85 protein-coding genes and 5 pseudogenes (2 of these 90 cut by a window edge) are annotated in these 115,343 nt (G+C 59.2%); 53 read left to right on the top strand and 37 right to left on the bottom strand.

The features are described 5' to 3' along the window. Positions 1 to 536, top strand: partial view of a cytochrome-c peroxidase gene (locus JJB99_RS31530; protein WP_200500381.1) — the 3' portion only. 472 nt of this gene lie to the left of the window's left edge; the window shows 536 of its 1,008 coding nt (coding positions 473-1,008); its start codon lies beyond the left edge, outside the window; its stop codon occupies positions 534 to 536. A gap of 177 nt (positions 537 to 713) precedes the next feature. On the opposite strand, the gene JJB99_RS31525 is transcribed toward JJB99_RS31530, so the two are convergent. Continuing rightward, positions 714 to 1,955 (bottom strand): cytochrome P450, encoded by a 1,242-nt coding sequence (locus JJB99_RS31525; RefSeq protein WP_200496064.1) that lies wholly within the window; start codon positions 1,953 to 1,955, stop codon positions 714 to 716. Positions 1,956 to 2,411: 456 nt separating this feature from the next. Between JJB99_RS31525 and JJB99_RS31520 the strand changes: the two are divergent. Further along, positions 2,412 to 2,582: pseudogene (locus tag JJB99_RS31520) on the top strand (IS110 family transposase); the annotation flags it as partial. Positions 2,583 to 2,719: 137 nt separating this feature from the next. Here the strand turns inward: JJB99_RS31520 and JJB99_RS31515 are convergent. The 8 genes from JJB99_RS31515 to JJB99_RS31480 all read right to left on the bottom strand — a co-directional run bounded on the left by JJB99_RS31515 (position 2,720) and on the right by JJB99_RS31480 (position 12,377). Then, the gene (locus JJB99_RS31515; protein WP_200496063.1) at positions 2,720 to 3,439 is read right to left on the bottom strand and encodes an HAD family hydrolase; all 720 of its coding nucleotides are present in this window, start codon (positions 3,437 to 3,439) and stop codon (positions 2,720 to 2,722) included. Positions 3,440 to 3,441: 2 nt separating this feature from the next. Next, entirely contained in the window at positions 3,442 to 4,215 is a 774-nt protein-coding gene (locus tag JJB99_RS31510; RefSeq protein ID WP_200496062.1) for a phosphoribosylaminoimidazolesuccinocarboxamide synthase, read from the bottom strand. Positions 4,216 to 4,648: 433 nt separating this feature from the next. Beyond that, positions 4,649 to 6,169 (bottom strand): class I adenylate-forming enzyme family protein, encoded by a 1,521-nt coding sequence (locus JJB99_RS31505; RefSeq protein WP_200500380.1) that lies wholly within the window; start codon positions 6,167 to 6,169, stop codon positions 4,649 to 4,651. Positions 6,170 to 6,222: 53 nt separating this feature from the next. After that, positions 6,223 to 6,369, bottom strand: coding sequence for a hypothetical protein (locus JJB99_RS31500; protein WP_200496061.1), 147 nt, complete (start codon positions 6,367 to 6,369; stop codon positions 6,223 to 6,225). Between the two features lie 170 nt (positions 6,370 to 6,539). After that, complete coding sequence (locus JJB99_RS31495) at positions 6,540 to 8,147, bottom strand: acyl-CoA carboxylase subunit beta (protein WP_200496060.1); 1,608 nt, start codon at positions 8,145 to 8,147, stop codon at positions 6,540 to 6,542. 1 nt (position 8,148) lies between these two features. Beyond that, complete coding sequence (locus tag JJB99_RS31490) at positions 8,149 to 8,652, bottom strand: acetyl-CoA carboxylase biotin carboxyl carrier protein subunit (RefSeq protein WP_200496059.1); 504 nt, start codon at positions 8,650 to 8,652, stop codon at positions 8,149 to 8,151. Position 8,653: 1 nt separating this feature from the next. Beyond that, positions 8,654 to 10,129 carry an acetyl-CoA carboxylase biotin carboxylase subunit gene (locus JJB99_RS31485; RefSeq protein WP_200496058.1) on the bottom strand — a complete coding sequence of 492 codons (1,476 nt, stop codon included), beginning with the start codon at positions 10,127 to 10,129 and terminating at the stop codon, positions 8,654 to 8,656. A 1,417-nt stretch (positions 10,130 to 11,546) separates the two neighbouring features. Then, complete coding sequence (locus JJB99_RS31480; RefSeq protein WP_433995798.1) at positions 11,547 to 12,377, bottom strand: class I SAM-dependent methyltransferase; 831 nt, start codon at positions 12,375 to 12,377, stop codon at positions 11,547 to 11,549. Positions 12,378 to 13,360: 983 nt separating this feature from the next. On the opposite strand from JJB99_RS31480, the gene JJB99_RS31475 reads away from it, so the two are divergent. The 6 genes from JJB99_RS31475 to JJB99_RS31450 all read left to right on the top strand — a co-directional run bounded on the left by JJB99_RS31475 (position 13,361) and on the right by JJB99_RS31450 (position 27,483). After that, complete coding sequence (locus JJB99_RS31475; RefSeq protein WP_200496056.1) at positions 13,361 to 14,182, top strand: YopT-type cysteine protease domain-containing protein; 822 nt, start codon at positions 13,361 to 13,363, stop codon at positions 14,180 to 14,182. An 801-nt stretch (positions 14,183 to 14,983) separates the two neighbouring features. Further along, entirely contained in the window at positions 14,984 to 15,346 is a 363-nt protein-coding gene (locus JJB99_RS31470) for a hypothetical protein (RefSeq protein ID WP_349628992.1), read from the top strand. 1,663 nt (positions 15,347 to 17,009) lie between these two features. Next, a complete protein-coding gene (locus tag JJB99_RS31465; RefSeq protein WP_200496054.1) occupies positions 17,010 to 18,467 on the top strand; it encodes a hypothetical protein in 1,458 nt (485 codons plus the stop codon). Then, entirely contained in the window at positions 18,454 to 25,137 is a 6,684-nt protein-coding gene (locus JJB99_RS31460; protein ID WP_246775057.1) for a shikimate kinase, read from the top strand. Before JJB99_RS31465 ends, JJB99_RS31460 begins: the two co-directional genes overlap by 14 nt. A 21-nt stretch (positions 25,138 to 25,158) precedes the next feature. Continuing rightward, complete coding sequence (locus JJB99_RS31455) at positions 25,159 to 25,398, top strand: hypothetical protein (RefSeq protein ID WP_200496053.1); 240 nt, start codon at positions 25,159 to 25,161, stop codon at positions 25,396 to 25,398. Positions 25,399 to 25,764: 366 nt separating this feature from the next. After that, complete coding sequence (locus JJB99_RS31450; protein WP_200496052.1) at positions 25,765 to 27,483, top strand: alpha,alpha-trehalose-phosphate synthase (UDP-forming); 1,719 nt, start codon at positions 25,765 to 25,767, stop codon at positions 27,481 to 27,483. Here JJB99_RS31450 and JJB99_RS37015 read toward each other — a convergent pair. Beyond that, positions 27,480 to 27,854 carry a hypothetical protein gene (locus JJB99_RS37015; protein ID WP_409362869.1) on the bottom strand — a complete coding sequence of 125 codons (375 nt, stop codon included), beginning with the start codon at positions 27,852 to 27,854 and terminating at the stop codon, positions 27,480 to 27,482. The genes JJB99_RS31450 and JJB99_RS37015 overlap by 4 nt on opposite strands. Position 27,855: 1 nt before the next feature. Beyond that, the gene (locus JJB99_RS37010; protein WP_200496051.1) at positions 27,856 to 28,077 is read right to left on the bottom strand and encodes a hypothetical protein; all 222 of its coding nucleotides are present in this window, start codon (positions 28,075 to 28,077) and stop codon (positions 27,856 to 27,858) included. A gap of 992 nt (positions 28,078 to 29,069) precedes the next feature. Here JJB99_RS37010 and JJB99_RS31440 point away from each other — a divergent pair. Further along, positions 29,070 to 29,609, top strand: coding sequence for a YopT-type cysteine protease domain-containing protein (locus JJB99_RS31440; protein ID WP_246775056.1), 540 nt, complete (start codon positions 29,070 to 29,072; stop codon positions 29,607 to 29,609). Between the two features lie 559 nt (positions 29,610 to 30,168). Here JJB99_RS31440 and JJB99_RS31435 read toward each other — a convergent pair. Further along, positions 30,169 to 32,043, bottom strand: coding sequence for an HrpF/NolX family T3SS translocon protein (locus JJB99_RS31435; RefSeq protein ID WP_433995738.1), 1,875 nt, complete (start codon positions 32,041 to 32,043; stop codon positions 30,169 to 30,171). A gap of 627 nt (positions 32,044 to 32,670) precedes the next feature. Between JJB99_RS31435 and JJB99_RS31430 the strand changes: the two genes are divergently transcribed. From JJB99_RS31430 to JJB99_RS31390, 9 genes are all read left to right on the top strand, one after another. Further along, the gene (locus JJB99_RS31430) at positions 32,671 to 32,853 is read left to right on the top strand and encodes a hypothetical protein (RefSeq protein ID WP_200298444.1); all 183 of its coding nucleotides are present in this window, start codon (positions 32,671 to 32,673) and stop codon (positions 32,851 to 32,853) included. A 66-nt stretch (positions 32,854 to 32,919) separates the two neighbouring features. Then, entirely contained in the window at positions 32,920 to 33,234 is a 315-nt protein-coding gene (locus tag JJB99_RS36485; protein ID WP_246775055.1) for a hypothetical protein, read from the top strand. 127 nt (positions 33,235 to 33,361) lie between these two features. Continuing rightward, positions 33,362 to 34,252: a SctD/MshK family protein gene (locus JJB99_RS31420; protein ID WP_200496050.1), complete on the top strand. Its 891-nt coding sequence runs from the start codon at positions 33,362 to 33,364 to the stop codon at positions 34,250 to 34,252. Positions 34,253 to 34,289: 37 nt separating this feature from the next. Continuing rightward, positions 34,290 to 34,829 (top strand): hypothetical protein, encoded by a 540-nt coding sequence (locus JJB99_RS31415; protein WP_200496049.1) that lies wholly within the window; start codon positions 34,290 to 34,292, stop codon positions 34,827 to 34,829. A 2-nt stretch (positions 34,830 to 34,831) separates the two neighbouring features. Next, positions 34,832 to 35,275, top strand: coding sequence for a tetratricopeptide repeat protein (locus tag JJB99_RS31410; protein WP_200496048.1), 444 nt, complete (start codon positions 34,832 to 34,834; stop codon positions 35,273 to 35,275). Beyond that, complete coding sequence (gene sctV, locus JJB99_RS31405) at positions 35,256 to 37,319, top strand: type III secretion system export apparatus subunit SctV (protein ID WP_200496047.1); 2,064 nt, start codon at positions 35,256 to 35,258, stop codon at positions 37,317 to 37,319. Before JJB99_RS31410 ends, sctV begins: the two co-directional genes overlap by 20 nt. Positions 37,320 to 38,511: 1,192 nt before the next feature. After that, the gene (locus JJB99_RS31400; RefSeq protein WP_200500463.1) at positions 38,512 to 38,919 is read left to right on the top strand and encodes a hypothetical protein; all 408 of its coding nucleotides are present in this window, start codon (positions 38,512 to 38,514) and stop codon (positions 38,917 to 38,919) included. 218 nt (positions 38,920 to 39,137) lie between these two features. Next, on the top strand, positions 39,138 to 45,836 hold the full coding sequence (locus JJB99_RS31395) for a shikimate kinase (RefSeq protein ID WP_246775054.1): 6,699 nt from the start codon (positions 39,138 to 39,140) through the stop codon (positions 45,834 to 45,836). A gap of 15 nt (positions 45,837 to 45,851) precedes the next feature. Then, complete coding sequence (locus tag JJB99_RS31390) at positions 45,852 to 46,028, top strand: hypothetical protein (protein WP_200496045.1); 177 nt, start codon at positions 45,852 to 45,854, stop codon at positions 46,026 to 46,028. A 95-nt stretch (positions 46,029 to 46,123) separates the two neighbouring features. Here JJB99_RS31390 and JJB99_RS31385 read toward each other — a convergent pair. The 3 genes and pseudogenes from JJB99_RS31385 to JJB99_RS31375 form a co-directional block, all read right to left on the bottom strand. After that, positions 46,124 to 46,428: pseudogene (locus JJB99_RS31385) on the bottom strand (transposase); the annotation flags it as partial. Positions 46,429 to 46,522: 94 nt separating this feature from the next. Continuing rightward, a complete protein-coding gene (locus JJB99_RS31380; RefSeq protein WP_200496044.1) occupies positions 46,523 to 46,711 on the bottom strand; it encodes a hypothetical protein in 189 nt (62 codons plus the stop codon). 283 nt (positions 46,712 to 46,994) lie between these two features. After that, positions 46,995 to 47,689 (bottom strand): annotated as a pseudogene (locus JJB99_RS31375) (nodulation protein NolW). 236 nt (positions 47,690 to 47,925) lie between these two features. Between JJB99_RS31375 and JJB99_RS31370 the strand changes: the two are divergent. From JJB99_RS31370 to JJB99_RS31320, 11 genes are all read left to right on the top strand, one after another. Continuing rightward, positions 47,926 to 48,393 (top strand): nodulation protein NolB, encoded by a 468-nt coding sequence (locus JJB99_RS31370; RefSeq protein WP_246775053.1) that lies wholly within the window; start codon positions 47,926 to 47,928, stop codon positions 48,391 to 48,393. Between the two features lie 9 nt (positions 48,394 to 48,402). Then, a complete protein-coding gene (gene sctJ / locus JJB99_RS31365; protein ID WP_200496042.1) occupies positions 48,403 to 49,269 on the top strand; it encodes a type III secretion system inner membrane ring lipoprotein SctJ in 867 nt (288 codons plus the stop codon). 181 nt (positions 49,270 to 49,450) lie between these two features. After that, the gene (locus JJB99_RS31360; RefSeq protein ID WP_311980270.1) at positions 49,451 to 49,909 is read left to right on the top strand and encodes a nodulation protein NolU; all 459 of its coding nucleotides are present in this window, start codon (positions 49,451 to 49,453) and stop codon (positions 49,907 to 49,909) included. Next, positions 49,906 to 50,529 (top strand): type III secretion system stator protein SctL, encoded by a 624-nt coding sequence (gene sctL / locus JJB99_RS31355; RefSeq protein ID WP_200496040.1) that lies wholly within the window; start codon positions 49,906 to 49,908, stop codon positions 50,527 to 50,529. Before JJB99_RS31360 ends, sctL begins: the two co-directional genes overlap by 4 nt. 44 nt (positions 50,530 to 50,573) lie before the next feature. Beyond that, a complete protein-coding gene (gene sctN, locus JJB99_RS31350) occupies positions 50,574 to 51,884 on the top strand; it encodes a type III secretion system ATPase SctN (RefSeq protein WP_246775052.1) in 1,311 nt (436 codons plus the stop codon). Next, the gene (locus JJB99_RS31345; RefSeq protein ID WP_200496038.1) at positions 51,860 to 52,366 is read left to right on the top strand and encodes a hypothetical protein; all 507 of its coding nucleotides are present in this window, start codon (positions 51,860 to 51,862) and stop codon (positions 52,364 to 52,366) included. Before sctN ends, JJB99_RS31345 begins: the two co-directional genes overlap by 25 nt. Further along, entirely contained in the window at positions 52,363 to 53,499 is a 1,137-nt protein-coding gene (gene sctQ, locus JJB99_RS31340) for a type III secretion system cytoplasmic ring protein SctQ (RefSeq protein WP_246775051.1), read from the top strand. Before JJB99_RS31345 ends, sctQ begins: the two co-directional genes overlap by 4 nt. Beyond that, positions 53,492 to 54,157: a type III secretion system export apparatus subunit SctR gene (gene sctR, locus JJB99_RS31335; protein ID WP_200496037.1), complete on the top strand. Its 666-nt coding sequence runs from the start codon at positions 53,492 to 53,494 to the stop codon at positions 54,155 to 54,157. Before sctQ ends, sctR begins: the two co-directional genes overlap by 8 nt. Positions 54,158 to 54,159: 2 nt before the next feature. Then, positions 54,160 to 54,435 carry an EscS/YscS/HrcS family type III secretion system export apparatus protein gene (locus tag JJB99_RS31330; protein ID WP_200298458.1) on the top strand — a complete coding sequence of 92 codons (276 nt, stop codon included), beginning with the start codon at positions 54,160 to 54,162 and terminating at the stop codon, positions 54,433 to 54,435. 11 nt (positions 54,436 to 54,446) lie between these two features. Then, on the top strand, positions 54,447 to 55,268 hold the full coding sequence (gene sctT / locus JJB99_RS31325; protein WP_200496036.1) for a type III secretion system export apparatus subunit SctT: 822 nt from the start codon (positions 54,447 to 54,449) through the stop codon (positions 55,266 to 55,268). Continuing rightward, the gene (locus tag JJB99_RS31320) at positions 55,265 to 56,302 is read left to right on the top strand and encodes an EscU/YscU/HrcU family type III secretion system export apparatus switch protein (RefSeq protein WP_200496035.1); all 1,038 of its coding nucleotides are present in this window, start codon (positions 55,265 to 55,267) and stop codon (positions 56,300 to 56,302) included. The genes sctT and JJB99_RS31320 overlap by 4 nt, the downstream gene beginning before the upstream one ends. 42 nt (positions 56,303 to 56,344) lie before the next feature. Here JJB99_RS31320 and JJB99_RS31315 read toward each other — a convergent pair whose 3' ends face one another. From JJB99_RS31315 to JJB99_RS31300, 4 genes are all read right to left on the bottom strand, one after another. Beyond that, positions 56,345 to 57,010, bottom strand: coding sequence for a CpaD family pilus assembly lipoprotein (locus JJB99_RS31315; protein WP_200496034.1), 666 nt, complete (start codon positions 57,008 to 57,010; stop codon positions 56,345 to 56,347). Between the two features lie 10 nt (positions 57,011 to 57,020). Next, entirely contained in the window at positions 57,021 to 58,502 is a 1,482-nt protein-coding gene (locus tag JJB99_RS31310) for a type II and III secretion system protein family protein (protein ID WP_433995737.1), read from the bottom strand. Next, a complete protein-coding gene (locus JJB99_RS31305) occupies positions 58,499 to 59,197 on the bottom strand; it encodes a response regulator transcription factor (protein ID WP_200496033.1) in 699 nt (232 codons plus the stop codon). Before JJB99_RS31305 ends, JJB99_RS31310 begins: the two co-directional genes overlap by 4 nt. A gap of 1,784 nt (positions 59,198 to 60,981) precedes the next feature. Beyond that, positions 60,982 to 61,725, bottom strand: a complete 744-nt coding sequence (locus tag JJB99_RS31300; RefSeq protein WP_200496032.1) for an outer membrane protein — start codon at positions 61,723 to 61,725, stop codon at positions 60,982 to 60,984. 882 nt (positions 61,726 to 62,607) lie between these two features. Here JJB99_RS31300 and metC point away from each other — a divergent pair. Both metC and dctA read left to right on the top strand, forming a co-directional pair. After that, complete coding sequence (gene metC, locus JJB99_RS31295) at positions 62,608 to 63,855, top strand: cystathionine beta-lyase (RefSeq protein ID WP_200496031.1); 1,248 nt, start codon at positions 62,608 to 62,610, stop codon at positions 63,853 to 63,855. Positions 63,856 to 64,083: 228 nt separating this feature from the next. Continuing rightward, entirely contained in the window at positions 64,084 to 65,514 is a 1,431-nt protein-coding gene (gene dctA / locus JJB99_RS31290) for a C4-dicarboxylate transporter DctA (RefSeq protein WP_200496030.1), read from the top strand. 120 nt (positions 65,515 to 65,634) lie between these two features. Here dctA and JJB99_RS31285 read toward each other — a convergent pair whose 3' ends face one another. Together JJB99_RS31285 and hisC are read right to left on the bottom strand one after the other, a co-directional pair. Beyond that, positions 65,635 to 66,660 carry an LLM class flavin-dependent oxidoreductase gene (locus JJB99_RS31285; RefSeq protein WP_200496029.1) on the bottom strand — a complete coding sequence of 342 codons (1,026 nt, stop codon included), beginning with the start codon at positions 66,658 to 66,660 and terminating at the stop codon, positions 65,635 to 65,637. A 287-nt stretch (positions 66,661 to 66,947) separates the two neighbouring features. After that, a complete protein-coding gene (hisC, locus tag JJB99_RS31280; RefSeq protein WP_200496028.1) occupies positions 66,948 to 68,048 on the bottom strand; it encodes a histidinol-phosphate transaminase in 1,101 nt (366 codons plus the stop codon). A gap of 1,740 nt (positions 68,049 to 69,788) precedes the next feature. Between hisC and nifA the strand changes: the two genes are divergently transcribed. From nifA to JJB99_RS31260, 4 genes are all read left to right on the top strand, one after another. Next, positions 69,789 to 71,555: a nif-specific transcriptional activator NifA gene (nifA, locus tag JJB99_RS31275; RefSeq protein ID WP_433995736.1), complete on the top strand. Its 1,767-nt coding sequence runs from the start codon at positions 69,789 to 69,791 to the stop codon at positions 71,553 to 71,555. Positions 71,556 to 71,743: 188 nt separating this feature from the next. Further along, positions 71,744 to 72,586, top strand: a complete 843-nt coding sequence (locus JJB99_RS31270) for an electron transfer flavoprotein subunit beta/FixA family protein (RefSeq protein ID WP_200496027.1) — start codon at positions 71,744 to 71,746, stop codon at positions 72,584 to 72,586. A gap of 123 nt (positions 72,587 to 72,709) precedes the next feature. Beyond that, positions 72,710 to 72,958 (top strand): hypothetical protein, encoded by a 249-nt coding sequence (locus JJB99_RS31265; protein WP_200496026.1) that lies wholly within the window; start codon positions 72,710 to 72,712, stop codon positions 72,956 to 72,958. 193 nt (positions 72,959 to 73,151) lie between these two features. Beyond that, positions 73,152 to 73,616, top strand: coding sequence for a 6-pyruvoyl trahydropterin synthase family protein (locus tag JJB99_RS31260; RefSeq protein ID WP_200496025.1), 465 nt, complete (start codon positions 73,152 to 73,154; stop codon positions 73,614 to 73,616). A 701-nt stretch (positions 73,617 to 74,317) separates the two neighbouring features. Here JJB99_RS31260 and JJB99_RS36480 read toward each other — a convergent pair. The 3 genes from JJB99_RS36480 to JJB99_RS31245 all read right to left on the bottom strand — a co-directional run bounded on the left by JJB99_RS36480 (position 74,318) and on the right by JJB99_RS31245 (position 75,842). Next, positions 74,318 to 74,641 (bottom strand): hypothetical protein, encoded by a 324-nt coding sequence (locus JJB99_RS36480; protein ID WP_246775050.1) that lies wholly within the window; start codon positions 74,639 to 74,641, stop codon positions 74,318 to 74,320. 319 nt (positions 74,642 to 74,960) lie between these two features. After that, the gene (locus JJB99_RS31250; RefSeq protein WP_200496024.1) at positions 74,961 to 75,221 is read right to left on the bottom strand and encodes a hypothetical protein; all 261 of its coding nucleotides are present in this window, start codon (positions 75,219 to 75,221) and stop codon (positions 74,961 to 74,963) included. 93 nt (positions 75,222 to 75,314) lie between these two features. Beyond that, positions 75,315 to 75,842, bottom strand: a complete 528-nt coding sequence (locus tag JJB99_RS31245) for a transglutaminase-like cysteine peptidase (RefSeq protein ID WP_246775049.1) — start codon at positions 75,840 to 75,842, stop codon at positions 75,315 to 75,317. A gap of 3,454 nt (positions 75,843 to 79,296) precedes the next feature. Here JJB99_RS31245 and JJB99_RS37005 point away from each other — a divergent pair. Then, positions 79,297 to 79,515: a DUF7694 domain-containing protein gene (locus JJB99_RS37005; protein ID WP_433995797.1), complete on the top strand. Its 219-nt coding sequence runs from the start codon at positions 79,297 to 79,299 to the stop codon at positions 79,513 to 79,515. A 117-nt stretch (positions 79,516 to 79,632) separates the two neighbouring features. Here the strand turns inward: JJB99_RS37005 and JJB99_RS31240 are convergent, their stop codons facing one another. Beyond that, entirely contained in the window at positions 79,633 to 80,316 is a 684-nt protein-coding gene (locus tag JJB99_RS31240) for a hypothetical protein (protein WP_200300099.1), read from the bottom strand. A gap of 53 nt (positions 80,317 to 80,369) precedes the next feature. Further along, positions 80,370 to 81,119, bottom strand: a complete 750-nt coding sequence (locus JJB99_RS31235; RefSeq protein ID WP_200496023.1) for a hypothetical protein — start codon at positions 81,117 to 81,119, stop codon at positions 80,370 to 80,372. 2,717 nt (positions 81,120 to 83,836) lie between these two features. Between JJB99_RS31235 and JJB99_RS31230 the strand changes: the two genes are divergently transcribed. Continuing rightward, the gene (locus tag JJB99_RS31230; RefSeq protein WP_200298475.1) at positions 83,837 to 84,562 is read left to right on the top strand and encodes a helix-turn-helix transcriptional regulator; all 726 of its coding nucleotides are present in this window, start codon (positions 83,837 to 83,839) and stop codon (positions 84,560 to 84,562) included. Positions 84,563 to 84,817: 255 nt separating this feature from the next. Here JJB99_RS31230 and JJB99_RS31225 read toward each other — a convergent pair whose 3' ends face one another. From JJB99_RS31225 to JJB99_RS31210, 4 genes and pseudogenes are all read right to left on the bottom strand, one after another. After that, the gene (locus tag JJB99_RS31225; RefSeq protein ID WP_200298476.1) at positions 84,818 to 85,954 is read right to left on the bottom strand and encodes a hypothetical protein; all 1,137 of its coding nucleotides are present in this window, start codon (positions 85,952 to 85,954) and stop codon (positions 84,818 to 84,820) included. A gap of 237 nt (positions 85,955 to 86,191) precedes the next feature. Beyond that, positions 86,192 to 87,295, bottom strand: coding sequence for a branched-chain amino acid ABC transporter substrate-binding protein (locus tag JJB99_RS31220; protein WP_200298477.1), 1,104 nt, complete (start codon positions 87,293 to 87,295; stop codon positions 86,192 to 86,194). 585 nt (positions 87,296 to 87,880) lie between these two features. Next, positions 87,881 to 88,591 carry a MerR family transcriptional regulator gene (locus tag JJB99_RS31215; RefSeq protein WP_200300100.1) on the bottom strand — a complete coding sequence of 237 codons (711 nt, stop codon included), beginning with the start codon at positions 88,589 to 88,591 and terminating at the stop codon, positions 87,881 to 87,883. A 1,343-nt stretch (positions 88,592 to 89,934) separates the two neighbouring features. Continuing rightward, positions 89,935 to 90,889, bottom strand: a pseudogene (locus JJB99_RS31210) (LysR family transcriptional regulator). Between the two features lie 175 nt (positions 90,890 to 91,064). Here JJB99_RS31210 and JJB99_RS31205 point away from each other — a divergent pair. The 10 genes from JJB99_RS31205 (at position 91,065) to JJB99_RS31160 (ending at position 99,683) form a co-directional block, all read left to right on the top strand. After that, entirely contained in the window at positions 91,065 to 91,277 is a 213-nt protein-coding gene (locus tag JJB99_RS31205) for a hypothetical protein (RefSeq protein ID WP_200298478.1), read from the top strand. Between the two features lie 76 nt (positions 91,278 to 91,353). Continuing rightward, on the top strand, positions 91,354 to 91,989 hold the full coding sequence (locus JJB99_RS31200; protein WP_200298479.1) for a NodA family N-acyltransferase: 636 nt from the start codon (positions 91,354 to 91,356) through the stop codon (positions 91,987 to 91,989). Continuing rightward, positions 91,986 to 92,642, top strand: a complete 657-nt coding sequence (gene nodB / locus JJB99_RS31195) for a chitooligosaccharide deacetylase NodB (RefSeq protein ID WP_200298480.1) — start codon at positions 91,986 to 91,988, stop codon at positions 92,640 to 92,642. The genes JJB99_RS31200 and nodB overlap by 4 nt, the downstream gene beginning before the upstream one ends. 19 nt (positions 92,643 to 92,661) lie before the next feature. Beyond that, a complete protein-coding gene (gene nodC, locus JJB99_RS31190) occupies positions 92,662 to 93,996 on the top strand; it encodes a chitooligosaccharide synthase NodC (protein ID WP_200496022.1) in 1,335 nt (444 codons plus the stop codon). A gap of 50 nt (positions 93,997 to 94,046) precedes the next feature. Beyond that, positions 94,047 to 94,649: a nodulation methyltransferase NodS gene (gene nodS / locus JJB99_RS31185; protein WP_200298482.1), complete on the top strand. Its 603-nt coding sequence runs from the start codon at positions 94,047 to 94,049 to the stop codon at positions 94,647 to 94,649. A 178-nt stretch (positions 94,650 to 94,827) separates the two neighbouring features. Further along, positions 94,828 to 95,787, top strand: coding sequence for a nodulation factor ABC transporter ATP-binding protein NodI (gene nodI, locus JJB99_RS31180; protein WP_246752424.1), 960 nt, complete (start codon positions 94,828 to 94,830; stop codon positions 95,785 to 95,787). Between the two features lie 3 nt (positions 95,788 to 95,790). Beyond that, a complete protein-coding gene (locus JJB99_RS31175; RefSeq protein ID WP_200300101.1) occupies positions 95,791 to 96,579 on the top strand; it encodes an ABC transporter permease in 789 nt (262 codons plus the stop codon). Between the two features lie 167 nt (positions 96,580 to 96,746). Next, on the top strand, positions 96,747 to 97,493 hold the full coding sequence (locus JJB99_RS31170; protein ID WP_200496021.1) for a sulfotransferase: 747 nt from the start codon (positions 96,747 to 96,749) through the stop codon (positions 97,491 to 97,493). Between the two features lie 435 nt (positions 97,494 to 97,928). Further along, positions 97,929 to 98,762: an SDR family NAD(P)-dependent oxidoreductase gene (locus JJB99_RS31165; protein ID WP_433995735.1), complete on the top strand. Its 834-nt coding sequence runs from the start codon at positions 97,929 to 97,931 to the stop codon at positions 98,760 to 98,762. A 315-nt stretch (positions 98,763 to 99,077) separates the two neighbouring features. Further along, positions 99,078 to 99,683 (top strand): TIGR00730 family Rossman fold protein, encoded by a 606-nt coding sequence (locus JJB99_RS31160; protein WP_200298485.1) that lies wholly within the window; start codon positions 99,078 to 99,080, stop codon positions 99,681 to 99,683. Between the two features lie 4 nt (positions 99,684 to 99,687). Here JJB99_RS31160 and JJB99_RS31155 read toward each other — a convergent pair. Both JJB99_RS31155 and JJB99_RS31150 read right to left on the bottom strand, forming a co-directional pair. Further along, positions 99,688 to 99,881: pseudogene (locus JJB99_RS31155) on the bottom strand (VOC family protein); the annotation flags it as partial. Positions 99,882 to 100,768: 887 nt separating this feature from the next. Further along, complete coding sequence (locus tag JJB99_RS31150; RefSeq protein ID WP_200496020.1) at positions 100,769 to 101,887, bottom strand: IS630 family transposase; 1,119 nt, start codon at positions 101,885 to 101,887, stop codon at positions 100,769 to 100,771. Between the two features lie 1,737 nt (positions 101,888 to 103,624). Between JJB99_RS31150 and JJB99_RS31145 the strand changes: the two genes are divergently transcribed. The 5 genes from JJB99_RS31145 (at position 103,625) to JJB99_RS31130 (ending at position 108,861) form a co-directional block, all read left to right on the top strand. Further along, entirely contained in the window at positions 103,625 to 103,825 is a 201-nt protein-coding gene (locus JJB99_RS31145) for a hypothetical protein (RefSeq protein ID WP_200496019.1), read from the top strand. A gap of 656 nt (positions 103,826 to 104,481) precedes the next feature. Then, positions 104,482 to 104,775, top strand: a complete 294-nt coding sequence (locus JJB99_RS36820) for a hypothetical protein (protein WP_349628990.1) — start codon at positions 104,482 to 104,484, stop codon at positions 104,773 to 104,775. A gap of 82 nt (positions 104,776 to 104,857) precedes the next feature. After that, positions 104,858 to 106,078 (top strand): Fic family protein, encoded by a 1,221-nt coding sequence (locus JJB99_RS31140; RefSeq protein ID WP_349628989.1) that lies wholly within the window; start codon positions 104,858 to 104,860, stop codon positions 106,076 to 106,078. 934 nt (positions 106,079 to 107,012) lie between these two features. Continuing rightward, a complete protein-coding gene (locus JJB99_RS31135; RefSeq protein WP_200496018.1) occupies positions 107,013 to 107,315 on the top strand; it encodes an HU family DNA-binding protein in 303 nt (100 codons plus the stop codon). Between the two features lie 1,153 nt (positions 107,316 to 108,468). Beyond that, positions 108,469 to 108,861, top strand: coding sequence for a hypothetical protein (locus tag JJB99_RS31130; protein WP_200298487.1), 393 nt, complete (start codon positions 108,469 to 108,471; stop codon positions 108,859 to 108,861). A 1,080-nt stretch (positions 108,862 to 109,941) separates the two neighbouring features. Here the strand turns inward: JJB99_RS31130 and JJB99_RS31125 are convergent. The 3 genes from JJB99_RS31125 to JJB99_RS31115 all read right to left on the bottom strand — a co-directional run bounded on the left by JJB99_RS31125 (position 109,942) and on the right by JJB99_RS31115 (position 112,344). Next, on the bottom strand, positions 109,942 to 110,292 hold the full coding sequence (locus JJB99_RS31125; protein ID WP_200496017.1) for a hypothetical protein: 351 nt from the start codon (positions 110,290 to 110,292) through the stop codon (positions 109,942 to 109,944). Then, positions 110,289 to 110,507, bottom strand: a complete 219-nt coding sequence (locus JJB99_RS31120; RefSeq protein WP_200496016.1) for a hypothetical protein — start codon at positions 110,505 to 110,507, stop codon at positions 110,289 to 110,291. The genes JJB99_RS31125 and JJB99_RS31120 overlap by 4 nt, the downstream gene beginning before the upstream one ends. Before the next feature lie 580 nt (positions 110,508 to 111,087). Further along, positions 111,088 to 112,344 (bottom strand): right-handed parallel beta-helix repeat-containing protein, encoded by a 1,257-nt coding sequence (locus tag JJB99_RS31115; protein WP_200496015.1) that lies wholly within the window; start codon positions 112,342 to 112,344, stop codon positions 111,088 to 111,090. A 601-nt stretch (positions 112,345 to 112,945) separates the two neighbouring features. On the opposite strand from JJB99_RS31115, the gene JJB99_RS31110 reads away from it, so the two are divergent. Further along, on the top strand, positions 112,946 to 113,152 hold the full coding sequence (locus JJB99_RS31110; protein WP_200298491.1) for a cold-shock protein: 207 nt from the start codon (positions 112,946 to 112,948) through the stop codon (positions 113,150 to 113,152). A 399-nt stretch (positions 113,153 to 113,551) separates the two neighbouring features. Here JJB99_RS31110 and JJB99_RS31105 read toward each other — a convergent pair whose 3' ends face one another. Continuing rightward, the gene (locus tag JJB99_RS31105) at positions 113,552 to 114,922 is read right to left on the bottom strand and encodes a M16 family metallopeptidase (protein WP_200496014.1); all 1,371 of its coding nucleotides are present in this window, start codon (positions 114,920 to 114,922) and stop codon (positions 113,552 to 113,554) included. Then, a protein-coding gene (locus JJB99_RS31100; RefSeq protein ID WP_200496013.1) for a M16 family metallopeptidase crosses the window boundary here: on the bottom strand, positions 114,919 to 115,343 show its end. 991 nt of this gene lie beyond the right edge of the window; 425 of the gene's 1,416 nt are visible here — the last part of the coding sequence; its start codon lies off the right edge, out of view — the gene reads right to left on this strand; its stop codon occupies positions 114,919 to 114,921. Before JJB99_RS31100 ends, JJB99_RS31105 begins: the two co-directional genes overlap by 4 nt.

The following is a 115,343-nucleotide window of genomic DNA, read 5'->3' as shown; positions in this document are numbered from 1 at the left end:
CTTTTGACAATTTCGCGAAGTCGATCGAAGCCTTTGAAGCGACTCTCATTACGCCCGCAGCCCCTTTCGATCAGTACCTTGAAGGCGATGCAAATGCTCTCAATGATCAGCAGAAAGCCGGATTGAAGCTATTCATGGAAACAGGATGCTCCTCCTGCCACAATGGCATCAACGTTGGCGGACAGGATTATTATCCATTTGGCGCCGTCGAAAGACCAAGCACAAGCCTGCTTCCGACCGCCGACAAAGGCCGGTCCGCCGTCACAAACGCGGCCAGCGACGAATACGTCTTTCGTGCAGCACCGTTGCGCAACGTTGCGTTGCGACCGCCATACTTCCATTCGGGTCAGATTTGGAGCCTTAAGCAAGCTGTCGGCGTGATGGCCGAACTTCAGCTTGGCGCCAAGCTTAGCGATAAGGAAGAGAACGATATCGTCGCGTTTCTGAATTCGCTAACCGGGCAGCTGCCCAGGATCGAGTATCCGATACTGCCAACGCGGACCAACACGACGCCGCTGCCGTCTACAGGAAAGTAGCATGTTCTGTTTCTGTAGCGGCACGCGTTTGTTGGGTGAAGGGATAATGCAGCGAGCCCCATGGAGGCCAAAAATGCTTGCGACTGAGAGAACCCTCTCCCAGCAGGAACTGCTCCGACCGGCTCACGGTTGCAAGCGCCGGTTATCTTAGAGCGATTGCACGGAGGCGCCGATTCCCTAAGCGTTCACCTGGACTGGGAGGGCGGAATAACCGTGCACGAAGTTAGATGCGACGCGCTCCGGCTCGCCGACAACCTTGATGTCGAGACGCTTATTCAGCACTTCCTCCCAAAGGATCTTCAGCTGCAGTTCCGCAAGGTGTCTTCCGACACAGCGATGGATACCGAACCCGAACGAGAGATGTTGCCGTGGGTTCTTCCGGTCGATGATGAAGCTGTCGGCCTGGTCGATGACCTCATCGTCCCGGTTCCCGGACATGTACCACATGACGACCTTATCGCCTCGTCTGATATGCTTGTTGCCTATCACGATATCGACCGCGGCGGTGCGGCGCATGTGTGCGATCGGCGTCTGGTAGCGTATGATCTCGGAGATGGCGCTCGACAAGAGCCGAGGAGTCTCGCGTAGCTTCCGGAGCTCGGATGGATTCTGGTTCATGAACAACACGCTTCCAGTCATTGAATTGCGCGTGGTGTCGTTCCCGCCCACGATCAGCAGGATGAGGTTTCCCAGGAACTCGCGTGGCTCCATATTCCGGGTAGCCGTTGAGTGCGCCATCATCGAAATCAGGTCGGCGCGGGGCTCGGCATTCTTGCGCTCGTTCCAAAGTCTTGTGAAATAGTCCAAGCACCCGGACAAGACTGCCTCTCGCTTCTCCCAGGTGTCGATCTCGTGGCCAGTACGCGGAGTTGTGGCGGCAACGTCCGACCAATAGGTCAGCAGCCGCCGATCCTCAAATGGAAAATCGAACAGCGTCGCCAACATTTGCGTCGTTAACTCGACCGAGACCTTGTCGACCCAATCGAAGGGTTCATTGCGCGGCAAGCCATCCAGAACGGCCTTGACCCGCTGACGGATCAAGCCTTCGAGCTTGGCCAGGTTCTCCGGCGCCAGGATCGGACTGATCGTGTTGCGTTGCTCGCCATGTTTCGGAGGGCTCATCTTGATGAAACTCGGAGTCCAATACTCCTCCGGCACATCGACGATCGTGACGCCTTGCTCTGACGAGAACACTCCGTGAGTCATGTCGACTGCGACGATATCGTGGTATTTTGTTATGGACCAATAGGGACCGTAGGGACTATCGCGACAGTAGTGGATGGGATCTGCCTTTCGTAAGCGCTCCAAGTAGGGCCCAATGCTGTCATCCTGAAAGCGCTTGATGTCACTGACATCCAGATCGCTCAGAAGAACGTCATATGCCCCCTCGCGCGCGTGACCTGCCAATACTGTCTTCATGATCGCCCTCCGGCCTTAACCTCTCATCCTGCCTGCCCTCGCCTGGTGCGAATTCCCAAGGCGGCAATGAGAGCTTCCCACGATTTTTGAGTGACCGACGCCCACTTCCCGCCCGCCGTGGCGCTTTCAGTTGCGAGCGATTGATCGGTTCGAATGGTCGAACAATAACGCAGGCTGGAGCGCGGCTCCCCTACCATGATTGAGAGGAGCGTGAGCTCGCGTCGACTGCTATAATTGGTCCTCGCATATCAGCTCAGCTGGTTGCAGCGTCATTGCGAGCTATCGCTGAATTCTGGTGACGGGTTGGCCGGTCAGGAGGCGGCGGCTGTGGGTTGACTGACCTCGATCCCGTCGCTGAATGTCAGGCCGAGAACGAGTTTTGATAGGTGATTGTGGCCATCACGGCGACGTCAGCTTTTCTGCACAATAGATCGATTGCTGGCGTACTTAGCCCGCCTCGCTCCGTGCCTGATCAGTATCGAGGCGCGCGACTGCGGACAATTGGGTACGCCATTGATCGCGCTTGGCCACGAGGTCCGGCTAGTGCCGCCGAGCGGTGTCAAGGCTTGCCCCAAGCGCGGTAGGAACGACGCGACCGATGCAGAAGCAATCTGCGAGGCGGTGACTCTTTCTTCGCAGTGGACTTCCACCACCTACTCCTTGCCGGTTTCCCAGCGCACCAGCTGTAGGGGTCAATCTCAGCCTGGCGTATAGGCATCCGGAATCACCAACGCCTCCTCCAGAAATGAAATGACCGATACTGCTTATGCGCCCTTGCCCAAGAGCGTAATAGTGTCATCGAGCGTCGTCATGACAGCGACCGATTTGTCTTTTGGCAGCAAGGCATCACGGCAAAACCAGACTGCTCGGCATCCCGCGCCGCGCGCGCCCAGAACGTCGGAGCGAAAGCTGTCGCCTACCATCGTGACCTTGTCCGGCGCCTCCCGCAAAAAGTCTAAACAGGCATCAAAGGCGGCTTTGCTGGGTTTGCGATAGCCGCAATCGCCGCAGAACATGACAAGATCGCAGTTGCGGCTGACATTTGTGTGCCGAGCGACCTCGGCTCGCCACAACCTATGGCTCGTTCCCCAAGGCGTATTGGACAAGATTGCCGTCCGGTAGCCCATGCGGTGAACCGTGGTAATGACTCTCTCCGCTCCTGGCATGAGCTGGCCACCAGCAAAGATTCTGTTGCAGAGACGCAGCTCGAGTACCGTTGCATCCGCGTCATCCATGTCAGGTGCCAACGCGCATCTCAACCGGTCGGCGAAAGAAACCACACGACAATCCTCGCGCTCTCTGTTCAGCGCCTGCAATGTTGCGCTAGCGATGGATCTCGGCGCTGCGACAGTGGCCAAATCTGTAAAGCTGGACGGATCGGTGAGGAAATCATGCAAGAACCCAATCTGTTCGGCCTCGGTCCGTAACGGATAGTCGCAAAGGGTGTTACCCCAGTCAAAGATGATGGCTCCAGGATTGCTCATCTCTATGAAAGCGCTTTCAGCCGATCCAGAAACGCTCGCCACTGGCGGAGGATAATCTCTGGATCTTTTCCCTTACGCCAAAGGTCCTTATCTAGATCATTTGACGTGTGCTTGGCTCGCATGCAGTCTGGTGAAACCTCGCCAAATACCGCATCGCCTTCGGCGGTGATAAAAAAGCAAATATCGAGGAGTTCAATTTCGCACAATGCCAAGGCTCTCGCCAGCGCCTTGAAAGCGCGCAAAGCCAAACGCCTGGCAGCATCCGTATCGATGAAGCGGTCCGCGAGCCAATCCGGCATGCATTCGTCCCGATGTGGTAGTGGGTTGCGCCAGTCGAAGCGCACATAGGGCTCGTGTCGCTGATCGGGTCGGAGGTATCCGCCATGACGCGTTGAGAAAGTCTCCAACCCGAGGTATATATGTTTTGGTGTTCCCACATAAGCTGCCTTCACGATGACCTCGATAGGCGGAGCCGCAACTCGCCGACTGATGTAATAGTCGTCACCAACGTGAACGATCGTGGAAGGCACACCCTCAGTCTCTAGCATCCGCCAAAGCCGCTCGCTGATGCGTAGACGTAACCAGTCGGTGCCCTCAACTGTAGCAGCGCGATTTGCGGAGTACGAAAACAACGTGGGCTTTAAACGCACGATGACGCTTTGATCATCGATAACGCGGATCACCTTCGATTCGCCCTCTATCAGCAAAGGCAAATCTTCGAACATCGAGCGCCAGTGGTCCGGATCTGCAAACGCGGCTCGTTCGATAGGCTGCATTGGGATTTCCACCTATTCACTATGTTTCTGCGGAGGTACCTGTCCTGTCGTACGCACGGGGCTTCCTGTTCGTACAGCCCGAGGGGTCACGACGAAGGCTGTGACCGAGCGCGGCTACGCCGCAACCGTCCGGACGTACCGTTGCATACCGCCTCGTTCCGATTACAAACGGGGTGGCCCAACGTAGGGTATTGTCAGGCGCTGGATCCGCCCCAGCTTGGTGATGTCCGTCCCACACGCAAATGGCGTGCCGCACTGAAACTGGCGCTTCTGCAAGCCCTTGAACAAGTATCTTCAAGAGCCTTGAATCGTGCGTCGCCTCACGTTGCGCGAGATGTCTCAAAACCGACAATCGACGCTGAATGATATCCGACAAGATCAGTTGGACTGTAAGACGACGAGACGCAAAAGGCTTAACCCAACTCCTGTTCACCTAGGGGCGTGATCCCGCTTGAATTGCTTTCAGGATAAAATGCTCGATCTTACCCAACGCCGTTCGAGGCAAATCTTCCGTAAAGATAATCTCGTGAGGCACTTTGAAGCGGGCGAGTTGCGACTGCACGTGCGCCGTCAGCGCTTGTTGTTCAATCTGAGCCCCCGGACGCAGAATCACATAGGCCACCGGCACCTCGCCCCAACTCGGATCTGGCCGTCCGACGACCGCGCATTCCGAGACATCTGGGTGCTCCAGGAGTACACGCTCCACTTCCGCCGGATAAATGTTCTCTCCGCCGGAAATGATCAGATTTCGTTTTCGATCCTGGACCCAAAAATATCCGTCCGCATCGCAACAACCGATGTCGCCCGTGCGGTACCAACCGTTGCGCAGCGCCTCGCGCGTTGCTTGTCCATTGCCCCAGTATTCGCAGAACACATTGGGTCCTCGCACCGCGATCTCGCCTGGAGTCCCTGCCGGCAATCTGTCGCCAGTATCGTCGACGATCGCGGCGTCGCAGCACAGGCCGGGCAGGCCGGTCGATCCCTCACGGGCAAGATCGCCACCGAGCTTTGTGTAGATCGCAATGGGGCAGGTCTCCGTAGACCCATAAACCTGCAACGCCGAGATCCCGCGCGCCACGACACCTGCGATAACTTGCTGCGGGACCATGGTTGAACCGGTAGTGATTGCCTTCAGCGAGGACAGGTCGGTCGTCGGCCACTGAGGATGATCGATCAGCGCTTGAATCATGGTAGGTACCAGCGCCGTCAGCGTAGGTCGATCCCGGTCAAATGCAGCAATTGCTGCGTCCGGCGTAAACCGTGGGTGAATCGTTATTGTCGCGCCGTGATGCAATGCTGGTGTGGTCTGAACGTTGAGGCCGCCGACGTGGAACAGCGGCAACACGGTCAAGACGTGATCGGCTGAGGTGAGGCCGTGCATGTGCTGGCTCATCACCCCGTTCCACAGTAATGCTTCCTGGCGCAGGACGGCACCTTTCGGCCGGCCCGTCGTGCCTGATGTGTACACAATCAGAAGCGGGCAGCGCAGGCCAGCGCGGGCATTGCGACCATCGCCCCGACCTCCTTCAAGCAGCTCATCCCACCCGCTTCCGCAGCGCGGCGCGAAATCAAGACCGACGACGGCGGTCGAGGGCAGTCTCTCCGCTAAAATCGATAGAATCGGCTCAAAAGCGTGCTCGAGCACCAGTACTTTGGCGCCAGCGTCAGACAGGATGAAGAGCTGCTCGGTGACAGCCAACCGCCAGTTCAACGGCACGAGGATTGCCCCAAGCCGCGCGCAGGCATACAGCAGTACCAGATAGTCAGGCCGATTAAGGCTCAGGATCGCAACGCGATCACCTTTTTCGACGCCGAGCTGACTTTTGAGAGAGCGCGCCACCAGCTCGATGCGCCGATTGAATCCGTCGTAGCTCAAGATCGTGCCCTCGAAGCGGATCGCCGGCTTGTCCGGAGCGAACGCCACGTTGCGCTCAATCAGTGTAGGAAGATCCATCATCAGTCGTCCGCTTCTTTCACTTGCGCCAGCTGCCGCCGGTGCGTTCGAAGCTAGCGCCACTCAATCGTCGCGACGGCGATAGCAATCGCATCAAATTGGTGGTTGAACTTCACGCGCTCGTTGTCGCAGGTGTCCTTAGGCGTTTGATCTCGTGACGACTTCACTTGCGGCTTGCATGGTGCAGTATCGATCATCATCTCTTTTCGAGCTTACAACCTGACGTCGCGTGAGTTTCAAGTCGTCAACGATTTGGTATTCCCTTCAGGATCCGCAAGCGGGCTAGCGGTTTTTTGCGGCAGGGTTAATTTGCGATGACGGAGATCGGGCGCAGGGTATCTCGCGCCGTGCGCGGCCTCCGCTGCCACCGTCACATTCGGAATACGCCGTAATGCGGCGAGGTGATTGGGCTGTTCAGCGAGGCGCTCAGAACCATTGCAAGCGCGTTTCTGGTATCGACAGGATCAAGGATGCCATCATCCCACAACTCGGATGTCGCATAGTACGCGCTCGACCGCTCCCGATATTCTTCCAGGATCGGCTGGCGAATGGCTGCCAACTGCTCGGTGGAGAGGTGCCCATCGTGCCGGGCCAGCTGTCTTGCCTTGACGTGTGTCAGGACGCCCGCTGCCTGCTCGGCGCCCATCGCCGAAATCTGAGACTGCGGCCAAGTAAACACAAAACGCGGGTCGAAAGCCCGTCCCGCCATAGCGTAGGTTCCCGCTCCGTGGGAGGCGTTACAGACGATTGTGAATTTTGGCACAGATGCCCCGGAGACGGCCATGATCAGCTTGGCGCCGTCCTTGGTTATGCCGCGCCTTTCGTAGTCGCGGCCCACCATAAAGCCGGTCGTATTCTGCAAGAAGAGGAGAGGCGTTCGAGACTTGTCGCACAATTGGATGAACTGAGCGCCTTTTAGCGCGCTTTCGCTCAACAGCACACCGTTGTTGGCGAGAATGCCTATCTGATAGCCATGCAGTCGCGCGAAGCCGCACACAAGGGTCTCGCCATAACGTGCCTTATGTTCGTGGAATCGGCTGCCATCAACCAGACGGGCGATGATCTCCCGCATATCGAATTGCGTCCGGGGATCCCTCGGAAGAATGCCGTACAGTTCGGATGCACTATAGGCGGGAGGTTCCGGAGCAGCCCGGTTGATCTTGGCCTTCACAGGATCACTGAAGCGAGCGACGATGTCTCGGGCAATTGCAATCGCATGCAGCTCCGAGCTTGCAAGGTAGTCGCTCGTCCCCGATACGCTGGTATGCAAGTGAGCGCCGCCGAGTTCTTCGGCGGAAATCTCTGCGCCGGTGGCAGCTTTGACGACCGGAGGACCGCCCAGAAAGATCGCTCCTGTGCCCTCAACAATGATGTTGTAGTCGCTAAGCGCCGGGACGTAGGCCCCGCCGGCGCTGCAATGGCCCATGGCTATACCGACCTGCGGTACTCCCATCTTTGAGAGAATGGACTGATTGCGAAGGATTCGACCCGCGTGATAGCGATCTGCGAAGAACTCCGCCTGTAAGGGCAAGAAACCTCCGGCACAGTCGCACAAGTGAACGACTGGCAGGCAATTCTCGATCGCGATGTCCAAGGCCCTCACGATCTTCTTGACCGATAGTGGATACCAGGCCCCGCCCTTGACGCTGGCGTCATCTGCGTGAATGACGACCTCTCGACCCGCGACAATGCCGATCCCGACGACCTGAGCGGCGCCGGGCACTTCACCGTCATAGGCCTTGTTAGCCGCCAGCGTCGAAAGCTCGAGGAACGGCGTGTCTGGATCAAGCAAAGCCTCGATCCGATCACGCACAAACAGCTTGTTTTGCCGCTTGAGACGCTCAAGATCCCGCACCGGACGCTTGAAGCGGGCGGCATGCTGGCGCTCCTCCAGTTCTTTTGCAAGTCGCCTGTTATGAAGTTCGTTGAGCCGAAACTCTTCCGACCTGACATCCACCAGAGATGAGAGCTGCTGCATTTCAGGTCCGCTCCTCGAGGAGCGTAACCAGGACAGCATCCTGTTCAAAGCTCTCGCCTTGTTTGAAGTGAATACGCTCGACAATGCCGTCTTGTGGAGAACGTATGACGGTCTCCAACTTCATGCTCTCGATCGTCATCAGGGGCGTTCCAACAGAAACGGCCTGACCAGGCGAAACCCGGGTGACAATGACGACGCCCGGCATGGGCGCGCGAGCGACGGCTTGGGTTGTCTCCTGCTTCGACCTAGCAAGCGTTCGCAATGGGTCGCGGTAATGCAAACTGCGCGTTTCGCCATTCATGTGCACGTGAATGGTTTCGCCATCAATGGCAAACCTGACGGGTTGGCTTTCACCCGCAATCATAACAACACCGCAGCCGTCATCGCGATGGGAGAACGCGACCGGGGCAATCACCCTGTCATGCAAGCAGAGTCGGTAGTCCTCTCGGCATCGAGACAGCCATAGCTGGTATTCGACGCCATCGACCTCAAAACAGTGATTCACGCTAGTTTCTCCAACTGCCCAGCGCCGCGTGGAGCTCGGACACGGCATCTGCCGATTCGCGGACAGGTCCGGTCAGGAGGGCGCCCGCTGCCAGGAAGGTCGACAAGTCGGCCCGGGGATCGCCGGCGGCGATGTGCGGATGTTCCTCGAGATAACCCGTGTGAATGTGTCCATGCAGAAATCCGTCGTCAGCCAGGAGTCGGGCAAGAAAGCTTGCGTTGGTTGCGCAACCGAGCAGCACCAAGTCCCGCATCGCGCGATGCGCCTTTTGCGCAGTCTCGATACGCGAGGGCGAATGCACGATGATCTTGGCGAGCAAGGGATCGAATGCTGTCGTGATGTTCTGACCTCGCGAAAGGCCGCTGTCGATGCGTATACCCTCGCCGCCGGGGTAGTCGAGCACAAGGACCTTACCTGTTGTTGGAGCGTATCCGCGCTCCGGCGCTTCGGCACACAACCTGGCTTCGATCGCGTGTCCGCTCGGCACAATGTCGGACTGCGCCAATCTAAGTGGGCGGCCCGCAGCGATGTGGATCTGTTCGGCAACAAGATCAACGCCCGTAATCATCTCGGTCACGGGATGCTCTACTTGCAAACGTGTATTCATTTCCAGAAAGTGGAACTCTCCTCCGGCAAGGAGGAATTCGACAGTGCCGGCACTGTGATAGTTGGCTGCACGCGCGATGCCGACGGCAGTATCGCAGATCCTTTGGCGCAACTCCGACGACAGCCCCGACGCGGGCGCCTCTTCGATAACCTTCTGAAACCGACGTTGGATCGAGCACTCGCGCTCGAACAGATGAGCAACGTTTCCGAAGGCGTCGCCGAGCACCTGGACTTCGATATGGCGCGGGTTTTCGATATGTCGTTCGACGTAAAGCCGGCCATCTCCGAAGTAGCGCTGCGCCTCGCTGCGTGCCTGCGCGATTGCGTCCTCCAGCGCGCCGAGGTCGCGCACAATCTGCATGCCTTTGCCGCCGCCGCTCACGGAAGGTTTTACCAGCAAAGGGGATCCCATGGCCCGGGCTCTGCGCACGAAGGTCGTTGGATCATCTTCCTCGATGGCGCAAGGAACGACTGGAAAGCCGTGTTGCTGAACGAAGTTGCGAGCTCGGATTTTGTCGCCCATCAGTTCGATGTTTTCGGGGCTAGGTCCGATGAAGGTGATGCCGGCGCCCGTAACGGCCCTGGCGAACTTCGCGTTCTCCGACAGAAATCCATAACCTGGATGCAGTGCACCAGCGCTCGCCTGTCGGGCGGCGGCGATAATCTGCGGGATGTCGAGATAGGCAGCAATCGGCGTGGGTCCGTCGATCGCGATGGCTGCATCGGCCATAGAGACCGCAAGCGTGCGGGCATCAATGTCGTGGTGGACGATCGCAGAACGAAGCCCCAACTTGCGAACGGTCTTGATGATACGAACGGCGATCTCTCCCCTGTTGGCGATTAGAACGGTATCAAAAGGGAGTTCATGCATTCTCGTACCTTCAGTTACTTGGTGTGCCCGACTACAGACGTTGAGCTCGGGCGCGGACGATCGTCCGGTCAGCCAGCGTCACGTGTCACAACAGATAATCGGATCGGTCTAAGGCGGCGAAACGTTCACTTGCTGCGGCACGAATACGATCAAGCGAAACCAGCTGTCGCGCATACCTCATCTTGGGTTCCCATTTCCTGTGGCAGCATCCCGAACTGAGATGATCTGACGACATTGCACGCTCAGGCGCTGGATATTGGCTTTGAGGCAGGCCGCGACGGCGTCCTCATCAGGTATGTGGGCGCCGCAGAGGCGAAACGCATCCGGTGTGCACGCCTGTCGCGCCTCCACTGGGACCGGTCGATCTCGCGCACCTGCACTTCCGCAGCACAGAGCTGTCGTCATCCAAACGCCAAAAAGAGAAATTGTATAGCGATGCGCTCTGGGGCGCGACGAGCGGTTGGTGCGCTGCATGTGGTTCACGGCTGTCCTCTGTCGGGGTGATCTACGATACTGTTCATGCTGCACCGCGTGATGGTCGTGCGATGGGCGAGCTTGCCTTCAAGCCCGCCGCGATCCGAGAACGTCGTGCTCCGATCTCAGATGCCCGAATCACCCGAGCGGCCACCGGACCGGCGGCGCGCATCGCGACCGATTGGCCGTGTCGGGAGTGCCCGGGCATCAGCACACAGAAGTCTTGCGATGCAGGTTCGAAGGTCTGAAAGATTCACAATTCTCATCGCGCGTCAGGAAGTGACCGGAGGTCGGACGCGGTCCGCCACCTTACTTGTATGATACAAGCTCACGTTACGTCCGATTCAAGCCTCTTGAGAGCCACTTGTGAGAATAGATTGAGACCGATGCGCTGCCAGGGCGGGTTGGGCCGAACGGAGGCGCAAGCCCAATGCTCGATATGGGCCGCATTCGCCCGCTATTGCGAGCTCATGGGATATCCAGAGCGCGAGCGCTATTCGCAGGTGAGATGCGAATTAAGGCGTGCTGGGTCGCGTTACACCCCTTGAGCCGCGCGGCATTCGCTCTGAAGTCGTCGGCATCTTCCGGATCGGCAGCGCTGAGCGCCGTTTCGATACTGGCCACTCACACCATGGTATTGAGCGGGCAAATCCTGACACCTCGCTGACCGATCGGCGTCGGGGTGCCGCTCCGTTTCACTCCCGGAAAGGGCGAAGCCAATTCGCTTACCGTGCTATCAAGTCGAGCAAGAGAGATATCGGGCAGCGCGCTACTCGATGCGCGCCTCGCCCGGACCCGCATCGCCGCGCTCGGCGGATACGCTTGTCGCAGCCGCGCAGTCAAAGCCTGATCATGCTCCAACCTCGAGAGGATCGAAGCATGATCTGCTTCCGTCCGCCGTTCCGGCGGCGCACGCGCGGCTATCTTTGAAAACACGAACCTCTCACGGCTCCAGTGCGATCTGCAGACCCTCGAGACCTCCAACGTGAACGTAACGCGGCCCGATTGGCCGACCTCGACCGCTGGCGACGGTGACGATCTCGTCCAGAGGAGCGGCGCGTGCATCCGATTCAGGGCGTGACAAGATCAAATCGGCGTGGAACAGACCTTCCGATTCCAGTCCGGTCGCATCGACGCCAAGAGCTGCCAGAGTAGCCAAGGTCCTTTCAAATTCCTCTGCGTCGCGAAATCGACGCTGAATAAATGTTGCACCGGTAAGGCGTTCCGTCACAAGACCACGCTCCGCGAATGTCGCAGCCAAGGAATCATACGGGAACATCCGCAGCACGAAAGAGATGATCCATGGACGCGTCTCTGTCGCGTCGAGAATTTTACCGAACGTCTTCTCGGTCACATAGCCGATGCAGCCCGTCGACATGATGACATCAGTGGAACGGAGAATCCGCGCGCTTTCCGTCGAAAGCGATTCCGTTTCAAGGTCGGCGACAACGCCCTGCTCAAGCAGGCCAACGGCCGTTGCATAACGGATTGCCGGTGCCGATACATCGAGACCGATAAACCGCGCTAGACCAACATCAGGCCAAGCCGAATAAAACTTGCGATCGAGATCCACCAGTGTCTCGGAACTGATCGCCCTCATCTCGCGCCGGGCATAGCGGTGACGCAAGCCGCCGAAGGTCAGTGGAAACCGATGCACCGCCGCGTTGATGCCGTATGAACAGCCGACATCAAGCACGATCGGCTTAACGCTACTTGCCGAAGCTTTCGCTGCCAGAATCTGGCGCACGACCGGCTCAGCCACATCCGGGATCATATAATCCAAACCTCCCAGGACGGAGAAATACGCTCTTGGATCATCCAAAGCGTAAATGTCATCGAAGATTGCCTTATCCCGATTGATACGCGAAAAATCTGCTCGCAACCCAACGTCTCCACATTTCGATTTGCACGCAAGCCTAAGGCTCTTGCCTCGACCAGCACTCCTCTTGTGGCAGATGTTGGCCGATATATGAACCCCACGGTGGTTTTGCGCTCTGGCTAACCCCTATTCTTGAAAGAGGCGCCAGTCATTCTCCCTCCGTGAGGCCTGCAGCTAGTCGCGTTGATGCTGACGCTGGACATTGAGGCGGTGTGAAGATGTAGAGCGACGAATCTGCTGCGACATTCCAAGGTGTGGGGACCCGCCTCAAGGCGGACCGCGAGCATCTTCTCGACATCACGCCAGATTCAATCGTCCTTCCACCAAGCTTCGGGCTGCGCCTAGGTCTATCTGAATGTCGAGGAACCGGATGCACTAACAGCTCGAGCTCATGCTATGTCGTGAACCAGTCGCGACGATAGGGAGGATCTCTACAGGAGTGGTCGCGATTGTCCCCTCGCAACCGCTGGAAGAAAGGCCATTGCTTCTATCTTCGAAGCGCGTGGCCTCACTCGCATCCAGACCCCTCCGCACGACATCAGATGCCCCCTCGCGCACGTGACCTGCGAATACTGGATTCATGCGCGGCCTCCGGTCCTTACCTCTCATCGTGCTCCCCCGCGCCTGGCCAAGTCCCACGGTTGCTCTGAGAGCGTCTCCCCATATTTCAAATGTACCGACCCGTCATTCTCCGCCCGCTCTGGCGGTTTTGGTTGCGGGCGATTTAGGCGGCGAAATTCGCCGACTTCCCTCCGCTTTGTTCACCACATCCACGGGCACGAGCGTCAGCTCGTCGTCAGCTTGACTGCATATCGCCGCAGCAGGACCCGGGGCGCACGCGGTGCGGAAAAGTACGACGAAGCGATAGGCGAATCTCCATGGATATCCGAATCAGCACCTCATCCACAGGTGCTCATCAAGCCGACGAATCGAGCGAGTCGACGGACGATGGCAACTTTGCGGGAAGGCTTGCGGATCTAACACTTCAGGGCAATCTGTCACCTGGCGGTGCGTGCGAAAAAATGGGGCTCTGCTGCAGCAGACCACATACCTCTGATGCGCATATTCCGACCCCAATCTCCTTCGGCTTGACCCCACCCTCTGCGTCGCCCGGTTCCAGCCCATCGCCTTCGCAAAGACCGATCATTCCTCTTTTCGAATACCAGACTGCCGAATTGCGTGACGCGAATGTAGATGGCATATGCGTTGGTCTCGCGGCAGAGTGGCTCCTCAATCTTCCGAGCAGTCCGCTATCACGCATGAGCGCGCTGCGGCCCGGCTCGCAAACCCACGTCTCGGCGGCGATGCGGCAGCAGCGGTATGAAGAACTCAGGAATCGATTGCAAGATGATCAGGCGGAAGATTTTCAACCAAGAGACATAATGTTGCAGGAAGCAGGCTTGCAACCATCCAAACGACGGTGGGGATATCAGTTTGGTAAGTCCTCGGAGATCGCCGGGATCGTCAATGAAGTCACCGAAGACCCTTCTGCCTATTTGCTCAGCTTGCGCTTCGCAGAAGGCCTCGGACATCTGGTCGCAACGTCCACCTCCAATGGAATGACCACTCTTTTCGATCCGAGCGATGGAGAATTCGCTGTCCCATCAGACCAGATAGGTGACTTGCTCAGAAGTCTCGCCGAGGATTACAGGAACAGGGGCCATCATCTCGTGACGGTCGTCACACAAAGAATGAGCTGAATACAATGCGCTGACCGCAGGCCGAGAGCGCCTTGTCGGAAGGTGCGGCGAGCTGCTCGAGTTGCCATGTTGTCTTTTGCTAAAGGCGGCAACTGCGAACTGGAATCCCGCAACAACCTCGCGCGCCTGGAATGCAGAGTTCACTCTTCCGCGCGAGGTCGCAGCCTCGAGTTCAGTCTCTGGGAGACGCGTGTTCCACGTCGCGCCGGCCAAAGGCAGGTTGGCAGGGCGCAATTCGCGGTCCGCCCGACGGCGAGGCGCAAGCGCTCACAATCACCATAAGCTATCGCAAATTGAAGCCGGCTGCTGCTGTAGCCGATGCGACATGCGGTCCGCGCCGCGGCAGCACCATTGAGAGAATTGCCCTTCCATTCAGTGCCTCTTGGTTGGCATAGGCTCTCGAAGAGGTGGCACCGATGGTATCGCAAAGGAAGGGGTCGCGTTTTTGTGGCTGCGTGAATCTCAAGCCGGAGAGGATTTGTGGTGGTCGCCCGAGCGCGATCAGGCTGTCGCTGCAGCTAAACCTGGCGCGCGTCTCTCGGCTGCTCTGTAACGATAAAGAGCGAACTCAGCAACAGATCGAAGGCACTTGAACCTGACGTTGCGTCAGGTTGTACATCCTTTGCAAAGACATGTTCGCGAAAGCATCGGCAAATGAAGCAACCGGTTTTCACTATTGTTCTATGTTCCGCTTTCGGTTTGCTCGGGCTGACTGGGGGAGCGCTCGCGGACTCAATCCGACGCTACGACTGCACCATAGACGGAACCGATCGCGAGCCGATAGGTGATCGGAATGGGCACATGATCGTCAGCCTTCAATATACCTGCCACGTTTCAGATGGGCTGTTGAAGGACGCAGGCATCACAGCGATATCGGTCAGCGAATGGGACAGCGAGAAAGGCAGGTACTTGGCTTCTCTCGACGTTCACCGCGCGCTCGAAGGCTATGCGGTCGGTCAGCTCTTGGAGGGAGACGGCTCCTCGGTCATGGAGGACAACAGGGCTGCCGGTATCGCAGCTGCCGGGAAGACGGTGTTCAAATTCGCGTCCGGCTCGTTGGCGGCTCTCTCCGGAAAGACCGTCAAATTCACGACCAAACCCGTCGGCTCTCGTCGTTTCGAGTTGGAGTTCGCAGATTGGCCGGAAGCTTCCCAACCGAAGTGACTGGGCGGCGGCTCCCGTTATCACATTCATGTTCTGGCGGTTGACTCTCTCTCTCTCTCTCTTTCTCTCTCTTTCTCTCTTCCTCTCTCTTGAGCCGGCCAAGCCGCGCGGTCGATCTGGAAGCGCGGCTTGTGTGGCTGTGGTCGGCTGTTGGAACCTGGGCGAGCTTTGAATGACCCCGCGAAAGGCTGGCGCGTGTCAAAACAAGACCGAAGACATCAAACTGGACTTTTTCGCCGCGCCGCTTCTTGGGAATCTTGAGCGTGTTTTTCGAAAGCGTTTTTGGGTCGGAGATCGATGCGCTCTGTCGGTCTGTCGTTCCTAACGGGCATGCAATTGGAAGTTCTGCGTGCTCGCCAGTTGCTGATCCGGCGATGCCACTCAGTCTGCTCTGTCGGGTAAGGCCAGCACAAGCGGCCGAACCGGCGCGTGGCTATCGCGCTCGTGAGGACAGGCAGCACAGTTTTCGCGACATTGGAGATGGACTATGAGGCCTATTGACGAGCGGGGCAAATCGCTCATTTCGCAATTTGGTGCCAACGAAGGCCGAGGCGCTGACGGTTCTAGCGCTGGATCGGCTCATGGCCATGGTGAAGAGAGCCGATCATTCACTTCTGTTGTGGAGCGGATGCAATCTGAGCCTCAGGATTCAGACACTGGTTTCTCTCGCGTCGCGCCGCGCCCCAGCGGTGCGGGGCGCTTTGCCGGTCCTCCCGCCGGCCCACATCGACTCCTCGGGGCCGCGCTGCAGGGCGCAATGGGTGGGAGCCGCCGTCGTTTCCGCTCCTTGCCAGAATCCGGCTCGTCGCGATCTGATGGGGAACTGCGGCGTGACGATCCAGAGGCTGAAAGCTCAGCAGGACGCTCACTCCCCTCGCACTCGGCTAGCGGACCAGAAGGGGGACACGTCCATGATGTGCCCGCCCAGACGGTCCAAGCCCGAGGCCCGCAGCGACCATATAGACGTTACGCGAGGGAACCAAGTCGAGACGTCGGCCCCTTGCCGCCTCGTGGCGAGGAGTCCTGGCGTGGCGATCGAGAGGCCGGAAGTTCACACGCGGGCAGACGTCCGCCGGATACGCAATCCGTCTCTGAGGGGAGTAGCAGACCAGGAAGGTGGCGCACCCCCGATGCGCCGACGCAGCCGATCCAGCGTGAAGGTTCGGAACGAGCCGATCGTACTTATGATGGCGCGGCAAATCGGGAATCACGCCTGTCGCGTTCCGATGACGGTCCCTGGCGTGCCCACCGCACCACTGAAAGCTCGCAAAGAGCCGAGGTCTCAGCGAATACGCAATCCGTGTCTGAGCGGCGTGATGGGCCAGGAAACTGGCGCATCGACGGTGTTCACGCGCACCCGACCCAGGCTGAGGACTCGGGGCGAGCCCATCGAACTCATCATGGTGCGGCCAATCTGGAACTTGACCCGTCACGTTCGGATGGCCGCCGGCGGCGTACCGATCGAGCGGCCGAAGGCGCGCAAACAGGCGGCAGGGTGCCGCATAGCCAATCCCTCTCTGGCCTGAATGGCCGACCAGGAAGGCCGCACATCGACAATTCAGCCGTGCAGAACGTGCTAGGTGGAGTACCGCAAAGGCCCTCTAGACGTTCGGATGAACTAAATGCTGCGCTGAGAGAAATCGCCAGCGCTCGCGAGATCGGCATGTTCTCGCGTGCAGTGGTGCGTTACAGCAAGCAGCTGCGGGGGCAAGATCTTTCAGAGTTTCTGCAAACCGCGGCTGGCCGTTTCGATGCGCGATTTGTTGCGCAGTTTGAAGACGATCTCCGGTCCTCATGGGGGTACGCCACGACATGCAACGCGGTGAGCCGCGAAGCCGGAGGTGAGGCAGGCATAGAAGCTTGCCGCGCCTTGGCGGTTCGGGTGTCGCGTCTTGACAACACGCGTATGAAGGAAATCAGTCCCAGCGCCCTCTCTCTCTTCGCATCATCGTTCGGTCGGGATCCGTCGGCGGAATGCCAGGCGGCAATCATCAGCATTGCTGAATTGTGTTGCGATGAAAGCTTTGCGTTTGACGAACTGCAAAACCAAAGCCAGGCATTGCTGGTCAACGGCTTCAGTAAATGGCCAGACGAGGAGAGCTGTGGCGAAGCCACAGAAGCGATCGCCCGGGAGGTTTGTGGCGCCCGCCTGTCTGAATACATTCCGCAGAACCTGGCGAATCTGGTGAACGGCTTCAGCAAGTGGCCTGAACAGGCACACTGCTCCCAAGCTGCAGGCTTGCTTGCCGGTGAAATCTGCCGCCGCGCCGCTCGCAGAGACGGGCTATTCGATTTTAATCAACAGGGACTGGCCAACCTGGTGAATGGTTTCGGCAAGTGGCCGGAAGACCGCTGCGGCAAGGCTATTGTCGCGATCGCCAAGGAGATCGTGGCACGCGCCGACCAACTGCCTGATTTTACGTCACAGGGACTGGCTAACCTGGTGAATGGTTTCAGCAAATGGCCGGAAGAGGAGGAATCCCGTCGGGCCACAGCCGCGATCGGCAACGAGGTATCTCGCCGCGCCCAAAACAACGAGCTCCGTGGGTTTGTCTCGCAGGACCTTGCGAATCTGGTGAACGGATTCAGCAAGTGGTCAAACGAGGCGGGATGCCGCAAGGGTACCGTCGACATTGCAGCCGAACTCTGCCGCTACGCCGTGCTCGACGCTTCGCTCTCTGATTTCCATCCCCAACACTTGGCGAACCTGGTGAACGGCTTCAGCAAGTGGCCGGACGAGGCGATTCCTGCTCGAGCCGCAGGCTTCGTCGGCTCCGTACTCTGTCGCCGCGCCACCCGCGCCGACGGGCTCTCCGATTTCACCGCACAACACTTGGCGAACCTGGTGAACGGGTTCACCAAATGGCCGGAACAGACGGGCTGCACCGAAGCGGCCCTTGCGATCGCCGACGAGGTTGTTCACGCCGAGGCAAGCCGGCTCTCGAGCTTTTCCCCACAGCTCCTTGCGAACCTGGTAAGCGGTTTCAGTAGCAGGCCCGAAGAAAGCTGTCGCCGAGCTACCGTCAAAATGGCGGGTGAGGTCCTGTCGCGCGCGGACCGCGAAGGCCAGTTTCCTGCTTTTGGGTCCGCAAGGCCTGGCAAACCTGGTGAGTGGTTTTAGCAAATGGCCGGAACCATGTCGCGACGTCGCGGTCGCGATCGGTAACGAGATCCTCGCGCGCAAAGAAGAGCTTTCCGCTTTTGATCCGCAGGCACTATCGAATCTGGTGAGCGGCTTCAGCAAGTGGCCGAAAGAGACGATCTGCCGCGACATCACAGTCGTGATCACTCACGAGATCGCCGCGCGCAACGAAGGGCTCTCTGACTTTGATCCGCAGGGCCTAGCAGGCCTGGTCAATGGATTGGTCAAGTGGCCGGACCAGAGCGCTTCTGACCCGGCAAAAATCGCGGTCGCCAAGGAGGTCATTGCACGTGCCGACCTACTGCCTGATTTTACACCATCGGAAGTGACGAGCCTCTTCAATGCGTTCAGCAACTGGCCGGAGACCGAGAACTGCCTCAAAGCGGCAGGCTTGATCGCGGCCGAACTCCGCGGCCGCGCCGGCCTTGACGACAAGCTGCCTGGTTTTGCTCCACAGAATTTGGCAGTCCTGGCCAATGCTTTCGGCAAGTGGCCAAAGGGAGAGCTGAACTCCCGCCAAGCCATCGTCGCAATCGCCGATGCGATTCAAGGCCGCCCGGACGAAATTTCGGTACTTACTCACCGGCACTTGGCGGCGGTCGTGAATGGCTTTAGCAAATGGCCGGAAGAGGATGCCTGTCTGCAAGCCACAGGTTTGATTGCTGCTGAACTGCGCCGGCGCGCCGTCAGCGACGGCGGACTAGCTGATTTGACCCCGCGGCAATTGGCGAGCCTGGTCAACAGCTTCAGCAAGTGGCCCGAAGAGGACGACATAGGCCAAGCCATATTTGCCGCCGCAAGTGAACTCGTCCGTCGCGGCGCCGCAGGGCTCGCTCATTGCAATGACCGACAGTTGGCAATCCTGATGAACGGCTTGAGCAAATGGCCAACAGTAGAAGCCTGTCTGCCAGCTGCACGCCTGATCGCAACCGAACTCTGCAGCCGCGCCACGCGGCTCCCGGCCTTTACGGGCCAGGGTCTGGCTATGCTGGTGAATGGCTTCAGCAAGTGGCCGGAAGAAGAGCCCTCTCGCCTGGGCACAATTGCGATCGCGCGTGAGGTCCATCGTCGGGCTGACCGCCTCTCTGTTTTTTCCAGCCAAGCATTGGCCAACCTGGTCAACGGTTTCAGCAAGTGGCCGGGGGACGCCGATACGCAACATGCCGTACGCACGATCGCCGGTGAGGTCTATCGTCGCGCCAATCAACTCTCTGCTTTTACCCAACAAGAGCTGGCGAACCTGGTGAGCGGTTTCAGCAAGTGGCCGCAAGAGGATGCCGCGCTCCAGGGCACAATCGCGATCGCCAATGAAGTCCTTCGGCGCCAACCGTCCGATTTTACTCAACAGGAGCTGGCGAACCTGGTGAACGGTTTCAGCAAGTGGCCGGGAGCGGAGCCGGCTCGCCAGGGTGCAATTGCGATCGCCAGCGAAGTTCTTCGGCGCCAACCGTCTGCTTTTGGTCAACAGGAGCTGGCGAACCTGGTGAATGGTTTCAGCAAGTGGCCGGGAGAGGAATCCTCTCGCCAAGGCACAATCGCGATTGCCTGCGAGATCCATCGCGGCGCTGACCGTCTCTCTGCTTTTACCAGCCAGGGATTGGCAAACCTGACGAACGGCTTCAGCAAGTGGCTGGTGGAGGACACTCGCCAGGCCATACTCGCGATCGCCGCTGAGGTCTGCCGCCGTAGCGACCAACTCGCCGGTTTTGCGCGGCAGGAGCTATCGAATCTGGCGAACGGTTTCAGCAAGTGGACGGAAGATGCGTACACGGGCCAAGCCACAGTTGTGATCGCCGGCGAAATCTGTCGCCGTCGCGATCAACTCTCCGGGTTTACTCAGCAGGAGCTGGCAAATCTGGTGAACGGCTTCAGCAAGTGGCCGGAAGAGCAGGACGCGCGCCGGGCCACAGTGGCGATCGCCCGTGAGTTCCGTGAGGGCGACCGACTCTCTCATGCCGATTATCAAACTCTATCGACCCTGGTAAACGGCTTGAGCAAGTGGTCGGAGGATGAGGACACTTGCCAAACCGCAGTCGTGATTGCGCGTGAGATCTGTCGCCGCCCGATTTCCGATGTCACGCCGTTGCAATTGGCAAACCTGGTGAATGGCTTCAGCAAGTGGCCGGAAGAAGTGGCGTGTCACAAGGCGGTCGTGGACATAGCGCGTGGGCTTGGCCGGGGAGGCCAACGTTTCGGTGCCTTCACGATGCCTCAGTTCAACATGATCGCCAATGCCCTGGGCCGAGGCATCACGCGAGGCGAAGACGCGGGGGAGATCGTTGAAACCGCGCTGCTGACGGATCGCTTACATCAGCTGGCCCACCACCTGCACTATGCCAATGATCGGCTGGAGCACAGCGATGCATTGGCCATCGCAACCATTTTTAAGGCCTTGGCGAAGGCCCGGCTGATCGACGATCTTGGTTTGCTCGCACTGACCGGGTTGGATCGGCTCAACCAATTGCTTCGTGCCCCTGAATTCGCCGCTGAAAATGACATCGAAACAATGGGCAATCTCTGTGCCGCACTGATGCCGCTGGCGCGCAGCCCGCACCTGCGCTGGCACCGCAGACAGGCTCTCTACTTGCTGAACGACATCCAACCCGTCGTGGAGCAAAAGATCGAGGCACATTTCAACGCAAGCAAGGCCGAGCGTATCCGTGGGCCGCTCGCCAGTCGCGGTCCCGCCCTCTCGATTTATCAGGTGCTCAAGGCTCGCGCGGTCTTGGCGAACATGTTCAAGCGACCGGACGTCGAGGGCAAGAAGTCCGATTTGCGGATGAGGCAGCAAGAGCTGCATCGCGGAACCAGAAAGATCCTGGCCAGCACGCGCGACCTCATCCAAGGCGATCTTTCCAATATGAGCTGGAATCTGATCGCGCAGATCGAGGCGGATGATCCGGTCGATGCGCTGGATACATTCGTCGAGCAGAACGCGGCAATGATCCGGGAGAAATATCCGGCGGCCGTATTCGATGTCCACAAGGTCTTGCGAGCCATGGACCACGATCCTAGGCCCCCACAGGGCGAAGCGGGTCTGATGCGGTTGCCCGTGGTGGACATGCAGGGGCGGCCACTGCCCACGGAGACCGAGACACGATATTCGATTTTTCATCGGCTGACCTCGGGAACGATCGAGGTGGTCGCGGTGCAGCTGCCAGCAAAGCCGAGCGCCTTCATGCTGGCACGTACATTCACGTACAAGGGCGTGCCATACCGCATGGACCTGTTCGGCGGCAGCAAGTTAAAGGCGCCAAAACGAACCGAGTTGGAAATCGGCGCCCATGCTCCAGGCAAGCCCGCAGCGGCGCCTTCGGGAGGAAAGCTGCTCGCTGTTCCCTACGCCGAAACCGCTCCGGGCACCTCGTTCGAGAAGCTATTGCGGGCCTGGGCGCCATTTAAAGAGGCCTATTGGTACGCTCAGCGCAGGGGGTTTGCGGCGCCACCAGCGATCACCGGCCTAGGCCCTCATGACTACGCGCTGGAGGGCGCCTTCAAGCTGTTGCTGACGCCAGACCGCCCGAGCAACGAGGCACATCCCTTCAAACTGATGGGAGCGCAAGGCCCGATTGCTTTGCGGCCGCATGACGGCTGTGGCTTCATCAAGGCATCGTTGGCCGAGCGTATGCCAGCGGTTCGCCGGGCCCGCCCCCAGGAAGGTCCCGATCGGATGCCGGCCTTTGGTGAGGCAAAGAGATCGTCCGTGCCGGCCTCGGCGCTGCAACATTATCCGCGCAGTGAGCGGGTTGCGGACGAGGCGCGCGAGAAGGCCAACGTTTGGCTTGAGAGCAGAGGAAGGGACAGCTTGATCGGCGATCAGCTGTTTCGCACGGTGACGGCAGGCCACATCGATGGGTCCGGTGCTGTTGCCGTCCCGTCGAGCGATGATGACCTCCATGTGCCGAAGCGCAAGAGCGAAACGTTGACCCGAACCGGAGGCGTGCTGATCGGGCGATCTCCCTATGACACCCCCAACCTGCGCCCGCTCGCACCCGAACGAGTCAAGTCGGCAGCCGACGGCGATCCGACCGCGGCATTTCTCGATCGATGCGCGGCCATGCAGTACAGTTTCAGTGTTGCCCAGAAGTCACGGGAGGAGCTGGCGGCGGACGATCCGAGCTTCTTTGCCAAAGGCATTCTGATCGTGGTGCCGGATGCGATGTGGCCGGCCGACTACGCCGACCGTGGACTGGTGTTGTCGGCCGAGGACATCAAGAGCCATTCGAGCTGGACCGAGCGCAAGGACCGCGCAAAGAAAGACACGCCGCTCGACTGCGTCGGCATCCTGCAGGCGACCGAGGTGTTCGCTCCGGGGTCGTTGGTGGCCGTCCCGACTGGCGAGCAGAAAAAGCTCGACGGCGACTTCGACGGAGATACCGTCGTTATCATTGGCGACCGGCCCCAGCTATATGAGCATGTTCGCGAGTTCGATGAGAAGGAGCAAGCTCGCGGAGTTCGCTCGCTCAAGCCGCCAAAGTCCTATACTCCGGCCATTGAGAGCGACAATTACCAATTCAGTCGTGCCAGCCAGATCCTCGCGGCGACGCGGGATGCTTTGGAAATTTATAGCGGCCTGCAGCGGAGCTTTCTGGCGCAGTCCCATCAAGCACGACGCTGGTTTGCCGAGCGCGCCATCTTTGGTACGTACGAGGGTGTTCACCACGAACTCAGGCGCGACATCCGTCAGCTACTGAACGAGGAACAGGTGAGTGGCCATGACATAGAGGACAAGCTCGACAGAGCAAGGCGCGAGATCAAGGCTGCAGACCATCCAGTCGCCCACGAGTTTGCCGAGTTGCTCGTCTCCGAGCTCCAGGCGTGGGCAGAAAGCACGGATGAGCAGGTGCTCCCCGAAACAGCCGAAACCGTGGGCGACAACAGGCTGACGGTGAGCCGGGCGCTTGCAGAGCTTTTCCCAGATCTGGCGGAGGCCTATCCAGCAGCCACCCACCCACGCGACCGCATCCAGGTCTTGCTCGACCACTATCCTGCGCGCATCGATCCGCGTCCGGATGGGTACATTGCGGATGACCTCGTGCAAAGCGCAAGTAACCTCCTGAGCCTCGGCATCAAGGTCGGAACGGACGCCTTTAAATCCGACACGAGCGTCGCGCTTTTCATGAAGAAATGCCAAGGACTCCAGCGGCTCCTGCAACAGACGCCGGGCGTGAAGCCTGTACCCTATGTCAAGTCCATGGCGGCGACCCTCAACCAGGGAAGATTCAATATCGACACGACCTTGGCGGATCTGAAGGACAATCCCACATTGGCGGCTTCAATCATGGAAGTCTCGATCAAACTCGCTTCGGATAAAGGGATCTTGCCTCGCCCCTTTGCACTACGGGCTGCCCCGGAATCTTCCAACACAATGACGCTAACCCGCGAGCAGGCTTCAGAGCGCGCTCGAATTGAGGCTGCCCGCGCCTCTGCTGAAGAGAAGGAAATCACCGCAGCGGCACTGCAGGTTGTCGAAAGTCTCCGGCAAACGGGCATCGACGTGAAAATGCCCCATCTCGACCACCGGCTGAAAACGGAGAACTCCCTCAGAGACCAACTCATGCAGATGAATGATGCCGCCGAACGCGACTCACAGCTGATCAGCAGTGCTGTTCGCCATGTCTTCGAAGTGCCCGACAAGGACTTTGTACGTGCGTTCCGGCGAGCCATGCTGGCGTTCGAGGAGCAAGGCTACGCGGAAATCAGCACCACCAACTGGTTCAGGATGAGCGTTCCGACGTTTGTTGGCATGAAGACTGTGCTCGCGACGCCCGGTGGCTACCGCTTCGATGCGGAGTTCCACACGCCGGCCAGCTACAAGGCGAAAGTTGCCAATCACGACACGTATAAGGAGATCCAGCGACGGCGCAGAGGGGATGCACCGGATCCCCATAAGATAGAGCAACTCACGCAACGCGCGCGAGATATCTGCAAAGAAGTTGCGATACCGGAAGGTGTCAGAAACATTCCCCACTGGTCAATCGAAGGGGCGTATACCGGTGGCGTTCGCGCGGCATTCGGCTTGCGATCTGCCGAACAGTCAAGAACGCTCGAGCCTGGTGCAAAGGAGATTGTCGCGGCTCTTAACGGGCGGCCGATCGTCCTCGTCGGCATGCCCGGTTCCGGAAAATCCACCATTGGCCCCTATCTTGCGCGACGACTAGGCCTGCCCTTCATCGATTCCGACAAAAAAATTGAGACGGCGGCTCGCATGTCGATAACAGAGATTTTTGCGAGCAAAGGAGAGCAGCATTTCCGGGAGCTCGAGGCGAGCTCGATCGCACGGTTTCTTGGGTCCGGGCCGGTGGTGCTGGCGACCGGTGGCGGCGCATTCATGCATGAGGAGACGCGGCGGCACGTTGCCGATAAGGCGGTCTCGATCTGGCTAAATACCGATATAGGCGAGATCAGGAAACGCCTTCGTCGTGACACCACTCGCCCGCTGTTGCAGACCGCGAGCCGCGAGGACACGATCGCGCAGCTGATCAGCGAGCGCGCGCCATTTTATCAACTTGCCGATCTCACGATCGTCCCAGGTCAAAAACGTGACAACAAGAACGCAGATCAATGTGTCGCTGCGCTGCATGCCCATCTTTGCGGCGAAGGGGGCGTGGACCGGACACCGGCCAATGTGATCGGAGCGACACCATGACGTGGTCGCTCACAAGGTTCCATGACCGTCGATGTCGCGCTGAACGATCGTGCTGAACGGTCTCTTCACCTCGCGCGCACTCCGCTGATCGCGATGCAGCCATGGTTGGGCGTCGCTACGACACCTGTTCTCGATCGGCGCGAGCTGTTTCGCACGCGGGTAGCGAAGTCAGTCGTCCGCCACGGCTGGCCCCCGCAATGCGCCGCGGATCCCGTCGGCCAGCGTGGCGAGAATGCGTTCAAGATCTGCTGTGAGGCATGAAGGATAAATCCGGTATCCTCAATGCATCTGGCGACATGCGTGGTAATGGAGCAGCGCAAGTTGCGCGACTTGTCGCGGAGAAGGGTGGTTCTTCTCCCGAAAGCTCAAGCCGCCACTCAGACGGCCGAGCCTGGTCTTCAAAGCGTATCCTCTTCAGTCGGTCGTCGTAAGAAATTCGTCATAGGACGCCTCGACTTCCATCGTGGCATCCTCAAAACAATAGAGATTGGCACCGCTTCCAGCTTGTTCTTGCGGCCACCAATACTCGCTCTGAATCTAGTCAGTTTCTCGAAAGCTCGAGCTCCTAAGATGAGAAGCATGGACGTCCCGCGCTAACCGTTCTGATGACTGAATCGGAGGTATAGAATGGATCCGTTTAATGTCATGAAATCCGTTCCTGCAGCTGCTCCTGTCACGTCGCGCGCCAGGCCAGAACAGCTGAAAATGAACCAAGCCGATTTCGAGCAGCAGCTGAGCCAAGCCGCACTGGGGCGGGCGAAGCCAGCGGATGGCCCTCATGTTGTCCTTGCCCAGCGCGAGGCGGCAACTGGCATGGAGTCTCAGCTGTCAGATGAGAAACTAGTTGTTGTTTCGAACCGTGTGTCGACCTTCGATCCCAGCAAGCCCAAGACGGGTGGTCTTGCCGCGGCCCTTGAGCCAGTCGTTGAACGTTCCGGCGCCGTTTGGACGGGGTCCTCCGGCACGCTAAGCGAGGGCAGCGAGCGGCTAAATGATCTCAAGCGGCACGGCACGGGTCAGGTTGCAAAGATAGATCTACCGGCCGCCCACTATGATAGCTTCTACTATGGATTTGCAAACTCCACTCTGTGGCCGGCATTCCATTCGCTGACTGAACGGATGTCGCCTTCGGAGGAGGCGCATTATAAGAGCTATCGTGAGATCAACTGCTCCATGGCGCGCGCGCTCTCACGCCTTAAGAACAGAGGCGCGATTTGGGTGCATGACTATCATTTCCTTCCTCTCGGCGATGAGCTGCGCGAGCTCTCGATCCAGCAGCCGATCGGCTTTTTCTTGCATACGCCATGGCCGAGGCCTGACGTGATGGAGAAGGTTCCCCATCATCACGAGTTGATGGAATCGATGCTGGCATACGATCTTGTCGGCTTTCAAACCCGCAGCGATCTGGATAATTTCCTCTGTTGCCTACAGGCGCATCTGGGGCTGGAGAGCAAGAGCGATGCTGTTATTTCGGCTCGTGGCCTGACTCGGTGCCAAACGTTTCCGATTGGGATCGATCCGAAGCAGTTCGTTGACTACGCAGTGCAATCGCTCGCGACGCATCGTCAGGAGATCTCGTCGATGCAGGACAAACTCGATGGCACGAAGCTAGCGATCGGCGTGGATCGCCTTGACTATACTAAGGGTATCGACAATCGGATCAAAGCTCTTGATCAGGTGTTGGCCGATAAGCCGCACAGCATTTCGCTGTTGCAGATTGGGACGCCTTCGCGCGGGGACATTCCAGCATACAGTGAATATCAGAGCGATATCGACAGCCTCGTCAGCGATGTCAACCGTAAGCACGGAACGGACCAGGGCTGGAAGCCGGTGCTCTACGAGAAGGGCCACGTATCGCAGATGCAACTCGCGGGCCTCTATCGTACCGCGGAAGTTGGTCTGGTGACACCGTTGCGTGACGGCATGAACCTGGTGGCAAAAGAGTACGTTGCTGCGCAAGATCCAAACGACCCGGGTGTGCTGATTTTATCGAAGTTCGCCGGGGCGGCAGAAGACCTCAACGGAAATGAGGCACTGCACGTGGATCCGGCCTCTCCTGACGACATCGCGACTGCGATTTCGACAGCGACTGAGATGCCGCGCGAGGAGCGCATCGAACGCTGGCGACCGATGATGGACAAGCTTGAGGCTTATACGATCCACGACTGGTCGAAGGACTTCCTTCGCGAGCTCGGCCACAGTCGGGTGGCGGTGCCAGCGGATCAGTTCCGATATCTCGGCTTCGGTTGGCTCAACGAGGCCGAAATGCCCAGCTACGAAACCCCGGAGGAGCTGAATGGCGCGGTGAAGCATGTACAGGATACGCGCTGGGTCTTGCCGTCCTAATGCGTGCAGACCAAGGGAGGCGGACTGAGCGACTGGTTCTCGGCACGGTGATTATGCCTCTTTGGCCGAAGACCGGCTGATGTAAGCGCGGCCCGCTTTGGCGCGAGCGTTCTCAGTTGTGAACATCCATTTGATGCGGGCGCGCGAGGCATTGTGTTGTCGCTCCCAGGCCCCACCTCGGACAGGATGCGTTGTGTCCATTGGATCCGCCGATCCAGGAAGTGGCTGCGCAGCACGCCAATCTCGATCTCGGCCATGCTCAGCCAGTTGGCATGCTTGGGGACGTAGTGGAACTGGAGCCAGCACAGGCGGCGGCGCGCCTCGGCCGAAAGGAAGGCTTGGTAAAGCGCGCCGACGGAGTGGGTGGGCATATTATCCAGCAGGGCTCGGATTCGCTCTGCCAAGTGACCGTCGGCGACGGTCGCGCATGCAGGCGGCGAAGCCGGCCGCGGCGCGGCTGTCGGTGACGTCGACCTTGCGCCAAGGGCCGGTGCGCGCGTCAAGGAAGATGAACAGACTGAAGGTGCCGTTGCGCTTGTACTCGCAATCGTAGTGCTCGAGCTGGCCGGCTTTGACCGGGATCGGTCGGAGCAACCTCGACGATGAGTTGGGGTCGGGCTTTCGTCAAAGCAGACCACCGGGCGCTTCTGATCGGGGTTTCGGCATAAAGATCGAACACATCCTCCGTGCAGGCGACGAACTCGGAATGCACCGCACGTCCTTGCGCGAGGGCTTGAGTGCGTTCAAGCCTACTTCATGAAAAATCGTGTCTCAGCGTGGGCATTGCATAAGTCGCACGCATCGCTAGACGCTTCGTCAAATCGTTCCGCTCGGACCAACGTTCTCGCCGAGGAAAAGCGGATGATGCCCTTCAAATCCAAGCGGCAAGGGCACGTGTTCTTCTTTCCTTTCCTTTCGTTTCCTTTCCTTCTATCCACGATCCGTGGCGAACCTGTTTCACGGAGGTGCCATCGTCAGGCCTTGCGAGCGCCTCAAGGCTTGAGGCATCGCTGGCCAAGGCGGGCCAAGACACCGGTCGCGCTCCTGCCAGGAGACTATGCCGTTCCCTTCTTCGTGATGCGCTCCAAGCTGGGCAACGCCTGCCCGTCAGCTTGTCATCAGCTTGTCAAAACATCATTCAAAGCAGGGCCTAAGCAGCGAGAGCTCACTGCGAAGTGGCACCCCGTTGAAGGGAAGCGAGAATGGCCGTGCATAATCAAATCAGTGACCTATCCACACGTCCTAGCCAAGCTCACGAGCCGAGCCATTCGGTGGCCAGCGACGGCTTTCAGCAGATACTTGCGGGCATGTCGGCCCGATCGGTGCCAGATACCCATGCGAGTTCGCCTCCGACGCCAACAGGGCCGTACTCGCTCCTTTCCGAGCCCCCTATCACGGAGTTTGACAGGCTTTCATTCGGCAGAAACAGGCCAAATCTCACGTCGCGGAGGAGGCTGCCGCCTGGGGAGTTGCCCGACAAAATGGGGTGCTGCGTCAGCAGGCCACAGACCAGCGGTCCTCGCAATCCCAGTACATCCTCACCGGCGAGGTGGAGCACCTCTCTGTTCGAATACAGGACGGCCGAATTGCACGAGGCGAATATAAACGGCATCTGCGTCGGGTTAACGGCGGAGTGGTTCTCCATTCTCAGCAACACCCCGTCGGCCCGAATGCGTGCGCTAACACCCGGATCACAAAGGCACGGCGCAGCGGCTGTGCGGCAGGAGCAGTATCAGGATATGAAGGATCACCTGCTAAGGAGAGGAGCAGAAGCTTCTCAGGCAGACCTTGAAGCACAAAACAGCGTGTTGCGGGAAGCAGGCTTGCAGCCATCCGGAAAAGAGAAGGTCTATGAATTCGGCGACTCTTCGAGCCTCTCGCGCATGGTGGGGAAAATCACCAACGACGGATCGAAATATTTGCTCAGTTTGTATTTCGCCGAAGGTGGCTCACACGTAGTCGCAACGTCGGCGTCGAATGGAAGTACTACACTCTTCGATCCAAACTACGGAGAATTTACCGTTCAACCAGAAGAGATGGAGGGCTTGTGGCAAAGCCTCGCCAATCGTTACAGGAACCCCAACCAGCAGCATTTGACGACAATCACCACACAAAAAGTATACTGAGCCGGGCCTGCACTCGGCGGACAACTGGCGTTCTAACAACGCCGGCAAGCTCAGCAAGAATGCGGGATCCATTCCCCCCTGTTCAGCACAGAGCGCAAGGACAGCTGGATTGATTGAGAATAGAGGTTTGGACACCTCCGAGTTAAGCTCGGAGGTGAGGTCTCGACCGCAGAGGGTTCAGTTAGAAAAGCCGATCGTCAGGTTCGAAAATACCCGCCCGTCGAAATCTGGCACATAGCAAGCAATTTGCCTTGTAGCCGAGCCAAAACCGCGTTCCAAGGCGTCGAGCTGGCCCTGCTCGCAGTCTCGGCCAGACCCAAGGCAGGGCGATCGGACGTTGCATGCAACGGCGGCGTTAGCGCCAGGGGTTCACTTGCTGCTGAGAGTGCCTGTTGCCGGCGCGCATTCTTCTCACGCTTGCCAAGGGACGGCTTCTCGGTGGAAGGTGGAGTCTTCTGCGCGAGGTCCTCGCCGTTACGCGCTTGAACGTGGCGGCGAGGTTCGCATCATTCGCCATTGAAAGGATACACCGAGCCGGAGATTGCCAGCGCAACCGGCCTCAGGCCGCGTTCTGAGACGACGGCGTGATGGCGGCCTTACCCGGAACATCGGCGACGCTCGTCGACTCGGTCTCAAGCCGCGCCTTCAGGTCGTTCAAATAGTTGTCCGCATAGGATTGCGCCTCCGAGATCGTCATATCGATCCCTCTCGTCGCCGCCTCTTGCAGCACCGTCTTTGCGAGGCCCTCGCGCATCGCCAATTTGACCTGCGGCCCCGCGATACAGCCAATGGCCTGCGCGGCGACATTGAGACCTGCTTCTGCCAGCGCCTTTTTCATATTGCCTCCGGTAATAGCCGTGTGCACAATGTTCGCTGCTTGCGACTCGACCTCGAGCCCCATCGCTACCGCATCCGCTATTTCGCCCAAGCCCGGAATGAAGCCGAGTAAGCCGACTGCTGTGGCCTCCCAATCAAGTACCTTCGAGCCTACCTGGAGCACAGTATCGACCACATGCATGAGCGCTCCGCCATTCTTCTTGGCAGCTTTAATATCTGGCTGGTTGGTCATCCCTATCATCATGTCCGCGACAGCGGACGTCTCGTCGCCGGTCGTGGGGACATGGGTCTTCGTCTGCTGAACGGTACGGTTCGCAGCTGACATGTTGCCGTAAAAGTGCGCGAAGTCGTTGTTGCTGATGTTGCCGGAATCGACGGTATGCCCGCCGCCGAAGTCCCAGAATTTGTGGTGGGTCTTGTAGCCCGTAATCGAATTGTTTAGCAAACCAAACAACAGCGGGTCCGAGAGCAGCTGTGACGCCGCTTGGCGTACGTTTGGATTGAGGCTCTGGTCGTCGGCCATGCTCTTCAGCTTGTCTCGTCTCAGAACGCCGCCCCCGAAAAATGCGGACTGACTTTTGTTGATCGTCTCGAGCGTGTTGAGCTCGCTCCGCGTGAGATTCATGGACGACGAAGCGACTTGCAGAAAATCCTCTTTGTGGACGAGATCAATCGCGCCGCCGTACAACTGCTTCCAGGCGTCCGGATGGTCGACGAAGTATTGAGCCGCCGCGATCACCTGGGCCGGACACTTGCCCGGTTGGGCCTTGCCATCGACGATCTGCTTGAATTCGTCCAAACTCAGAGACTTGGGCAGGTAGTCGGAATATCGGTAGAGCTCGCGCATTGCATCATTGGCGGTCATGGCCGACGGTTGTCCATTTCCGGTACCGTCGGACGAAATGTAGTTCTGCTGGTAGCTGCGCGCCTGCTTCTCCTGGAACGCAGCAACCTGCGAGTGACTGGCGGAGAACCCGGACAGATCGTTCGCCTTGATCTTGCCTCCGCAGCGGCCGTCGCCTTGAGAGCCGATCGCGTAGAAGAGCTCCGGGTCTTGCCGCAACTTGTAGAGTGCCTCCGCCAGGTCCGGTGGCGTCGAGGGGTCGTTGGCCCTGTCTGCCAGCTGATCCCAACTGAGCGGACATTGGTCCGTGTGCCGGTTCAGCACTGCCACAATCTGCAGCTCGGCATCGGTTAGCGTGCCGCCGTTCCACGTGATCCTCGTGCTTGGCACCGGATAGGCCGGCACAGGCGGTGGAGCAGGCTCGGTCGGCTCTGATTGTTCGACGGGGGCGGGGGGGAGCGGTTGCTGCTCGAATGCCTTCTCGAATGCCTTGATCGACGCCTTCAAGTGCGCCGGCATTTCGTCCATTGAATCCTGCGCCGTCTGCAAGTTTCGCTGCAGCAGATCTGGTGGCGTGGAGGAGTCTTCGGGCTTGTCCTGCGGCGAGTAAAGGGACACCGCTGATTCGAAGAGCGAAGCATCGCTTTGCCGTATATGCCCCGGCATCTGCGAGAACACTGCCGGCGAAGCCTCGGGAAGAATAAACTGAGCTTGATCTGAATTGGTGGGGCGCGAGAAGTTGTTGAGCTGCACCGTGTTTGTTTCCCCTGCGGACATAGACGGTAGAGGCGTCTTGAGATCAACGCTTTCGTAGGACTGCGACCTTTCGACAAGCTGACGAGTCCTGGAAGGTTCACGTTGAGCCACCGGCGCCACCTTGATTGTCACCGGATACGGACCTACGTGGTCCTCAATATTCTCTCGCCTCGCGCAAGCACGCACATGACCTCAACACGAGGCGGTCTATTGGACGTATGGGGGACGGCTTCCCGTCGGCGATCGCGGATACGATCATCGAGGGGACGCGCAACAATATGACCGCCGATTCCGTCGGCATTTCCACAGCCAGTGACAGGGTGTGCGGCCCGCTACGATCTAACGTCTGCTCGAGAATCCGATAACGTACGGCTGATCGGGCGTCAGGTCTGGCGGGCGGAGGCTTTGTGGAGCTTAGGTCTCAAGCCGGTTGAACTCGCGCTGTGGCAGTTCCGGCGTGGTGGACGATGTCGGGCTCTCAGCGCCGATGTTCACTGATATTGAGGTTGTCGTCGGATTCCGTCTTGGCTCGTCAGCTTCTCGACAGCTACCCCCACTAGCCTACGCAATGTGGATCGCTAGTCGGCGATGCCAGCTTTCTGGAACGGAAGTGAGAAGCACCAGATGTCGGGCGCAATCGAAAGCGTGGTTCACGCGAAGGAGAGCGATAGTTCGCAATCTGCAGCTCAGCAACAAGAACTGGAAAAAGCTTTTGGTTCGGTCCTTGGATCGGTTGCGCTGCAGATGATGGACCGAAACATGGCGAATCTTCACGAAGCCGTGGCTGAAACAGAAGAGGACGCCTGACGCCGAATGGTTCGGCGTCGGGGAGTGTCGCACGGTGGCGGCAGAGACCAACAGAAGGTAAATGAAGTGACCAAAACAAGTGGTGTGAACTCTCATGGTGGTGGTCATGACTTCGATGAAAGCAAGGTCGACAATAAGTCCGCGAACGACAAGTCCAAGGACGCGGCCAGAGACTCGAGCAATGCTAGCAGGGGGTCTGCGGTGGCATCGGGCGCTGGGGCTGTGATCGATAAGGTTGGTGGCGCCGCCACTTTCGAGGCGCTCATCGCAGAGTTGAAGGCGGTTAACCAGGAGGCCATGGTTCAGGACATGCGGTTGCGTTCATTGTCGACCGAGCTCTCGAGCGAGAGGAAGGCGGCCAGCGAGCGTGTCAACGGGTAACACCGGAAAAGCGGGGCAGTCCTTGCTCTGCTTTTCTCGTCGTCGGCGGCGATGTGACTAGTGCGGCTTGGGAGTGAGTCGTACGGTGATCCCTGCGCCTGCTCCTCTTGGTTGGTGGGGATTGTCCGTGAATGAGGCCGCCTCCTTCCAGTTCGAGGTGCTATCGGGATTTTATGCTGGGCTAGGCGGAAAAGCGCCGGTTGGAACGAGTCTTATCGGTAGTGGCTTCGACGCAGATATGATCTTCGTCGAGCAAGAGCTCGAACCGCATCACCTTCGTGTCACCCTCGGCGGTAACTCGATCGAGATCGAGGCCCTTGCAGCCATCAGCACTGCGGCGGGCGAGGGGGAGGTTGCAGCAGGCGAACGCGTCGTTCACTCCCTTCCCGTGGTCGTCCATGTGGGGGCGATGTCTATTCGCTGGTCGATGCAGAATGCGCTCGAAGATCACGCGATCGGCCTATCCCGGGCTTCGATCTCGGCGTTGGCCCTCGTGCTGCTCGGCCTTGTCGCGATCGGTGCTCTCTTGCCCGTGGTCTTCAAGGCCAACGGAGGTGCACCGGGCGCCAATGCGCCGACTGCTGCCGAGCTCGCACCCAAGCTGCGGATGAATCGCCCTAACGATAGGCATGCCCAAGACGCAGCCGAACTGTTGAAACAAGAACTTGATAAGGCGGGCCTGTTCGATATCAGGGTCGGTCCTGGGCCGGGTTTTGTTAGTGCTGAGGGAACCGTCACACCTGCAACAGTTGCGAAGTGGCAGGAGCTCCAGCAATGGTTCGATCGTCGCACAAATGGCGAGCTGACACTCGTAAACGCAGTGCTGGTCAAGGAGGACAAGCAGCCATCCGCAATCGCCCTGGAAGCTGTTTGGCGTGGAGTCCAGCCCTATCTGCTGATCGGTGGGCAGAAATATTTCGTCGGTGCTCTGTTGGCCGACGGATGGTCGGTTAGCCAAATTGAGGAGAGGCGTGTGTTGCTAAGTCGGAATGGACGTTTTGCTGTCATCCCCTACTAGACGTACCGAGCAGCGGAAGGAAACTTAGGAGAGCGTGATGTCAAAGCTGTCCCGCCACGATGTCCGTCCTGGCACTGCTTCGCAGAGAGTTGATGAGGGCCATCACGCACCAGGCGTCGAGCCAACCATAGACCAACTCAACGAGGTTGAGATCGACGGCCCTCGTGCAAAGGATGAGAACGAGCAAGCGTCGGTCCGGAGGGAACTGAACGCGCCATATTTGCAGCGGGATGTGGCGATCGAAGCCGTATCGGAGGTTAAAGATATTGATGCGGCCGGGCGCGTCAGCCTCAACGAGATGCGCCGCCCCATCCATGAGGTCGACTCGCCCGCAGCTCTGGCGTCGCTCTATGGCCGCGATATTGCGCATGATCTGCTCGCTTTCGTCACACCACGGCTGCGCCATCCAGACCTGCTGGGGGCAGAGCCGTACGGCATTGTTCTGGAACGTCTCGCCCTTAAGCTCTCGACGGTGCCTGCGGATTCGATGGCGCGCGAAGGTGCGGTCGTCCTGCAGCAGGCACTGCAGTGGCTGATCCTTCTCCGCCAGAATCGGAACAGCTTGATTGAAGCCTAGCCATGGTCCATTGCGATGGAGCGCAGCCGACAACAGAGCTTTCCAACACCGGTAGCGTCTGGCTGACGTCCGGGCAGGAGCGGGATTTGCTCTGCGCCCTCTCCTATCTCCATCTTGCATGCGGGCAGGGGGCTCAAAGCGTAGCTCTGTTGCGGCTCATCGTCCGCAACAATTCCCAAGACGTCGATCTACTCCGGATTCTCGCCTACGCCCTCATCTCGGAGGGCCTTGGCGATGAAGCGCTGCCGATCCTGGATAGACTTGATACAGTTGATGACGCTCCGTCATCGCGCATTCCTTTGACGCTTTTACGTAGCCATGCCTTGCGCCGGGCGGGCCGCATGGAGGAGGCGCGCGCGGTTTTCCAAAACTACGTTTCGTTGCGTGGCGGCACGGTTCTTGCCAAACAACAATCAGAAGGATTCCATGACCCGCGTCCTGCGTGACATCATTGTGCGCGCATCGACAAAGTCCGATCTCATGGTCGCGTTGATGCTGCTTCTGACGATCAGCATGATGATCATGCCGATCCCGACCATGGCAATCGATACGCTCATCGGTTTTAATCTCAGCTTGGCCATACTGCTGCTGATGGTTGCGCTCTATATCAGCACGCCGCTTGAGTTCTCGTCCTTGCCGAGCGTCATTCTGATTTCGACAATATTCCGTCTGTCGCTCACCATCTCGACAACGCGGCTGATCTTGGCGGAGGGGGATGCCGGCAGCATCATTCACACGTTCGGTGACTTCGTCATATCGGGAAATATCGTCGTCGGCATTGTCATATTCTTGGTCGTAACCATGGTGCAATTCATCGTGGTCGCCAAGGGCGCTGAACGCGTGGCGGAGGTGGCGGCGCGCTTCACGCTCGATGCTCTGCCCGGTAAGCAGATGGGGATCGACGCGGAACTGCGCAATGGCCATATCGATCAGAACGAGGCCCGCAGCCGACGCGCGACATTGGAGAGAGAAAGCCAGCTTTATGGGGCCATGGACGGCGCCATGAAATTCGTGAAGGGCGATGCCATCGCAGGGTTGGTGGTCATCTGCATCAACATGCTGGGCGGGGCGTCTATTGGGCTCTCCAAGGGCATGTCTTTCGCCGAGGCGCTGCATCAGTATACCCTTCTGACCATAGGCGATGCGCTTATTTCACAGATTCCCTCGCTCCTGCTGTCGATTACAGCCGGAACGATCATCACGCGTGTCAATGGAGTTGCCAGGCTCAATCTCGGTACCGATATCGTAAACCAGCTTACGGCCAATCCTTACGCGTTGCGACTGGCAGCCTGCGTCCTGGTTGTCATGGGGGCCATTCCGGGATTCCCGCTCCCCGTGTTTTTCGGTTTGGCCGCGGTGTTTGCGGCGGCGAGCTTTGCCGAGAGTGTGGTCCACAAGAAAAGCGCCTCTACCCCGCCGCCCGCTCAGCCTCAGAAGCAAACCGTCCCTGCGGAGGCACTTCCAATCGCGTTGTTCCTCGCGCCCAGTCTGACACAGGCGATCGACAAGGACGAATTGCAACAGCACATTGCACGCGTTTCGGGACTGGTGTCAGCGGATCTGGGCATTGCGATTCCGCGCATCCCCATTGAGCTCGACGAGCGCTTGCCAGAATCACGGTTCAGGGTGGATGTCGAGGGTGTGCCGGTCGATCAGGATCTCATTGATCCAACGCAGCTGGCGCTCAATGACGATTTGGCCAACATCGAACTGAGTGGCATTCCGTTCCGGCAGGACCCGGAGACGGATAAAATATGGATCGACAAATGCAATGCACCGGCTCTCACGGCAGCCGGCATTGGGCACCGCCGTCCCGTTGAGATTCTGGCTTTGCGCGTGCATTCGGCTTTGACCCGCTATGCACAGTGCTTGGTCGGTATCCAGGAGACGCGCCAATTGCTGGCCCGAATGGAGGCCGAATATTCCGATCTGGTGAAGGAGGTTTTACGTACCACCCCCATCCCCAAGGTAGCCGACGTTCTGCGGCGTTTGTTGGAGGAGGGAATTCCGATCCGAAATACCCGGCTGGTCTTGGAAGCATTGGCCGAATGGGGTGGACGAGAACAAAACACCGTCTTACTCACGGAACATGTTCGCTCCGGTTTGAAGCGGCAGATCTGCCACCGCTATGCCAACCCTCATCGCGTCGTGCCCGTCTTTATCATCGAGCGTCAAACTGAGGAGATCGTGCGCAGCGCGGTGCGCGAGACTGCCAAAGGACCCTACCTGGTGTTGTCTGAGGAGCAAAGCGAAGCGCTGCTGTCAAAAATGCGTCAGATCAACTCGAACAGAGTGCCGGGTCAGACCCATCCCGTTATCCTGACTTCGATGGATGTCCGACGCTTTGTCCGCGGGTTTCTCACCCGCAATGGGATCGAGCTTGCTGTTCTCTCCTATCAGGACCTTGCGACGGACTTCACGGTCCATCCCGTTGGATCGATCACGCTGACAGTCCACGAAGGACAAGGCTCCGTCGGAGCAAGTTCGTAACATGCTCGCTACAGCCGATTCACCGGCTCAGCGCTCGATCTGAGAAGGACCGCATGAAGTCACGTCAGAACATAGTCCCAACGCAGTCGCGTTCATTTTGTCCGCTCTCGTGCTCGGTTCTCCTCGCCATTCTGGGGCTCGGGGGCTGTGCCAGCTGGGATAGACCTGCTCTCCAAGTGCAGGAGGCGCCATCGCCAAAATTGCTTGGCGCCAAAGATATCGATCCCGCTATGCGCGAACGGATCGAACGCGCGATCGGTCGGAATTCTGACTAGAGGCCCGGCGCGACGCGCTGAGGCAGGCAACGCGAATGTCGCTTCCTGGAGGTCGTCTCGATCCTAAAGCGCCCGATGGGCGCTTGAGGTGCTCGTGAATGTCTTGCCCGTGTCTCCAGGCGACGCACGCGCCGAACACGAAAACTTATCCACGGGTGATGGGCAAGTGTGAGGCTCAAGCACAATATCGACAAGCACTCGCGGCAACACAAGCGAACTGGCTGTTGCCTTGCAAATTGACTTGTCGGTGAGTCTCGAAAGACAACAGGTGGGCGCTCGGACTTCGACCCACTTGCCATCAAAGAGGCCGAACGGGTTTGGCGCCATCAGCTACGACAAGGGCCATCATGAATGGGCGACGAGCCGTTGGCCATGCCAGGACCTGAACTCTGCGCTGCCGAGCTTTTCGGCTTCTCGAAAGCCGGCGCGTAGCACGATAGTCTCGATGTCTACGCGGCAATGCCCCGCCAAGTTCGTCAGCTTGTGGTCAGCTCACCGCGTTAGCTAACAGGTCCGGCTTACCTAGCTTCGTCGCATATCCAAGGGAGCCAGCGAGTAGCATGTGTTCTCGCCACACTTGCACAGCTTATACGAGCGATGGATGGAGAGGCACGGTCCATACCGGTGCCGTCATCTCGCCAGCCGCATGCCGCCGCACTCAACAGAGCGCCGGGCCTGAGTGTTCCGATCTCACGAGTCATCCAGAACTCATCGACTGGTCACAGGTCACGCGTCGCATTGTCCGGCCGCAAGTGTGGCGTCCGATGCGTCGGTCTCAGCAGGAACGAGTAGATCGAGTGCGCTCCTGCGAAGATCGGAGCAGCGCATTGACGCCCGACATTGGAGAGTTTGCATGAGGGGTATCACCGGTCGAGGAAGGTCGCGAGGAACTAGAGCCGACAATCGCAGAGAACTCGATGAGCCTCACGCTGAAGCAGGCCGTGGTCCTGAAGAAGGCGGACAATCGTTCGGCTCTGTGCTTGCGCGAATGCACCCTGGGCCGCACGATTTGGATGCTTCCTCTCCTCCTCTCAATGTCGACGATCGTAGCGCCCAAGGCAGCCATGGTAGGAGCTCCGACGTCTCGTACAGGCCTCATACTGGCGCACAACATCGGGATGAAACCTCGTCGCGTTTCGGCGGCGAAGCGTGCCGCAGCGATCAAGCATTCAGAGGATCGCGAACTGACGCTCTCCCCCCGCACGGGCGATCGATGTCAGGCCGGGAAGCTGGATCAGGAAGGGAGAGTCGAGACGATTGCGCCGCTCAAGCGCGGTATCCTGCAAGTTCCGAACGGCCCTATAGATCTTATCGTGAGGCCCTAGCTCAAGGCGGAGGCTCATCGCATTCTCGGTTGCCCCGTGAACTTGCGCCGGGAGGCTTGCAACCAGACGCGCTCCCGCGACGCCCCCAATCCGCGCGCGACGTCGGATCTAGACCAGGAGGGCAGCACATCCACGATGTCGAGGCGCAAAGCAGCCATGGTGTAAGCTTTGAACGGCTCCATGGGCGAGATCGTGACGTGCGGCAGCGGGAGCGCGATGTGTTGCGTTCTCGTGATGAATTCCGGCGCTACGGCCAGGAGGCCGGACATTCGCAAATAGAACCGATGCCGCCGCACCGGCAATCCGCGCCTGACCTTGATCAAAGACCAGGAAAGCGTCGCCTCGACGATGCCGCCGCGCAGAGTATTCAGAGTGCGATGTCGGGGCGATCCGAGAGGGTCTCAAATGCACTGAATGCAGCGCTAAGGGACATCGATCGCGCCCGCGACATCCGTGAATTCTCAGCTCCAGTGGTCAAGCATGCCAAGCAGCTGCGGATGCCGGCCCAGGCGACATTCTTGCAAAAGGCTGCGGCTGATTTCCAGGGTCGATTTGTGCCGCGCCTGGAGGAAAATATCCGCTCAGGGAAATCCTGGAACTACGCCACGGTTTGTAACGAGGTGAGCCGGGAGGCTGGCGGTCAGGAAGGTGTGAAAGCTTGTAAGGCCCTGGCGGCACGGGTGTCGCAGCTCGATAACGCGCTCATGAGGGACGCCGAAGGCCGAGCTCTTTCGCTCCTCGCATCATCGTTCGGACGGCACCCACGGGCAGCGGAATGCCGCCATGGAACAATCAGGATCGCCGAATTTTGCTGTGATGAAAGCAGGCTGCTTCAGGAGCTGAACAGCCAAAGCCTGTCTTTGCTCGTGAATGGTTTCAGCAAATGGCCGGAAGAGGTGGCATGCCGCCAAGCCACACTCAGCGTCGCTGGCGAGGTCGTCAGGCGTCCCGGCCAGCTCTCCTATACCCCCCTGGGACTAGCGAACCTCGTGAACGGTTTCAGCAAATGGCCGGACCAGGTGGCAACCCGCCGAGCCACGGTTACGATTGCCGGTGAGGTGTGTCGCCGCGCTCCCCGGTTATCTGACTTTCCGGCGCAGCAGCTGGCGAACCTCGTGAACGGGTTCAGCAAGTGGCCAGAAAGGCCGGAGTGTCGCGACGCCACCCTCGCGATCGCGGCAGAAATCTGTTGCCGCGCCGCCCGCCACGACGACGTCCGGCTCTCCAATTTTGCTCACCAGGAGCTAGCGAACCTTTTGAACGGTTTCAGTAAGTGGCCGGAACAGGCGGAGTGTCGGCATGCGGCGACCGCGATCGCTCTTGAGGTCCGTTGCCGCGCCGACCGCGGCGATATCCGGCTTTCTCAATTTGCTCAACAGGAGCTGGCGAGTTTAGTGAACGGTTTCAGCAAATGGCTGGAACAGCCGGAGGCCCACCAAGCCACGATCGCGATCGCCCGTGAGGCGTTTGGCCGTAGTAACGGGGTCGATAGTTTTACTCCGCAGGAGCTGGCAACCTCGGCGAATGGTTTCTGCAAGTGGCCGGAGAATGCCTATACGCACCAAGCCATTGTCGCGATCGCCGGTGAGGTCCGTCGCCGCGCGGACCGTCTGTCTGGTTTCGATAGCCAGGCCTTGGCGAACCTGGCGAACGGTTTCAGCAAATACCCAGAACAGGTGGACGCGCGGCAAGCCACAGTTGCGATTGCTGGTGAGATCCTTGGCCGCGCCGACCGTCTCTTTCATTTCACTCACCAGCATCTGGCAAACCTTGCGAACGGCTTCAGTAAGTGTCCGGAGGATACGGGCTGTGGCGACGCTATCGTCGTGATAGCGCGTGAGGTCGTTAGCCGTGCCAACCAGCTCTATCGCTTTACTCACCAGGACCTGTCGACCCTGGTGAACGGGTTTAGCAAATGGCCGGAGGCGACAGACACGCGCCAGGCCATACTTGTTATCGCGGCTGAAGTCGTTGGGCGGCCGCTTTTCGAACTTGCTGAGCTGGACCTGAGACATCTGGTGAACGGTTTCAGCAAGTGGCCGGAAGAGACGGAAACGGGTCGAGCCGTAGCCGCGATCGCTGGTGAGGTCCGGCGCCGCTCGGGCCGCCTCGGTGATTTCACCAGCCGAGGCTTGGCAAACCTGGTCAACGGCTTCAGCAAGTGGCCGGAAGGGGCGGATTGTCGCGAGGCAACGCTCGCGATAGCGAGTGAAGTCCTTCGGCGCCAGCTTTCTGATTTTGCGCCGCAAGACCTCGCAAACCTAGTGAACGGTTTCTGCAAGTGGCCGGATGCTGCGCAGACGGGCAAAGCCATAGTCGGTATCGCCGGCGAGCTCCTTCGTCGCGCCGATCGCCTCTCTGCTTTTACGAGCCAGGGATTGGCAAACCTGTTGAACGGCTTCAGCAAGTGGGGTGATGAGGCTGCCTGCCGCCAGGTGGTCGTCGACATCGCGCGCGGACTCGGCAAAGGAGGCCGCCGCTTTGGTTCGTTCACGACGCCTGAGCTCAGAATGGTCGCCAATGCCCTGGGACGCGGTGTCGTGGACGGAGCGAGCAGTGATGATGATGCAATGACCGCTCTGCTGAAAGATCGCCTACACCAGCTGGCCCATTACCTGCACTATGCTCCTGATCGGCTGGAGCACACCGGTGTTCAAGGCATCACGCTCATTTTCAAGGCACTGGCGAAGGCCCGCCTGTTCGGAGACGTTGGTTTACTGGCGCCGGTAGGGTTGGGTCGGCTCGCAGAGTTGGTTCGTGCCCCTGATTTTGACACCGAGAACCTCGAAACCATAGGCAATCTCTCCATCGCTCTACTTCCTCTGGCGCGCGGCTCGCAAAAGGAATTACGCCCGCACCGGAGGCCAGCTCTCTATTTGCTGAACGATATCCAGCCTGTCGTGGAGCGCAAGATCGAGGCTCATCTCAAAGCAAGCGAGGCCGAGCGTACCCGTGGGCCTTTCGCGAGCCGCCGCCCGGCCTTGTCGATCTATCAAGTCCTAAAAGCCCGTGCCCTCCTCGAGACATTGTTTCAGCGCCCCTACGTCGAGGGCAAGAAGCCCGATTTGAAGGTGAGGCAGCAAGAGCTGCAGAGGGGGACCAAGGAGATTCTGGCCAGCACGCGCGACCTCATCCAAGCCGATCTTTCCAACATGAGCTGGAATCTGATCGCGCAGATCGAGGTGGACAATCCGGTCGATGCGCTGGATTCGTTCATGGCGCAGGATGCGGCGACAATCCAGGCGCAACATCCTGCATCGGTATTCGACGTGTATCAAGTGTTGCGCGACATGGACCACGAGCCCCGCTCGCCGCAAGGGAATGCGGGACTGATGCAGTTGCCGGTGGTTGACCTGCAGGGACGGCCAGTGGCCACAGACCCCGAGATTCGCTACTCGACTTTTCACCGCCTGACGTCGGGAGCGATAGAGGTGGTCGCGGTGCAGCTGCCCGGAAAGCCGAGCGCCTTCATGCTGGCACGTACGTTGACGTACAAGGGGGTGCCATACCGCATGGACCTGTTCGGCGGCAGCAAGTTAAAACCGCCGAAACCAACCCTGTCGCAAGTTGCGGCTCGCCTTCCAAGCGAACGGCCAGCCGGGTCCTCCGGCGGGAAGCTCTTGGCCATTCCCTATGCCGAAACCGCTCCGGGGACCTCGTTCGAGAAGTTATTGCGCGCCTGGGCGCCCTTCAAGGAAGCCTATTGGTATACTCAGCGCAGGGGCTTTGCGGCGCCCCCGTCGGTCAAAGGTCTGGGCCCTCACGACTACGCACTGGAGGGCACCTTCAAGCTGTTGCTGGCGCCAGACCGCGCGACCAACGAGGCGCATCCCTTCAAACTGATAGGAGCGGAAGGCCCCATTGCTTTGCGACCGCATGACGGCTGTGGCTTCATCAAGGCCTCGCTCGCTGAGCGTATGCCAGCGGTTCGCCGGGCCGGCCCCCAGGAAGGTCCCGATCGGATGCCGGCCTTTGGTGAGGCAAGGAGATCGTCTGTGCCGGCCTCGGCGTTGCAACACTATTCGCGCAGCGAGCAGGTCGCGGAAGAGGCCGGTGACAAGGTCTGGAATTGGCTTGAGAGCCGAAAAGTGCTGACGTCCGACGACTTGTTTCGCGCCGTGACGGCCGGACACTTGGATGGTCTTGGCGCTGTCGCCGTCCCATCCGATGATGGCTGTCTTCATGTGCCGACACTCAAAAGCGACACATTGACGGGAACGAGTGGCGTGCTGATCGGGCGGGCGCCCTATGACAAGCCCAACCTGCGCCCGTTCATACCCCAACGAGTCAAGTCGGCAGTCGATGGCGATCCGACCGCGGCATTCCTCGATCGATGCGCGGCCGTACAATACAGTTTCAGTGTCGCCCAGAAATCGCGGGAGGAGCTGGCAGCCGATGACCCAAGCTTCTTTGCCAAGGGCATTCTGATCGTGGTGCCGGATGCGATGTGGCCGGCCGACTACGCCGACCGTGGACTGGTGCTGTCTGCCGAGGACGTCAAGTGCCATTCGAGCTGGACCGAGCGCAAGGACCGCGCAAAGAACGACACGCCGGTCGACTGCGTCGGCATCCTGCAGGTGACCGAGGTGTTCGCTCCGGGATCGTTGGTTGCCGTCCCGATCGGCGAGCAGAAAAAGCTCGACGGCGACTTTGACGGGGATACCGTGGTTATCATCGGCGACCGGCCGCAGCTTTATGAGCATGTTCGCCAGTTCGATGAGACGGAGCAAGCTCGCGGCGTTCGCTCCCTCAAGCCGCCAAAGTCCTATACTCCGGCGATTGAGGGCAACAATTACCAATTCAGTCGTGCCAGCCAGATCCTTGCTGCCACGCTGGAAGTCCTGGAAATATACAGCGCTCTGCAGCGAAACTTTTTGGCGCAGTCCCATGAAGCACGACGCTGGTTTGCCGAGCGCACCATCTTTGGTACGTACGAGGGTGTCCACCACGAGCTCAGGCGAGAGATCGGCCACCTATTGAACCAAGAACAGGTACATGGCCCCGATATCCAGGAAACACTCGAACGGGCGAAGCGCGAGCTTGAAATTGCAGAGCATCCAGTTGCCCGTGAAGCGGCCGAGTTGCTTGTCGCCGACCTCGATGCCTGGGCTGCGAAGACGGATGAGCACGTCCTTTCGGATCCAAGTGAAAGCCTGGCCAAAGTAAGCCAAACTGTCAGTCCAGCGCTCTGCGAGCTTTTCCCGGAGCTGGCAGAGGCCTATCCGGCAACTGCTCAGCCGCGCGACCGGATCCAAGTCTTGCTCGATCACTATCCTGCCCGCATCGATCCGCGTCCGGATGGGTACATTGCGGATGACCTCGTGCAAAGCGCAAGCAACCTCCTGAGCCTCGGCATCAAGGTCGGAACGGATGGCTATAAATCCGATACCGGGGTCCGGCTTTTCATGAAGAAAAGCCAAGAGCTTGGGCGGCTCTTACATCAGACGCCAGGCCTCAAATTCGTCCCCTTCAGCAAGAGCATGGCGGCGACCCTTAGCCAGGGCAGGTTCGATGTCGATGCGACGTTGGAGAATCTGAAGGAGAATCCAACGCTGGCGGCTTCAGTGATGGATGCCTCGATTCGTGTCGCTGCGCAGAAGAAGATTATACCGAAACCGTCTAGCCGACGCGTCGTCGCCGAGGATACCGGGATGGCGGTCACCCTTACCCCCGAAGACGCCTTAGCGCGCGCCAGAATTGAGGCTGCCCGTGCCAAAGCCGAAGAGGAGACAATCACCGCGGCGGCAATCTCGGTTGCTGAGACCCTCAGACAAGCGGGCATCCACGTGAACATGCCGCACCTCGATCGCCGCGTCCGATCGGAAGGATCAATGACAGACCAGCTCACTGGCATGAGCGTGACCTCCGAGGGCTCCGCACAGCTGATCAGCAACGCCGTACGCCACGTCTTCGAAGTGTCTGATGGGGATTTTGCGAGGGCGTTCAAGAAAGCGATGCTGAGTTTCGACGAACAAGGCTACGCCGAAATCCGTACCACCAATTGGTTCAGAATGCGCAATCCGACCTTTGTGGGCATCAAGGCTGTGCTCGCCACCCCGAAAGACTACCGCTTCGAAGTGGAGTTTCACACGCCAGCCAGCTACAACGTCAAGATTGCCAATCACGATACCTACAAATCGGACGCTCAGTTGCGGCACCAGGAGAGCGGAGACGCTCTTGAGCGGCTCAAGGAGAATCTGGCGCAGCGCGCGCGAGAGCGCTGCAAGGAGGTGGTGGTCCCCGACGGAGCCAAGGACATCCCGCACTGGGAGATCGAAGCGGATCATAGCGGCGGCGCCGGTGCAGTCTTTGGGTTGCAAGCTGCCGAGTCAGGAAGCCACGAAGACGAAGAGATTGTGGCCGGGCTTGGCCAGCGGCCGATCGTGCTCGTCGGCATGCCTGGCGCGGGAAAATCCAGCATTGGCCGGCGTCTCGCGAAGCGGCTGCGGATGAAGTTCGTCGACTCCGACGACGCGATCAGAGCGCAGGCTGGGATGTCGATAAGCAAACTCTGCCAGATTCATGGCGAGCAGCATTTCAAGGATCTTGAGGCGAGGGTGATCGCGGGTGCGCTCAAGCAAGGGCCGGCGGTGATCGCGACCGGCTCCGATGCGTTCGTCCATGATGGGACCCGTAGCCTCGTCCATGAGAGCGCGGTCTCAATTTGGCTCAAGGCCGACGCGGGCGTGATAATGCGGCGCAACAAGGGCCGGTCCGGCCGCCGGCTGTCGCAGGCCGCCGAGTCGGAGGCGACCGTCATGCGATTGGTCAGTGAGCGAGAGCCGGTCTATCAAACTGCCGATCTTACGATCAACTCAGGCGATAGCTCGCATAAATATCAGGTGGATGAATGCGTGGCGGTGCTGCATGGCCATCTTCGGCGCGAGCGGGAATCGGCTCGGGATATCGCCGCCTAGGGTGGAATCGGCACAATGATCGTGCCGATCAATTCGGTAGATCTTGCACGCGATAATTGCGCCTTTGATGTCGATGCCAACCGGACGTCGGCAGGCTCGCACAGCGCGGATCGCAATGCTTCGCCTGCCGTTGCTATCGATCGAGGCGCAAGTGGAGCCGATGGTGGCCACGCCTCGTCAACCAGCGCGTAAGAAACATCCCTCCCGCCGTGCACGGCCATTTCGACGCAGAAGCGCTTGCATGAGACGCTTGAGACAGTCGTCGTCAATGTCTTACAGGCTCATGTAGCCCGCAGATGCGCGACAGCAGCGCGCTTGGCGGCGCCCTACCATTTTTTGTAGCAGTTCGCCAAGGGCGGCCGCGTCGAGCATCTACTCGGCCAGAAGCTTCTTCAGCTTCGCGTTCTCCTCTTCCAAGGCCCTCAGCCGCTTCGCCTCGGAAACGTCGATGCCGCCGAATTCGGCCTTTCAATTATCGATCGTCGCTTTGGAGATCCCATGCTTGCAAGCCAGGTCAGCCCGTCCTCGCGCCGCCTCATGCTCCTTCGAGACCCGCGACAATCTGCTCTTTCTTGAACCTTGCTCGCTTCATCTATCTGTCCTTCTTCGGGCCCGGCTCCAACGCTTTCTGGAGGAAATAGTCAGTGGCAGCTCAAATGTCCGACGAATGCGTTCGAACACCCGTCTCATCTGGTGGCGCATGCTCCGGCGCGGTCGATGACCCAGGCCACCATATGGCCCTTTTCCCGCTCGGCCTCCACGTGCCGGAGGGCCTCAGAGTAGGTCAGCAGGGGCTCCTGCGCCGGATACACAACGCGATCGGTCGGCGTGACGAAGTGGTGGCAACACACGCGATAGTCTTTAGCCTCGAACATCGAAATCCTCCTCTCACCTCTGGTGCGCTGCCATACGCTCACGCTTTCAATTGCTGCTTATCACACAGAATGCGGCCTCTTAGAGGCCGCGCATTTCTTCAATTGCGTTTCCAATGGAGATTTTGGTTCATGATCCCACATCGTCGTTCGCCACGGATCCTTGGCAAGCGCAACAGACGCGCCGGACCTCGCCGAGCGCCGCAAGCTCCTTGAGATCGAGGCTGCGCGAACTCGAAGCCTATCCCGTCATAGAGAGCACTGCAGGAATTGGACAACAACTTTATCATCTCTGGCCCGGCGCATGGATAGACGTGACGCCATCCTGGCGCGGGGTGTCGAAGAAGAGGGGGCTTCCGGTCGTCCATCCCGAACAATCGTCTCCGAGGAACCGCGAAATAACATCAGCACGGAATCCCGCGACGGCGTCTCGACAGCGCGTGGTCGCGCTTGCGCCTGCGCCACCAACCCATTGAGCGTCTCCTCCACGAGTGCGATGAAGCGGGGTGGACCGGACGCCAGGATGAGGCCATTTCCGGGCGCCGGCCTCAGGATGTACCGCTCGTCGGAGATGTTGAGCGCATCGAGGGCCGCCGTGAACGTCTCGAAGCTGATCGGGCCCAGAAGCAGTAGTCGAGTTTGTGCTTCCTTTGCGGCAGACACGTAAAGCACGAGTCCATCGTAGTACCACTGAAGATTGTAGAGGCTGGTGAGACGGTCAAGGAATTCGCGCGGTGCCAGATCCGGCATGCGCCCGCGAATCCGTCCCTTCACCTCGGCGCTGATGCTGACTCTGATATTGAGATTGTTGCCGAATTCCTGCAGCGCGATAGGGAGCTCCTGTTCCACAACCAAATAGCGATAAGGCGTCGAAGGTAGCAACAGGGGAGCGCCGAGCGCTATCTGTATTCCGGTCGCAATGAAAGCCCCGGCACACAGAACGGCGTTCAAGACGCACAAGATCATGGACCGGATGCGCATTTACGGCTCTCTTGAAGTTTGCCGACGGGAGTGAATCCACGAAACTTGGAGCCCAAACGTGATCTTTAGATGGCACTGGATGAGACAAACTCGTCAGCTTGTCGTCAGCTCGCCTCTCTAGGACAGCGGCTGCCAATGAGTTCTTGAACGGCCGGTCTCATCACATCTCCAAGAGAGCAAGGTCCTCCACGATAATGCTAGGCCCTGCGCCGATTTCACATAGTCTAACCGGAGGGTTGTCCAAGACCTGCACGTCACCAGCGGTCGGCGAGCAGCTCCGGTTCGAACAGACACTGTTACAGACGGCTTCGTTTCAAGCCGTTGCGCCCCAAGTGCCAGACGTACCGCCTGTTGCTCCCATAGCCGAAGTTTCGCCGGCAACAACGCAAGCCAGTCCGCTGGGCGAGCGCATCCTCCAGAATCTGTCCTCGCTATATCGGATCAATCCAGCGCCTCACGTCGTGGCTGGCGGTGGAACCTCACTTTCGAAGGCTGTGGTGCCTGGGCCGGCGTCGCAGCCGCTGTTGCGACAACCGGGGGCGTCGGAAACACGTCTGTCGAACGCTCCTCAAAGCGTCGACAACTTCGAGGCAATGATGGCGAATCTGAAAGATGTGTCTGACAGCGTCATTCAGGTCACGCTCATTTCGAATGGGATGGGCAGCGTCAGTTCGTCTCTGAACAAGCTGATATCGGCGGGCTGAGTGGGCCGAATGATTGGTTCAATCTATCATGAAGGAGGCCATGGTCGTCCGTCCAAGAAGCGGTTTCGCGCCCTAGCTCTGTTGCCGCTCCTTCTGCTCCTTATTGGTTGCAAAGCTGATCTCTATACCAAAGTTCAGGAGCGCGAGGCGAATGAGATGCTTGCGGTCCTCCTTAGGAACGGGGTCGATTCGGCTCGCGTTGCGGCCAAAGACGGGACCAGCACGATCCAGGTTGAACAGAGCCAGATTGCCTTTTCCATCGACCTGCTGAATGCCGAGGGCCTGCCGCACCACTCTTTCAAGAGTCTCGGCGAAGTGTTCAGCGGCACCGGCCTGATTGCTTCGCCGACCGAGGAGCGCGCCCGTTACGTTTATGCCTTGAGCGAGGAGTTGTCGCGCACGATCAGCGACATCGACGGCGTCCTCTCGGCACGGGTCCATGTTGTTCTGCCGAAGAACGACCTGTTGCGACGGGACGCCACGCCATCTTCGGCGTCGGTTTTCATCCGGCATGACTCCAAGGCCGATCTCTCAATCCTGCTGCCGCAGATCAAGATGCTCGTTGCCAACAGCATCGAGGGCCTCTCCTACGACAAGGTGGCTGTGGTGTTTGCATCGGTCGAGCGGCCTGCCCTCGAGCAGCGGCCTGCGCCGGCGACGGCATTCGCCCAAGCGCCAGGAATCGTTTCAACCCCATTGCTTGCGCTTGGAACGGGTCTCGGTGGCTTGGTATTCGGCGTGCTGTCCTACATCTTGCTGAGCGCTCGTGTACGGCCGCGCAGCCAATCATCGCCCAAACCAGCTACAGTTGGCGTACGTTCGGCGGCGTCCCTTATTGAGGTCGTACGCAAAGCGATTAAGCCTAATGCGGCCTAGCGTAGTATTCGACATGGACCCAGCGAAGTCGTCCGCCGAGCGGCGTCCCCGATCGCCTACGGTCAGTGTTGGCGAGCTTGCTGCCTCAATTCATCCGACCCGTCTTGCCGCACGTGTTGACGCGAGCCTATCGGCTGCGACGTGGGTACGGCTGCAGAAGAGCCCCAGGCTGCAGATAAGGATGGTAGGGCTGCTGCTTGACAATGAACTGGATCTGAAGGGGCTTGTCTCGGGCCCAGACCTTCTGCTCGGACATGATCCGCAGTGGGCCGCTCTGCTTGCCGGCGGTATTTGGCATGCCCGTTCGCTGATAAAACTGATCTCAAAGCAGGATGTCGGCGTGCTGATCGGGCGTGTCGGTGCCGAAGCGCAGGCTTTCGGTATCCGACATGCAGCGCATGCGGTTTCAACCAGTATCATTGCCGATCCACAACAACTCGCGCAGGAGATCGATAAAGATGGACATGCCTGTCTCGGCGCATGGCTCGACGAAAAGCCGGTGCTTGATCGCAGCCGCGTGCTTCTACGTTTAGCGGTCGGAACGGCCGCCGATCATCCAGCAACCGAACATCGCCGATCCGCAGACCAAGTGTTTTCCTTGGTTGTGGCTCATTTGGCGGCGGAAGGTGAGGTGCTATGACAGCCGACCATTCCGCGCCGCCCTTGGCTCCGCAGATGCGCCCGCTTGGGTCGATCATAGAAGCAAGCGATCTCGAGATCTGGCAACAGGCCGTCGAGGCGCGAGCGGCAGCAGAGCGGCATCTGCAGCGCGTTCGCGGCTGGGCGCGCAGAGCTTACCAGCTGGAGCGGGCGCGCGGCCGTGCCGAGGGGGTGGCGGCCGGGGCCGAGGAAATGGCGCAACTGGTCGCGCAGGCGACCTCGGAAGTGGCACGGAGAAGTACCGTTCTCGAGCAGGAGTTGCCACAGCTCGTGATGGAGATCGTAACCAATTTGCTGGGCGCTTTCGATCCCGGCGAGATGTTGGTGAGGACGGTTCGTCACGCGATCCTGCGAAAATATGGCGGGGCGGAACTGTCGCTTCATGTGTCGCCCACGAATGTCGATGAGCTTGTGCGCGAGTTTGCTGCTTGCGACGGACCGGAGGGTCGGCCGAGGCTTCGAATTGTTGCGGACCCGGCGCTGTCCCTGCATGAATGCGTGCTGCGGAGCGACTTCGGCAATGTCGATCTCGGGCTTGCCGCCCAGCTCCGCGCGCTCCGTCTCGGGCTTGGGTTACCGGCTGAGGCAGACGAGCTGTGACAATGCGGGGAGCAAATCATGGCAATGCCGATGGCGAGCGAAGTATGCACGCGGCACTATCGCGTCTGCGGTCGACAGCAGGGCATGTCGACACGCGTGCGGTACGTGGGCGGATCACGCGCGCGATCGGCACGCTGCTCCATGCGGTCTTGCCGGATGCTCGTATCGGAGAGCTTTGTGTGGTCCAGGATCCGCGCACCGGATTCTCGCTTGAGGCCGAGGTGATCGGTCTATTGCCGGATGGCGTGTTGCTGACGCCGATCGGTGACCTGTTGGGTGTGTCCGGTCGCGCAGAAGTCGTCGCTACCGGACGAATGCATGAAGCGCCGGTCGGGCCCGATCTGCTTGGCCGGGTGATCGACAGCTTCGGCTGTCCTCTCGATGGCAAAGGCGCAGTCAAGGCCACAGAGACCCGTCCGCTGCGCGGCCATGCGCCAAACCCAATGACGCGGCGCATCATCAATCAGCCCTTGCCACTCGGCGTCCGCGTCTTGGACGGTCTTCTGACATGCGGCGAGGGCCAGCGGATCGGAATATATGGAGAGCCTGGTTGCGGCAAGTCGACCCTGTTGGCACAGATCGTAAAGGGCGCCATCGCCGACGTGATTGTGGTTGCCCTCATAGGCGAACGTGGCCGCGAGGTCCGTGAATTCATCGAGCGGCATCTTGGGGAGGCAGCCCTTCGCCGCACGGTCGTCGTCGTTGAGACCTCCGATCGCTCGGCGATGGAACGGGCGCAATGTGCTTATATGGCAACCGCGCTCGCCGAATATTTTCGTGAACAGGGCCTGCGCGTCGTTCTACTGATGGATTCATTGACGCGCTTTAGCCGCGCAATGCGCGAAATCGGGCTTGCTGCGGGTGAGCCCCCAACCCGGCGGGGCTTTCCTCCTTCTGTCTTTGCCATGCTGCCGGGCTTGCTGGAGCGTGCGGGCATGGATGAGCGTGGCTCAATTACAGCTTTCTATACCGTGCTTGTAGAAGGTGAGGGTACGGGCGATCCAATCGCCGAGGAAACGCGCGGCATTCTCGATGGTCATATCGTTCTCTCCGGCTCGATCGCGGCGCGGGCGCATTTCCCCGCTATCGATGTGCTGTCGAGTCGCAGCCGCGTCATGGATGCCGTCGTATCTACGCCACACCGTAAGGCGGCGGCGTTCTTCCGCGATCTGCTCTCACGCCACGCAGAGGCCGAATTTTTGGTTAAGATCGGCGAATACAAGCAAGGCAGCGATCCGCTGACGGACCGGGCTATCGCCTCTATCAATGATTTGCGCAAGTTCTTGCGCCAGGACGACAACGACGCGTCCAGTTTTGAAGAGACCGTCACATGGATGTGCCGTCTGACCGCATGACTTGCATTCACGTTTCGAGGCTGCGGCACGTGAAGGAAATACGTGAGCGCGGGGCTCGGACTGAGCTGTCCAATATGGAGGCGAAATGCCGCTTTGAGGCCTTGGCCGCGGAGCGCGCAGCGCGAGAACTTGCAGCTGCAGAAGAACGTCGCGTAAAGGCGCAGGCGGAGATTCACCAGCAGCTGACATCGTCCGGTACGGTGTCCGTCGTTGAACTCGATCGTGGCGAGCTCATCGTTGAGAGGCTCGCGCTCGAGGTCACGTCGAAACGCCAGGCGTTTGAGGACGCGCGTGTCGCTCAGGAGCAGGCCGAGACAGCGGCCTCCGAACGGCGGACGCACTGGGCCAAATGTTCCGTGGCGACCGATAAATGGCGGCAGATCGAGACAGACGTCTGGCGGGCGGCCGACACCCATGCGGAAGTGAGAGCTGAGATAGAGGCCGATGACGAAGTCTTGTTTCGGACGGGCTTTGCCCCATGAGCGACAGACGGTTCAATCTGATGAGCGCTAGTTCTTTTGCATCGCAAACCTGCCGTCTTGCAGACGCGCCTCGCGCGGATCGTGCGGACGAATACGGGACCTACGAGCCGTCACTCATTCTGACTCATAAGGTCGTCTCCTGGCTCAATAGCATCGCCGCACCCCGCACGCCTCTGCAGATGAGCCTTGGCGACAAGCCGCTATCGGTGCGATTGGAACGACTTGTCTGGCGGAGCGAACCTTCGGCTATATCGATGCTCGATTGCGTTTGGGGCGTCGGAGACGAAACGATCGTTTTGTCGATACCCCATGCACTTGCCGAGGCGTTTATCTCGGCAGTACAGAGCGGCCTGGCGTTGCCTTCAGAGCCAATTCGTTCGCTGCTTCTGGAACTTGCACTCGAACCTTTGCTGGCTCGTCCAGAAAAGCAGCTTCAGCGGCAGCTCCAACTTCTTCAGGTTGGAAAGGCCGAGACCACAGGGCCTTATATTGAATTCGCCATCATCTACGGTCCGGTACGGAGCAAAGGCCGACTGTTTCTGTTTTCGCCGCTTGATGGACCGATACCGCCGGCGTTCTATGCCCTGGGCGAGCTCTTCGATAGATTGCCGCGAGAAACACACAAGCTTTCCAAAGAGCTTCCGATCATCGTTGCAGGAGAAGTGGGGGCGCTCCGCACGACTGCCTCGCTTCTTCGCAAAGCAAGTGCAGGCGACGCGTTGTTGCCGGACGTCATGCCATTGGCCCGGGCTGAGATCAGCCTCACTACGGGCCGGCTATGGACCCTGGCGGATGTCGCCGGCAATAGCCTGATCCTGCGGCGGCCATTTCGCTCGGTACCGCGACTTCTGGAGCAGACAGATATGACAACACCGCCCGAACAGCAGCATCGCCCCTTGGAGGCCGATCTCGACGATATCGAAGTGTCGCTCGTTTTCGAATGCGGCCGCTGGCCAATCACATTGGGAGCATTGAGCAGTATCGGCGAAGGACATGTGTTCGAACTTCGGCGGCCAGTCGACGGCCCGGTCGATATCGTTGCAAACGGCCGGCGTATCGGCTGTGGTGACATCGTACGTATTGGTGACGAACTCGGGATCAGGCTTCGTGGCAGGTTAGCGGGCCATGACTGAGGTTCAACCAGCAATCCTGGCGCTTCTTGCGGTCACGGCTGGGCTCGGCCTGTTGCTCTTCGCGGTGGTCACGACCACGGCGTTCGTAAAAGTATCTGTCGTTCTCTTTCTCGTTCGCAATGCTCTTGGGACCCAGTCGATACCGCCGAATATCGTTTTATACGGCGCGGCATTGATCCTCACCGCTTTCACGAGCGCCCCGATCTTTGAGCAGAGCTACGATCGAATCGCCGATCTGCAGCTCCGCTATCAGACGCTCGACGATTGGGTAAGCGCAGCAAAAGAGGGGCAGGAGCCGCTGCGAGGCTATCTCAAGAGGTTCACCAATGAAGATCAGCGCGGCTTCTTCCTGTCCTCCACCGAACGTGTCTGGCCAGAGGAGATGCGTGGCAGAGCCAGAGCTGATGACTTTGTCATTCTCGTTCCGTCTTTTCTCATCTCAGAACTCAAGCGCGCCTTCGAAATCGGGTTTTTACTCTATCTGCCGTTTATTACGATCGATCTGATCGTAACGACGATCCTGATGGCCATGGGCATGTCAATGGTGTCGCCGACAGTCATATCTGTCCCTTTCAAGCTCTTTCTGTTCGTGGCCATCGATGGCTGGTCGCGTCTGATCCACGGCCTGGTGCTGAGCTACACAACGCCGGGGGGGTGAGCATGGACGAAACCACGATTCTCGTTCACATGAGCCGATCGCTCGTGCTTTTCATGATCTGGGTTCTGCCTCCACTCATTGCAGCTGCGGTTGCCGAAACCGTTATCGGTATCATCCAGGCGGCAACGCAGCTCCAGGACCAGACTTTGCCATTGACTGTGAAGCTTCTGGTCGTTGTTGCGGTTATCGCTCTGTTTTCTCCGGTGCTGAGCGCACCGCTCATCGAACAAGCCAAGCAGATCTTCACTGATTTTCCCGCACTCACGGCGGGTTACTAGCAATTGTCGCGATGACTGACTTGTCAAGCGCCGACATTCAAAGCCTGATCCGGGCGGCCGTCGAGCTCGTCGTTGCTGCTGGCCTTGGTGCGGCCCGCCCCGCGGGCATTATGCTGGTTCTTCCTGTATTTACGCGTTCGCAGATTGGCGGGCTGATCCGCGGCTGCCTGGCCGTCGCGATCGAGCTCCCGTACTTGGCGTACATCGCCGACGGCTTGAAGGCGTTAGACCCGGACACACGTCTGATCAGGATCACGCTACTGGGTTTGAAGGAGGCGTGTGTCGGCCTTCTGATCGGTGCCCTGCTCAGCATTCCGCTATGGAGCATCCAGGCTGTCGGGGAACTGATTGATACCCAACGAGGCATCACCAGCGTGGTCGCGCCCGCCGATCCCGCCACGCGCAGTCAGGCTTCGGCGACAGGACTGTTTCTCGGTATCACGGCGATCACTATTTTCGTCGTATCGGGAGGCCTGCAGACCGTGGTCAGCGGACTTTACGGCAGCTATCTGATCTTGCCTGTGTATCAGTTCAGGCCCGCGCTGAGCTTGCAAGGGACCATTGAATTATTCGGCCTGATCGACAGCATCATACGTACGACAATATTGGTGTCTGGGCCTGTGGTGGCGTTTTTGTTGCTCGTCGACATATCAGCGATCTTACTCCAGCGTTTTGCGCCGCAATTCAACCCGAGGGACCTGTCTTTGACGATCAAGAATATCGGCTTTGCGATCGTCATGGTCACCTACACCGTCTATCTCATCGAATACATGCAATCGGAGATCAAGCAGTCGAGCCGCGAGCTGGAGAAGATTGAAAGACGAGTGAAATGAGCGACACGAGCGAAGAGAAAACGCTCGCCCCCTCTGACAAGAAGCTAAAGGATGCGCGCAGAAGAGGACAGGTTGCGCGCAGCACCGATTTAGTGAGAGCGGTCAGCACGTGCGCAGGTCTCGGCTATCTCTGGTTAAAAGCCAATTCCATCGAGGACAAGTGCCACCAAGCGCTCATGCTCACTGACAAGCTGCTGGATAAACCGTTTGATGTTGCGGTCCAGCTGGCGCTCGGAGTCTTGCCCGAACTAGCTCTGGGAATTGTTGGCCCGTTCCTCGCGGCTATTGTCGTCGCGGCAATTCTGACCACAGTTTTGGCCAATGGTGGGATAATATTCTCCTTCGAACCGATAAAGCTCAGATTCGAGAACATTGATCCCATTCAGGGATTGAAGCGCATCGCCTCCATGCGTTCCCTAGTCGAGCTTGGGAAGACCCTGCTCAAGGCCGTCAGCCTGGGTGCGATCTTTTTCTTCGTCGTGGTTGGCGCATGGAAGACGCTGGTCTATCTGCCGATTTGCGGCATGGGCTGCTTCGGCTTCGTCTTCACGGAAATAAAACTGTTGATTGCAATTGCCTGCGGTGCGCTTCTCATCGGTGGATTGATCGATCTTCTCATCCAGCGCTGGTTGTTCTTGCGCAGCATGCGCATGACCGAGAGCGAGGCAAAGCGGGAGCTCAAGGAGCAGCAAGGTAACCCCGAGGTGAAACGGGAGCACCGTCGTCTCCGCCGGGAGCAGGCGCGCGAGGCTCCGCTCGGGGTGCATCGCGCAACGTTGGTCTTGACTGGGCAGGAGGGGGTGGTCGGGGTGCGCTACGTCCGTGGCGAAACCGGCGTGCCTGTCGTGGTTTGCCGCGGCGAAGGCGAAGCCGCTTCACGGCTCTGTGGTGAGGCGCGGGCTCTCCATATCAGCATTGTCGCTGACGACGCCGTGGTCCGTGAGCTGATCCACAGTGCAAAGCTTGGTAATCCCATTCCCGCTCAGCATTTCGAGCCCGTCGCAAGAGCTCTCCTTGCCGCCGGTCAGGTCTAGATCATGTTGTGAATGGCATCGCCTGACCTAAGGAAGTTGTCGCTATTGAGACGGCTGTACCGCCGTGGTGCCGACTGACGTGAGATCTGATGACGACTTGGTGCTGGTTGCCTGTCCCAAGCTTCTGTTGTTGATCGTTCCGAAGCTCCTGTAGTTGGCCACGGGGATGGCCGCACGATTGCCGTCGCTCGGCATTACGGCGTGATTATCGATCAAGTCGCTGGGATCGTTGACCACGATAGCAAGGTTGTTGCGGATCGAGCAGCCAAGCGTCGGGTCAAAAGAATTGTCGTTCATTGAAGGACCGACGATCGAAATCGAGGGACAGACGGGCGGGTGGGCCTCATAGGTAGTCGCCTCGATTCGCGCGGCCAAGCGATCGCGCCGGATGACGAGCGGGCCGTACAGGCGGATGTTGTAGGGGGCAACGCCCATTGCGCGGGCCTCACTGGCTATCTCCGCTCCGAGCTGAGGTGGGCCGGCGACATCGAGATGGAGCGCGTCACGCCGACCGCGACTGGCACTCGCTATGAACTCCCGCAGACGCTTCCGTCCGGGCCCCCCAAGACTCTTTAACACCAAAACGGTCCTCTCCTGCTGAACTAGGGTCGGTTGTGCGGCCGGCTCGATATAGCTCGGTGCAGCGCTGGTGCAGCCGGCGAGACTCGCCGTCAGAGCGATCAGGGGGCATACGATGCGAAAAGTCATTGGCTGATCCTCATTGGGCAGTATCGCCGGCACCCCTAGTCGCGCTCGGTACGCTGGTGCGGGGAGCATGATCTTGCGGCCGAGTTGCCAAATTGTTCGTCAGACCGCGCGCTAGATCTGAGGGCGGTGCGATGCGGTCGGTGGGGGCACTCATCTGCCGTGTGTTCGATCTCGGCCGCACAACGTAAGGCGTGACGATAATCACGAGCTCCGTCTCTTCCCGTTGAAACTGCGACGAGCGAAACAGCGCACCAAGAACCGGCAGATCGCCGAGCCAAGGGAAAGTCGTGATATCAGTGTTAAAATTGCGCCGCATGAGCCCACCGATTGCAAAGCTTTGGCCGCTTGCGAGCTCGACCACCGTGCTGGCACGCCGGGTGGCGAGAGCCGGCACGGAGATTCCGTTTACGGTGACCGCGCCTTGTGCCGACAGCTCACTGACTTCGGGCTTCACGCGGATATTGATCTGGTTGTTGCTAAGAACGGTCGGCACGAACTCGAGGCTCACGCCAAATTGGCGGAACTCGACGGAGACCTGCCGATTGTCCTGCAAGACCGGAATCGGAAACTCGCCGCCGGCCAGAAAGCTGGCGGATTCCCCGGACATTGCGGTCAGGTTCGGTTCAGCAAGGACGGAAGCGAGGTGCTCGCTGGCCAGCGCATCGAGTACAGCGCTGATGTTGACACCGCCGGCATTCAATCCGATCGTTGCAGTACCGCCACCCTGCTTGGCGCCGGTACCTCCACCACTGCCGCTGATCAAGCCGAGGGTGAAAGGACCAGCTTGACCGAAAGCGGAAAGGTTGATTCCGAATTCCTTCATGGCGCTCCGAGACACCTCGGCTACGCGTACGCTCAGATTGACCTGCAAGGATCCCGCCACCTGGATCTTATTGACGACGAGTGCACCCGAACCGAGAAACTGCTCAGTGACCTTCATCGCGCTGTCGACGATCTCCGCATTCGGGGCCGTTCCGCTAAGAATAGCGCCGCGCGGGGTATAGCTGACTTGGATCGGATAGTCGCCGACCTGGGCTTTCAACGTGGCACGCAGATCCGCGATCGGCTGCGAGACCACAACGCGTAGCTCAGCAAGAGCGTCCCCGTTGTCGTTCAGTGCGAACAGGCTCGTGCGTCCCGATTTCTTGCCAAAGACGAAGATGGTCTTGTTCGACGGCGCCTGATAATCCGCGATCGTAGGATCGGCGACAAAGATGCTCGCGGCTGGCGCGGGCAGATGAACTGTCTTGCCGAGAGAAGAGGTAAGGTTCAGCGTCCCGGTGATGCTGTCAGGGACCTTACGCGGCGCTCCTCCTCCATCATCGCGCTTGATCTGAGCTGCAGCAGCTAATGGGCATAGCAGAACGACCGCGCACAAAAGATGCGACAGCGGAGGCAGAAAGGTCGACGAGAAGGCGTTGGCAACGATCGCTCTACCATTGGCGCCAGCATGCTTATCAATAATGACGTTCAAGAGGATCTTTTCTTTCAAGTTCGATTGCCGACGCGGCCGACGTCGCGGATTTCAAGGATGTAGCCGATCCCGCGCGCTGTCTTGATCCGCAGCGTCGCACCGGACTGACGCAAATGAGCGCGTAAACGATAGATGCCAACCTCAAGCGCGTTGGTCGAGACTTCGTTGTCAAATGCATACAGGCCATCCTCCAATGACGCGCGCGCCACGATGCGCCCTGCGCGGCTGAGCAAATGTTCAAGAATGCACACTTCGCGGCGCGCAATCTTCAGCGGCCGACCATTGACGGATGCTTGCCGGCCGATAGGATCGAATCTTAAGTTTCCAAAAGTAACGACGGGCGCCGTCATTTGGTTTGCTCGGCGCAGCGTGGCGCGCATCCGGGCGATGAGTTCATCAGGAGACACGGGCTTTGGCAGGAAGTCGTCCGCGCCCCCATTGAAAATCGCGATCCGCCTGCCGAGCTGGTTAAGGCTGCTCATCATCACTGCGGGCATCGAATACCCGTCGCGCCTCAACTGCTTTAGCCACTCCAAGCCGTCTCCATCCGGTAGAGACAACTCGATTAGGAGAATGTCATAGCGGGCACAACCAACAGCGGCGGCTGCCTCATCGAGCGTAGACGCCAAATCAACGGCGAACCCACAGCCAGAAAGCGCTTGGTGTATAATGCGCGCTGGATCTCTCTCATGATCAACCAGTAGCGTTCGCATTTCATCCCCTCGTCTCAAATCATGCCGAAACCACTGAGCACGTTGGCGCCCGCGAACATGGCCCCAGCGAAACTTAAAAGTGTCGCGGAGCAGACGAAGAAGAGGGGCACTGGCCAATCGAACACTTCTGTCAGTTTGAATCGCATTTTCGATCCCACATGCATTTTGGTGACGTCAGATCTGGCTTTGCCACAAGGGCGTAGGACGGGATCAATCAAAAGCATCCATAGGCGTGGCAGCACCCTCGCTCGTCGCTGCGACAAATTCGTGGGTTCCCGACATCGTGATGTCGATATGATCGCGAGAACATGTTGAATCGGTAAATCGATTGTTTGGATGAAATGCATTCACATCGCGGATCGCTGACAATGCGTTTCTTGGAATCTTGATCTAGATCTCCTCATCGCGTTTGACGACCTGAAAAGGAGTGGCGCCTTGCGGCGGAAGGTTGATGGCTGACGAGCGATGATTTAGGCGATCGGCACCGCCGCGCGTCCAACTTGCCCGCCTCACATTGCTAGACACTCCGTTCTGAAGCGGCGAACTCGGCCATTCGCCTACTGGTGCCTAGAATGCGGGCGGTTGCAAACACGTCTCGATCGCAGCGTACGCGACCCGTTGTCACGTCTGCTGGCCGCAAATTTGCTTGGGCTTTGTCATGCTGTACCCAATATCTCTCGCTGCGAGGCACAGACCCTCGATGGACGCCGAACGCCGGCGGCTGGGCATCCAGTCACGTCCGAAGGGCTGGCGACGGTGCACGCGCTGCCGCTCGCGCCGAACCATTGGCGGGCACATCCCGCATGGGCGTGAAACCTGCATGTGAGGCGGTGTGGTCGCCGGCATTGCACCGGGTCTGACGTGCGGCCGCGCAGCCGTTGGCCGTCGAGCCTTTGCAGGGCTCGTCCACCGGAGCCGACCCGCTGCGAGGGGGGCATAGATCGCACTGTCAACTGACAGCGGAGCGGTGTTGTCAAGGAGCGTGACGGGATAAAGGGAGGCGAGCTTTGGGCTCTGAGACATTCTGTCTGTCATGAGTGTTGATGCGACGGGAGACCGTCGCAACCTTTCTGGGTACGAACGACGCGTGTTCGGAATCGTACAATCTCACGCAACGTGCGATTCTGGGCACGAACCACGCTGTCCGAAATCGTACAATCTGACGCAACGTACGATTCAAGTCCTTCGATCGGTCATCGCTTAGAATAGATTAAACGAGCTGTCATTGGAGTGACGGAGCAGGAACGGGAAAGAGCACCGCTCGTTCGAAAAGCGTCTTGTGCGCCCGACCGGAGTGTCGCCCGTGACGCTAGGCATTGCAGTTCCCGCTCGTCGCGATGGAAGGCAGACGGTGGTGATCATGACTGCTTCAGCACGGGTCAGACCGCTTAGGCGTCAATCTAGACATGGTCGATTGGCGCTTTTGCAGCTGGAAGCCAGTGATTGCACCGCCTGGCGCGACGGAATTGGTAACCTGATGTGTTGGTAACGACGCGGCGAGCCTTACGCCGGCCCACGTCCGTTGGCGCGCGACGAAACGTAACTGCGTCGTGCTGCCACAGAACGAAGCAGAGGAAACCGCCGACAAGAAAGAGCGCTCACGTCGTAAGGTCGCCGCTCTAGACACGTTGTCGAGCAGACTCCCGAGGCGGGGAGACACCGTCATCCCTCAACATTGTTCGTGTTGTCGTCAGTCATGTTCGGCCTGAGGGGCAAATGAACGGCTGAAAAAGAGCCCCGGCCGGGGGCCGGGGCTCTCGATCCGTCGCTCTGGTGCGATGGAATTAGTATTTGAGAACTACGGGGCCCCAGAACTTGTAATTGAGCCGCGCAGTCAGCAGATCGAAATCCTGCCCGATGCGATCGCTAGCGACCGCACCCGCGGGGGTGTTGAAGTTCACGTTAGCGTCTTGCCGGAATATATGGTCGTACTCGACGCCGACCGACCAATTCGGCGCGAAGCCGAGTTCGATGCCCGCCCCGACCACGCCGCCCCAGCGGGTATTGTCGGTGCTCGCCAGCTGCGCGCCGCTGAGGGAGTTGATCTGATAGGTATTGCCGGTCACCGCGGCACCGCCCTTGGCGTAGAGCAGTACGTTGTTGATGGCATAGCCGACCTGGCCTGTAAGCAGGCCGAACGACCCGGTCTTCGTCTGATTGATGTCGCCCGGCAAGGCGGTGCTGACATTGGAGCCGTTGAAATCGGCCCAGTTGCCTTGGCCTTCGACACCGAAAACAACCTGGCCCGTCTGCCAGCGATAGCCGAACTGGCCACCAACGGTTCCGCCGCTCGCATCGTGGGAGCCTTCGGGCGTGACCCCTCCAAAATCCCAGGAGCTATGGGTCGAACCCCAGCCGCCATTGGCACCAAGATAGAAGCCGCTCCAGTCATAGATTGCGGCCGCGACCGGTGCTGGCGGCGGCGGTGCCTTGGTGTAGATGGGCTGCTGAGCGAGATCGGCGGCGAATACGGGCGCTGCCCCGATCAACGCGACGATGCTGGCAGTCACAAGCAACAACTTCTTCATTTCGTATACGCTCCTTCACATGTCCCCTGCGCCGCACGCGTCTTAACAGTGTTGTCTTGAATTGCTGTAGCGGTCGAGCAACATCCTCTCTTCCAGAACCTCTTGAAGCTTACGCCGCGTCAGGTTCGCGCGCTCGCAAATCACGATCAAACCGACAGACAACACGCAGCAGTCCATCGTGTATCGAACCCAAGGCCGTGCGCGTCAATTCCTACTTGGAAGTAGAGGAGCCATTGAACGCCAACGAGGTCGATCACGACACGCGTGTGCACTGAAGCAGCGTGAACGGTAGAAGTCCTGCGAGCGCTATCATGTCTGCCCATTTCCTCTCATGCCATGGCGGATCACGACGCGATGCGTTGGCCGAAGGCTCGAACGATCAAGACCGCACTCGCATCAAACGCGGCACGCACGCTGCTGATTCACAACCATCATCAGGAAAAGCAGGCGTTGAAACTGGTCGCGCGATAGTGGCGGATTCTCAACGCGATGTGTTTCGTTGGAGACAAAGTGTGCGCGCGACGTCGCCGCTGCTGAGAATGCGCGATGACCGTTGCGGGCGAACACGCAGCATGTCTGGCCCGCCTCTTGCTTCGATTGCGCTTAGAGGATTTCGCTCGACTTGATAGGAGGCGGTGAATGCCGACATCTGTTGGTGGATGTTACAAGGGGGCGCGCTTTGATTCTGCGCCGTCCTGATGTGCGACCAATCTTGATGAGGCGAACGCAACGAACGTGGTTCTGGTGCGAAGGAGGAAGCCGATTTCATTTGGAACGAGGAGGGGGCCTGCGAAAGCGAATCGCGTCGATTAGGCCCGTGCGAACCGGACCCGGTGCCGTTCTCCCCGGCCAGGCCGAATACCATCTCAACAGAAAGAAGCAATGAAGTACCTGGAGGACAGCAAGGACCTGGACATCGAGACCCGGCTTTCTCGTCTCGGCCGCGCGCCCGCCGAACATTCCGGGATGGTCAACATGCCCGTCTACCGGGGCTCCACAATTGTTTCGGAAACCCTGGAGGAATACGAATCGCGCAGGCAGAGCGATCCGACCGCCAATTACGGCCGCTTCGGCTCGCCTCTGTCGCGCGCACTCGAGCTGGCCGTTTGCGAACTGGAGGGCGGCTATCGCTCGCTCCTGTTTCCGTCGGGACTTTCTGCCTGCACGCATGCGCTTCTCGGCCTTCTGCGCGCAGGCGACCACGTTCTGATCAGCGACGGCGTCTATACACCCGTCAGGACATTTGCAGACGAGGTTCTCTCAAGGCTTCAGATCACGGTGCAATATTTCTCTCCAACGCAGCTTGCAGAGCTCTCAGCGAAAATCACCCGGAAGACCCGGGCCATCTATCTGGAATCACCTTCGTCCCTCACGTTTGAGGTGCAAAACGTCCCTGCACTTGCTGCGATCGCCCATCGCTGCGATGCGCTGGTGGTCATGGATAATACATGGGCAACGCCTCTGTATTTCAAGCCGTTTGCGCATGGCGTCGACATCTCGATCCAAGCGGCGACGAAATATATCGTCGGCCATTCAGACGCGCTGCTTGGTATCGCCACGGCCAACGAATCGGCGTGGCCGTCGCTGCGGTCGAGCGCCCACGATTTCGGGGAGATTGCTGGGCCGGATGACATCTATTTGGCCCTGCGGGGACTGCGCACCCTAGCCGTCCGTATGAAGCGTCATTGGGCCAATAGTCTCAAGCTGGCCCAAAGCCTTCAGTCGCATCCAGCTGTCGACAACATCTTGCATCCGGCGTGTCCGAACGACCCTGGCCATGCGCTTTGGAAGCGAGACTTTTCCGGGGCGAGCGGCCTTTTTGGTCTTGCGCTGAAGCCGATGTCGCAGCCGCAGCTTTCGACCTTTTTTAATCGGCTGCGGCTTTTTGGCATCGGATGGTCGTGGGGCGGATATGAAAGCCTCGTGATGCATGTCGACCCACTAAAGCGCGTGGAAACATCGCTTGCTCTGGCCGGGCCACTGATTCGGGTTCACGCCGGCTTGGAGGACGCGAGCGACCTGATCGTGGATATGTATCAGGCGCTTGACGCGGCTTGGGAGACAAGACGCGGTCGTGTAGGTCCTGACAATGATGATGCAGCTATCGCTGAGCTCTCCAAACGAGCTTAAGCGCAGTCAACTCGAAGCCGAACCTTGGCCTGGCCAGGAAAGAAGTCGGCAGTGAACGAGTAGTGAAGGAAACGCCATCGGCGCTTTTTGATGAGGAGCGAAAGACGCGCTCGTCGTCGGGATGTTCTGGCCCACGATTTCTGGGTCAGAAGTTCGCTCGTAGGATCGTGTCGGAGCAGCTCCGATACCCCGTCGAGCGGGACCGCCGCCAAATCTGGGAGGAGCGTCATGACCACCATTGCAGCTGCGCCACCCGCGCCAGGGTCTCGACCATGGTATAAGCTCCTCTACATCCAGGTGTTGTTCGCAATCCTACTCGGCATCATCGTCGGCTGGGGCTGGCCATCGCTTGCCACCTCCGACTGGATGAAGGCGCTCGGCGACGGCTTCGTCAAGCTCATCAAGATGGTGATCGCGCCCGTCATCTTCTGCACCGTGGTGTCCGGCATCGCTCATATTCAGGATGCGAAGAAGGTCGGCCGGGTGGGAATCAAGGCGCTGGTCTATTTCGAGATCGTCTCGACCCTCGCGCTCGTGATTGGTCTCGTCATGGGCAATCTGTTTCAGATCGGCCGCGGCCTTGCCGCGAGGCCCGATGCGGCGGCAGTCGCCAATTATGTCGAGCAGGCGAAAGCCACCAAGTTCGTTGATTTTGCTCTTAACATCATTCCAGACAGTGTGGTCGGCGCGCTCGCGCGCGGTGACATCCTGCAGGTGCTGCTGTTTGCGATTCTGCTCGGCTTTTCACTGATGGCGCTCGGAGACCGCGGCGAGAGGCTGCGCAGCACGATCGATGACGCCGCGCAGGCCGTGTTCGGCGTGATCGCCATCATTATGAAGGCCGCGCCGATCGGAGCGTTCGCCGCCATGGCATATACAATCGGCAAGTTCGGACCCTCGGCGCTGGCCAATCTGCTCGCATTGATCGCGCTGTTCTACGCGACCGCCGCGCTGTTCGTGATCGTGGTTCTCGGGCTGATCGCGCGGTTCGTCGGCTTCTCCATCTTCAAGTTCATCGCCTACATCAAAGACGAGCTCTTGATTGTGCTCGGCACATCGTCCTCAGAGAGTGCGCTGCCACAGCTGATGGAGAAGCTCGAGCGGCTGGGCTGCTCGAAGCCCGTCGTCGGGCTCGTGGTGCCGACCGGCTATTCCTTTAATCTGGACGGCACCAACATCTACATGACGCTCGCGACATTGTTCATTGCGCGCGCCCTCGGGCTCGACCTCGCTTTCGACCAGCAACTCACGATTTTGATCGTGGCGATGCTGACCTCAAAAGGGGCAAGCGGGGTCAGCGGAGCTGGCTTCATCACGCTGGCAGCAACCCTATCCGCGGTCAACCCGGGTCTGGTGCCAGGGATGGCGATCGTGTTCTCGATCGACAAGTTCATGAGCGAGGTGCGCGCACTCACCAATATCATAGGCAATGGCGTGGCCGTTGTGTTCGTGTCCTGGTGGGAAGGCGAGCTCGACCGGATCACGTTGCATGCACGCCTGGTCGTGCGGGCCGATCTGCCCGATGTGGATACGGCGACCGCGATGGCTGACGCCGTTCCTGCCTCGGAGGACACGCGCAATGCAGAGATTGCGCGCGCAAGAGGAGCAAGTCGGACTGAAGGCGCGCGTTGCAAACGCGGACGAATGGATTCGTCCTGAGAATGTTCCAACGCGACCAACGCCTGATGGGGTAGGCGAAGGTCGTGACTAGTGCCGCGCATTGACGAAATGCGAATCAGCCGCGAAGGTGAGTTGTTGTTGAACCGGCGGAGTGAAGACTCAGGATGTGCCGAGCAGCTCGGATTGGATCGTCCCAGCGGTGTAGAGGGAAGCATCTAGTGGCAAATTGCCAAATGCGAGCTGACAAAGCAGGTAATTTGCGCCTGCTTCCTCCAGCTGATTGAGCAGAACGTTTCGAACGGAGCTCGGCGTTCCGACGACGCACAATTCGCTTTCGACTGCCGCATGGAATGTCAGTGGAAGAGACTGTGGTGTCGCGATGTCATTGAGCTCGTAGAGATATTTGAAGCTCCGCAGCCATTGCTCGTAAGCGGATCTTGCCAGGGAATAAGCGTCCCCCGCAGAACGCCCAATCACGATCATGCGCAGCAATCCAACAAATGAGCCACGATCAGGGGCGCTGGGACTGCGTTCTCGATGGGCGTGGTAGGCGTCGGTGATTTTGCGGACGCCGGCGGCGGGCCCAACGCAGGCGAGGTTTGCGCCGCTGCCCGCGGCCCAGATGGCCGTCTCGGGCCGATTGGTGGTCACCCATATCGGAGGACTTGGACGCTGATGGGTGGCTAATGTCAGCGGAACCTCGCTCAACTGGAAATGCCGACCCTGATAGGACAGGGCTCCACCCTTCATGGCCTTCAGAAGAATGTCGTTGGCTTCCTCATACCGGCTTGGCGCGACGTCCTCGGAAATGCCAAAATAGCCGAGCTCGGTTGGAAGGGCGCCCCGTCCGAGGCCCAACTCGAGCCTGCCGCCGCTTAGCTGATCGAGCATGCAGATCTCCTCAAATGCGCGTAGCGGATGGTAGCAATTAAGCAGCATGACCAACGGGCCGAGACGAAGGTGCAGCGTACGCTGCGCGACACTCGACAGGAAAAGACCAGGCGAAGGGCCTCTTCCATGGGGCGTGCAATGGTGCTCTGCCACGTGATACGCATAAAAGCCGAGGCGATCGTACGCCTCCGCCAACACCAGGCGATCTTCGTATTGACGGCCAACATCGCCGCCATCGTCGTCCAGGTGGTCGAAAATGCCGCAGGTGAGTTTTGACGAAGACCGGTGTGTCATCAGAAAAAATCCTTAAGGGGCGACTGCCTGCTCGCTTCCGGGGGCTTAGAGACCGTGCTTATTGTCCTCGCATCTCGCGACCATCGGGCCGGGACCTCGATTGCGTGTGCCATTCGAGCGGATGACATTGGTGTCGCTTCGCATCTGCGGCCCGCGCGAGGGGGAGGGGCGCAATAAGCGGCCTGTTGGCCGTCAGCTGCAAGATATCTGCCTGGGTCGAGCCGCCGTCGTGGCCTTCTCGCTGCATCGGCGGTATAGGGACATGAGCGGACATCGGCGCGCGTTGGCTATTCATCCCGTTTCAGGCTTTCTGAAATGACGGCAATCGCTGCCAAAAACGCGTCCATTTGCTCCGTTGTACCGATGCTGATGCGGATGCAGTGGTCAAGGCCGTCATCTATAAAAACAGCAACGAGTATTCCCTCTCTCTCCAGCGCGGCTTGCCACCACCTGCCGTCCTGTCCGTTCGGCACACGCGCCAGCAAGAAATTGGTATGGGAAGGCGCTACACAGAACCCGGCTTGACGCAGTGCGGCCGCAACGCGTTCTCTCTCGTGCTTGATATGCCTATGGTTCTCTTCATAGGCCGCGCGATGCGATAGGATGCTGACGCCGACCGCATGCGCTATGACATTCATGTTGAAGACGTTCTGGATGTTCCGCAATCGTCCAATAACCTCTGGATGGCCAAGGCCGAAGCCGACGCGAATGCCAGCGGCCGCATAGCTCTTCGAAAAGGTTCTCAGGAGCAGGAGATTCGGGTAGCGGCGGACAAGCCTAAGAGCATTATCAGGTGCGAAGTCGACATAGGCTTCATCCAGCACGACTAAGCGCTCGGACTGTGCAACGAGGCGTTCGATATCGGCGATAGGGACGAACGTCCCGGTCGGATTGTTGGGATTAGCTAACAAAATGAACTTGGCGTCCTTTGCCGGACCGAACAGCAACTGATCAGTCGGGATCGAATGCGAGTCGCTCCAGGAAACTTCGAGAAATGCAGCGCTCTGCAACGCAGCTAGCTTTCGATTGAACGAAAATCCGGGAGATATCATTGCGACGCTGTCGCCCGGCCCAAGAAAGGCCCTGTAGATCAGGCCGAGTAGCTCCGACGATCCGTTCCCGGCGATCACATGCTCCTTTGAAAGGCCGTAGGCATTGGCGGCAGCCTCCCTCAAGCCGATATTGTCGTCCTCCGGATACAGATACTGACGCTGGAGCGCCGAGATCGCACTTCGCCATACCATTGTTGGTAGTGGAAACGGATTCTCATTGGTGTTTAGCTTCACGTAACGTGCATCTGGCGTCCGCTGGCCGGGCGACTGGGCTTCGAGGTCTTTAGCCGGCTGCGCAAACGAAGAGAGCACACTTTGCAATTTTACATCGACCATATCGTGTTCCCTCTAGATGCGCAGGCGGCGGTCGCCATTGAGAGTGGCCTGAGGCGGTCTAACGAGAAGTCCGCTTCGCACACTTGGCGTGCCGGCGGCTGGGGCGTTGCCCGTGCACGCGCCCAATGTCGGCGCTTAAAGTGCTGCGCATCGCGAGAACGACCTGGTTCGTGGTGCGCAATGTTGCGAGCACTGGCCCAGCGCGCTCGAGGCCGCAAGCTTTGGTTTAAAGATCCGTACATGCGTGGCGGCGTCATGCGATGCTCCCTGGCGAGGCATTGGCCCACGACGGTGTTTCTAGAGGCCGTGGCGACCTGCTTTGCCGAACCTACAATTTGACGCTACGTGCGAATCAAGCCTCGTCGAGGTGCTCGTTGCAAAATTCGTGCAGGCTTGTGGCTGCGCTCGTTGTGCCTGGGTCGGACGCATGAGAGCGTGTGCGGCAAATCAAAGCGTGGTTCGGTTGGCATGAACGGGCGAGATCCGGCCCCGCGGCGCGCGCCTTGGACGGCTCTCGATCAATCGGGTCTCGAAAATCCTGCCGCTTTGTCAGAAAGCGAACAAAGCCAATGTCCTGAGTCCCCGCCCGTTGGCGAGACGACCTTTGGCTGCGAATTGTTGTGCTGTTGATCGCGGTGGCCCAGAGTCCTGTAACGCGCCCACGGGTGGCGTTCTGGAAGGTGTGTGCTTGCGTCTCGGTCTTGGTGAACAACGTGGGATATTCAGTCGCCCGAAGCCGACGACTAGCGCCCCTCGGCCTCACGAGTTCCGACCGCAACATCCCGAGCGAGGACTAGACGCTGATCCCGGCCGCACCCTCACGCAATTCCGAGCTCCTTGCGCGAGCGCCGTCTCGGGAGCCAGCTGGCCGGTGGCCCTCTGCACACACCCGCCGCTTCGACGTGAGCGACGCAGGTGCGCCCCTGCGATCGCGTTCAACGCCGAGGCCAATCGCGGCGGATATGAGCGGCAATGATTCGCCACCATCGGCCTCGATGACTGGCCTGCGAGCGCAATGCTTGCCCGGATCGACACTGGCGGAATTCATGCGCCGGCGCCACCGGGCTCGTCGTTAACGAATCCCGTCGAGACTTGGCCCGACCTGTTGCATATGGATCGGGGAGCCGATGTGAATCGCGTGATCCTGTTCGTTAGCTAAGAGCAAGACCGACCTCGATACTGTGATTGCCGGCGCTTGCGCGTTCGCCGCCTTGCAAGCAGCCATCAGCCTCCTTGCAAAGCGAGGTTCTCCAATCTGACGAGCGAAATCGCACGTATCAGCACATCGCGTCAGATTTCCGGCAGTGCGATTGCATGCGCGTTTTGTCGCATGGGAGGAATGACCGTCCGTGAAAAGCATGTCGGCGCTCCTCGCGCGGCTGCACCAGAAGCGACTTCTTGCGTCGTAGTCCCAACGCTTCTCTGGAAAAATCTCGTTCCGGTCGGGAAAAAGATGGCGCGTTTATCAAATTGCTATTCAGCGGTTGCCGACGGCTAGCGGTCGGCGACAAATGGAGTCGACAATCTTACACAATCCGCGCAAGGTTCATGGAACTTGTACAGTGCACTGCGTAGGCAGGGCGACCTCGTAACAAGAACGTTAAAACCACGATCCGTTTATAGTGGTGCCATGAAACAGCGTTATCTCTCGGCAGCGTCCCTGAATTGCGCACAAGCATCAAACTCGCAAAATCCAAACAAGATGGTACGGAGGATGCTGAGAATAACGGAGAAGTCGTCATGTTGAACATCGCTTCCGCACACGAAATGTCTGACTTAGTGTCGGAGACGAGCCAAACTGTTCCCATCGTGACGCTGCACGAAAGCGCGGTTGTCGGGATCTTCGAAATCTCGAAGATACTCACCGCCCCCTGCCGGCTCGAACTCACCTTAGCCAATGTCGTGGATATTCTGCATTCGTTTGTTCAGATGCGGCACGGCATCGTCTCGCTTTTCGACACCGATGGCCAGCCAGACATTACGGTCGGCGTCGGCTGGACTGAAGGGAGCGACGAGCGGTACCGGATGCGCCTGCCGCCGAAAGCAATCGACCAGATCGTGGCGACGGACATGCCGCTCGTCGCCGAGAACATCGCGGTCCATTCGGCGTTCACTACGGCCGACCTGGAGGTGCTCGGTGCCGCCGAGAACGCACGGGTGTCGTTCATCGGCGTTCCCATTCGGATTGACGCCAAAGCCGTTGGCGCGCTGACCATCGACCGTGTCTTGGACGACAGCTCAAGCGTACGGCTCGAGTATGACGTGAGACTTCTCACCATGGTCGCTAATCTTGTTGGGCAGACAGTGAAACTGCATCGGCTCTTCGCGACAGACCGCGAGCGACTGATGGCGGAAAAGGATCGATTGCAAAAGCAATTGGCCGAAATCCAGCAACCCGCGCGCGAGCGCAAGAAGGTCAATGTGGAAGGCATCATTGGCGATAGTCCGGCGCTGCGCGCGCTGCTCGACAAGATCGCGGTCGTTGCCAGATCGAACAGCACGGTCCTGCTGCGTGGCGAATCCGGTACTGGGAAGGAGCTGGTGGCCAAGGCGATTCACGCCCTATCGGCGCGCTCCAAGCGGCCGTTCATCAAGCTCAATTGTGCGGCGCTTCCCGAGACGGTTCTGGAATCCGAATTGTTCGGCCATGAGAAAGGTGCCTTTACCGGCGCCTTCAGTTCACGCAAGGGGCGCTTTGAGCTGGCGGACAAGGGCACGCTGTTCCTGGACGAAATCGGCGAGATCTCGCCCTCGTTTCAGGCAAAGCTACTACGCGTCTTGCAGGAGCAGGAATTCGAGCGTGTCGGCAGCAATCAGACCATGAAGGTCGACGTTCGCGTGATTGCCGCCACGAACAGAAACCTGGAGGAGGCGGTAGCAAATAACGGGTTTCGCGCTGACCTCTATTACCGTGTGAGCGTGGTTCCCTTGCTGCTGCCGCCGTTGCGCGAAAGGCGCAGCGACATTCCGCTACTGGCCGCGGAGTTTCTCAGGAATTTCAACAGTGAAAACGGCCGCACATTGACGTTCGAGCAAAGTGCAACGGACGTGCTGATGAATTGCGGGTTTCCGGGGAACGTCCGCGAACTCGAAAATTGCGTACAGCGGACAGCGACCCTCGCCCCGGGACCTTCGATCTGCCGAGAGGACTTCGCCTGCTGCCACGGCCAGTGCCTTTCGGCGATGCTGTGGAAGGGTGGATCTGAAGAGGTGCCGCTGCATGCGCGCCCTACTTGCGCTGAGGGCCCGAAGCCGAACAGCGCGGGGGCTGAAGCTGGTCGGTCAGCCGCCGGCGCTCTCCCACCTGTTCGGGGCGAGCAGGCCGGACTGGGGCCACCTGGCGCCGCACTCGTAAGTACCGGACAGATGACCGATCCCGAGCGCGTCATCGCGGCTATGGAGCGATCGGGTTGGGTTCAGGCAAAGGCGGCGCGTCTGCTTGGCGTTACTCCACGCCAGATCGGCTACGCGCTGAGGAAATACGGCATCGAGATCAAGCGTTTCTGAGCACTGAGTGCTCTCGTGCCGGTGCGCACAAGTTGTCGCAATGACGACGCATGTCCGAAGTGCGTCTGCACGTGTTGGAGCACGTCAGGCCCTCAGACCTCATTGCCTTCATCACGCATGCCTTGAACCGCAAATGGTACGACATTTGCTGTGCTCTCTCCGGATTTCGAAAGTCTCTGGAGAGGCACATGCACAACGTCGTCTGCATCAAGCAGGTCCCTGATTCCGCACAGATCCGCGTGCACCCTGTGACCAACACGATCATGCGCCAGGGCGTACCAACCATTATCAATCCTTACGACCTGTTTGCGCTCGAAGCTGCGCTCGATCTGCGCGACAAGTTTGGTGGTGAGATCACCGTCCTTACAATGGGCCCACCCTCGGCCGAGGACACTTTACGGAAAGCCCTGACTTTTGGCGCCGATCGCGCGGTGCTGTTGACCGATCGTTGCTTCGCGGGTGCGGACACCCTGGCAACGACCTACGCACTTGCGACCGCCATCCGCAAGATCGGCAAGGATTACGGCCAGCCTGACCTCATATTCACGGGTAAGCAGACGATCGATGGCGATACCGCGCAGGTCGGGCCAGGTATTGCAAGGCGGCTTGCTGTGCAACAGCTAACCTATGTTGCCAAGATCATGACTATCGATCTCACGGCGCGGACAATCGAAGCGGAGCGGCGCTCCGAGGGCGGCACCCAGGTGCTGCGCGCAAGCCTGCCGTCGCTCATCACCATGATGGAGGCGACCAACCAGATTCGGCGTGGCGCGATGGCAGATGCATTGCGCGCCGCTCGAGCGCCTATCGTAAAATGGAACGCCCAGGAGGCTGGCGTCGAGGATGTCGCCAAATGCGGCCTCAGGGGATCGCCCACCGTTGTTAAGCGCGTCTTCGCGCCGTCGGCGCGGGCTGAGAAGGCGACGCTCGTAGAGGCCGCCGAGCAGCCGGCGCAAGCATTGATCGACACCATTTTCAAGCAGAATCCCAAGCTCGAAAATGAGCTTGCCGCATTGGCGCGAGGCGTATGACCGGGGGAGAGGTTCGGGCGATCAGCAAGGACGAGCAGCGTTCGCCGACGTGCTTAGGCCGGGGCAGAGTAGGTGGGTAGAAAGAAAGAACGTTCAGCTGAACGTTGCAGGCTGACACTGGCGATGATCCTGCGATTCCACTGCGCCGTCGAGCATTTGGACGTGTGGAGTGCAAACGGAAACGGCTTCTCCTTCGTGATCGCCTATGCGAGCCGTGCAGGCCACGGCTTTCACGGGCGCCCCGGCTATGTGGCGTCATGGCGCCCGCTTCATCGAAGTCGTAGTGCAATCAAGATCGCTGGCTCGCCCTTCACGACGTTCGCCGATGCCGAGCAAGCCTGCAACTCGATGCTGAAACATCTGACAACGTGAAGCTCAGAGGCAATGCGCTCCACCGAACCGAAGCGTCATCGGCCCCCACCAGGTCGATAAGGTGTCGCACATTTGCGGCGAGGCGTTCCTCCTCTAGAGGTGCCCCTCCATGACGACCAGCGTCATGCGCCGAGCATTCCCGCGACAGCAAGGCGACGGGCAGTGAATTTATGCAACAGATCAAGGACTAGGCGTGGCATACTTGTCGACGAAGACATACGGCCATGAGGTCGGCCTATCTGCCACGTTTCGCCAGTGGCGCGCAAAGTCGCACTGTCGCCTGCTGCACGGCTACTCGCTGTCGTTTCGTTTCGAGTTCGAAGCCAACATGCTGGACGACAAGAATTGGGTTGTCGATTTTGGCGACCTCAAAGAGCTGAGGGCGATCCTCGAAGGTACGTTCGACCATAAGACGGTCGTAGCCGCGGACGACCCCGAGCTTGAATGGTTCCGCGAAGCCGTACGGCGCGGCTTGGCGGACGTCGTTGTCCTTCCGGCAGTTGGCTGCGAAAAATTTGCCGAACACGTCTTCCGCGTCGGCAGCAACTGGCTGCTGGAGAAAGGACTTGCCCCGCGTTGCCGGCTGGTGTCAGTCGAGGTGAAGGAGCACGGCGCGAACAGCGCGATCTATCGGGAGGCAAACCGTGCTGCCGATTAACGATCTATTCGAAACCATCCAGGGGGAAGCCTGCAAGGCGGGCACACCGTCCCTGTTCGTACATTTGCGGGCATGTCCGGTCAGATGTCCGTGGTGCGACACCCAGCACATTGGTTCGCCGATCCAGAGCGGCGGCCATCGATAGCCGACATGATGATCAAGACCGAGGAATACCAACACCTGGGCCATGATGTCGCCGGAGGACGTGCTTGCTTGCGGTGCAGGCGTTCAGTGCCCCGCATGTCGTGATTACGGGTGGCGAGCCGCGCGCTGTACGACCCGGTGCCACCGACGCTGCTCGTCGGCTCCGGCTTCTCGGTGCAGTTGTAGACATCGGGCACCCAAGCCATTCAGGCGAATCCCTCCACATGGGTCACGGTCAGCCCGAAGTGCGGCATGCCGGGTTGGCGATCGGTTCTGGGTGAGGCTTTGCGGCGCGCCAACGAGATCAAACACCCAGTGGGCAAACCTGCTGAGCCTCCCTATCGATCCCGTGCCCAAGCAAAGCGAAGGAGCTGTGCATAAGCAAGCGCACGCAACTGGCGCGTCAGCATACAGATGCAAAAGTTTATCATCGTGCGATGACGCTCGCTTAAAGAACTGTAGAACGTCCATGTTTGCTACCACGGAGATGGTTGCGCATTCGGGCTACTTCACCAAGACGCGGGCAAACCGAGCAGAAGCCGGGCGACGCAAGCCGCTTATTGACTTCTCACAGGGGTCTTGAAAAACCCCTCTTTTGCCAGGCGAAGATGTCTGTCCAGTGTCGTGTGCAGTGACGCACGAAGCTCAAGCGGGATCGAGTCGTCCGTGTCGATCAGTTCCCGAATCTTCAGAAACATGCGGTCGATTGAGTTGAGTTTGGTCGTCATTCGCCCCGGTATCATCGGTTTTTCCTTAGCGACAGCCGCAGACGTCAAGCGAATAGCCAGATGTTCTGGCGGCTCAATGATCTCGGCGGTGGCAGGCCAAACCAGCTTTCGCCGCACCCGCAAGCCTACAATCTTACGCAGCGTAAGGTTCAAGCCCTTTCGATGGCCAAGTGGAGGTTATTTCGTTCTGGAAACAACCAACTGCGCCTGTCGCAATCACCTGCAGAGACAAGCGGCTCCATAGTCATGGTTGCGGTCGAGACCACGTCTGCGCGCATTTCTACACGCGCCGTCAAGTTCCCGACGGGGGCGGGCTTCAGGCTCTGCAACATGTCACCGAGGCTTGACAGGCATCAATCTGTCGCGGACCCCAGTGTGCCTGAAATCGGACTCCCACCGTTTAGAAGCGTGGACGAGACCCGAACGTTTCTGATTTCGCGGCATCGGAATCAGCTAGGGTCGGGGAATCACGTCAGGAGCGGCTGATTGTCAGGCCGGCATTCTCTAGCGCTCGGAGGATCTTGCTCGCAAGGGCCCGCGGGTCAGCCTGGCCCTCGCCGATCAAGTCAGCCGCAAGCACGCGGGCAATGACATCGTGCGCGTCTTCACCCTTGAGCGCCTCGGGCTCGGCATATTCGCCACAGATCTTGCAGGCGATCACCGGCCGACCGCTCCAGGGATCGTGCGTTGCAACTTCGTACCATTTGTCGGCCTCGCATTTCGGACAGCGCATAGGTGAACTCTCCTGGTACGGTTCAGCGTGATCGATCCGCTTGAACTGCCTTTCGCCCGAAACCACTCATCTCTCGTACAATTTGCGAGGCGCTTACTCGCCGCGCTGTGCGACAGTACGCCAATATCGCGGATTGCTTGGTGACTGAACGCGAACCCAGCGATAGGGGGCGCGTGACCACGGTCGGATCTGTGGCGTCAAATTGTCCAGCACAAGATCGCCGCGCTTAGTCCGTACCACCAGAACCAGATGATGTTGGCCCGAGGCGGTCACGACCTCGCCGAGCAGTAGGGCTCGCGGCGGCCACCCACGCTGTAGAAGTTTGTGGCGCTTGCTGACGGCGTAGTCGTTGCAGTCGCCGCGCTCCGGATCAATGAGCCAGGCTTCCACCGACGGACCGGGCTCAATCGCTTCCGGGATAATGGTGCTGTTGACCGTCTGGTTGGCTTCTTTCAGATCTGACCATCGTGTCTCGGTCAGGTGGACCGGACCGCCGCGAAACAGGGGGCGGACGCGGCATTCATCCTGATAGCGGACGCAGAACATGGTGTATGCCATTGGAGCGAGCGTCAGACGGTCAAGCTCGAGGTGCGGAGACGCCGACGCCGCGATCGTCGGCATAGCCGACAATTTCCCATCGGCTGATCGAGCGGTCGTCATCATTTGAGACACAACTGTAGTGGCTGCGACTGCAGCCAGGATCAATGTCCTGGGCATGCTGTAGCTGACGCGAGCCAGATCACACCCGAGGTCTCCGGCACGAAACGACAGATCGAACGCGGCGGACGTAAGAGCCCAAGTGACCGACGGAACGCCGCCCAAAGGTTCTGTCGATCGCAGCACGTCTGCGACGCCGCGTTCCGCAAGCGATGCGCAGGTCCATTCCGTGGCGGCAGCCCGTGCGTCGTGACCCCAAAACTGCAAGACATGTGCAACCTCTGTGACTGCGCGGGAAGAGATCGAGGACGGGGAAAGGCTCGCCCTCTGGTCCGAAAACCGTACAATCTGACGCCACGTACGATTCAAGCCCCCATGAATGTCGTGCGAGTGTGTTCAGGCTCACGCCGTTCGGCGGACAATTCGCTGCGCGAAAGTCGGCACGGCACCCAACTGCCGACGACTCTTCACTTGTCAGCGCGGAGAGTCCGCCAGGCAACCGGGACCTGCGCTACTTTTGCCTCTCAGGCATTTCCACCAACGCCCTCGTGACATCAATAATGTCCGCCTCGCCGAAGATGGCGCCGCTCCCGATATTGAAGAATTGTGACCTGCGCCCCAGAAGTTCCTGCATATCATCACCGAGTCGGACGCCGCTTTATCTGGTCTAGCCGTTGCATATCCATCTCCATGAAACGCAACGGCCCATCGTTCGGTCCAAGGGCGGCAGCGAGCTCAAGCAACGCTTGCCAAGGCGGAGTCGTTCGAATGCGAAAAGTCAAAAGCCAAGCTGCTTAAAATCGCCGAGGAGTATCAGAGGCTGGAATGGTGGGCCGCCGAGCGGAAAAGACTAACAGACGTCGATGAGGAGCAATGAGCAGCTTCAATCTGGCGGGCTTCCGCGAAGACTCTCTCTCGGCGGTCGAGGGCAACATGCGGATGGTGGGCGAGGGATGTCAGTGAGCGAGCGCATGATCGAGGTCGCTTCAAATGCTGCCTCCTGCCAATGCCGAGTTCCTATCTCACCGGCTCAATTGAAGTCTTTGCGGATCTGGCGATAGGACGATCACGCGTGCTGTCGCCCAGGAGCGCCATCGAATTCGGACGCTCGGGTCGGATCGCGTATCGTGAAGTGAGCACGCGCGTCGTCCTGGCAATCGATACACGCGACTGATTATCAGCCTTCAGAGTGGCACGTGTTTTGCTGAAGGCTGCCGAGGGCTAGGCTCTCCAGTGCCTATGCCTCGGCGGCCCGACGCGCCTTCAGACCCGGCAAGGCGCGTCGGGCTTTTCGTGCTGCGCGGCCGAGCGGTGCACAATGAGCCGTATCGACCAGCCTATGACATTCTTGGCCCGTGTTGAATAACGACCCGTCATGTTGGGCTTCGTAGGATTCGGGACATTGTCGGGCTCGCAAGAAATTGTGTATGGTCCTCACGCAGGAGTACCCGCCACGGCTGGCGGCACCACATTCGATGATCCTCGGAAAAATCTTTCGACCAATCGCGGCGGCACATCGCTTGCAACAATCATCGTGGGCATGGACATGGGCTCCCTCAGCGCCGCGTCGATGCCCCAACCTCGCTAGGTTGGGCCCGACGCACCTCCTCCTGCCCCGAGGGCGTCGGGCTTTTTCATGTTGAGGCAGTGCGATCGTTTTCATCCTTCCATCGACCGCCGACAGCACTCTTGGGACCATCGCGCGGCTCGAGCCGAGCAACGCCGCAGCTCCCGATCGTCCTTCCAAGAGCGCGGCTGAGTGCCTCAAGACGGGGGTTGTGATCACGGATCGAGGACGAGCGCCAACGACCCGACGCGGGTGAGGCGCCCATCGACGATCGGGGTGCCCAAAGGAGATTCGTGCGCAACTCTCGTCGGCGGATTTGCGTCATCCTCCGGGTACTTGGCCTAATCAAAAAGGCGGCACAGACTCAGTGCCGCGGCAAGACTCGCAGCGATGAACGCTCCCGGACTGTCGACGCAGTAGGCGATAAGCATTGCCCACAAGCTGACCGAAAATGCGATGCCCCAAATCATTTGGATCTGGCCTTGGCGCGGGCGAACTCGGCGACCCACGTCGTCGGCGCATTGAGCGCAGCACGCGCCCGTGGCCGGTTGAGGTCGCCCATTCACAGAGCTCCGACAAGCCAGCAGATGCACACCCAGAGAAGCGCGGCGAGGACGATGGCAGCAAGCGACAAAAGTCGTGGCGTGACCGACCGCACGGGAAGATCACAACGCGCTCCTCGCAACGCGTCCTGCGCGTTGATCAGGCGTCGTCTTGGTACGCGCCAGTGCATCATCAGGACTCATCTATGCCATTGAGGATCGAGGCGAGCGTCGGGATTCGCGCGAAATCGAACGGCACCATGACCAGGCGAAACGGCCAGCTGCTCGCAAATTGATGATCGGAGCGGCCAACGCGCGGCTGCCTTCATCGACAGCCGATTGAAACGTTAGGCCAAGCCGAGCGCTGGGCGGTCCCGGATCGGTTGATTACACATATCGGTTCGGTCGTAATTGCAACGACCGGCAAGTGTATCTCGGACAATGGCCAAGCCGCGATTCGCCCGCGTGTTGATCGGCGTCAGTCGAGCAAGTGTCATGGAGTGATCCCCAGTTGGTGGGTTGTGCGCAAGCGTTCGCTGCCGCACGCTGCACTCAGCAATCGGCGTGCCGCGGAAGCGGTGCCGTAGGCGTTGGTTGGGGCAAGAAATCCCGGGGCTTTTTGGCGCCGCCGCGGCAAATGGTGTCGGGCTTATGGTCCGGTTTCCGACATCTGTGTCACAAACCGGACGTGAATGCTAAGCCGTGCGCGAGCGGTCTCTTCCGATCGTTTCGTCAACGAAACCCGTTTGACAAAGCGTGCTCGAATCCCGCGCTTTGGGCCGCAACATTTGGACTAACGCGTTCGCAGCCGATGAGTCGGCGTTGCTCCACGGGTCCCGGCGGAGATATTCAAATCCGCAGCTGTCGAAGCTCTTTCGGAACGCGCCGCCGAACGCCACTTTCCCACAGACTGATCATTCGAGAGAGGGCATGCAGCGGCGAATGCGAGCACTAGTTCACTGACTAACAAGCTCAACAGATGCGGCCACATAGATGACGTATTGGGATTGTTTCAGGCTGACTTATCGCATCGGGTAGAGTCGATGACGCACGCGGACGCGTTCGTGTGCGCCGACTTCAAAGCAGGTAGCAAAGCCAAGGAGGACGCGTGAGAGCGCAGATCATAGATAGACTTGAGGCCGGCCGCGTGCAGCATGGTCAGTTCGCCAGCGCGCCAGGGTCAGGTCCTTGTGGTCTCTTTTTTGTTCAAGGACCTTGCGGCTGTACACTGCAAATCGCAGCACTGGTCCGTCCGGGATGGGAGCACGTCTCCGTCTCGACGCCGCGGCGTTGTCCGAACTGGGAAGAGATGTGCTTCGTCAAGGACCTGTTTTGGGATGAAGAGGAATGCGTGATGCAGCTGCACCCGCCATACTCGCAATACGTGAACAACAGCAGGTACTGCCTGCATCTTTGGAAGCCCATTCGCGAGAACATTCCAAGGCCGCCGGCATCCTTCATAGGCGTCGTTGGCCTCGGACCGTCCGAGGCGGCCTCGCTGTTGGCACGAATGAGAGCACGATCATGATCGGAAGTGTGCGCAATGGGCACCCGGCGCCATCCACTCGGATGTGGAGCGCGTTGCTCCAGGTCTCGGGAAGTGTTTCAAGGTGGAGTGAGATCGCCGGCCATACCGATCACCGACTCATCGCCTCGCCCCGAGACGAGCGCTCCGCGCGAGGCTCAAGTCGATGTCGCGGAACAGGCTGTAGTTCCGCCAAATCCATTGGTGCAGCTCCGTGGTCGAATCCTTCTCGTGGCGCAAATACCCCGTAAAGGAAAACGTCAGGCGATCGATATAGGTTCTTAAAAATTGGGGCAGTGCGAAGATGCGCAGCACAGGACCGCGGTCCATTGCTTCGGGCAGTTCGCTGCGTAGCACGTGCTGGTTATGGACGGTGATCAGCGCAGGTGCGCGGATCTGGTGCCGTAACACCTCATAGCAGCGTGATGAGAGGCGATCGGCGCTCCCGACAAATAAGATGATCGGTGCGACCTGGTTGCGTACCGCCTCCCTCACGAACTCAATCTCGATGCACATCTTGAAGAACTCGTCGAATGCGTGGAAACCGAGATCAATAACCTTCGCGACCCCGTCGTCCAGGATGAGCCGGTCCATCAACTGCATCTTGCCCCAGGTGTCGGTCACATATGCCGTCTCGGTAATGTTGGGCAGGTAATCGACCAACGACGGCTCCCTCAAATTGATGTCGAAGGAGAGCACCGATCCGTTCTTGAGCAGCAAGAACTCGCTCAAGAGCCGCGCGATCAGCGTCTTGCCGACCTGCAGGCTGGGAGAGCAGATGATGTAGACCGGTGTAGGTGGCATCTCCAACGGCATCACACGCGTTCGTATATTCCCCAAGGTGCATACCAAAGGGACTACGTTTCACTGCTGCGGGGTGCTGATGTGGCGCCGGTCAGATCGATCAAATTGATGCGGTTGTACTCGGACCAGACATTGGCCAGCCAGTGCCGGACATAGCCGCGCAGCACAAAGGAGTGGTTCGCGATCTCATCGAGCGGTCCCTTGTTTGCTGCGAAGTTCACAAACGGAACGGAAGCGACCTCGACCTGCTCATAGGCCATTTCGTTGAGTTTCGGGATCGTCAGTTCGGTGGCGCCCTTGATGCGGTGAAAATACGAGTCGTAAGTCGACTGATCCCATTGAAAGAACTGAGTATCGTTGATGAAATTCTTGACCAGGAAATATCTTGCGCCGTTCATGAAGTTGGCAGTTTCGGCAATCTCGTCCAGAGAAGCGATCGACGGGCCAAGGATATGGAAGACGGCAAAGGTGATCTGGCCGGACTTCACTGCGTCCAAGAATCCGATGTCGCGCAATGAGCTCAGCGCGACCGATAGCAAGCCTGCGCGGACGTCGATCACGGTCACCGACAGCCCTGCGTTCAAGGTGTCGAAGATCCTCATCTGGTCTGCGGTTGTCGTCATATCGACGATCTCAGTGATGTTGGAATGGAAGCGCTTCAGCGTGCCTCGCGGCGACTCCGTGTCAAAGGCGCGGGTCTGCACCTTGTTCACGCTGAAATAGTCCAGAAGCGTCCGACATACGGTCGTCTTGCCGACCCCACCTTTGTCCGCGCCCACCACAATTACAACCGGCTTCGCCATGGAATTCCTTTTTAGACATCCGATACGCCAACCGCGAGGCGCGATCGACAGCCGCTGCTTTGGATGTGAACATGGCAGAAAGAAGAGGTTGTGGAAGTTTTGCAAAGTTTTGCGAGCGATGTCTGACGTGGCGGCGCTCTACGTCAGGTTCGCAGCAATCTAACAGCTTGAAGAAATCCCGACCGCGGCCATCGCCGTCGATCTGACGTTGCGTCAGGTTTTAACTCTGGCGCCAAGCACATGCGGCGTCCATCGCTTGTTAGCAGCGGTGCGGATGCAAGATATCGGGCCCAAGCGAGAACGCATCTCGCGAATGCCAGGCGAGCTGGATCAGCGGCAGGACCAGCTCAGCTGTAAGGGAGCATTGTGCGCTGTGCCGCGGTCGAGTCAGGCATCTTCGACTGAAGTGTAGACTTGTTGGAAGCTTCGACAGCTTTGCAATTGAGCTGCATCGCGCAGCGAAGTGTGCAGCATGAGCTGTCGACGCAAGTCATCGCGGGTTGTGCCATCATCGCACGTCGTGCTAGGGCCGTCGCGAGGCGAGCCCCGCCGCGGACGGACCGCTAGTGTGTCGGTCATAACTTGGCCGTCAATTAGCGAGATGACGTTTGCGGGCGGGGCCAACAGCTGAAAGAAGGAAGAGGGGTGATTCAGGCTGAAATGGATGTGGTCGAGCACATGCTCGCCTCGCTAACCAGATGCGCGCTGCAGAGCCGAGTTGCCCCTAGTAACGAGCAGGTCGCGCGTCACTTCGAACTCGCCTGCGAGAGAGTTGGACTCCTCATTACGCCGGCGTCTGCCATTCGTATTTTCAAGCGCCTCGCGCACGAGGTTCAGAAGGCAGAGTCGATTCTGGAGTTCGTCGGTCCTCCTACCGGGGAGTTGCACTGAATGGACCGAAAGAGTTGATGTTGAGTTTGCGAGCGGATTCATTGTCCGTGCACGCAAAAGCCCTCGGCGCACGTCGGATGTAAACGGCGCCGAGGGTGTTGTTCGCGGGTCGCGCATTCGGGTTGTGGCGCATTCCCGTTTGGCGCGAACGCTCCAGAACGACGGGATGCTGCACGCCTCAATCCCGTCGTCACTCGCTCAGTCTCTGGTGCAACGCGACCGAGGCTCTTGGCAACAACCAAGTGCCACATTCGGTCAATCATGTGACAACGATCGCGCCTTGAAAGGCTCAGTCGAGGAGCAGTGCTGCCGCCCCGGGCAATTAGAATGACGTGTTGGCATCTGGTTTGTTCCGGCCGTCGATAGTGAGAGCCTGGCGGCTACTGCCCGCAACTGTGCAGATCGGGGACGGCGTCGAGCGATGAGCACCGGTCCATCGGACAGATCTTGAAGGGGGCGGCCATTCAGCCGCATGCGTCGTCCAGTATCCGGTCAAGGCGATCTGTCCGATGATCCGCAAGTGGACCAGCCAGCGGCCGAGTATGCTCTGACATCGAGGGGGAGCGAATCGCTGGTCGCAACCCGGAGCATTGGTGCCGCACCGGCACGCTCGATCCTTGTTTGCTAGGACTGGATGACGTCGGTCTGACGGTCGGCCGCGTTCAGCAGTTCTCGACCATACGCTTCGCCGTGCATGGGATTACAGGGGCGCCTCTTGCGCGCCTGCCTGGTGCGGCAGACGGGGTGCGCCTGTCGTCCCCAGCGGCAAGTGTGCAGACCTGCATCGCCAAAAATCGCGCTTGTAGTAAAGCGCAGTGTCGCATTCGGACGAATGTCGGAATTGCTTCGGTCCTCTGGCCCGGCGAACGACCGGCGAATGGCTCAACAGACTGCTTTAGAAGTGAATTCATGACTGCCGGGAACTGGTACGACAATTGCTGTCTTCAGGCCAGCTCGGAAGTGCCGGAGTCCCGCATGCACCGTTTCGTCTCGATGAAGCAAAGTGGCGACTGCGCGCGGGCCCGCGTCCCAGCTCCAGGTCAGGCGCGCCTGCGTAATTCCGACCATTCTGGATGGTGCGAGTTGATCGCAATGGCGTCAGCGGCGGAGGTGAGGGAACATGTGCCGCGAGGAGCTGAAAGTCTTGGCCATTGGCGCGTGAGACAGCGTGCGAGCCTTGCGCGCTCTCGTCCTCGGCAACGGCGATCTCGTGCGGCCCATCAAGCGCGTCGTCACCAGCATCGAACAAAGGGAGCGCAAGCGCTTCGCTCCACCGTGGATCCGGGCTGCGGAGACTTTAATACGCACGTCGAGGCCCCGCCACCGCTATGGCGCCTAAAATGGCACAACCGCACACTGTTAAACGTCAGTCGTGCTCAAGTCAGCGAGATGCTCGAAGATAGCGCGATACCGGCCGCTCTCCCTCTTCGTGAAAGCCGGCGCTGCGCGCTACGACGAGCCGAATCGCAACCAGGAGCCGAGCTAGGGCCGAATAGGACGCCGGACCGTTCTCCTCGTCAGCGCGCCCCCAGCAGCCGCATCACAGAGCTGTCGACACGACAGTTGCGATGTGTCCGCGCGCCTAGGCGATCGATAGGCGTCCGCGGCCTTCTCGAACCGCCGCTGCTTCGAGGCGCCTATTCCTTCCGAGCGCGTTTCGGGAGAGCTTAACCAACTCGGGAACTGCGTGCCGCAACGCTCGAGCGCTCGCATTGCAAAGAGGCGAAGCCCAACGGTGAAGGCGATCGAACGACACTCCGCCCTCAACAAGCTCCGCCCAACGACGCAGTACGACATTTGGGGCGCGCGGCCTCGAGAGGCGCTACATGGATCTTTTCAATTTCATCGAATGCGCCAAGGCAACGCACTCCATCAAGGTCCTGTTCGACCTTCTCGTAAGCTGCGCGAGCGAAAAAGGCTTCAGTGAAGTCGCTTATGGTGCCCTCACTTTCGCGGAGGCATGTGGTCTACCCGAATATCTGCCCTCGGGGGTGACGGTGACCTTCCCGCCCGATTGGTGCGGCCGGTACGTTGAGCGCAAGTACCGTGTCATCGATCCGGTGGTACGACGGGCACCAACGCTTTCGCGGCCGTTCCTGTGGGATCAACTTGCGAAGAAATGTCAATTGCAACCCAGCGAGCAGCGCGTACTCGCAGAAGCCAAAGAGGCAGGTCTGAAGCACGGTATGAGCGTGCCGTTGTACGGACCATTGGGCCAAGTCGCTCTGGCATCCTTTGCATCCCCGTTCGACGATGCTGATCCGCAGTGCCAGATGAGTCATCTCAACGTATTAGCCTGGCACTTCCACATTGCCCTTGCCGAGATCTCGCGCCCCTCCGCGAGGGGCTCAACTTGCGAAGTTGCACTGTCAGAGCGGGAAAAAGATTGCTTGCGATGGGTGGGAGAGGGCAAGTCCTCCTGGGAAATAGGCAAGATACTCGAGGTGAGCGAGAATACGGTCAACTTCCATCTCAAGAACGCGATACGAAAGCTCGGTACTTCAAACCGGACCCACGGAATTGCAAAGGCCATTCGCCAGAACCTCATTTGAATGCCCGGACCGAATCGTTCGGTGAGAGGCGTCCGTCCTGGAACTGCAAACCACAAACGTGGACATCGCCTCGAGCCGCACGGAGCCGTGGCAGCCGGTTCTCGTGGACGACCGCTTTCGCCGATTCGATAGCGCCAGCAAGGACTGACCAGGCGCCGAGCGTTCCAGTAAGCACGGGCTTAGGTTCGCACGGACCGGCGGAACGGTCCTGATCGTACCTATGCAGACCATGCTGGGCGGCGTCGCAAACTGCTGTCACTTCTGGGGGGACGGCAAGGTCATTCCCGCATTGGTCCAGTTACCGAATATCGGTCCTGACAGATCCTTCGGCAGACCGATCAGCAGGCCAATAGGACCCGCGTCACCGTGGCGATAAGCCATGACCACAGACCGGTCCTCGCTAGAGGTAAACTGGTATCTCCCCGTAAAATGTCGAGTTCGCAATACTGCGATGTTCGTGCTCCGACACAATGGGCAGCTGATTGGCGGAGGACCAGCGGCATCGCGGTCAGAAATAAGTGCAGTCGAGTCGATGAACTCAGATCGCTTGGAGTAGTTGTCGAGTTCCCCTCGCTCGGGAGCGCTGATCGTACCGGCGTCCGCCTTCGAGTTGAGGTCATGCATCCGATCGATCTCCGCATCCCGCTTCTGACGCACCTGCATCGCCGCACAATACGCAGCTTGTGCTTGCCGTTTCTGCTCGGTGAGTTGGGCCAGGCGGAAGTTATCGCCGTTATCCGCGGCTCTCTGAATCTCATCTGCCAGAAAGCCTTGATTGGCATGATAGCGTCGATCCGCATCCTGGCGTCGCATCATCTCGTCCAGCAGGTCGGGGGCGAGATCGTTCATCTGCTTGACCTTGCTCTCGCTGACATACGTCTCGTTGCCTTGTGCATCGACATAGATAAGACTGGAATAGACCGGTGCCGCCTCAATCGTCCACACGGGAGGAAACGGTCCGTCAACGAACCCGAACACAGTGTCATTTAGCGTCCCGCCGCCCACGTAATAGTGAGCCGGGGTCTCGCGATACTCGAGCTCGTGATGTGGTCCCAAGTCGTTCGAGCCACGATGATCGATGACGTCTTCAATGAACAGCACGCCAGGCGTACCCGGATGCGCGTCAATGTATCTCTTGGCTTGTTCATAACGAAGACTGCGACGCTCCGCTGTTTGTGGCGCGGGTCCATATACGTCCGCAAGAAACATAATGGTCGCGTCAATGGACCCCAACTCGGTAGTATCAGCCGGAACTGGGCTTGGAGCCTCTGGCGTTCCAAATGGCTCTTGGGCCGATTGATCATCAGCCTCACCTGCCGCGGCAGGTTGCTCCACCGCGGCAAGCAGGTGGGAATCTTGAGCATTGGCTTGAGCTTGAGCAAGAACGAGCATGCTACAAGCTACAAGTATCTTCCGCATTGGAGAGCCTCTGTTTTGGTGTGGTGCAGCCCAGGTCAACAAGCGCGGCAAACCGCACCAGTTGACCAGCTGGATCGACTATCGAGAGTTCTGAAGAAGTCCGGTTACGGGGGACGAAAATCACGAGCAGTGCGCTCGTGCCCCTTGACAGATGCATCACTGCATCGAGCGGCTGAACGAGCCGATCCAGCCGTGATGAGGGGGATCAATTCACTCGGCCTGTTCGACGATGTTGTCTTGCCAACGGTAGACAACGAAGCCGGGAGCCGAATTGTCTCCCTTGGCGTCGAATCGGACGACCCCGATCACCGTGTCAATTGGCTGCGAACGCAGCGTAGCTGCCACTTTCACAGAATCGAAAGTGCCCGCGCGTTTTGCGGCTTTCGCCCATGCCTGCACAGCAGCATAGGCGTAAAGCGAGTAACCTTCGGCAGATCGGTTGGAGGCCTTGAGCCGTGCCACGACGCTCGCCGCGTCAGCATTCTTGGTGGGATCCGTCATAAAGGTGAACAGTGTACCGTTTCCGGCTTTGCCCGCGATCATCGAAAAATCGTGGGTCATCAGAGGATCATTGGCCATCACGGTCATACCTGCACCTGCGTCTGAGGCCTGACGCACGATCAGCCCGATCTCATTGTAATAGCCACCGATGTAAGCAAGCTTGATTCCGTCCGCCTTCATCCTCGAAACCAGGGCCGTGTAGTCCTTCTCCCCGGCCACATAACTTTGTCGCTTCACATCCGACATCCCGAGCTCCCGAAGATGATTCGAGACGACATCGGCAATGCCTTTGCCAGCGGTGCTCTTGTCGTCGAGTACGGCAATCTTGGTGGTGGGGAAGTGCCGGCGGATATATTCGGCCGCCACGACGCCTTGCTGGTCGTCGCGACCGCAGATACGAAATACGGATTTTATGCCACGCTCTGTGAGCGCGGGATTGGTAGATCCCGGCGATATCTGAACAAGTTGCGCCTCGTCGTAAACATTGGACGCCGGTATCGACGAGGAAGAACAAAAGTGGCCAACGACCAACTTGACCTGATCTGATGCAAGCCGATTGGCGACGACGACCGCCTGCTTGGGATCGCATGCGTCGTCGGCGACGCTCAACACGACCTTCGTTCCTGGAAGGAGGCCTGACGCATTCAAATCATCGACCGCGGCAGCAGCTCCGTCTCGCATCTGCGCTCCCAGCGCAGCATTGCTTCCAGTCATCGGCCCTGCGACAGCAATATTGATGTCGGCCGCAGATGCAGCGGACATCAAAGCAAGGAGTTGAATCGCTGCGACAGAAATGGCGCGATGGATTGACATGATGAGCTCCCCATATGGGCTTGAGTTTGTTTACCTGGACTTATTTACTTTTGCTGAGGCGCGCACAACGACAGCCGTGGACGGAAGCTCTTGCTGGGAGCCGGTCTCCGCCAGGTGCTCGCGCGCGTGCCGCGGTGAGTGAAAGATTGGCGAACGATGCCCCAAGGATCCTTTCTTTCGACCGGCGCTCGGGCAGGGTCATAGGAAAGCCGGCTCGGACCACACTCGCGGTCGGCGCAAAGCAATCCGCGCTGATCAGACTCTGGTAGCCCCATAACGATCCTTCATTGCCTTGCGAACGTCGAGAATGCGCACCGTGGAAAAACAGGCGTGCGGGGCCAAGGGCAACCCATGCTCTTGAGAGCGTCCCCGCGCCAGCAGAGTCAATCTTACAATCTGACGTTACGTCCGATTCAAGCCCATTCGAGACACGCATCTCGAATGATCGTGAGTGGTTCTCGTGAAGGGAGCGACAGCGGAAGGATGATAGAAAGGCATAAAAGAGCCCTGAGCCGGAAACGCAGCATTCAAGGCCTGCGGTCGCCAATCCTTCAAATGAAGGACGCGACTGGATCGGCGGCCGCGCTACTGCCTGTCCTGCAGTGCGGCCATTGCGAGATCAAGGTACTGCATCAAGCTGTGGTTCCAGCCGGCCAGGTTGCGTGGCGTGCTCAGTCGCGCAAGGACTTTCAGCATGGTTGAGGCAGCCGGGTCAGGCCCCGCAATCTCTGTGATGAGCGCGCGCGCCTTGAGTGCCACGGCAGCGGCCCGCTCGCTACAAGGGTGCTCGCCGCGATCGACACAGTCGCGTAATTCATCGCGGATCTTTCGCCAGCGCTCTTCTCGCTCAACGCCGACCGCGCACGTGCATGGCGGAGGCTGGGGGCGTGCGTCAGCGCGCGAGGCCGCATTCAGAGCAGCAGGAAGCTCATGCACGCTGACTTGCGTCTCAGAGCCCGTCGTCATGTTGCGCAAACGATCCCGCAACTGAGTTGTGCGCGCGACCTGAAGTTCAATTTGCTCCAGATGCTTGCGCAAGAGGTCAGTAAGTGAAGTCTTACCCCCCATTGCGGTGCGAATATCGTTCAGTGAAAAGCCGAGCTCGCGCAGCGCACGAATCTGCGACACCCGCTGAATGCTTTCACGTTCGTACATTCGATGACCGCCGTCCGTACGTTCGGACGCACTGAGCAGACCCGTGTGCTCGTAGTGATGCAGCGTGCGTACCGTGACCCCGGTCGCCTCCGCAAGTTCTCCAATGCGCCATCGACGCCGTCGTGGTGTAGCTTTGATCATGATGTTCAATTGGAAGCCTACAACCTGACGTCACGTGAGAATCAAGCTACTTGAATCAGCTGGTTGAACAGTCGTCTCTTCTGGCGCAAGCAAGCGGACTCTCCTCCGGTCGCCGCTCAACCGAGTGGGCGGATGGAAGGGCGTCGAGCAAGAGCATAAGGGACGCCAAGCCGGACTGGCTTGCTGCTGTACGCTCCAGAACAAGTTTGGCGATTGTGATCCGGTTGTCAGGCGTTCGCATGCATTCCGGCAGCGACGCGATGACTTTATCAAATATCGCGCCGAGGACCGTGAGATCTTCCGGATCGTAGACACCACTAGACTCCACCAACATTCGGCTCCGTGTTTGTGATCGTGTTAGGTGGCCGAGGCGCTTGACTGCGCCGTTGGGCGAAAAGACGACGGATCGGCAACGTTCATCGAGGAAGCAGCGATAAGCGCTCAAGTGACGCGGTTGTGCAACAGCGACCGACGTTGCCTTGCCTGAAAGCCAGGCAGCCGATGCCAAGCGAATCTCGACAATCGAATGCTCTGCGAAATCACAGCGGACTGGTGCGCGAAACTGACGGCGAACTGTTCGAGTCAGAGCATCGCGGCGCCTGAACGATCACCGCGAGGGATGGGCGGAGATACGGCAGGAATAGAGATGGCGCGGCGATCGCAACTGAGAACGGCCGAGGAGAGCGGCTTACTTGCGGTGCGTCATTGAGAGGCCACCGTTCTTTTGCGCTGGCGGCCAAGGACTGTCGAACTATCATTCCCGTGTTCGTGCGGATACGCGAGCCAGACGACCGGCTGAGATCTGCGCGGTGGTGAGTTCAGGGCGGACACCTGCTCGCGCAGGCGCGAGGCGGTTTCTGCATGGTCTGGAACGGGATCAACTTGCACGTCCGTGCATCCCTTGGCGTGTTCGACATGTGCAGCAGCCGCACATTGCGCCTTGCCAATCGCGCCAACTGATTCGCGATTTCGTCTTCGATCGACATCGATCAGGACGGCCAGAGACCAAAGACATGTTGGCTCCATTACTAGGACGATCGCAAGCGACACATCGCATGTCGATGAAAACGACGGGAGTGCGCGGCTACCACCAAAGTGATGCGTCGTCAAATTTTCGCGGCGACAGAGTGAGGTTGACGCAACACACTTGGCGACATCAGCGGCCCGAGTGTGCTGCATCTGCTCAGCCCTTCGCTATTGGCTCGGCGTCATGCGCCGGCTCTGATGGCGGGGTCAGAACAGTTGAACGCGAAGATGCAACAAAAGAACATTTTGCTTCTTCTGCCGCCATTCACTAGTAGGTTGCTTTCAGTTCACATCTGAATTGTGCAACAGTGGTCTATTCACTTGAAGGACGAAAAGGCCTTGCGAGTTGATGCGGCGGCGCGCGCCAAAGGCATGCGCGAGGCCTGCTCCAACAATAGGGTCCGCATCCAGATGCTTGCCGGATCGGTGTTGCGAAGGGCCGGCCATTGGACCGCCTCGGTGAAAGACGGGACTGGCAGTGGAAGATCGACGATCCGCAGGGGAGTCGTCTTTCCGAAATGCCTGGCCAGCAACGAGGGCATCGTGCCTATCCGACCAGTGCCCAAGAGCATGGGCGGAATCATGCTGAAGCTCTGCACGACAACCTCGAGGCGTCGCTTGAAACCGTGCTCAATCAAGAACCATTCCTCGATCGGAGGCCTCCGCGTGCGCCCGAATTTGGCTGCTACGTGTCCCATCGACATGTATTTCTCGAACGTCAGCTTGCGTGAGAGCTGCTTGTTGGTCCGGCACCCCACGCATACGAGTTTCTCCTCGAACAGCGCCGCTCTTGGATGGGAGCGCGACATGTACATTTCCGGCAAGACAAGGAAGTCGATCTCACCGCGCTGGAGAAGCTCATCGGGGTCGTCGGCGAGGGGCAGAAAGTCCAACGCGACGCCCGGAGCCTCTCGTGCGAGCCTCTCCACGATCGCCTGAAAAAACACGATCATGACGAAGTCTGAAACGCCGATCCTGAACCGGCGATCCGATAAAGCTGGGTTGAACGCATCCCGCGAAATAATGGAGAGCTGGATGTGCAGCAGGGCTTCGCGAATTGGGCCAGCGAGTGCTTCCGCGCGTGGGGTCGGCACGAGTTCTCGGCCCCTCATCGCAAATAGTTCGTCGCGAAAGTAGAATCGCAAACGGCCAACCGCCGCGCTCATGGCCGGCTGGCTCAGATTGATTCTGCGCAGCCGCGGTGAGGTTGCGCTCCGTCATCAGAGCGTCGAGCGCCACGAGAAGGTTCAGATCGAGCCCTTTGAAACGCATGGCGGGAAGTATCCAATCCGTGGATGTCTACCATAGAAACAATCGATTTTACCGATTGATGCAGTGCGAGATATCAAAATCGCGGATCGGAGTCAGGCGTACCACAATGATTATTGATCGTTGCCCCAGCCCCGTGAGGGATCTTCTAGCGTCCTCTAAGCATCCACCGCGGCGCATGTCCATCGCGACCCCGCCATTGCTCGGTTCGCGTACGGTTGGCAAGCGTGCTGGCGACGCGTCCAAGCGGATCGAAGGCGATCTGCCCAAAGCGCTGCTGGAACATCTGCGCGATCTCATGCGGACGGCGCCGCTCCTCAATGTTCTCTCCATCGTGAACGCGGCTCCGGGCACTGGGCAAGGCGCGCCGACGTGTCACGTTGGCTCATGACTGCGCCGGGTGAGAATGAAAAACTCGCGTGCATAAAATGCCAGATCAGATCTCGAACGTCACCACGGGGACCACAATGAACATTGCTATATCCAACGATACAGGAGTGTTCTCCACGCACTCCAAAGTGCGGTGGAGGGTGTGCTGGGAAAACGAGTTGGAGCTTGCCGAACACATCGAACTGTCCGAGTTCTTTCGCAAGACATACGGGCCGACCGGTGAATTCAACGCAAAGCCGTTCGAAGGGGGACGAAGCTGGGCCGGCGCGAGGCCTGAGCTTCGTGTCATCGGCTATGATGCACATGGCATAGCCGCTCACATCAGCGCACTGCGCCGCTTCATCAAAGTCGGAGAGGTCGACCTGCTCGTGGCCGAGCTGGGATTGTATGGCGTACGTCCGGATCTGGAGGGGCTAGGGATCACGCACTCGATGCGGGTGATGTATCCGCTGCTGCAGCAGCTCGGTGTTCCGTTTGGCTTTGGCGCTGTACGGCCGGCACTACAGAAGCATGTGACCAAGCTGGTCGGCCGTCAGGGTCTCGCAACGATTTTGCCGGGAGTGAGCGTGCGCTCAACTCGGCCGGATATTTATCTGGACCTGCCGCCGACCCGTACCGACCACGATTTGGTGGTTCTGGTCTTCCCAATCGGACGTCCGATAAGCGAATGGCCGGCCGGGACCATGATTGATCGGAACGGGCCAGAGCTGTGACCGCTCTCGGCGGCTTGTCGGAAGCGCGAAGCGAGCACGTGTGCGCCACCGGAGATCGTAACGTTTACCTGACCTTTGACGACGGTCCTGATCCACGCTGGACGGCTTCCATCCTTGACGTTCTCGCGGGGCACGGAGTGCCGGCGACGTTCTTCGTGATCGGGGCGTGCGCGGCAGCTTACCCGAAGCTGATCCAACGAATAATCGCAGAAGGGCATGAAGTCGGAAACCACACGATGACCCATCCCGATCTCTCCAGGTGCGAACCAGCTGAGGTGGAACATGAGATTCAGTCGGCAAGCGACGTCATCAGGGCAGTTTGTCCCGAGGCGCCACTGCGGCACATACGTGCTCCGTATGGCATCTGGACTGACCAAGTACGCGCGATATCAACCAAAGCCGGACTGATCCCCTTGCACTGGTCAGTAGACCCGAGAGACTGGTCTCGTCCCGGTGTTCCGGCGATCGTTGACGCAGTGCTGACGTCGGTCCGGCCTGGTGCTGTTGTGCTCTTGCACGACGGATGTCCTCCCGGCGAGCGCGAGCAAGCCGTCGATTGCGGTCGCGATCAGACCGTCGAGGCGCTTTCCCGGCTGATTCCGGCATTGGGCGAGCAAGGGTTCGCCATCTGCTCACTTCCTCAATCCCATTGAAAAAAAGAGACGTCCCCCCATGAGTTTGCTTGCCACAACAAGCCTTGTCGCCGTGTCGTCCTACGCCCTGCTGTCCGCGATCTACAGGAGCATGCAGACGCTCAACGCGCTCCGAACACAGGTTCCGTCCCCGACTGACTACGCGTCAGAGACCGGCCCGCTGCCGAGCGTCGATGTGATCGTGCCCTGCTTTAACGAGGACCCGCGCACGCTGTCGGCGTGCCTCGAGTCGATCGCAAGCCAAGACTACGAAGGGCAGGTGCGGGTATATGTGGTCGATGATGGCTCGGACAATCGTAGATACCTGTGGCCCGTGCAGGACGCCTATGCAGATGATCCACGGTTCAACTTCATGTGGCTGGGAAAGAATATTGGCAAGCGCAAAGCGCAAATTGCAGCGCTGCACCGCTCGTCCGGCGATCTGGTTCTCAACGTCGATTCCGATACGACAATCGCCATCGACGTCGTGACCAAGCTTGTACGGAAGATGCAAGATCCAGCGGTTGGCGCTGTTATGGGGCAGCTCACAGCCAGCAATCGAAGCGGCTCTTGGTTGACCAGGCTGATCGATATGGAGTACTGGCTAGCCTGTAATGAAGAGCGTTTGGCGGAAGCTCGCTTCGGAGCGGTCTTGTGTTGCTGTGGCCCGTGCGCCATGTATCGCCGAACGGCGCTCGATTTGGTTCTCCACGAGTACGAGACGCAGTATTTTCGAGGAAAGCCAAGCGACTTCGGCGAGGACCGCCATCTCACGATCCTGATGCTCGCGGCCGGATTTCGAACTGAGTACGTTCCTGACGCGATCGCAGCAACCGTCGTTCCGGATAGGCTGGTGCCATATCTGCGTCAACAATTGCGGTGGGCACGCAGTACCTTCCGGGACACGGGGCTTGCGCTACCCCTGCTGCCAAGGCTCGACTTCTACATCACGCTGGACATTGTCGGGCAGAACCTCCTTCCGCTGCTGCTCGGCGTTTCAATACTGACCGCGCTTGCGCAAATCGCAGTTACGAGCGAGTTGCCGTGGCCGACAATACTGATCATCGCGTCCATGACCATGGTTCGCTGCAGCCTGGCAGCATTTCGTGCCCGACAGCTTCGCTTTCTCGCTTTCGCTCTGCACAAGCCGATCAGCATGTTCTTGTTACTTCCTGTGAAGGCATATGCGCTGTGTACATTGAGCAATAGCGATTGGTTGTCGCGCAAGGCCGCCAATATGCCGGACTCAGGTGAAGGCCAGGCCAGCACGCTGAGGCAGAGCGCCAGGTTAGATGCCGCAGGCCATTCGGGTATTGCACCGTCTATGGGCGAAACGGCTACACGTGCACATGCTTTTGACGTTGACGGTACCTGACAGGCCTGGAGGCGAGGCGGAACTGTGCGCGTCAAGGAGGTGAGAAGCTCGTGAGCCTAGATAAGAACTATCAGTTGCTAGAGCGAGAATTGGTCGCAGATGACCCGTGGCGTCTGGACGCGAATCCGTTCGAGCGGGAGCGATACACGCAAATGCTTCGGATGTCGCTCTCCCGCCAAAGCATCACAAGCGCGTTGGAAGTCGGGTGCGCTGCCGGCGCATTCACCGAGATGCTCGCGCCTCACTGCAAACGGCTCACGGTCGTCGACGTCGTGCCGCAGGCCATTAGCCGCGCACGTCGCCGGACGGAGAGATGGTCACATATCGGCTGGAAAGTCGCCGACCTCCAACATTTCTCGCCACCAGAGCGGTTCGACCTTATTGTGGTAGCAGAAGTCCTCTATTACCTCAGCGACACGCTGGAGATGCGCGCAGCCGTCGACAACTTGGTCGGAATGCTCGCGCCAGACGGGCTTGTGATTTTCGGATCGGCGCGCGACCACATCTGCCGACGTTGGGGTCACGTGGCCGGTGCAGAGACGGTCATCGCCATGCTGAATGAAGCGCTGGTCGAGGTCGAGCGTGTCCAATGCAAAGGTGAGTCGGATAACGAAGATTGCTTGATCGCCAGCTTTCGGAGACCGGCTGCATAAGCAATCCGGTTTGCAGGCTGACATATCCATGTCAGAGTTCTCGTATCGCAGACGGATGCCTTGCAATTGTTGAAGGCGAGATCAGCGGGCTGGCCGCGCCGAGAAATTGGTAGCAGAAGGAATAGAAAAAATGCTCGGCGGCGTCGAAGCAGCGCCAATCGCAAGGCGGACAATCCCGATGGAGCCGGCGCCGGTCACGCCGGCTGACAGGGGGGCCGAGCGCGTGTCGAACGTGGCGATCGATTTCACGGCCGTGAAAAAGTCGTATGGCGAGAAGGTGGTCGTCGACCAGCTGTCGTTCACGGTTTCGTCGGGAGAGTGCTTCGGCCTGTTGGGGCCGAACGGCGCCGGAAAGAGCACGATTGCGCGTATGATTCTCGGGATGTCCACGCCCGAGGCTGGCAAGATAACTGTGCTCGGCGAGAAAGTGCCGGCCCGCGCTCGATTGGCGCGCAAACGCATCGGCGTCGTTCCACAAGCTGACAATCTTGATCTCGAGTTCACCGTACGCGAAAACCTGCTGGTGTTCGGGCGCTATTTCGGGATGACAGCAAAGGATGTCGAGAAGGTCACGCCGTCCCTTCTCGAGTTTGCCCGCCTTGAGAGCAAGGCGAACGCGCGGGTGACCGAACTATCCGGTGGCATGAAGCGGCGTCTTACGCTGGCGCGGGCGCTCATCAACGATCCGGAGATCCTTATCTTGGATGAGCCGACCACCGGGCTCGATCCGCATGCGCGGCATTTGATTTGGGAGCGGCTGCGGGCGCTGCTGTCGCGCGGCAAGACCATCCTTTTGACGACGCACTTCATGGAGGAGGCGGAGCGATTGTGCGACCGCCTGTGCGTCCTCGAGGCAGGACGCAAGATCGCCGAAGGGCCGCCACACACATTGATCGACGAACAGATCGGTTGCCCGGTCATTGAGGTTTACGGTGGTGACCCGAACGAGCTCTCCGCTCTCGTCAAGCCGCTCGCTCAACGTACCGAAATCAGCGGCGAGACGCTCTTTTGCTATGCGCCGGATCCAGAGCAGGTGCTCGCGCGGCTGCGTGGGCGGACCGGTCTTCGTCTGCTTCAGCGGCCACCGAACCTAGAGGATGTCTTCTTACGGTTGACCGGACGGGAGATGAGGGACTGAATGATGTGGGAGCAGTATGCGGCCGCTCTGCCCGCCAATGCGTGGAACTGGAGCGCCGTATGGCGCCGGAATTACATGGCTTGGCGCAAAGCGGCGCTGGCATCGCTTCTTGGCAACCTCGCTGAGCCCATGAGCGCCTTGTTCGGTCTCGGCTTCGGCCTGGGACTGATGATCGGCCAAGTCGATGGCATTTCATACGTGGCCTTTCTGGCAGCTGGGATGGTCGCGACAAGCGCGATGATTTCCGCGACCTTTGAAACCGTCTATGGCGCCTTCGCTCGGATGAACGCCCAGCGCACCTGGGATGCGATCCTTTGCACGGAGCTCACGCTTGGCGACGTCGTTCTCGGTGAATTGGCGTGGGCTGCGACAAAGGCCGTTCTGGCAGGAACAGGAATTACGATTGTCGCCGCCGCGCTGGGCTATGCGGCATGGCCGTCTATCCCTTACGCGCTGCCAGCCATTGCGCTCACTGGTGTTGCCTTCGCCAGCCTCGCCATGGTCGTGATAGCGCTCGCGCCCAGTTACGACTACTTCGTGTTCTATCAGACCCTCTTTCTCACACCCATGATGTACCTCTGCGGGGCGATCTTTCCCGTAGCCCAACTGCCTGTCGCGCTGCAGCGCGTAGCAGAGGCGTTGCCGCTAGCGCATTCGATTGACCTCATTCGGCCGGCAATGCTGGACCGGGACGCCGGCAGCATCGGCCTGCATGTGGGCGTACTTTGCATATACACTGTCGTCGCGTTCGTCGTATCGGCTTTGCTGCTTCGTCGCCGGCTGATGCGTTGAACAAACGCCAAACATAGTGTGAATCGGTTCTGCGGAAAAGTCACGGAGGCCGGCGGCAAGGATGCTCTTATATCCGCTTTATGGAACGATAGTATCACGTGTGGCCTGACCTTGCCTCATTGGTAGGGGTCGAACTGTCTCGACCTTGTCAATCAGGAGCTGTCGCAATGTTGAAATCCGAACGATCGCCTGAGCCATTCGTCATCCTCGCGATGCCGAGGACCGGCACCCATTATCTGGAAGAATTGCTCAATGAACATCCAAACGTGGTGAGCAATGGGGAATTGCTCAATGAGTTTGATCCAAATTGGCCCGACAAGGCGCGGCTCCTAGGTAGCGATCGTGAGCTTCTGGAGTGTGCCTACTTGCGCTATCCAGCACGGAGCGACAAAAACGATGTGACGCATGTTGGCTGCAAGATCAACGAGCCGCAGTTTCATCACCGTCCGGGGATGATGGCTGAGCTGGCCGGTTGGCCGCGCCTTAAGGTCGTCGTGTGTCGTCGAAATCCGCTGGAATCTCTCCGCTCACTCGTGCAGGCGAGGCAAACCGGTGAATGGTTGAAATACGACTCTGACAGCGACGGCAAGCCACCGCCGCTCGTCAGCCTAAGCCTCAGCACCTGCGAAACCTACTTCAAGGCCACCGCTGAGTTCCACGACAGGATCAGGCAGTCGTTCGCCTCGTCCAATATCCTTGAGCTCAAGTATGAGAGGCTTCTTCGCGAGCCGCGCCTGTGCTTGGAGCGGGTTTGGGAATTCCTCGGCCTTCCTGTGCGGCCTGTTTCCGGTCGCCTCAAGCTGCAGCGCCAGGAAGTGCGACCGCTAGACCAAACCGTAGAGAACTTTGATCAGTTGCGTCGCGAATTCAAAGAAGGACCTTACGCCAAGTACTTTGAGGCTGTTGACGCCTGAGAATTGCTCTATGCCGGGGCGCCTGCGTTCAAATGCCCCCTGGTGGAGGCAAGAGCAGCGCTATGAACGGTTGGGGTTACCCGCGAGCAGGCATCTCGAATTGGCATGCGTCATTGGATGGCCGCATGGTTGCTGATGACTGCTCGAGGATGAGCCGCGTGCGGCGGCGTTCAACATCGGCAGGACCTTCACTCGCGCTTGCAGCCCAGATCTACTGAGCGAAGTTGTGCGCAGCTGTGCGCGAAGGAAGAAGGTCCTGTGGCGCGGTCCCCGCGGTGCCGCTGTCGGAAAGCCAACGGACTTGGTGTCTCGAACTCGCCAAGCAGGTCGCAAACCACAGGACTTAGCTTCGCAAAACGCGTGAATCACTCTGTCGGTAGAGATGGCCCAATTCCTGCACCAAGAAGGTTGAGCGTAACCTGATAGGAGGCGTGTTTGAGGGCCGATCTGCCGAACAAAGATGCGGTCGCCAGACCAATGTCGGTTGACAACGAGCGCAGTTCCAAACCCGATAAGGCCCGCGCCCGGCGGAGAGAACGAAAGACGCTGCTGCTGACCGGAGCATCGCGTGGCATAGGTTACGCCACCGGAAAGCTGTTTTCGGACGCCGGCTGGCGTATCATTTCTTGTGCGCGCCAGCCGATCGATGCCCGGCGATGCCCTTGGGAGGGCGCATCCAATGGTCATGTCCAGCTCGACCTCAGCGACCATCGCTTGCTGCCGCGCGCCATCGCGGACGTCAAAGAGCGCCTCGCGGGCGCGCCGTTGCACGCCCTGATCAACAATGCAGCGATGTCACCGAAGACGTCGAGCGGCGCACGACTAACATCGTTGGCGACCTCGATCGAGACCTGGATGGATGTATTCCATCTCAATTTGGTGGCTCCAATTCTGCTAGCGCAAGGGCTCTTTGCCGAATTGAAAGCCGCGTCCGGATCAATCGTCAACGTGACTTCAATTGCAGGCTCCCGGGTGCACCCCTTCGCCGGCAGCGCATACGCGACTTCGAAAGCCGCTCTTGCGTGTCTCACACGCGAGATGGCTCACGACTATGCGCCGCATGGAATTCGTGTGAATGCGATCGCCCCGGGCGAGATCAAGACGGACATTTTGTCACCAGATACGGAAGCACGGGTCGTACCGAACATTCCGCTGCGCCGGGTGGGGACCCCTGAAGAGGTCGCTAAACTCATCTTCTTCCTGTGTTCGGATGACGCCAGTTATATTACCGGCGTGGAAGTGCCGATCAATGGTGGCCAACACCTCTGATCGGCCGAAGATGGAGCGATACGTGCACGACACAAGCGTTGTCTCCCTGGCCGGCACCTGCGACCGTCAATCGAAACGGCAAAGAAGAGGCAGATCAAGGAATTCAGGCCAGAAATCTGGTCACGAGATCCGCTGTGCCGGACCAAGGTGCAAGACATTTGCGCTTGCTCTTGCGGTCGCGTTGCCGAACAGCGCCGTTTGCGATCAGGAGCCCGTCAAGGCAAAGCCTGCGGGTTCAGATGCAAATCGGCTCCGGTCATTCATCGCAACACCTTGGACGATCGAAAGACTTCGTTGCAATGTATCATGGTGCCAATGAGCACGATCAAAACCGTCTGTGTCTATTGCGGCTCCGGTCGCGGAACCAATCCCCACTTCACCGAAGGTGCCAAGGCATTCGGCAAGGCGCTCGCCGAGAACGGCATCCGCCTGGTCTATGGCGGCGGCTCGCTTGGCCTGATGGGCTCGGTTGCGACCTCCGTGTTGGATCACGGCGGCATCGTCACCGGCATCATTCCCGAATTCCTGCGGAAGCGCGAGAAAGCACTGGCTCGGGTGCAGGAGATGATCGTCACCCCCGACATGCACGAGCGCAAGCGGCTGATGTTCGAGCGCTCCGACGCTTTCGTGGCGCTGCCGGGCGGCGTGGGCACCCTGGAGGAGTTGGTCGAGCAACTGACCTGGAAGCAGCTTGGCCGTCACGCCAAGCCCGTGCTGCTCGCCAATATCGACAATTTCTGGGATCCACTGTTCTTGTTGCTGTCGCACATGCGCCAGACCGAGTTCATCCGCGTCGGCTTTTCGGTCGATATCCTCAAGGCCGATCGCGTCGAGGATATTCTGCCGAAGCTGAAATCGGCGGCGGCCCAGATCGCCGAGGCGGAAAAGCAGCTCGCCCCGGAGATCGCGCGGAAGCTCTAGAAGATTATTCAGCCGGAAACGTCACCGCCGCGATCCGGTTGCATCAGGATCGACGACGAAGGCTGCGTAGTAATGCACGCGGCCATGCGGACGGATGCCCGGCGCGCCATTGGATGCGCCGCCGCTCGCAAGCGCTGTGGCATGAAACGCGTCGACCTCGCCTGTTGTTTTCGCCCGCAGGCAGATGTGCACGCCCTCGGTGCTGGTACTCGGAGCCAAATGCGCGCGTATCGCAAGCGGAGTGGCCTTCGGCTGCGCCGTACTTCAGCCGGTTTGTGAGGACGCGCCGTCATTCGTCTTCCTGCCTAGCAGCTTTCCGGTCTTGCGATCTACAAAGTGCAGCCGGGAACAGGCGGGGCAAAAGACGCCTTGAAACTGGTGTTCGGCCGCTTCGTCGTCCATTAGCCGATGCTGAACCATAACTCGTGTGATCGGACAGAGGAAAGTGATGGTGCGCATATCTGCCTCTTGCTGCTGCGCTCGGATGAACAGAAAAACGGCCCGGCGGTGCGCGACCTCGCAACCCGCGCAGATCCAGGCTTGCCATTCGGGATCAATCCAAATTACGACACCTGAACCGGGGCCGCCTTGTTCTCGCGCAAAACGCCATCACTCATGTTTTAGATCGATGATCAATTTGTCGATTGGCGCGGCAAATGTCTCGCACGATCTTCTTCAGTCGGAGTGAACCGAATTCCAAGGTGCTGCGGCATCTTGATGGAGTACGGCATAAACAGGGATAGCGGTCGGTCAGGAGCGGTCTTCTGACGAAGCGTGCTTCAGGAGCTGTAAGCGCTGCCGAACGGTCCGAAAACAAGTCGGTTTGGACATCGCGTGCGCTCGTTGCAAGCTTCAGCGACGTGCTGCATCAACATGGTCACCGCCCGCGAGCCAATTGAGTCCGGATGCCGAATATGCGGGAACTTGCGCCTTTGACGTTAGAGAGCGCAAGCAGGAGCTGCTGCATGATCGTTCAGGGGAGTTGCGCTCTCGGCAGTTTCCGTATGCAGCCCGGGTCGACCAACCGCATCGACGCAGCTGGTGCCTTGATCGCACCCATGGGGATGGGCTTGGCTCGATCGCGTCTAGTGTCCTGAACCAGAAGTTCGCAAGCTTGCGTCTTGCTTTGCCGGGGCATTGTAACGGCAGAAGCGCTCGATGGAAGCAAGGATGTCATCGGCGGATTTGGTCCATCGGAACGGTTTGGGATCGGCGTTGTGTCGTTCGATGAATGAGGAGATGTCTGCCCTGAGGGCAGCTACGCTGCGATAGACGCCACGCCTGATCTTCTTGTCGGTGAGGAGCGCGAAGAAGCGCTCCACCTGGTTGAGCCATGACGAACTGGTCGGGGTCAGGTGCACGTGCCAGCGTGGCCGTTTTACCAGCCATCTCTGGATCAACGGCGTCTTGTGCGTGGCGTAATTGTCCATGACCAGGTGAACGTCGAGCTCGGCCGGCACGCTTGCTTCGATCTCGTCGAGGAACCTGCGGAATTCGGCGGCGCGATGGCGCCCGTAGCACTTGCCAATGACTCGTCCGGTCGCAATATCGAGGGCGGCGAACAGAGATGTGGTGCCATGCCTTTTGTAGTCATGGCTCCTTCGGGCCGCTTGGCCGGGGCGCATCGGCAGCATCGGCTGGCTACGGTCCAGCGCCTGGATTTGTGACTTCTCGTCCACGCAGAGAACGATGGCGCGCTCCGGCGGCGAGACATAAAGTCCCACGACATCGCGCACCTTAGCCACGAAGTTTGGATCACTCGAGAGTTTGAACGTCTCCATCCGATGGGGCTGCAGTCCAAAGGCCCGCCAAACACGTTGCACCGTTGACACCGACAATCCGCTGGCCTTCGCCATGCCACGGGAACTCCAATGTGTGGCGTCCTCTGGAAGGCTCTCAAGCGTCTTCACGATCACGGCTTCAACGCGGGCGTCGTCAATCGTGCGTGGCGCCCCCGAGCGCGGCTCGTCATGCAGCCCGTCCACGCGCCGCTCCACAAAACGCCGACGCCATTTGCCTACCGTCGACCGGTCCAAGCCCAGCTTGGCCGCCACTTCTTTGTTCTGACCGCCTTCCGCGCAGGCCAGCACGATCCGGGCTCTCAGAGCCAGCGCCTGCGCCGTCTTCCGCCGCATCGCCAGCGACGTCAGTTCGGCACGCTCATCATCGCTCAGTATCAGGGGAGCAAGTTGCCCGATCGCCATCGCAGACTCCCTCGCTGTTTGCCTCCATTCTGGCACAGCGACGCGAATCTCCTGCGAATCTATGATTGCGAACTTGTGACTCGGGACACTAGCTGCGAGTCGTACTGGGAACGGCATTGCCACCTGCACGAGGCAATCCTTGGAACCAACGGTGTGCTTGTGGAACGCACATGGGCTTTGTGGCGCTGAGGGGCGTGTTGTTGAGCTCGAAAGTGGCATTCGCTGATATCTCGATCCATCGAGTGTGCCTGCTCGTGTAGGCCAGCGGGAGCGCGGCCAGATGGCCGCGAGCCCGCGGATGGCTTGGCGCTTACGAGAACGTGGCGAAGAGCAATAGCGCGCCCCAAAGCATCAAGGTGAGGGCAAGGGCCGCGAGCGGCCACCGGCTCCGGGTCCTCAGGGGCTTCGAGGCACCAGACGAAAAATAGCCATCGCCCTCATTCAGCTGTAGTCTTGGTGTGCGCCAGTGCATGATTCATCTCCTATTCTGTGTGTTTCAATTGTCGGTCGAAGGTCCGAACTCGTGGCCAAAGCGAACGCGGCCCGCTACGACTCACCACGATGCTGGTGTTGATAAGCTCCGATCATCAGCCGTCATATGTCCGCCGATAAGGGTTCATGCGGCGCAGCGTGGTTCTCGGATTCGATTTGTCGCCCGAGAGTGCCGCTCGTCTCGGCGCTGTAGGTGTCTTCGTCGGCTCGTTCCCGCTTCTGCCCTGGTCATCGCGCTCTGCCAAACAATCAGGCTTTTGAAGCAGCAGGCAGGAACTGAATTCGGCTCACTTCAGAGACTGGATCATCACGGAGCGGGGGGGCGCCTTGGCTGAACTCAGCTGTGGACCGAGATGATGTTCTCGCCAGGCAGCCTGCGGCGCGCTGCTAGATCAATGGAGGATCACTTTGACTGCTTCGAGAACGTCTCACAGCTCAGCATGGCATTGGAGACACTCTACCTGGTCGGATCCAGCTCCATTCGTCGGAATTGCTTCAGTGGACAAGCTCGCCTTGCATCGCTCGCGCGCCATTTAAAAAGTGGATGTAGCGGCCGGTTCGGCGATCCATGGTCAGTTGAGTTCCTATCGGTGATTCGTTTACATTGCCGACGGCTGATGAGCCCGCGAGGGGTCATAGTCAGCGAAGCTGACCGCCAGCTGACGGACGTGAGGGGTTGTGCGAGCGAGACCGCTTTAGGCGGGCCCGTGCTAAGAGTCCCGGGAATGTACTCTTCTTTCGCGCGCGTAGCTGCCGTCTCGGCGCAGAATTGAGGACGCGCGTCCTCTTGCGCGCAAAAATCGTTTCATCGCTTCTGCGGGTGATGATGCAGGAGAATGTCCGCGCGCCTGTTGATCCGAGCTCTGCAGTCCGTTGTCGGCAGCGTGGCCATGGGGATTGGCGCGGCCTATCCTGGAGACTGTGTTCAGTTCGATTCAACCGTTACCCACAGACTGACGATCCTCCCGTCGGAGGTTTGCGTCCGCACCCATGGTCATTGTCTTGAGGCAGATTTGGGGCTGACGCTGGATAGGTCCCCTCCGGTCGGAAGCGAGCAAGGCCGAATTTGAGCACGAGCGCATCGTGACCGCCGAGCACGCTGAACTCGCATGAAGATGGCGAGCAAAAGCGCGCGATGCACGCCGCGACCTTGAGGCTCGTAAAAGTTTTCCGTCAGTTTAACACTGTTGAATCTCCGGGAGGAAGAAACCTGCTAGGAGGGGACTTTCCGCTGGGGGCTTCCCAATGTTGAATACGGCTACCACCGCGCTCTTGCGCGCGGTCCTGGAAGAGGTCTGCGAGGGCGTGTCCCGTCACGAGACCGGCGCCCGCACCCATGTGGCGTCCAAAATTCTAGAAGCCGCCACCAAGGGGGAAACGTCGCCCGACAGTCTGCGGCAGGTCGGCCACGAAGCTCTGTCGCATGCGCCGACGATGTGGCGATAATCGCGAGGCGGTGACCTCGAGGTCACATAGTGCCTGGCAGTGCTGGTGAGCTATCCGGACGGATTGGCCGCGATGGCGGGCCTCACGCGTACCATGATGGTCCTGGCGACCAGCGGCCAGGATTGGGCCGAACGCACCAGACGACTAGTATGGAAGCTCGTCGTAGTGATTCAACGCCGGCGGCCGAAAATCTCAACCTGATTGCTCCAAAGTTTTGCCCATCGCAGCTTGCGGCGTTGACGCACCACGGTCGGCGCGTACGCCGTGAGCGCCGGCGCGTCGCCCGCGAACAGGGCGAACGCTTTCTGACGGTGCTGAATTTGCCCAGATAGTCAGAACGCCGTCGGCCTGGAAAAGTCATTTGCGCCCGCAGTCCCAACGCGAGGGAAGCCCGCGGTCGTCCGCTCACCTTCAAACCCCAGCTTGAAATCGAGGCGATCCAACTGAGCGCAAATGCGCCGCCTCCTGAATGGGCTGATCCTGACACCACTGCCGGCCGGTGCGGATCACTGATAGCCAACGTCACGCGGTTTGCATTGGCGCGTCTCCTGCCGAAACGACCATGCTCTATCCATCAGGTCAGCAAGGAAACGCCCGCTCCGCACCATCCCCTCTAGTCACGAGACCCTATATTTCACGCAAACGGGCTAAAAGTTATGGATTTTCGTAGAAAATTTCGATTTTTCATGCCAATTGCCTCACCGGCAAGCTCGGCTGCCACGACCCGCAAATATCGTTTTTCAGAGCCTATCACGACTTTTCACGGCTCAAGGCTACCCGAACGCGCCACACCGGTGGGATACGCGGCGCTGATCGACGCCGTCGGCTTGAAAGTTCCGATGCCGCGCACGCTATCCGCCGTCGGCCCGCGCCATAAGACGTACCAGCAAGACGGTTGGCACATTACACGCCACGCCACGCGCCGCCGGCCAGCCTTGAAGGACATCTGACCTTCGCTCTCAAATACGAAGGGCTGGACCTGCTGGTCTCAAAGCCCTGTTTCAGGCAACCGGACCAGAGCCGATCGAGGCCATGGTCAGGGGCACCCCGACCGGCACCTATGCCCGACGGAGCTGGTTTCTGTACGAGTGGCTGCTCGGCAAGACCCTCGATCTGCCGGCTGCAGAGAAGGGCACTTACGTGCAGGTTGTCGATCCCGATCTGCAATGGACAGCAGCCGCGGTTACCTCCACGCGTCACCGCGTCAAAAGCAATTTGCCTGGGACGCCGTCCTTCTGCCCGATGATCTTCCGGACAGAGACCTTACGTGAATTCACCAAACGCAACCTGCCGGCGCGCGCACGTGAGGTTATTGCCGACTTGCCCGCCGACGTGCTGGCGCGCACGGCCGCCTTCCTGCTGCTAAAGGACTCGCGCTCAAGCTTTGAGATCGAAGGCGAGCATCCGCCGCAGGAGCGTATTCAACGCTGGGGTAGAGCCATTGACGAAGCCGGGCGCAAGCCGATCGACCTCGACGAACTGCTGCGCCTGCAACGCATCGTCATCGGCGACGATCGCTTTGTGCTGCTGGGCCTGCGCAACGAGGGGAGCTTTGTGGGCGACCGGGACCGCGACTCCGGCGCGCCATTGCCGGACCATTTCAGCGCAAGGCACGAGGACCTGCCGTCCTTGATCGAGGGGCTCGTCGCGTTCGACCGCAAGGCAGCGCCGGATCTGGACGCGGTCCTTGCCGCCGCAGTCCTCGCCTTCGGGTTTATCTATATCTACCCATTCGCGGACGGCAACGGCCGGCTGCACCGATATCTGATCCATCATATTCTGGCGGAATGCGGCTTAAATCCGCCGGGCATGGTGTTTCCAGTCTCCGCCGCTATCCTGGATTGCATTAACGATTACCGGCGCACTCTTGAAAGCTATTCGGCCCGCCTGCTGCCCTTCATCAAATGGGAGCCGACAGACAAAGGGAATGTTCGGGTCCTCAATGAGACGGCCGATTTCTATCGTTTTTTCGACGCCACGCCTCACGCCGAATTCCTCTATGAATGCGTGGCAAGGACGATCGACGTCGATTTGCCGGCGGAAGCCAGATATCTGCAAGCTTACGACACCTTCAGTCGTAGCGTGACGGAGATCGTCGGCATGCCGGACGGCACCGTCGACCTGTTGTTTCGCTTCCTGCGCCAGAACACGGGTGTTCTGTTGAAACGTGGCCGCGAAAAAGAATCCGCCAAACTGACCGACGATGAGATCGCCAAAGTCGAGGCGAGTTACAGGAATGCGTTTCCTAAGTAACTGCATCCCAGTGCAGGCGCACACACGGATGATTCAGCGCCGCGACCGGCTCCCCAACATCACTCCTATCGCATGCGAGTCACACTTGGCAGCGGTACTACGACGCGCGCACGAACATCGCGCCGCGATCACGTCCGGAAGACCCTTCAGGATCTCAATTCTGGCTGATTCAATTGAAAGCAGCACTTCTGCAGGCATCAGGCCGGAAGTGAATTCGCTAAAACGGTCTATAAATCGCACGAAATGCGACGCGTCGCAAGATTGCTAATTTGATCTTTCGTGCTAGAAGCCCCGCTCAACAACGAGTGGAGATTTGCAATGGCAAAGAAAGTGAAGAAAGTAGTCCGCCGCGAGTACACGAACGCGGACGTCAAAGAACTTCGCGCGCACTCCAAGGCGAGGGTGCCCGTAGCGAAGATCGCGAAGTCAATGAAAAGGACGGAAGGTTCTCTCCGTCAAAAGGCAATCAAGCTCGGCATCTCTCTAGGGCATCGCCGGTAAGATAGAGGGGAATAGCTTGTGCTTCACTCCCGACAGATTCGCCCCCTGAGTTTTCTTCGCAGTGACCTGTCTGCGCGAGCGTTACGAAGTCTGAAATAGAATGAGGCTCGCTCTGTCATCGCGAATGAAGTCATGCGATCATCACTCGTCTGCGAAAACCGAGACCGATTGGCTAATTGCCGCGCTGACTACTGCATCGGGTGATTTCAAACGTTGAACTGCATACCGAATAGGGCATGCGCCGTCCACCTGTGACGGGTGAGCCAATGCTGGAAACACAGATCGAACTGATCGTTGTGTTTTCGCTTCCCATAGGTGCCTCAGCACGTCAGTGAACGAAGCAATTCGTGTAGTTTTGCCCTGCTCGAACAAGAGCAACAGAGGCCGGCGTGCTTCACGCATTGTATCGGACCGCGTTACAAAGGATTTCATCGTGACCAAGATGACCAAGAACCAGCTCATCGACGCAATTGCTCAAGGAACGCAGGTTTCCAAAGGTGATGTAAAGGCCGTCATCGAGCAGTTGGCGATCGTCGGCTACAAGGAGTTGAACGAGGCTGGCGAGTTCGTCATCCCCGGCTTCGCCAAGCTGTCGGTCGTCAACAAGCCTGCGATTGAAGCCCGCAGCGGAGTTAATCCTTTCACCAAGGAGCCGATGGAATTCGCAGCCAAGCCAGCCAGCAAGTCGGTCAAAGCGTCACCGCTCAAGGTTGCTAAAGACGCAGTCGCGACATGATGAGCTCCTCTGCCGTGGATCGCGCCAACTGGCGCTGGTGCGAGGATGGATAGCGCACCGAGGTTGCCGCTGCCGACCTAGGGATGCCCTATGAACCTCATCGGCCAACAGCTGGCTATCCGCTCCTGACACGTCTGGCAGCGCGCCGCCAGTTTGGAGGCCCGGTCCGGGGCGACGGTCACGATCAGACCTTCCGGACCGTTGGCGAGGACGAAGGGGACGGGACCGGCGATCTCGCTCGTTTTGCCGCCAGTCAAGGAACTGGGAGAGATGGCCGTCGGCGCCAACGTCAAAGTCGTCGCGATCGGTAACGCCAAGGTAAAAGGGAGCCCTGATCGACGCCTCGCGTGAATTGGTGCGATCCGAATGTTGCTTTCACCGAGCCGGGTAAGACGCCCATTTATTCCGCGATATGACGACCGTGGCGATTGCGCATCCGGCCATAGAACGGCGCCGACAATGAAACCACGCCGCAAACGGTAACAGCCTTGGTGTGGCGGATAACGCCTCGTAGCTATCGTGATGCTGTGCTACCTGATGACATGTCGACGATGATGGTTGTCATGATGGTGCCGTCGGCGGTTGGGTCAGCAGCTGCATCATCAATTGGGGTAATCGGAGGCAACCGGCAGCCGCCTGAATCCGGCGAACTCATGCCGACGTTGATGATCGGCGCCCATCGGCCCGCGGTTCCTGACGTCCGGGCCAACGGCCTGTCATCGGCGGCAATGCCGTGGGAGGACTCGGAACTGCGCGGAACGAGATGGCGGCCCCGTTAAAACCCAGTGTCACCCTGGACGTGGTCTACACCCACTCGCCGTGTTGTATGCGGTTTGGCTCCTCGGACTATGACCGGTATCCTTGAAGGGGTGTTGCAGCTTGCGATCCCAAGGCGTAGCTTGGGATCCAGCTTATTCTATTTATATTTTGGTTCATCGACATTCAGGTGGTCATACTTGCTCTGATGCGCATGGTTGTTGACGATATCTGCGAGTATGTGTCCCGGTGCGACAGCGACGGCCAGACCAATGTCGCCTCAAAAATCCTGAGAGCAGCCACTCAGGGAGAGACGTCGTCCGACTGTGTACCGCAGGTTCGCCGCGACGCGCTCTCGAAGCCGTCGACGATGTGGCGATAGTCACAAGAGGGCGGGGTGAACTTCCAGGTCACAGTTCTTAAGATCCTGGTGAGCTATCCGGACGGGTTTGCCCTGATGGCGGATTTGAAGCGCGACATGGCGATCCTGGCGACCAGCGGTAGCGATTGGGCCGAACGCACCCGACGACTGGGTTCGCTCGTGCCCGACCTTGACATCTTCTCGCAAGCCCTGATTGAACGTATGAACGGCGGGTGGCGCATAACGCAAAAGGGACGCGCCGTCTTGGAATTCATGGAAGCGCGCCCCAGCCGCCCGGAGCCCGCAAAAGATCCGCCCGAATACTCCAGCCCCGCGGCCCCGCTGCCGGTGCTCGCGCGCTCAGGTCGACGCGGGCGGCGGCAGCGCCGCCGCTCCGACCACGTGCGAAGAAGCGCAAACGCGTCCTGACCCGCTCGCACGCACGGCACATTCGGCCGGACCGCAGCTTCAGAGGATCAAGGCAGGGCAGCGCCGATGCCCACTCTACTCGCTTGGTCCCCCTCGCTTTGAGGGCGTGCTGTAGAGACTTCGTCGGGCAACGCTATCGTTGAAGCGCGGCCCCGAAAATGCGCCCAGAAAAACGCAGCTGGTCTTCTCCGATGACACAACCGGGACAATCCACAAATGCTGGGAGACAAATGGCTCTCGTGTTTGCGCCAGATCAATTCAACCTGCCCGAGAAACGATACAGTTCTGCACATGCCAAAACCGCTCGCCGACCGAGCTGTTGCGGCTGCGTGGCTTGGGAGGTCCGGACACCTCCCTGCCACGCTCCTCGCGAAAGGGTGGGAGAAATGCAAGGTCGAGTCAGAAGCCAAAACAGCCGTCCTCAAATCTTTCTTGATGATGAGACGGGCGCGCGCACGATCGCAGCAGCGCAAGGGGCCTCAACTGACGGATGGCTTGAGGCATGGCTTGCCCGTTTCCTGCAGGTCCTCAGAGAACTCGGAAAACGAGGCTCCCCCTAATGCAGACCGGTCCGAACTCCGGGAGAGACGGAAGCACCTTGTAGCAAAATCCGTGCTGTTTGGACCAAACCTTCGGCTCTAGGGCACATTGACCGGTGGCATGGATGCGGTTGGACGCGGCACGAAACTACTCTTATGCTGGCCGCGCGCCGCCAGCATAATCACAAAGGCCACAAAAAGAATCACTAGGCCACGCATCCAAAAAAGGCTCCAATATTTGTAGCCGATATATGAACTCGCAGACGGGGGTGCCATAGCGGCCCTCCTGTGCGCGTAGTTCGTCGCTATCGACACGACCGTACCGGCTACGAGGCTGACGTCATCGGCCTGAGGCTCTCGGTGAACACCATTGGAAAACTCGTCGCTCGCAAGCTTTCGAGCGCGGACTCTTCCTCCGACAGACGTCTGCAGACGTACTGCCGGTCTTGTTCGGTGAGCTTGGTTTTCAGCAGCCTTCGGTGGCGCTCGATGGCGTTCCGATGTGTCCGCATGCGAGCCAAATTGTCTTCTATCATGGCCGTCATCCTTCCAATGCTCGTTGATCATGCTTTTCGCGTCCTGATCGGCCTGAACTTGGGATCGATTCAAGAAGGTCGGCCGGCTCCAGCGAAAGCAACCGAGAGCGCTTGGTTTCGCGCTCGACAACTGGTTGACACTCAAGTCCGTGCTCAGCCGGTTTCACATGCGTTCCGGTCTCATGCCGCCTGATCCACTCGCGTTCGACCGCGAATGTCCGGCCCATTCGGAAACCGCTGCCGGTGCCGCTGGCATCGCAAAGGAAGGGACCATTGATTGGGCTCGATGCCGCCAGCGATCTCTTGCGTGCCGCGGCTTCCGAATCAGCGAACGGGTGGCCTGCACCGAATTTCATCCAGCCTCGCCCGGACCCGAAAAGATCGACGCCGGCGGCGTGGTACGCGGAATCGGCAGCGGACGCTCCATTGGCCGTGACGACCGTGCAAAATTTCCGCCCTTCACGTCGTAGCTGCCGGCGAGCTTCAGCAACCGCTGCCTGGTGAACGGATCGGCCCGCTCAGCGAGACCACGTGCCTGCTGCGCCAGTTCTCTGTAGAATTCCTGCCCCATGACGCACTCTCACTGGCCGCTCCGGATGCATGCGTGGCATCAAGCCATCGCTCCGGAAGATTGCTAGTCCAAGTTACTCATGCCAGCTCTCTCAAGCTCGAGATATTGCTTTGTCTTCGCCGCAAGGCCGCTAAATATCCCGCAGTCACGATGGAAAAATGCGTTCTTCGGCTGCAACCGCAGGAATAGGACGCTGCATCCGAAAGCTTTTTGTGTCAGCCCATTGAAGCAGCCCGGCGGAGCAAGAGCTGCTTTCGTCGACACAAGGGCATTTGTATTTTGAACCGACGGCAGCCGATAAGGTCTCAATCAGTTCAGACGTTATCGTATTTCGTGGATTGAGACTTGGGCGAGCGGGAGCCCGAACTAGATCTGCCAAAGCTTCGAGGCGGTTGCGTTCTTGCAGAAAATCCATGCGTCCCGGAGTGAGCACCGATTGGCCTGAACGCTTAAGGCGCTCTTTGAAGCGCAGCTGTCACGGACCGGCAATTGGTGTGCCGGAAAAAGGGAGGAACTCCGCCGGACCATCGGCCCAGATGCGTGCGTGCGGCTGCGGCTTCGCTGGATCCTATCGGAAAATTCAAAGGTGTCCGGGACCTGCATTGGCGGTGACCAATGCCGGGACACCATCCGGCTGGACAGGACGATGAACAGCCGCCTTCGGAAGAGCGCCAAAAGATCTAATGACGCTTTCATCCAGCCGGAATCCATTGATGCGCGGGGCGGGGATCGCGATGTTGCCCGCACACATGCGTCCAAGCATGGCTCGGCAGAGGTCTTGCATTTCCCGATTTATGCCTCCCAGTGCGCCAAAGACATGCCCAGTCTCGGCCCTGATCGGGGTTTCAATGTTGTCGAAGTAGTTGCCCTCAATCAGGCCTTCAACGGATGGTCCGGCATCCAGGGCGTGGAAGAAACCATTGCGCTGCAGCAACTCGGTGTTGTGGAAGTAGTTGTTCACCAGGTGAATGAGCGACCGTAGACCGTCAATGTGCGGAGCCCGTCCGGAGACCTCATGGAAGTAGTTGTTGGCAACCGTGATCGACTGAGGACTGCCAAGGAAAAGCAGGTTCCAGTAATGCGCTCCGTTGCAATACGAGGAGTAGTTATCTCTGCCATCAAAATCGTTCCACGACACCGTGATATTCGTCGTCGCCCCAAGGCCGCCGGCAATCATCTGGCGCCCGATGTTATGAAAGCGGTTATGATCGATCCAGACCCGGTTCGCTCGCGAAATCGCAATCGCATCGCCCGCGAAGACAATGCCGGGATTAATGTCACTGATGGTCAGGTTGCGGACGATGACGTTGCTCACACCATTCAGTCGCAGTCCCTTGCCCCTAATTGCAGCGTTTGATCCGACGCCAATCACGGTCTTGTTTGATCCGACCTCCAAGGGATGCTTGCCCGCTTTATCGAAGCTGACGTCCAGTTTGAGCTTGCCGTCGCAGTGCGTATCGAGCCCATCCAAGAGGAGAAGCGATTCGCCCTTGTAGGGCGTCTGACAGGTGTTGCTGTATTGGCAACCTGGACCCTTACCGCGCCCTTCCGTTCCTGTGAAATCTATGGTCCCGACGATCTGGACAACGCGCGGAGTATCGTCATTGCAGATTCCAGAGCTATACGAACGACACAATTGATAAGTCAGATCCTTGAGTGAGCTGACCTGAACCACTTCGCCTCCCAGGCCGCCCGTCGTTCCGGCACCAAAGCCCTGTGCGCTGTCCCATCGCAGATTGCTCGCTGCGATAGCACAGGAGATCCCAACAACGCCGGCGAGTCCAGCGAGCATTCCCAATGACTGTTTCAGCTGGCATACCGCTTGCCTCGTAGACATCGACTCTCCATCGGCGAATGAAAGAAACGTTGAAACGACCCATCGTCTGAGCCACGGCCAGCCACGCGGATCGAATCTCTGTGGCATTGTTTGCATCCCGGCTCGACGGTGCCGATCCTGTGAGCCGTCCAAAATGCATGAGCCTAGCATGCCACAAGAAGAATCTGGAAGGTAGCGCACACTTTACGTGGTTTGGAGTGGATGGCCGACTGCCATCAAAAATCAAGTCTGCCAATGATCGAGCGGCTCGCCCGAGGCCGGCAGCGACCTCCTGGTCAATTTGAACGCTGCCAAACTGCACTCGCCGAACTTCAACATCATTTGGATGAGCCGGTGCAGCGGGTCTCGTGATGTGATCTGCACACGAGACAGAGGGCCGAGTCATCGCCCTCGTATCTTGTCGTACCAGTGCTGTTGGATTGAAGACATTCGCTGGGTGGCATTCAAGAACGACAGACAAAGAAGCCCGCGAATTCGCGCCAAACACACGGCCTTCTACACTCTCTCCGGCGCGTTGGGAGCGGCACGCGAGTTGCTGAGGTGAGCAACGCGGCTGCTACATCGCAGCGCGGGATTCAGTGTCGTTTTTAGGGAGAAGACAGTGGCGATTGGAATCGTGAGATGGTTCAACCCGACTAAAGGCTACGGCTACATCGCGCCGGACGACGGCGGCCCTGACGTGTTCGTTCATATCTCTGCGGTGCAGAAGGCTGGCCTGGTCCTACTCCCGGAAAGAGGCAAGATCAGCTACGAACCAAAGATCGGCCGCTCGGGGAAAATATCAGCCGATAACCTGCGCCTTATCTAGCATTTCGGCCTGAGCAAACGGGGGCTGAGGTCAGGGGCCATATCACCGTGCGCCTTGTACACTTTTCCAATGTAAGTCCCTGGCGACGCTATCCGGCCAGAACATTCAGCATTGCTTTCGAACTGAAGGGCCCAGCCGGCCTCAACACAGATTGCGAATCGGGAAGCTTCGCCAGCAGATATCGCTCGACGGTTTTGCTCTTTGTCCGGCCGCGCCTGAGACGCAGGGAAAGCCGGCTCAGCACATCGGCTCGGCGATGGCCGTGTCGCGGGATTGCCCGCAGCAGGTGTACCAGCGTGGGCGCCGGGAATTACCAAGAATAGTGGCTGCCGGCATATCAACAGTACGGCGTCACGATATCGATGGCCGGGGCAAGCCCAGCCATCGATGTGCGCCTGATCAGTCTGACTTCGGCGCCGGAACGGCGGCAGGCAGCGCCACGGGTTGCGGTGCGCGGCCGACAGCGACGGTGAAGAGGCCCTGGCCCCACAATCGCTTCGCGGCCGCCCTGGCGTCGTCCAGCGTCACCGCATCGACAATGCCGTTGCGCTTGTCGATATAGTCGATCGGCAGCTGATCATGCTGATATTGCAGCAGCGCATGGGCCAGCTTGGACGAAGTATCGAGCGCCAGCATCTGCGAGCCCTTGAGGTAGGACTTGGCATCTTCGAGCTCCTTTTGCGTCGGTCCCTCCTCGGCGATACGGCGTACCTCCTTCTCGACGGCGTCGATGGTGTCGCCGGCGCGGTCGGCGCGCGTGCCGGTATTGCCGATGAAGACCGCCGAATGCTCCATCCAGTGCAGTGATTCGAACACCGAATAAGCGAGCCCGCGCTTCTCGCGGACCTCATGATAGAGCCGCGAGGACATTCCGCCGCCGAGGATGTGACTGACAACATAGGCCGCCATGAAGTGCGGATCGTCGCGCTTGAAACTGGGACCGCCGAAGGTGATCACAGTCTGAGGCACGTCGAGCGGCACGAAGGCGCGCTGCGGTGGCTTTGCGGCCTCGATCTCCGAGACCGGTGCCAGATTGGCGTTGGCTGGCAAGGCGCCGAAGGTGTCGTCGAGCAGCTTGCCGAGGGTTTCCGGATCGACGTCGCCGACCACCGCGATCTTCAGCGTATCCCTGGCGAGGATGCGGCCGACATAATCCTTCATGTCGGCGACGGTAATGGTCGGCACGCTGTTCAGTGTGCCATTGGTCTGCCGGCCATAGGGATGATCGCCGAAGGCGACCTCCAGGAATTTGCGGATTGCCAGCGAGGTCGGGTTGGTGGTCTCGCGGCGCACCCCAGAGATGACCTGGGAGCGGATGCGCTCGACATCGGCCGTGTCGAAATGCGGCGAGGTCAGTGCGGACCGGAGCAGCTCGAAGGCCTCGTCCTTGTTGTCGCGCAGCATGCGCAGGCTACCCTGGAACCTGTCGTGGGTGGCACGGAAGCGCAGCTCGATGGCGCGGCGAGCAAGACGTTCATGGAACGTCTTGGAGTCGAAATCGCCGGAGCCTTCGTCGAGGAGATCGCCGACGAGATTGGCGACGCCCGGCTTGTCCTTGGGATCCTGGGACGAGCCGCCGGCGAATGAATATTCCATCGCGATCAGCGGCACGGTCGCGTCCTGCACGAACCAGGCCTCAATGCCGCCGGGCGAGACCAGGCGCTGGATCTTTACGGCGGCCTTGGAGGGCGAAACCGGAGCCAGAGCGAGCACTGCGCCGGCGGCCAACGACAGGACGATGCGTCGGGCGTGAAGGATGGGATGGATCACGTACGTTTCTCCTCGCGCTTGGTGGAAGTCTTGGCGTCAGTCTTGGCGGCAGTGGTGTCCTTGATCAGGTAGCCCGTGGCCGAGCGCTTCTTATCGAGCCATTTTTGTGCAGCCGCACGGACCTGTTCGTCGGTCACGCCGCGAATTCGGTCTGGCCAGCTTCGGATGCCCTCGATCGACAGACCCGTGGTCAGTGCGCCGCCATACCAGCGCGCTAGCGCCGCCTGGTTGTCCTGGGCGTAGATCGCTCCTGCAATGAGCTGCGTCTTGACGCGCTCGAGGTCCTCGGCAGGGATCGGGTTCTGCACGATGCCGGCGATGACGCCGTCGATCACCCCCTCGACCTCGGCAAAGCCGACGCCGGTTTTCGGCGAGGCCGAGACCGCGAACTGGGTCGCATCGAGCGAGAGGCTCGAATAGC

This window comes from Bradyrhizobium diazoefficiens, from assembly GCF_016616235.1.
GTDB classification, from domain to species: domain Bacteria; phylum Pseudomonadota; class Alphaproteobacteria; order Rhizobiales; family Xanthobacteraceae; genus Bradyrhizobium; species Bradyrhizobium diazoefficiens_H.
The sequence above is the reverse complement of the archived record's forward strand: the minus strand, read 5'-3'. Positions and strand labels throughout refer to the sequence as shown.

Bases quoted from the DNA above. Each gene is read 5' to 3' on its own strand.
- JJB99_RS31525 (WP_200496064.1), bottom strand. From the start codon at position 1,955: ATGAAGACAGTATTGGCAGGTCACGCGCGCGAGGGGGCATATGACGTT.
- JJB99_RS31515 (WP_200496063.1), bottom strand. From the start codon at position 3,439: ATGAGCAATCCTGGAGCCATCATCTTTGACTGGGGTAACACCCTTTGC.
- JJB99_RS31510 (WP_200496062.1), bottom strand. From the start codon at position 4,215: ATGCAGCCTATCGAACGAGCCGCGTTTGCAGATCCGGACCACTGGCGC.
- JJB99_RS31505 (WP_200500380.1), bottom strand. From the start codon at position 6,169: ATGGATCTTCCTACACTGATTGAGCGCAACGTGGCGTTCGCTCCGGAC.
- JJB99_RS31500 (WP_200496061.1), bottom strand. From the start codon at position 6,369: ATGATGATCGATACTGCACCATGCAAGCCGCAAGTGAAGTCGTCACGA.
- JJB99_RS31495 (WP_200496060.1), bottom strand. From the start codon at position 8,147: ATGCAGCAGCTCTCATCTCTGGTGGATGTCAGGTCGGAAGAGTTTCGG.
- JJB99_RS31485 (WP_200496058.1), bottom strand. From the start codon at position 10,129: ATGCATGAACTCCCTTTTGATACCGTTCTAATCGCCAACAGGGGAGAG.
- JJB99_RS31480 (WP_433995798.1), bottom strand. From the start codon at position 12,377: ATGATCCCGGATGTGGCTGAGCCGGTCGTGCGCCAGATTCTGGCAGCG.
- JJB99_RS31475 (WP_200496056.1), top strand. From the start codon at position 13,361: ATGGATATCCGAATCAGCACCTCATCCACAGGTGCTCATCAAGCCGAC.
- JJB99_RS31470 (WP_349628992.1), top strand. From the start codon at position 14,984: ATGATCGTCAGCCTTCAATATACCTGCCACGTTTCAGATGGGCTGTTG.
- JJB99_RS31465 (WP_200496054.1), top strand. From the start codon at position 17,010: ATGTTCTCGCGTGCAGTGGTGCGTTACAGCAAGCAGCTGCGGGGGCAA.
- JJB99_RS31455 (WP_200496053.1), top strand. From the start codon at position 25,159: ATGACCGTCGATGTCGCGCTGAACGATCGTGCTGAACGGTCTCTTCAC.
- JJB99_RS31450 (WP_200496052.1), top strand. From the start codon at position 25,765: ATGGATCCGTTTAATGTCATGAAATCCGTTCCTGCAGCTGCTCCTGTC.
- JJB99_RS37015 (WP_409362869.1), bottom strand. From the start codon at position 27,854: ATGCCCACCCACTCCGTCGGCGCGCTTTACCAAGCCTTCCTTTCGGCC.
- JJB99_RS31430 (WP_200298444.1), top strand. From the start codon at position 32,671: ATGTCGGGCGCAATCGAAAGCGTGGTTCACGCGAAGGAGAGCGATAGT.
- JJB99_RS31415 (WP_200496049.1), top strand. From the start codon at position 34,290: ATGTCAAAGCTGTCCCGCCACGATGTCCGTCCTGGCACTGCTTCGCAG.
- JJB99_RS31410 (WP_200496048.1), top strand. From the start codon at position 34,832: ATGGTCCATTGCGATGGAGCGCAGCCGACAACAGAGCTTTCCAACACC.
- sctV (WP_200496047.1), top strand. From the start codon at position 35,256: ATGACCCGCGTCCTGCGTGACATCATTGTGCGCGCATCGACAAAGTCC.
- JJB99_RS31400 (WP_200500463.1), top strand. From the start codon at position 38,512: ATGAGCCTCACGCTGAAGCAGGCCGTGGTCCTGAAGAAGGCGGACAAT.
- JJB99_RS31390 (WP_200496045.1), top strand. From the start codon at position 45,852: ATGATCGTGCCGATCAATTCGGTAGATCTTGCACGCGATAATTGCGCC.
- JJB99_RS31380 (WP_200496044.1), bottom strand. From the start codon at position 46,711: ATGTTCGAGGCTAAAGACTATCGCGTGTGTTGCCACCACTTCGTCACG.
- sctJ (WP_200496042.1), top strand. From the start codon at position 48,403: ATGATTGGTTCAATCTATCATGAAGGAGGCCATGGTCGTCCGTCCAAG.
- JJB99_RS31360 (WP_311980270.1), top strand. From the start codon at position 49,451: ATGGTAGGGCTGCTGCTTGACAATGAACTGGATCTGAAGGGGCTTGTC.
- sctL (WP_200496040.1), top strand. From the start codon at position 49,906: ATGACAGCCGACCATTCCGCGCCGCCCTTGGCTCCGCAGATGCGCCCG.
- sctN (WP_246775052.1), top strand. From the start codon at position 50,574: ATGCACGCGGCACTATCGCGTCTGCGGTCGACAGCAGGGCATGTCGAC.
- JJB99_RS31345 (WP_200496038.1), top strand. From the start codon at position 51,860: ATGGATGTGCCGTCTGACCGCATGACTTGCATTCACGTTTCGAGGCTG.
- sctQ (WP_246775051.1), top strand. From the start codon at position 52,363: ATGAGCGACAGACGGTTCAATCTGATGAGCGCTAGTTCTTTTGCATCG.
- sctR (WP_200496037.1), top strand. From the start codon at position 53,492: ATGACTGAGGTTCAACCAGCAATCCTGGCGCTTCTTGCGGTCACGGCT.
- JJB99_RS31330 (WP_200298458.1), top strand. From the start codon at position 54,160: ATGGACGAAACCACGATTCTCGTTCACATGAGCCGATCGCTCGTGCTT.
- sctT (WP_200496036.1), top strand. From the start codon at position 54,447: ATGACTGACTTGTCAAGCGCCGACATTCAAAGCCTGATCCGGGCGGCC.
- JJB99_RS31320 (WP_200496035.1), top strand. From the start codon at position 55,265: ATGAGCGACACGAGCGAAGAGAAAACGCTCGCCCCCTCTGACAAGAAG.
- JJB99_RS31315 (WP_200496034.1), bottom strand. From the start codon at position 57,010: ATGACTTTTCGCATCGTATGCCCCCTGATCGCTCTGACGGCGAGTCTC.
- JJB99_RS31305 (WP_200496033.1), bottom strand. From the start codon at position 59,197: ATGCGAACGCTACTGGTTGATCATGAGAGAGATCCAGCGCGCATTATA.
- JJB99_RS31300 (WP_200496032.1), bottom strand. From the start codon at position 61,725: ATGAAGAAGTTGTTGCTTGTGACTGCCAGCATCGTCGCGTTGATCGGG.
- metC (WP_200496031.1), top strand. From the start codon at position 62,608: ATGAAGTACCTGGAGGACAGCAAGGACCTGGACATCGAGACCCGGCTT.
- dctA (WP_200496030.1), top strand. From the start codon at position 64,084: ATGACCACCATTGCAGCTGCGCCACCCGCGCCAGGGTCTCGACCATGG.
- JJB99_RS31285 (WP_200496029.1), bottom strand. From the start codon at position 66,660: ATGACACACCGGTCTTCGTCAAAACTCACCTGCGGCATTTTCGACCAC.
- hisC (WP_200496028.1), bottom strand. From the start codon at position 68,048: ATGGTCGATGTAAAATTGCAAAGTGTGCTCTCTTCGTTTGCGCAGCCG.
- nifA (WP_433995736.1), top strand. From the start codon at position 69,789: ATGTTGAACATCGCTTCCGCACACGAAATGTCTGACTTAGTGTCGGAG.
- JJB99_RS31270 (WP_200496027.1), top strand. From the start codon at position 71,744: ATGCACAACGTCGTCTGCATCAAGCAGGTCCCTGATTCCGCACAGATC.
- JJB99_RS31265 (WP_200496026.1), top strand. From the start codon at position 72,710: ATGATCCTGCGATTCCACTGCGCCGTCGAGCATTTGGACGTGTGGAGT.
- JJB99_RS31250 (WP_200496024.1), bottom strand. From the start codon at position 75,221: ATGCGCTGTCCGAAATGCGAGGCCGACAAATGGTACGAAGTTGCAACG.
- JJB99_RS31245 (WP_246775049.1), bottom strand. From the start codon at position 75,842: ATGCCGACGATCGCGGCGTCGGCGTCTCCGCACCTCGAGCTTGACCGT.
- JJB99_RS37005 (WP_433995797.1), top strand. From the start codon at position 79,297: ATGTGCTTCGTCAAGGACCTGTTTTGGGATGAAGAGGAATGCGTGATG.
- JJB99_RS31240 (WP_200300099.1), bottom strand. From the start codon at position 80,316: ATGCCACCTACACCGGTCTACATCATCTGCTCTCCCAGCCTGCAGGTC.
- JJB99_RS31235 (WP_200496023.1), bottom strand. From the start codon at position 81,119: ATGGCGAAGCCGGTTGTAATTGTGGTGGGCGCGGACAAAGGTGGGGTC.
- JJB99_RS31230 (WP_200298475.1), top strand. From the start codon at position 83,837: ATGGATCTTTTCAATTTCATCGAATGCGCCAAGGCAACGCACTCCATC.
- JJB99_RS31225 (WP_200298476.1), bottom strand. From the start codon at position 85,954: ATGCTCGTTCTTGCTCAAGCTCAAGCCAATGCTCAAGATTCCCACCTG.
- JJB99_RS31220 (WP_200298477.1), bottom strand. From the start codon at position 87,295: ATGTCAATCCATCGCGCCATTTCTGTCGCAGCGATTCAACTCCTTGCT.
- JJB99_RS31215 (WP_200300100.1), bottom strand. From the start codon at position 88,591: ATGATCAAAGCTACACCACGACGGCGTCGATGGCGCATTGGAGAACTT.
- JJB99_RS31205 (WP_200298478.1), top strand. From the start codon at position 91,065: ATGTCCATCGCGACCCCGCCATTGCTCGGTTCGCGTACGGTTGGCAAG.
- JJB99_RS31200 (WP_200298479.1), top strand. From the start codon at position 91,354: ATGAACATTGCTATATCCAACGATACAGGAGTGTTCTCCACGCACTCC.
- nodC (WP_200496022.1), top strand. From the start codon at position 92,662: ATGAGTTTGCTTGCCACAACAAGCCTTGTCGCCGTGTCGTCCTACGCC.
- nodI (WP_246752424.1), top strand. From the start codon at position 94,828: ATGGAGCCGGCGCCGGTCACGCCGGCTGACAGGGGGGCCGAGCGCGTG.
- JJB99_RS31175 (WP_200300101.1), top strand. From the start codon at position 95,791: ATGTGGGAGCAGTATGCGGCCGCTCTGCCCGCCAATGCGTGGAACTGG.
- JJB99_RS31170 (WP_200496021.1), top strand. From the start codon at position 96,747: ATGTTGAAATCCGAACGATCGCCTGAGCCATTCGTCATCCTCGCGATG.
- JJB99_RS31160 (WP_200298485.1), top strand. From the start codon at position 99,078: ATGAGCACGATCAAAACCGTCTGTGTCTATTGCGGCTCCGGTCGCGGA.
- JJB99_RS31150 (WP_200496020.1), bottom strand. From the start codon at position 101,887: ATGGCGATCGGGCAACTTGCTCCCCTGATACTGAGCGATGATGAGCGT.
- JJB99_RS31145 (WP_200496019.1), top strand. From the start codon at position 103,625: ATGTTGAATACGGCTACCACCGCGCTCTTGCGCGCGGTCCTGGAAGAG.
- JJB99_RS36820 (WP_349628990.1), top strand. From the start codon at position 104,482: ATGGATTTTCGTAGAAAATTTCGATTTTTCATGCCAATTGCCTCACCG.
- JJB99_RS31140 (WP_349628989.1), top strand. From the start codon at position 104,858: ATGGTCAGGGGCACCCCGACCGGCACCTATGCCCGACGGAGCTGGTTT.
- JJB99_RS31125 (WP_200496017.1), bottom strand. From the start codon at position 110,292: ATGAAATTCGGTGCAGGCCACCCGTTCGCTGATTCGGAAGCCGCGGCA.
- JJB99_RS31120 (WP_200496016.1), bottom strand. From the start codon at position 110,507: ATGGGGCAGGAATTCTACAGAGAACTGGCGCAGCAGGCACGTGGTCTC.
- JJB99_RS31115 (WP_200496015.1), bottom strand. From the start codon at position 112,344: ATGTCTACGAGGCAAGCGGTATGCCAGCTGAAACAGTCATTGGGAATG.